The 97964-nt window shown below is 67.1% G+C and carries 87 protein-coding genes and 1 tRNA gene; 60 read left to right on the forward strand and 28 right to left on the reverse strand.

Going from position 1 to position 97964, the window contains the following annotated elements; all coding sequences use genetic code 11:
* Positions 1-211: 211 nt before the first annotated feature.
* The 5 genes from ACUXVE_RS13960 to ACUXVE_RS13980 form a co-directional block, all read right to left on the reverse strand.
* The gene (locus ACUXVE_RS13960; protein ID WP_445514616.1) at positions 212-751 is read right to left on the reverse strand and encodes a chemotaxis protein CheW; all 540 of its coding nucleotides are present in this window, start codon (positions 749-751) and stop codon (positions 212-214) included.
* Between the two features lie 75 nt (positions 752-826).
* Positions 827-1285 carry an SRPBCC family protein gene (locus ACUXVE_RS13965; RefSeq protein ID WP_445514617.1) on the reverse strand — a complete coding sequence of 153 codons (459 nt, stop codon included), beginning with the start codon at positions 1283-1285 and terminating at the stop codon, positions 827-829.
* Positions 1286-1287: 2 nt separating this feature from the next.
* Complete coding sequence (locus ACUXVE_RS13970; protein WP_100436164.1) at positions 1288-1602, reverse strand: ArsR/SmtB family transcription factor; 315 nt, start codon at positions 1600-1602, stop codon at positions 1288-1290.
* 8 nt (positions 1603-1610) lie between these two features.
* Positions 1611-2066, reverse strand: a complete 456-nt coding sequence (locus ACUXVE_RS13975) for an SRPBCC family protein (protein ID WP_445514618.1) — start codon at positions 2064-2066, stop codon at positions 1611-1613.
* 200 nt (positions 2067-2266) lie between these two features.
* Complete coding sequence (locus tag ACUXVE_RS13980; RefSeq protein ID WP_099783733.1) at positions 2267-2722, reverse strand: MarR family winged helix-turn-helix transcriptional regulator; 456 nt, start codon at positions 2720-2722, stop codon at positions 2267-2269.
* 82 nt (positions 2723-2804) lie between these two features.
* On the opposite strand from ACUXVE_RS13980, the gene ACUXVE_RS13985 reads away from it, so the two are divergent.
* On the forward strand, positions 2805-3899 hold the full coding sequence (locus ACUXVE_RS13985; RefSeq protein WP_445514619.1) for an FAD-dependent oxidoreductase: 1095 nt from the start codon (positions 2805-2807) through the stop codon (positions 3897-3899).
* Between the two features lie 120 nt (positions 3900-4019).
* The gene (locus ACUXVE_RS13990) at positions 4020-5789 is read left to right on the forward strand and encodes an oleate hydratase (RefSeq protein ID WP_445514620.1); all 1770 of its coding nucleotides are present in this window, start codon (positions 4020-4022) and stop codon (positions 5787-5789) included.
* A gap of 93 nt (positions 5790-5882) precedes the next feature.
* Here ACUXVE_RS13990 and ACUXVE_RS13995 read toward each other — a convergent pair whose 3' ends face one another.
* A complete protein-coding gene (locus ACUXVE_RS13995; protein WP_032976126.1) occupies positions 5883-6884 on the reverse strand; it encodes a helix-turn-helix domain-containing protein in 1002 nt (333 codons plus the stop codon).
* Positions 6885-7132: 248 nt separating this feature from the next.
* Between ACUXVE_RS13995 and ACUXVE_RS14000 the strand changes: the two genes are divergently transcribed.
* From ACUXVE_RS14000 to ACUXVE_RS14040, 9 genes are all read left to right on the forward strand, one after another.
* Positions 7133-9709, forward strand: a complete 2577-nt coding sequence (locus ACUXVE_RS14000; protein ID WP_445514621.1) for a TonB-dependent receptor plug domain-containing protein — start codon at positions 7133-7135, stop codon at positions 9707-9709.
* A 51-nt stretch (positions 9710-9760) separates the two neighbouring features.
* Positions 9761-10342: an FMN reductase gene (gene msuE / locus ACUXVE_RS14005; protein ID WP_445514622.1), complete on the forward strand. Its 582-nt coding sequence runs from the start codon at positions 9761-9763 to the stop codon at positions 10340-10342.
* Between the two features lie 148 nt (positions 10343-10490).
* Positions 10491-10853 carry a DUF3088 family protein gene (locus ACUXVE_RS14010; protein ID WP_025874933.1) on the forward strand — a complete coding sequence of 121 codons (363 nt, stop codon included), beginning with the start codon at positions 10491-10493 and terminating at the stop codon, positions 10851-10853.
* 14 nt (positions 10854-10867) lie between these two features.
* The gene (locus ACUXVE_RS14015) at positions 10868-11845 is read left to right on the forward strand and encodes an LLM class flavin-dependent oxidoreductase (protein WP_222389843.1); all 978 of its coding nucleotides are present in this window, start codon (positions 10868-10870) and stop codon (positions 11843-11845) included.
* A gap of 16 nt (positions 11846-11861) precedes the next feature.
* The gene (locus tag ACUXVE_RS14020) at positions 11862-13205 is read left to right on the forward strand and encodes an LLM class flavin-dependent oxidoreductase (RefSeq protein ID WP_445514623.1); all 1344 of its coding nucleotides are present in this window, start codon (positions 11862-11864) and stop codon (positions 13203-13205) included.
* 4 nt (positions 13206-13209) lie between these two features.
* A complete protein-coding gene (locus ACUXVE_RS14025; RefSeq protein WP_059063979.1) occupies positions 13210-14430 on the forward strand; it encodes a M20 aminoacylase family protein in 1221 nt (406 codons plus the stop codon).
* Positions 14427-14987 carry a GNAT family N-acetyltransferase gene (locus ACUXVE_RS14030; protein WP_445514624.1) on the forward strand — a complete coding sequence of 187 codons (561 nt, stop codon included), beginning with the start codon at positions 14427-14429 and terminating at the stop codon, positions 14985-14987. The genes ACUXVE_RS14025 and ACUXVE_RS14030 overlap by 4 nt, the downstream gene beginning before the upstream one ends.
* A complete protein-coding gene (locus ACUXVE_RS14035) occupies positions 14984-16720 on the forward strand; it encodes an amino acid ABC transporter permease/ATP-binding protein (protein WP_445514625.1) in 1737 nt (578 codons plus the stop codon). Before ACUXVE_RS14030 ends, ACUXVE_RS14035 begins: the two co-directional genes overlap by 4 nt.
* 19 nt (positions 16721-16739) lie before the next feature.
* Entirely contained in the window at positions 16740-17714 is a 975-nt protein-coding gene (locus tag ACUXVE_RS14040; RefSeq protein ID WP_445514626.1) for an ABC transporter substrate-binding protein, read from the forward strand.
* A gap of 237 nt (positions 17715-17951) precedes the next feature.
* Here ACUXVE_RS14040 and ACUXVE_RS14045 read toward each other — a convergent pair whose 3' ends face one another.
* Together ACUXVE_RS14045 and ACUXVE_RS14050 are read right to left on the reverse strand one after the other, a co-directional pair.
* Entirely contained in the window at positions 17952-21083 is a 3132-nt protein-coding gene (locus ACUXVE_RS14045) for a discoidin domain-containing protein (protein WP_445514627.1), read from the reverse strand.
* A 113-nt stretch (positions 21084-21196) separates the two neighbouring features.
* Positions 21197-22093, reverse strand: coding sequence for a LysR family transcriptional regulator (locus ACUXVE_RS14050; RefSeq protein ID WP_445514628.1), 897 nt, complete (start codon positions 22091-22093; stop codon positions 21197-21199).
* An 84-nt stretch (positions 22094-22177) separates the two neighbouring features.
* Here ACUXVE_RS14050 and ACUXVE_RS14055 point away from each other — a divergent pair, with 84 nt between their 5' ends.
* Together ACUXVE_RS14055 and ACUXVE_RS14060 are read left to right on the forward strand one after the other, a co-directional pair.
* Positions 22178-22975: an NAD(P)H-dependent oxidoreductase gene (locus ACUXVE_RS14055; protein WP_033830947.1), complete on the forward strand. Its 798-nt coding sequence runs from the start codon at positions 22178-22180 to the stop codon at positions 22973-22975.
* 392 nt (positions 22976-23367) lie between these two features.
* Complete coding sequence (locus ACUXVE_RS14060) at positions 23368-23868, forward strand: helix-turn-helix transcriptional regulator (RefSeq protein WP_049465731.1); 501 nt, start codon at positions 23368-23370, stop codon at positions 23866-23868.
* A gap of 21 nt (positions 23869-23889) precedes the next feature.
* Here the strand turns inward: ACUXVE_RS14060 and ACUXVE_RS14065 are convergent, their stop codons facing one another.
* Positions 23890-24966: an MBL fold metallo-hydrolase gene (locus ACUXVE_RS14065; protein WP_445514629.1), complete on the reverse strand. Its 1077-nt coding sequence runs from the start codon at positions 24964-24966 to the stop codon at positions 23890-23892.
* A gap of 103 nt (positions 24967-25069) precedes the next feature.
* Here ACUXVE_RS14065 and ACUXVE_RS14070 point away from each other — a divergent pair, with 103 nt between their 5' ends.
* The gene (locus ACUXVE_RS14070) at positions 25070-25681 is read left to right on the forward strand and encodes a TetR/AcrR family transcriptional regulator (protein ID WP_032976163.1); all 612 of its coding nucleotides are present in this window, start codon (positions 25070-25072) and stop codon (positions 25679-25681) included.
* A gap of 15 nt (positions 25682-25696) precedes the next feature.
* Here ACUXVE_RS14070 and ACUXVE_RS14075 read toward each other — a convergent pair whose 3' ends face one another.
* On the reverse strand, positions 25697-26329 hold the full coding sequence (locus tag ACUXVE_RS14075) for a TetR family transcriptional regulator (protein ID WP_222389825.1): 633 nt from the start codon (positions 26327-26329) through the stop codon (positions 25697-25699).
* A 103-nt stretch (positions 26330-26432) separates the two neighbouring features.
* Between ACUXVE_RS14075 and ACUXVE_RS14080 the strand changes: the two genes are divergently transcribed.
* On the forward strand, positions 26433-27092 hold the full coding sequence (locus tag ACUXVE_RS14080; protein WP_280884441.1) for an O-methyltransferase: 660 nt from the start codon (positions 26433-26435) through the stop codon (positions 27090-27092).
* 7 nt (positions 27093-27099) lie between these two features.
* Here the strand turns inward: ACUXVE_RS14080 and ACUXVE_RS14085 are convergent, their stop codons facing one another.
* Positions 27100-29040 (reverse strand): EAL domain-containing protein, encoded by a 1941-nt coding sequence (locus tag ACUXVE_RS14085; RefSeq protein WP_445514656.1) that lies wholly within the window; start codon positions 29038-29040, stop codon positions 27100-27102.
* Between the two features lie 104 nt (positions 29041-29144).
* Positions 29145-29861, reverse strand: coding sequence for an SDR family NAD(P)-dependent oxidoreductase (locus ACUXVE_RS14090; RefSeq protein ID WP_445514630.1), 717 nt, complete (start codon positions 29859-29861; stop codon positions 29145-29147).
* Between the two features lie 71 nt (positions 29862-29932).
* On the opposite strand from ACUXVE_RS14090, the gene ACUXVE_RS14095 reads away from it, so the two are divergent.
* The 4 genes from ACUXVE_RS14095 to ACUXVE_RS14110 all read left to right on the forward strand — a co-directional run bounded on the left by ACUXVE_RS14095 (position 29933) and on the right by ACUXVE_RS14110 (position 33612).
* Positions 29933-30736 carry an APH(3')-II family aminoglycoside O-phosphotransferase gene (locus ACUXVE_RS14095; RefSeq protein ID WP_445514631.1) on the forward strand — a complete coding sequence of 268 codons (804 nt, stop codon included), beginning with the start codon at positions 29933-29935 and terminating at the stop codon, positions 30734-30736.
* 147 nt (positions 30737-30883) lie between these two features.
* Positions 30884-31474 (forward strand): TetR/AcrR family transcriptional regulator, encoded by a 591-nt coding sequence (locus ACUXVE_RS14100; RefSeq protein WP_445514632.1) that lies wholly within the window; start codon positions 30884-30886, stop codon positions 31472-31474.
* Positions 31471-32505 (forward strand): DUF418 domain-containing protein, encoded by a 1035-nt coding sequence (locus ACUXVE_RS14105; protein ID WP_445514633.1) that lies wholly within the window; start codon positions 31471-31473, stop codon positions 32503-32505. Before ACUXVE_RS14100 ends, ACUXVE_RS14105 begins: the two co-directional genes overlap by 4 nt.
* Before the next feature lie 99 nt (positions 32506-32604).
* Positions 32605-33612, forward strand: a complete 1008-nt coding sequence (locus ACUXVE_RS14110; RefSeq protein WP_093819729.1) for an aminoglycoside phosphotransferase family protein — start codon at positions 32605-32607, stop codon at positions 33610-33612.
* Between the two features lie 574 nt (positions 33613-34186).
* On the opposite strand, the gene ACUXVE_RS14115 is transcribed toward ACUXVE_RS14110, so the two are convergent.
* The 7 genes from ACUXVE_RS14115 to amaB all read right to left on the reverse strand — a co-directional run bounded on the left by ACUXVE_RS14115 (position 34187) and on the right by amaB (position 40821).
* Positions 34187-35074, reverse strand: a complete 888-nt coding sequence (locus tag ACUXVE_RS14115) for a DMT family transporter (protein WP_445514657.1) — start codon at positions 35072-35074, stop codon at positions 34187-34189.
* 32 nt (positions 35075-35106) lie between these two features.
* Positions 35107-36171: a UDP-N-acetylmuramate dehydrogenase gene (gene murB, locus ACUXVE_RS14120; RefSeq protein WP_445514634.1), complete on the reverse strand. Its 1065-nt coding sequence runs from the start codon at positions 36169-36171 to the stop codon at positions 35107-35109.
* 8 nt (positions 36172-36179) lie between these two features.
* Positions 36180-37235, reverse strand: coding sequence for a quinone-dependent dihydroorotate dehydrogenase (locus ACUXVE_RS14125; RefSeq protein WP_032976098.1), 1056 nt, complete (start codon positions 37233-37235; stop codon positions 36180-36182).
* 9 nt (positions 37236-37244) lie between these two features.
* Entirely contained in the window at positions 37245-38015 is a 771-nt protein-coding gene (locus ACUXVE_RS14130; RefSeq protein WP_099783791.1) for a class I SAM-dependent methyltransferase, read from the reverse strand.
* Positions 38016-38022: 7 nt separating this feature from the next.
* Positions 38023-38313, reverse strand: coding sequence for a DUF4190 domain-containing protein (locus tag ACUXVE_RS14135; protein WP_025874887.1), 291 nt, complete (start codon positions 38311-38313; stop codon positions 38023-38025).
* A 187-nt stretch (positions 38314-38500) separates the two neighbouring features.
* Positions 38501-39289: an SDR family NAD(P)-dependent oxidoreductase gene (locus ACUXVE_RS14140; RefSeq protein ID WP_445514635.1), complete on the reverse strand. Its 789-nt coding sequence runs from the start codon at positions 39287-39289 to the stop codon at positions 38501-38503.
* Positions 39289-40821: an L-piperidine-6-carboxylate dehydrogenase gene (gene amaB / locus ACUXVE_RS14145; protein WP_445514636.1), complete on the reverse strand. Its 1533-nt coding sequence runs from the start codon at positions 40819-40821 to the stop codon at positions 39289-39291. Before amaB ends, ACUXVE_RS14140 begins: the two co-directional genes overlap by 1 nt.
* A 185-nt stretch (positions 40822-41006) precedes the next feature.
* On the opposite strand from amaB, the gene ACUXVE_RS14150 reads away from it, so the two are divergent.
* Positions 41007-41083 (forward strand) — tRNA-Arg (locus ACUXVE_RS14150).
* Between the two features lie 45 nt (positions 41084-41128).
* Positions 41129-41593, forward strand: a complete 465-nt coding sequence (locus tag ACUXVE_RS14155; RefSeq protein ID WP_445514637.1) for a GNAT family N-acetyltransferase — start codon at positions 41129-41131, stop codon at positions 41591-41593.
* A 515-nt stretch (positions 41594-42108) separates the two neighbouring features.
* On the opposite strand, the gene ACUXVE_RS14160 is transcribed toward ACUXVE_RS14155, so the two are convergent.
* Together ACUXVE_RS14160 and ACUXVE_RS14165 are read right to left on the reverse strand one after the other, a co-directional pair.
* Positions 42109-42468: a response regulator gene (locus ACUXVE_RS14160; RefSeq protein ID WP_025874874.1), complete on the reverse strand. Its 360-nt coding sequence runs from the start codon at positions 42466-42468 to the stop codon at positions 42109-42111.
* Entirely contained in the window at positions 42465-43619 is a 1155-nt protein-coding gene (locus ACUXVE_RS14165) for a two-component system sensor histidine kinase NtrB (RefSeq protein ID WP_445514638.1), read from the reverse strand. The genes ACUXVE_RS14160 and ACUXVE_RS14165 overlap by 4 nt, the downstream gene beginning before the upstream one ends.
* A gap of 151 nt (positions 43620-43770) precedes the next feature.
* Here ACUXVE_RS14165 and ACUXVE_RS14170 point away from each other — a divergent pair, with 151 nt between their 5' ends.
* From ACUXVE_RS14170 to ACUXVE_RS14190, 5 genes are all read left to right on the forward strand, one after another.
* Positions 43771-46863 carry a response regulator gene (locus tag ACUXVE_RS14170; RefSeq protein WP_445514639.1) on the forward strand — a complete coding sequence of 1031 codons (3093 nt, stop codon included), beginning with the start codon at positions 43771-43773 and terminating at the stop codon, positions 46861-46863.
* A complete protein-coding gene (locus tag ACUXVE_RS14175) occupies positions 46860-47684 on the forward strand; it encodes a CheR family methyltransferase (RefSeq protein WP_093819712.1) in 825 nt (274 codons plus the stop codon). Before ACUXVE_RS14170 ends, ACUXVE_RS14175 begins: the two co-directional genes overlap by 4 nt.
* Positions 47684-48259, forward strand: a complete 576-nt coding sequence (locus tag ACUXVE_RS14180; RefSeq protein WP_033830960.1) for a chemotaxis protein CheB — start codon at positions 47684-47686, stop codon at positions 48257-48259. Before ACUXVE_RS14175 ends, ACUXVE_RS14180 begins: the two co-directional genes overlap by 1 nt.
* Positions 48256-49395 carry a hybrid sensor histidine kinase/response regulator gene (locus tag ACUXVE_RS14185; RefSeq protein WP_093819708.1) on the forward strand — a complete coding sequence of 380 codons (1140 nt, stop codon included), beginning with the start codon at positions 48256-48258 and terminating at the stop codon, positions 49393-49395. Before ACUXVE_RS14180 ends, ACUXVE_RS14185 begins: the two co-directional genes overlap by 4 nt.
* Before the next feature lie 82 nt (positions 49396-49477).
* Positions 49478-49906 carry a BLUF domain-containing protein gene (locus ACUXVE_RS14190; RefSeq protein ID WP_445514640.1) on the forward strand — a complete coding sequence of 143 codons (429 nt, stop codon included), beginning with the start codon at positions 49478-49480 and terminating at the stop codon, positions 49904-49906.
* Between the two features lie 3 nt (positions 49907-49909).
* Here ACUXVE_RS14190 and ACUXVE_RS14195 read toward each other — a convergent pair whose 3' ends face one another.
* The gene (locus ACUXVE_RS14195) at positions 49910-50227 is read right to left on the reverse strand and encodes an ArsR/SmtB family transcription factor (protein ID WP_093819705.1); all 318 of its coding nucleotides are present in this window, start codon (positions 50225-50227) and stop codon (positions 49910-49912) included.
* Positions 50228-50314: 87 nt separating this feature from the next.
* On the opposite strand from ACUXVE_RS14195, the gene ACUXVE_RS14200 reads away from it, so the two are divergent.
* From ACUXVE_RS14200 to thrC, 9 genes are all read left to right on the forward strand, one after another.
* Positions 50315-50752 carry a YeeE/YedE family protein gene (locus ACUXVE_RS14200; RefSeq protein WP_093819703.1) on the forward strand — a complete coding sequence of 146 codons (438 nt, stop codon included), beginning with the start codon at positions 50315-50317 and terminating at the stop codon, positions 50750-50752.
* On the forward strand, positions 50749-51162 hold the full coding sequence (locus tag ACUXVE_RS14205) for a DUF6691 family protein (RefSeq protein ID WP_093819701.1): 414 nt from the start codon (positions 50749-50751) through the stop codon (positions 51160-51162). Before ACUXVE_RS14200 ends, ACUXVE_RS14205 begins: the two co-directional genes overlap by 4 nt.
* Positions 51163-51225: 63 nt before the next feature.
* Positions 51226-52278, forward strand: coding sequence for a linear amide C-N hydrolase (locus ACUXVE_RS14210; RefSeq protein WP_445514641.1), 1053 nt, complete (start codon positions 51226-51228; stop codon positions 52276-52278).
* Between the two features lie 141 nt (positions 52279-52419).
* A complete protein-coding gene (locus tag ACUXVE_RS14215; RefSeq protein WP_445514642.1) occupies positions 52420-53139 on the forward strand; it encodes a helix-turn-helix domain-containing protein in 720 nt (239 codons plus the stop codon).
* 67 nt (positions 53140-53206) lie between these two features.
* Complete coding sequence (locus ACUXVE_RS14220; protein WP_445514643.1) at positions 53207-54157, forward strand: DMT family transporter; 951 nt, start codon at positions 53207-53209, stop codon at positions 54155-54157.
* A gap of 138 nt (positions 54158-54295) precedes the next feature.
* Positions 54296-54433, forward strand: a complete 138-nt coding sequence (locus tag ACUXVE_RS14225) for a hypothetical protein (protein ID WP_164745120.1) — start codon at positions 54296-54298, stop codon at positions 54431-54433.
* 85 nt (positions 54434-54518) lie between these two features.
* A complete protein-coding gene (thrA, locus tag ACUXVE_RS14230; protein ID WP_093819693.1) occupies positions 54519-57023 on the forward strand; it encodes a bifunctional aspartate kinase/homoserine dehydrogenase I in 2505 nt (834 codons plus the stop codon).
* Positions 57020-57934 (forward strand): homoserine kinase, encoded by a 915-nt coding sequence (locus ACUXVE_RS14235; RefSeq protein WP_222389798.1) that lies wholly within the window; start codon positions 57020-57022, stop codon positions 57932-57934. The genes thrA and ACUXVE_RS14235 overlap by 4 nt, the downstream gene beginning before the upstream one ends.
* A gap of 29 nt (positions 57935-57963) precedes the next feature.
* Entirely contained in the window at positions 57964-59253 is a 1290-nt protein-coding gene (gene thrC / locus ACUXVE_RS14240; RefSeq protein WP_445514644.1) for a threonine synthase, read from the forward strand.
* A gap of 102 nt (positions 59254-59355) precedes the next feature.
* Here thrC and ACUXVE_RS14245 read toward each other — a convergent pair whose 3' ends face one another.
* Entirely contained in the window at positions 59356-60108 is a 753-nt protein-coding gene (locus tag ACUXVE_RS14245) for a Crp/Fnr family transcriptional regulator (protein WP_093819687.1), read from the reverse strand.
* Between the two features lie 139 nt (positions 60109-60247).
* Between ACUXVE_RS14245 and hisS the strand changes: the two genes are divergently transcribed.
* The 19 genes from hisS (at position 60248) to cueR (ending at position 80980) form a co-directional block, all read left to right on the forward strand.
* Complete coding sequence (gene hisS / locus ACUXVE_RS14250; protein ID WP_025874842.1) at positions 60248-61645, forward strand: histidine--tRNA ligase; 1398 nt, start codon at positions 60248-60250, stop codon at positions 61643-61645.
* Positions 61646-61668: 23 nt separating this feature from the next.
* Positions 61669-61938 (forward strand): hypothetical protein, encoded by a 270-nt coding sequence (locus ACUXVE_RS14255; protein WP_445514645.1) that lies wholly within the window; start codon positions 61669-61671, stop codon positions 61936-61938.
* Between the two features lie 164 nt (positions 61939-62102).
* Positions 62103-62411, forward strand: a complete 309-nt coding sequence (locus ACUXVE_RS14260; protein WP_108266359.1) for a YerC/YecD family TrpR-related protein — start codon at positions 62103-62105, stop codon at positions 62409-62411.
* A gap of 34 nt (positions 62412-62445) precedes the next feature.
* Positions 62446-63357: an ATP phosphoribosyltransferase gene (gene hisG, locus ACUXVE_RS14265; RefSeq protein WP_033830971.1), complete on the forward strand. Its 912-nt coding sequence runs from the start codon at positions 62446-62448 to the stop codon at positions 63355-63357.
* Positions 63354-64649, forward strand: a complete 1296-nt coding sequence (gene hisD, locus ACUXVE_RS14270; RefSeq protein ID WP_445514646.1) for a histidinol dehydrogenase — start codon at positions 63354-63356, stop codon at positions 64647-64649. The genes hisG and hisD overlap by 4 nt, the downstream gene beginning before the upstream one ends.
* Complete coding sequence (gene hisC / locus ACUXVE_RS14275) at positions 64646-65740, forward strand: histidinol-phosphate transaminase (RefSeq protein WP_445514647.1); 1095 nt, start codon at positions 64646-64648, stop codon at positions 65738-65740. The genes hisD and hisC overlap by 4 nt, the downstream gene beginning before the upstream one ends.
* Positions 65737-66810 carry a bifunctional histidinol-phosphatase/imidazoleglycerol-phosphate dehydratase HisB gene (gene hisB / locus ACUXVE_RS14280; protein ID WP_059064075.1) on the forward strand — a complete coding sequence of 358 codons (1074 nt, stop codon included), beginning with the start codon at positions 65737-65739 and terminating at the stop codon, positions 66808-66810. The genes hisC and hisB overlap by 4 nt, the downstream gene beginning before the upstream one ends.
* Positions 66807-67409, forward strand: coding sequence for an imidazole glycerol phosphate synthase subunit HisH (gene hisH, locus ACUXVE_RS14285; protein WP_025874829.1), 603 nt, complete (start codon positions 66807-66809; stop codon positions 67407-67409). The genes hisB and hisH overlap by 4 nt, the downstream gene beginning before the upstream one ends.
* Positions 67406-68140 carry a 1-(5-phosphoribosyl)-5-[(5-phosphoribosylamino)methylideneamino]imidazole-4-carboxamide isomerase gene (gene hisA, locus ACUXVE_RS14290; protein WP_032975531.1) on the forward strand — a complete coding sequence of 245 codons (735 nt, stop codon included), beginning with the start codon at positions 67406-67408 and terminating at the stop codon, positions 68138-68140. Before hisH ends, hisA begins: the two co-directional genes overlap by 4 nt.
* Positions 68134-68910, forward strand: a complete 777-nt coding sequence (hisF, locus tag ACUXVE_RS14295; RefSeq protein WP_445514648.1) for an imidazole glycerol phosphate synthase subunit HisF — start codon at positions 68134-68136, stop codon at positions 68908-68910. The genes hisA and hisF overlap by 7 nt, the downstream gene beginning before the upstream one ends.
* A complete protein-coding gene (gene hisIE, locus ACUXVE_RS14300) occupies positions 68900-69520 on the forward strand; it encodes a bifunctional phosphoribosyl-AMP cyclohydrolase/phosphoribosyl-ATP diphosphatase HisIE (protein ID WP_222389786.1) in 621 nt (206 codons plus the stop codon). The genes hisF and hisIE overlap by 11 nt, the downstream gene beginning before the upstream one ends.
* Positions 69521-69679: 159 nt before the next feature.
* Positions 69680-71269 carry a calcineurin-like phosphoesterase C-terminal domain-containing protein gene (locus ACUXVE_RS14305; protein ID WP_222389785.1) on the forward strand — a complete coding sequence of 530 codons (1590 nt, stop codon included), beginning with the start codon at positions 69680-69682 and terminating at the stop codon, positions 71267-71269.
* Between the two features lie 48 nt (positions 71270-71317).
* A complete protein-coding gene (locus ACUXVE_RS14310) occupies positions 71318-71602 on the forward strand; it encodes a hypothetical protein (RefSeq protein WP_025874818.1) in 285 nt (94 codons plus the stop codon).
* A gap of 85 nt (positions 71603-71687) precedes the next feature.
* Positions 71688-72710 (forward strand): glucokinase, encoded by a 1023-nt coding sequence (locus ACUXVE_RS14315; protein ID WP_222389784.1) that lies wholly within the window; start codon positions 71688-71690, stop codon positions 72708-72710.
* 52 nt (positions 72711-72762) lie between these two features.
* Positions 72763-73761, forward strand: coding sequence for a N(4)-(beta-N-acetylglucosaminyl)-L-asparaginase (locus tag ACUXVE_RS14320; RefSeq protein WP_222389783.1), 999 nt, complete (start codon positions 72763-72765; stop codon positions 73759-73761).
* Positions 73758-74489, forward strand: coding sequence for a copper homeostasis protein CutC (locus ACUXVE_RS14325; RefSeq protein ID WP_093819671.1), 732 nt, complete (start codon positions 73758-73760; stop codon positions 74487-74489). Before ACUXVE_RS14320 ends, ACUXVE_RS14325 begins: the two co-directional genes overlap by 4 nt.
* Positions 74490-74869: 380 nt before the next feature.
* On the forward strand, positions 74870-77827 hold the full coding sequence (locus ACUXVE_RS14330; RefSeq protein WP_222389780.1) for a TonB-dependent receptor plug domain-containing protein: 2958 nt from the start codon (positions 74870-74872) through the stop codon (positions 77825-77827).
* Between the two features lie 186 nt (positions 77828-78013).
* Positions 78014-80515, forward strand: a complete 2502-nt coding sequence (locus ACUXVE_RS14335) for a heavy metal translocating P-type ATPase (protein WP_445514649.1) — start codon at positions 78014-78016, stop codon at positions 80513-80515.
* A gap of 12 nt (positions 80516-80527) precedes the next feature.
* Positions 80528-80980 (forward strand): Cu(I)-responsive transcriptional regulator, encoded by a 453-nt coding sequence (gene cueR, locus ACUXVE_RS14340; RefSeq protein WP_117310278.1) that lies wholly within the window; start codon positions 80528-80530, stop codon positions 80978-80980.
* A gap of 77 nt (positions 80981-81057) precedes the next feature.
* Here the strand turns inward: cueR and ACUXVE_RS14345 are convergent, their stop codons facing one another.
* Complete coding sequence (locus tag ACUXVE_RS14345) at positions 81058-81252, reverse strand: heavy-metal-associated domain-containing protein (RefSeq protein ID WP_222389775.1); 195 nt, start codon at positions 81250-81252, stop codon at positions 81058-81060.
* 162 nt (positions 81253-81414) lie between these two features.
* Positions 81415-84492 carry a TonB-dependent receptor gene (locus ACUXVE_RS14350; protein WP_445514650.1) on the reverse strand — a complete coding sequence of 1026 codons (3078 nt, stop codon included), beginning with the start codon at positions 84490-84492 and terminating at the stop codon, positions 81415-81417.
* Between the two features lie 1111 nt (positions 84493-85603).
* Here ACUXVE_RS14350 and ACUXVE_RS14355 point away from each other — a divergent pair.
* The 6 genes from ACUXVE_RS14355 (at position 85604) to ACUXVE_RS14380 (ending at position 95559) form a co-directional block, all read left to right on the forward strand.
* Positions 85604-88078, forward strand: a complete 2475-nt coding sequence (locus ACUXVE_RS14355; protein ID WP_445514651.1) for a GH92 family glycosyl hydrolase — start codon at positions 85604-85606, stop codon at positions 88076-88078.
* 96 nt (positions 88079-88174) lie between these two features.
* Positions 88175-89224 (forward strand): LacI family DNA-binding transcriptional regulator, encoded by a 1050-nt coding sequence (locus tag ACUXVE_RS14360; RefSeq protein ID WP_025874798.1) that lies wholly within the window; start codon positions 88175-88177, stop codon positions 89222-89224.
* 75 nt (positions 89225-89299) lie between these two features.
* Positions 89300-90613, forward strand: coding sequence for an L-fucose:H+ symporter permease (fucP, locus tag ACUXVE_RS14365; protein ID WP_445514652.1), 1314 nt, complete (start codon positions 89300-89302; stop codon positions 90611-90613).
* 7 nt (positions 90614-90620) lie between these two features.
* Entirely contained in the window at positions 90621-91616 is a 996-nt protein-coding gene (locus tag ACUXVE_RS14370) for a carbohydrate kinase family protein (RefSeq protein WP_445514653.1), read from the forward strand.
* Positions 91613-92839 carry an AGE family epimerase/isomerase gene (locus ACUXVE_RS14375; RefSeq protein ID WP_445514654.1) on the forward strand — a complete coding sequence of 409 codons (1227 nt, stop codon included), beginning with the start codon at positions 91613-91615 and terminating at the stop codon, positions 92837-92839. Before ACUXVE_RS14370 ends, ACUXVE_RS14375 begins: the two co-directional genes overlap by 4 nt.
* A 101-nt stretch (positions 92840-92940) precedes the next feature.
* Positions 92941-95559: a beta-mannosidase gene (locus ACUXVE_RS14380; protein WP_445514655.1), complete on the forward strand. Its 2619-nt coding sequence runs from the start codon at positions 92941-92943 to the stop codon at positions 95557-95559.
* Between the two features lie 148 nt (positions 95560-95707).
* On the opposite strand, the gene mtnC is transcribed toward ACUXVE_RS14380, so the two are convergent.
* The 3 genes from mtnC to ACUXVE_RS14395 all read right to left on the reverse strand — a co-directional run bounded on the left by mtnC (position 95708) and on the right by ACUXVE_RS14395 (position 97697).
* Positions 95708-96403 (reverse strand): acireductone synthase, encoded by a 696-nt coding sequence (gene mtnC / locus ACUXVE_RS14385; protein ID WP_093819653.1) that lies wholly within the window; start codon positions 96401-96403, stop codon positions 95708-95710.
* Between the two features lie 3 nt (positions 96404-96406).
* Positions 96407-96964 (reverse strand): 1,2-dihydroxy-3-keto-5-methylthiopentene dioxygenase, encoded by a 558-nt coding sequence (locus ACUXVE_RS14390; protein ID WP_093819651.1) that lies wholly within the window; start codon positions 96962-96964, stop codon positions 96407-96409.
* Between the two features lie 91 nt (positions 96965-97055).
* Complete coding sequence (locus ACUXVE_RS14395) at positions 97056-97697, reverse strand: methylthioribulose 1-phosphate dehydratase (protein ID WP_049467062.1); 642 nt, start codon at positions 97695-97697, stop codon at positions 97056-97058.
* Positions 97698-97964: the final 267 nt, after the last annotated feature.

The raw sequence follows: 97964 nt of genomic DNA on the forward strand, positions 1-97964 counted from the left end.
TGTTCTTGGGGGGGTGGGGGGCGCGGGGGCTACGGGGGGACGTTCAGTTGTTGGCGGCGCGGAGGTTTACCGGCGGCCGCTGCGCTCGCCGGGCATGGCCCGGCGCTACCGTGGTGCGGGGCATGGCGCGACGAGACGGTGGTGTGGGGTATGGCGCGACGAGACGGTGCTGTGGGGCGTGGCCCGGCGAGACCGTGTGCGGTGAACCGCGTTATCGAAGCCGGGTGGGGTCAATCAGGGGAATCTCGCCGAGGGCTTCGAACGCGATGCGATGGCTGCAGAACCCGAACGGGGTGTCCGCGGCGGGCCGCACGTTGTGGCGTGGCACGCTTTCGATGTCCCGTACCTCGTCTACGGCCAAGGCAAAGGTCTCCGTGCCGGCCTGCATCAGCAGCATGGCCGGGCAGCCATGAGCGAACCCGCTCAAGCCGATGGCCTGACGCAGGTCGACCACCGGCAGTGCGTGGCCGCGCACGGTGAGGCGCGGGCGCGCGCCACTGCCGGGGCGATCAAAGGTTTCCGGGCCACGAATTTCAATCGCGGCTTCGACATCGATGGCAAACAGGTGGGTACCGGCCCGCACAACAACAACTTCAATGAAGGCTGGCGACGACGGGGCCGGTTCACCGGCCGAAGGGGAAGAGGGCTGCAAGAGGAACCTGTGGAAGGGTATTGAAACTGCAACGCAATGATGCCGTGTTGACGTGACGTAACGCGTACTTTGCGGACGAGCGGCCAGCACGCGTTGCATGCGTCGTTCAGCGGGATCAAGGCGCCTTCACGGGTTGGCTTGGGCCGTGGGCGGATTGCCAGCCATGGGCTGGCACTACTGTGGCTTGGCGAAGACGTCCAGGCCTTTGCCGGTTTCAAGCAGCGATTTCAGGCTCGACAGCACGATCGGCCAGCCTTGGCGGATGCCGGTATCCATGGCGCTGCCCGGTTCCAGCTCGTCATGGGTCACCGTCAGCTTGACCATGTCCTCATACGGCACGATCTCGAACGTCACCCGGCTGTAGGCCTTCGGGTTGTCCGCCTGCGAGGCGGCGGCCCAGGTGATCACCAGTCGCGAGGGTGGGGTGTTTTCCACCACTTCGCCCACCAGTTCGACCTTGCGCTCGTCATTGGCGCGCACGTGCTGCCAGCGCGAGCCGGGTTTCCAGTCCGATACGTTTTCGTGCCCCCAGTAGGTGCGGGCAATCTCCGGCCGGGTGATGGCTTTGAACACCTTCTGCGGCGTGGAGGCGATATAGATCACGTGGATGAAACGGGTGGATTCAGCGCTCATCGTCATTCTCCTTCCAGTTCCTGTTTGAGGTCATGCAGCAGGCTCAGGCGCTGCTGCTCGAACTTGCTTACCCAGCGCGTATAGACATCGTGCAGCGGCACCGGGTTGATGAAGTGCAGCTTCTCGCGGCCACGCCTGACGGTGCTGATCAGGTTGGCGTCTTCCAGCAGGCCCAGGTGCTGGGTAACCGATTGCCGGGCCATCTGCAGGTGCTCGCAGAGCTGCCCCAGCGTCTGCCCGTTGCGTTCGCACAGCAGGTCCAACAACGTGCGGCGCGTGGGGTCGGCCAGTGCCTTGAACACCTTGTCTGCATCCATGGGGGGCTTCAGTTCCAGTTGTCGATCTTGACGTCGTGCGGGCTGGGCTGGCCGCGCCCGGTTTCCAGCAGGGATTTCAGGCTCATCAGGAAGATGGCCCACTTGGTGCTGCAGTGGTGCATGAACTCCACGCGCTCCTTCCAGCCTTCATGGCTGAACAGCACGATGCAGTAGTCGCCGTCCTGGTGCAGGGCGAAGCGCGCGGTGGTGCCGATCCATTCCGGTGGGCCGTCGATGAATTCCCACAGCACCCGCTCGTTCGGCTGCAGCTGCAGCAGCTTCATCTGCATGACGCCGATTTCCTGGCCGTTGGCGGTGAAGCGGGCGGTGACGGTGCCGCCGGGGTGGCGGTCGCCGGTGGTGTCCTCGGCCCACCAGGCGGCGATGCCTTCGGGGGTGGCCAGGGCCTGGTAGACCTGGGCTGATGGGGCGTTGATGCCGACTCTGTGAGCGATATCCACCATGACTGTGGCTCCACGGTGGGCGGCGGGGTGCCGTCCGTGGGGTCACAATAGGCAGGTAAATGCCTGCATGTCAACTCCGCCGCCGTGAACGCACGGCCGTGGTAGTGCCGGCCGCTGGCCGGCAGCCTGGGAGTGTGGGGTGATTGCGGTTGCCGGCCAGCGGCCGGCACTACCAGGTCGCGCGTGCGATTGGCGGCGTTTCAGTTTTCCGCGTCCTGCAGTGCTGCATGCAGTTTGTCGGTGATCTGCTGCAGCGCGGCCAGGTCATCGGCTGAGAGATGATCGAGGAAATTCCGGCGCACGCTGGCGACGTGTACCGGCCGTGCTGCGCTCAGCTGGGTGCGACCTTCTGCGGTCATGCGGATCACCACCACGTTGTCACTGTCGGTGTCGCGCTCGATCAGGCCACGGCCGGCCATGCGGGTGAGCTGGTGCGAGAGTCGGGTCTTGTCCCATTCCAGGTAGTCCAGCAGTTCGCGCTGGCGGCGGCAGCGGTCCTTGGCCTTGCTCAGTTCCATCAGCACGACAAAGTCGGCACTGGAGAGTCCGGTGCTGCGGGTGATGTCGTGGACGATGCGGCCGGAGGTGATCTCGGCCATGCGCCGGAAGCCGCGCCAAGCGGCCCACTCGTCAGGGGTGATGGTGGGTGGGGTCATGCGCCCACGTTGCCCGTGGTTGGTTGACGTGTCAACCAGAACGCCTTACGGTTGACGTATCAACCACCCCGCAGGTCGTCTCATGCCGCATCCCCCACGTATTGCCATCATCGGCGCGGGCCCCGCCGGCCTGACCGCGGCGCTCATCCTGCATCGCGGCGGCCATCGCGTGAGCGTGTACGAGGGCGAGTCGTCCGGGCAGCAGCGTACCCAGGGCGGCACGCTGGACCTGCACGAGGACTCCGGCCAGGTGGCGTTGCAGCGCGCCGGTCTGCTGGAGGCGTTCCGGGCGGTAGCGCGCCATGAAGGCCAGGAGGCGCGGATGGGTGATCCGTGGTCCGGGGCGATTGCCGCAGGAGGGTTCGGGCCGGAGGGAAGCATGGACAAGCCGGAGATCGACCGTGGCGACCTGCGCCAGCTGCTGCTGGATGCGTTGCCGGCCGACGCGGTGCAGTGGGGCCATTGCCTGAGCGAGATGGAACCTGCAGATGCCGGCCGCCACAGCCTGCGCTTCGCCAATGGCGTGCAGGCCGAGGCGGACATCGTGATTGGTGCCGATGGTGCATGGTCGAAGGTGCGCGCTGCGTTGAGTGCCTGCCAGCCGCTGCCGACCGGCATTACCTTCTTTGAAGGATGGATCGCGCAGCCTGCGGCGGATATCGCGGGCATGGTGGGGCAGGGCAGCCTGTTCTGCTTTGGCGGTGAGGAGGCGCTGTTCGTGCAGCGCAACAGCGGCGATCGATTCTGCGTGTACGCGGCGCTGAAGCGGCCTTCTGATTGGCTTGATGCGCAGATCGCGCAACAAGGCATGCGCGCGCTGGTGACCGGCAGCTACACCGGCTGGGCACCGAACCTGCGGCGGCTGCTGGAGGCGTGCACCGACTTCGTGCGGCGGCCGATCTACAGCCTGCCGGCGGATTTCCGCTGGACACCGCGCAACGGCGTGACGCTGATCGGCGATGCTGCCCATCTGATGCCGCCGGTGGGCGTGGGCGTGAACCTGGCGATGCTGGACGCGTCGGACGTGGCGATGGCGTTGTGTGCGCAGCCGGATGCGGTGAGTGCAATCCGCCACGCCGAGTCCATTGTCTGTGAGCGCGCCAGCGCGCTGATGCCGGACGCCATCGACGGGTTCCAGCGCTGGTTCACTACCGAGACGACGGCTGACGGCGGTTGAGGCCGCTGGAAACGCGAGGACAGCAAGCACCTGCGTCACTGCGTCGCAGCCTTTCTGCAGGATGCGGTACATCGGTTCGGCGCTAGAGTGGGGGCTACCCCATCCAGGAAGGAGACGCGCATGTACTACAGCAGTGGCAACTACGAGGCCTTCGCGCGCCCGCGCAAGCCGGCGGGCGTGGACAACAAGACGGCCTGGTTCGTGGGTTCGGGCCTGGCCTCGCTGGCCGGTGCGGCGTTCCTGGTGCGCGATGGGCGCATGCCCGGCGAGCGCATCACCATCCTGGAACAGCAGCAGATTGCCGGTGGCGCGCTGGATGGCCTGAAGGTGCCGGAGAAGGGCTTCGTGATCCGCGGCGGCCGCGAGATGGAAGACCACTTCGAGTGCCTGTGGGATCTGTTCCGTTCGATTCCGTCGTTGGAAATCGACGACGCCAGTGTGCTGGACGAGTTCTACTGGCTGAACAAGGACGACCCGAACTATTCGCTGCAGCGTGCCACGATCAATCGCGGCGAAGATGCGCATACCGATGGCTTGTTCACCCTGAGCGAGCAGGCGCAGAAGGACGTGATCGCGCTGTTCCTGGCCACCCGGCAGGAGATGGAGAACAAGCGCATCAACGAGGTACTGGGCCGCGATTTCCTCGACAGCAATTTCTGGCTGTACTGGCGCACGATGTTCGCGTTCGAGGAGTGGCACTCGGCGCTGGAGATGAAGCTGTACCTGCATCGTTTCATCCACCATATCGGCGGGCTGCCGGATTTCTCGGCGCTGAAGTTCACCAAGTACAACCAGTACGAATCGCTGGTGCTGCCGCTGGTGAAGTGGCTGCAGGAGCGCGGCGTGCGGTTCCAGTACGGCACTGAAGTGACCGATGTTGACTTCGACCTGCAGGAGGGCCGCAAGCAGGCCACGCGCATCCACTGGAAACGGGATGGCTTGGCTGGTGGCGTGGACCTGGGCGCGGACGATCTGGTGTTCATGACGATCGGCTCGCTGACCGAGAATTCCGACAACGGTGACCACCACACCGCTGCGCGCTTGAATGAAGGCCCGGCACCGGCGTGGGACCTGTGGCGGCGCATCGCGGCCAAGGATGCGGCGTTCGGGCGCCCGGATGTATTCGGTGCGCATATACCGGAAACCAAGTGGGAATCGGCGACGGTAACCACGTTGGACGCGCGCATTCCGGCGTACATCAAGAAGATTGCCAAGCGCGATCCGTTCAGCGGCAAGGTGGTGACCGGCGGCATCGTGAGCGTGCGCGATTCGCGCTGGCTGATGAGCTGGACGGTGAACCGCCAGCCGCACTTCAAGAACCAGCCGAAGGGCCAGATCGTGGTGTGGGTGTATTCGCTGTTCGTGGATACGCCGGGTGATTACGTGAACAAGCCGATGCAGGACTGCACCGGCGAGGAGATCACCCGCGAATGGCTGTACCACCTGGGTGTGCCGGTGGAGGAGATCGACGAGCTGGCGGCGACCGGGGCGAAGACAGTGCCGGTGATGATGCCGTACATCACCGCGTTCTTCATGCCGCGCCAGGCCGGTGACCGCCCGGACGTGGTGCCGGAGGGTGCGGTGAACTTCGCCTTCATCGGCCAGTTTGCCGAATCGAAGCAGCGCGACTGCATCTTCACCACCGAGTATTCGGTACGCACGCCGATGGAAGCGGTGTACACGCTGCTGGGCATCGAGCGCGGCGTGCCGGAGGTGTTCAATTCCACCTACGACGTGCGCACGCTGCTGGCAGCGACCGGGCGTCTTCGCGATGGCAAGGAACTGGACATTCCGGGGCCGGCGTTCCTGCGCAACCTGCTGATGAACAAGCTGGACAAGACCCAGATTGGCGGGCTGCTGCGCGAGTTCGGGCTGGTGCAGGACGATTGAGGTAGCGGGGCGCAGGTAGCGCCGGGTCATGCCCGGCGTCCCGCGCTGCAGTGGCCGCTTCGCTCGCCGGGCATGACCCGGCGCTACCGGGACTCAGCAACCCACCAGCCGGTCGGCGCTGAGGCCACTGCGGTGCTGGTTGCGGTATTCGATGGGGCTGGCGTCGACCATGCCGCGGAAGTGCCGGCGGAACGATTCCTGCGAGCCGAACCCCGCCTGTTCGGCCACCCATTGCAGCGGGCGGTCGGTGGTTTCCAGCAGTTCGCGTGCGTAGGCCACGCGTTCGCGGATGAGCCAGTCGATGGGCGACAGGCCGGTGGCTTCCAGGAACTGCCGCTGCAGGGTGCGTTGGCTGAGTGCGGCCTGTTCGGCCAGGCTGCCCAGCGAATGCGGCTCGCGCAGGTTGCGGCGCATCCATTCCATCAGTTTCGCCAGCCGCGTGGGCTCGCCCAGCGGGATCGCGCGGCTGACCCGCTGGCTGCGTTCGGCATCGCGCCAGGGCGCCAGCACCAGCCGTTCGGCCACCAGATTGGCCACGCGCGCGCCGTAATCCTTGCGCACCATGTGCAGCATCATGTCCATGCCGGTGGCCGAGCCGGCCGAGGTGATGATGCTGCCAGCGTCCACGTACAGCACATCGTCGCGCACGTGGATGCGCGGAAATTCGCGGGCCAGCGTTTCGGTGAGGCGCCAGTGGGTGGTGGCCTGGCGACCATCGAGCAGGCCAGCCCAGGCGAGCACGAATGCACCGGAGCAGATGGAGGTGATGCGTGCGCCGCGCGCATGGGCGCGGGTAAGGGCATCAAGCAACGCCTGCGGCGGGCGCTCGCTGGGTTCGCGCCAGCCGGGAATGACGATGATGTCGGCGTCGTCGACAGCGCTCAGATCGTAGGGCAGCTGCACCTGTGCACTGCCGAGCATGCGCAGTGCACCGGGCTCGCCAGCGCAGAGCTGGGTGCGGTACCAGGCCACGCCCAGTTCAGGGCGGATGGGCGCGAACAGGCCGACCGCGCAGCCGAATTCGAACAGGCCCTGGCCGTGGCAGGCCACGATGGCGACGGTGGGCGCGGTCGGATCGGCAGGCAGGGTGGGCATGGCTTGATGCTACCGATGAAGGTGCCTGCGCCAGCGTGTCGTGGCGGCATGAGGTGATGCCCGTGCGGCATATGGCCGGTGGCCGGTTTTCGTTGGCGCCGGACGCGCGCACGTTGCTGCGTAAGGTCATTACCAGCAGTCATGTGGCTGGCGCGATGTGACGGTCACATGACGCGATATCCGCTGTTGCGTGTTGGGCGTGGGCTCTTGAATGGAGGCGTGTCTCCGGCCCACCCCCACGAGCCCCCATGCCTGCTGCCCACACTCCTGCGCTGTCCACGCTCTCCCTGCTGATTGCCGCCACGCTTGCCGCTGCCCCGGCGTACGCGGCTGAGGCCGATGCACCGTCGGCGACCACTGCCACTTCTGCGAACCTTGCCGCGTCCACGCTGGATGCGGTGGTGGTCACCGGTTCACGCACCAGCACGCGAACGGTGAAGAACAGCTCGACACCGATCGACGTGATTTCCGCCGAGGACCTGGCCGCGACCGGCCAGGCCAACCTGCTGGAAGCGCTGCAGCGCAGCCTGCCATCGCTCAGCCAGATCGGCGGTTACCAGAGCGACCAGGAAAGCCTGATCCGCGGTTACCAGCTGCGCAACCTGTCGCCGGGTTACACGCTGGTGCTGGTGAACGGCAAGCGCCGCAACGCCAGCGCGTATGTCAGTGGCGCCAACGGTGGCGGCTATCCCGGCCACGCCTGGGCCGATCTGGCGCTGATTCCGGTGTCGGCCATCGACCATGTGGAGGTGCTGCGCGACGGCGCTTCGGCCATCTATGGTTCGGACGCGATCACCGGAGTGATCAACGTGATCCTGAAATCGCAGGCCCACGGTGGCGATGTGTCGGTGGAGAGCGGGCAGAGCACTGATGGCGACGGCAGCCGCACCAGCGTGCGCGCCAACATCGGCCTGCCGTGGGGCGAGGATGGCTTCATCAACCTGTCCGGCGAGAGCACGCGCCAGCACCATGCGATCCGCACGCGGCGCTACATCGACGGCTACCTGAGTTATCCCGCCGTGGATGGCAACGGCAACCTGGTGGCGCTGCGTCCAAACAACCGCTTGCCGTCTGGAGCGACGCCGAACCCGGCCGAGGCCGGGCGCGATGCCGAGGCCAACATCATCCTCAGCTCGCCGTCGTATGCGCTGAAGGCCTTCGCGGTGAACGTGGGTCATGGGCTGGGCGAGAACGCCCAGTTCTACGCCAATGCGACCGCCAGCGACCGCACCGCGCAGGCGATCCAGAACTTCCGCCTGCCGGCAACGATCTTCACCACCTACAAGGCGCCGGGCGTGCTGAGCGTGTTTCCCGATGGCTTCCTGCCGGTGCTGGAAACCAAGGAGAAGCAGTACACCGGCACGGCTGGGGTGAAGGGCCAGGTTGCGGGGTGGGACTACGACTTCAGCCTGACTGGCAACCGCAACACGGTGCGCACCTACACCCGCAATTCGGTGAACTACTCGCTGCCATACCCCGGCTCGCCGACCGACTTCTATGACGGCAAGCTGGATTACCAGCAGGGCATCGCCAACCTTGATCTGCGTCGCGGCTTCGAGGTGGCGGCTTTCGCATCGCCGCTGGAAGTGAGTGCCGGTGCCGAGTACCAGCACGAACAATACGAACGCGGGGCAGGGCAGTGGGAGTCGTACACCGGTTTTGGTGCGGCTGCCTTCGTCGGCTATTCGACCGCCGATGCGGTGAAGGCCACCCGCAACAGCAAGGCGGTGTACGCCGGTGCAGCGACCAACATCACGTCGCGCTGGTACCTGGACGCCGCCGCGCGCTGGGAAGACCACTCGGACTTCGGCACGGTGTCGACCGGTCGGTTGACCACGCGCTTCGACTTCACCGATGCGCTGGGCGTACGTGCCACGGTCAGCAATGGCTTCCACGCGCCGAGCCTGGGCGCGCAGTTCTACCAGGCCACCGGCAGCTGCCCGTGCGGTACCACGCTGGTGGCACAGGTCGCTTCGCCGGCAGCAGTGGCGCTGGGCGCTACGCCGCTGAAGCCGGAGAAGGCCACCAACTACAGCCTTGGCGTGACCTGGGACCCGAGCCCGGCCTTCCATCTGGCGGTGGATGCGTACCAGATCGACATCCGTGGCCAGCTGGGCCAGTCCAGCCAGATCGGCTACAACGCGCAGGACCCGGCGCGGGTGACCGACAACAGTGGCACCGTGCTGACCGCCGCGCAGAAGAACACCATCGACGCGCTGCTGGGCACGGCCGGCATCAGCATCCTGCCCGGTGATGCGTTCTACGCCAGCTACTTCACCAACGTGGGCGACACCCGCACGCGCGGCGTGGAGCTGACCTTGGAAGCCAACCAGGAAACGCAGTGGGGCAAGCTGCGCTGGAGCTACGCGGCCAATGTCGGCCGCACCACCATCCAGAAAGTGAGCGCGATTCCGCAGGCGCTGCAGGGGCTGCCGAACATCAACCTGCTGACCAAATCCAGTGAGTACGCGCTGCGCTTCCGCTCGCCGTCGTACACGCAGGTGGCGGGGCTGGGTTGGCAGAACGGGCGCTGGCGTTCGAACGTGGACTTCACCTACTACGGCCCGATCAAGCGCCTGAACAACGGCGTGCAGTACAAGCAGCCGCCGGTGCTGGTGACCAACCTGTCCGGTGGCGTGGAGCTGGGTGCCGGTTGGAGCGCGGCGCTGGGCATCAACAACGTGTTCGACAAGCGCACCCGCAGGGTGCCCGCGTACGCACGCAGCGCCACCGATGTGGCCAGCATCGAGACCACCTGGGACAGCGGTGATGTGCTGAGCAACGTCGGGACGTTCTGGTACGGGCGCGTCAATTACCGGTTCTGAGGTTCATGTGAAACGTCGCCGGGCATGGCCCGGCGCTACCGAGGAGGGGTCATGTCTTCTGCATTGAAGGTGGTTGCATTGGTGGGGTCGCCGACCAGTTCGGCGACGTCGCGCACGTTGCTGCTGGTGCGGCATCTGCTGGAAGAACTGCGTGAGCGGATCAACATCAGCGTGGAGCTGGTCGAGCTGGCGCCGATCGCGCGCTCGCTGGGGCAGGCGCTGCAGCGCAGTGAAGTGGAGCCGCAGGTGGAGCGCGCGCTGGCTACGATTGAATCGGCGCAGCTGCTGGTGGCGGCCGCGCCGGTGTATCGCGGGACCTATCCGGGCCTGTTCAAGCACCTGATCGACTTCATCGGGCTGGACGCGCTGGTGGATACGCCAGTGCTGCTGGCGGCTACCGGTGGCAGCGAGCGCCACGCGCTGGTGATCGATCATCAGCTGCGTCCACTCTTCAGCTTCCTGCAGGCGCATACGTTGCCGATCGGGGTGTATGCCACGCCAGCCGACTTCGACGGCGACCGGATCAACAGCGCTGCACTGCAGGCGCGCATCCAGCTGGCGGCCGAGCGCGCGGCTGGCCACCTGACGCCGCTGGCGGCATCCGCAGCACCGCCACTGCGACGGATTGCCTAGCGCCGCGCCATGACCTTATTGCCAACCTGCATCTGCATGGCCGGATCCGACCGTGGATTGTCGAGTTCCGGCGCTGGCATCGGGCCGTCCTTCTCTAGCATCGATATCGAAGCGGCAGTGCATTGCCGGCCCCTACGAGGACGATCCCGTGGCTGTAGACGCAACCCACAAACCCATCCTGTTCCTGCTGGACCGCGAGTTCGAGGACGGCCAGCTGCCCGGCCAACGCTTCTTCTGCCGGCACAGCCTGCTGCTGGAAGGTGCGCTGTCGAGCATCGAGGGCCTGGACGCACAGCTGGATGTGCGCCGCATCGGCTTCAGCCGGCCGCGCCGCGAGGTGATCGCCGAGATCGGTGAGCAGGACCAGTCGCTGCCGAAGCTGGTGCTGCCGCAGGGCGTGGTCAACGAGCACGCCAGTGGCGAGTACCAGCAACGCCAGTATATCTCCGGTGCCGAGCCGATCCTGGCGGCACTGAATGGCCTGCTCGGCATTCCCGTGGCCCATCCCTGAGTGAGGACGTGACGATGAGCTACCTCACCAGCGTGTTGGACAAGAGCCCGGTGGCCGACGGCAGCACGCCCGAACAAGCGCTGCGCAACAGCCTGCAGTTGGCGCAGCGCGCCGAGCAACTGGGTTACCACCGCTACTGGTTTGCCGAACACCATGCCGCGCCGACGCTGGCCAGCCCGGCACCGGAAGTGCTGGCGGCGTGGGTGCTGGCGCAGACCCGGCGCATCCGCATCGGCAGTGGCGGGGTGATGCTGCGCCACTACGCCCCCTACAAGGTGGCCGAGAATTTCAATCTGCTGGCCGCCCTTGCGCCCGGACGCGTGGATCTGGGCGTGGGCAAGGCGCCGGGTGGTCTGCCGGCATCGACTGCCGCACTGGCCGCCGGTCGCCCGGCATTCGCCGATTTCGACCAGCAGCTGCGCGACCTGGAAGGCTATCTGTCCGATGCGCAGGCCGACGCTCAGGCGCGACCGATTCCGCAGACGCCGCCGGAGCGCTTCCTGCTGGGCGCGAGTCCACAGAGTGCGCGGCAGGCCGCAGAGCTCGGCTGGCGCTTCGTCTACGCCGCGCACTTCGATGGCGACCCGAAGCACATCGAGGCCGCCTTCCAGGCCTATCGCGCGGTATCCACGCATGCACCGCTGCTGGCGACCGTGGCCTTCGCCGCGCCCACCAGCGAGGCCGCCGCTCGTCACATTGGCGCGTTGCGGGTCTACAAGCTGCACCTCGCCCCAGGGCAGACGGTGAACCTGCCCAGTCCCGAGGCCGCTGCCGAATACGCGCGGCAGGTGGGGGTTGCTGATTTCCGCATCGAAGAGACACGCCCCAGCGTGCTCTCTGGCGATGCGCAGCATGTACGCAGCGAACTGGATGCGCTGCACCGCCGCTTCGGCGTCGGTGAATTCATCCTCGACGCGCCGGTGGCCGACCTCGACGCACGCCTGACGTCCCTTGAACTGCTGTCGCCCGCGCCCCGCGCGGCGGTGGCCTGACTGCTGGAGCCACCCCATGAGCACGACCCCGCGTCCCATCCCCTTCGGCATCATGCTGCAGGGCCCCGGCAGCCACATGCATGCGTGGAAGCACCCGTCCAACGTGCCCGATGCCAGCGTCAACCTGGGCTACTACATCGACATCGCGCGTACCGCCGAGGACAACGGCATTGCCTTCGGCTTCGTTGCCGACGGGCTGTACATCAACGAGAAGTCGATCCCGCATTTCCTCAACCGCTTCGAGCCGATCTCGCTGCTGTCGGCGCTGGCGACGGCGACGAAGAAGATCGGCCTGGCCGGCACGCTCTCCACCTCGTACAGCGATCCGTTCACCGTGGCGCGCCAGTTCGCCTCGCTGGATCTGCTCAGCGGTGGCCGTGCAGGGTGGAACGTGGTGACCTCGCCGCTGGAAGGCTCGGGCCGCAATTACGGGCGTCCGCATCCGGAACACGCGCTGCGTTACCAGATTGCCGACGAATACCTGGAGGTGGTGCAGGGCCTGTGGGATTCGTGGGATGACGATGCGTTCGTGCGTGACCGCGACAGCGGCACGTTCTTCGCGCCGGAGAAGTTCCGCCGCCTCGACCACAAGGGCCGCTTCTTCCAGGTGGAAGGCCCACTCAACATCCAGCGCTCGCCGCAGGGGCAGCCGGTGATTTTCCAGGCCGGATCGTCCGACGATGGCATTGCGTTGGCTGGCAAGTACGCCGATGCGGTGTTCACCCACGCGCCGTCGCTGGAGGAGACCCGTACGTTCACCCAGAAGGTGAAGAACTCGGCGATCGCCCATGGCCGCAGCGCCGGTGACGTCAAGATCTTCCCGGGCATCGGCCCGATCGTCGGCCGCACGGCGGAAGACGCCGAGGCCAAGTACCAGGCGATTGCCGCGCTGGCCGGGCTGGACGATGCCCTGGCGTATCTCGGCCGCTTCTTCGACCACCATGATTTCAGCCAGTACGACCCGGATGCACCGTTCCCGGAGCTGGGTGACATCGGCGCCAATTCCTTCCGTTCCACCACCGACCGCATCAAGCAGGATGCGCGCGAGCAGGGCCTGAGCCTGCGCCAGGTGGCACTGCAGGCGGTGAGCCCGCGGCCGAACTTCATCGGCACGCCGGAACATGTGGCCGACGAACTGATCCGCTGGTTCGACGCCGGTGCAAGCGATGGCTTCATCCTCGGCTTCGCGGCGCAACGCGAAGGCCTGGACGATTTCGTGAGCCACGTGCTGCCGATCCTGCAGGCGCGCGGCTACCACCAGCGCGAGCTGGAGGGACAGACCCTGCGCGAGCATCTGGGCCTGCCGTACAAGGCCAGCCGCCATGCAAGCGACGCCGAACCGGCGCGGAAGGTGGGGTAGGGCGATGAGCGGAGAAAACGCGGTAGCGCCGGGCCATGCCCGGCGGAGTTCCCCAACGACTGGCGTGCTGCCGGAAATCGCGGCACGTGCCGAACAGGCCATCGCGATCCGCCACGACCTGCACCAGCACCCGGAACTGGCCTTCGAAGAACACCGCACCAGCGCCCGCGTGGCCGAGCTGCTGCAGCAATGGGGCTATGCGGTCAGCACCGGCATCGGTGGCACCGGCGTGGTCGGTACGTTGCAGCGCGGTCAGGGCCGTCGCCGGTTGGGTCTGCGCGCCGACATCGATGCGCTGCCGATCCACGAAGAATCCGGGCTGGCCTATGCCAGCCAGCGCGAAGGCCTGATGCACGCCTGCGGCCACGATGGCCACACCGCCATCCTGCTCTCGGCCGCGCACTATCTGGCCCACCACGGGCGTTTCGATGGCACCTTGCAGCTGGTGTTCCAGCCGGCCGAGGAAACCGGCTCGGGCGCTTCGAAGATGATCGCCGATGGCCTGTTCGAACGCTTCCCCGTCGATGCCATCTATGGCCTGCACAACTGGCCGGGCGTGCCGGTGGGGCACTTCGGCTTCGTCGACGGACCGGCGATGGCCTCGGTAGACTGGGCGCGTCTACGGGTGATCGGCAAGGGCGGCCACGGCGCCGAGCCGCAGGGCAGCGTCGATCCGATCCTGGCTGCCGCGCACATCATCACCGCGCTGCAGAGCGTGGTGTCGCGCAATGTCGATCCGCGGCAGATGGGCGTGGTCACCGTCGGCTCGATCCACGGTGGGCAGGCGGCCAATGTCATCCCCGACGTGGTGGAGCTGAAGCTGACCGTGCGCGCCTACCTGCCGGCGGTGCGCGATACGCTGCGCCGGCGGGTCACCGACATTGCCGAGCAGACCGCCGCTGCCTTCGGTGCGCGTGCCGAGATCGAATTCCCGCGTGGCTTCCCCAGCGTGATCAACCACCCCGAGCAGACAGCCTACATCCGCGAGGTGGCGGTACAGGGGTTCGGTGCGGGGCAGGTGGTGGAGGCCTTCGCACCGCGTACCGCCAGCGAGGACTTCGCCTTCCTGCTGCAGGCGCGGCCGGGCAGCTTCGTGTTCGTCGGCAACGGCGACAGCGCGCCGCTGCACAGCCCGCGCTATGTGTTCAACGACGCGGCCATCGCCCCGGCGGCCAGCCTGTGGGCGCGTCTGGCCGAGCACTATCTGGTGGAGGACGTGGCATGAGCGTGCGGTACGACAATGATCGCTTCCTGTACACCTCGGTGGACGACCCGCTGGCGCGCCCATTGTTCGACGGCCTGGAGCAGGAGTACGACCACCGCTATGCGGACGTGCGCCGGCGTATCGGTGGAAGTGCTCGCGAGGAGCTGCAGCGCTATCCGGCCGAAGCCTTCGCTGCCCCGGTCGGTGCGTTCGTGCTGCTGCTGCGCGACGGCGTGGCGATTTCCGGCGGCGCCCTCATGCCGCATCGCGATGAGGACACCGCCGAGTTCAAACGCATCTGGACGCTGCCTGGCCTGCGTCGGCAGGGCATCGCCCGGCGCGTGCTGCAGGAACTGGAAGACCAGGCTGCACGGCAGGGCTATCGGCGTGTATTCCTGACCACCGGCTTCCGCCAGCCCGAGGCGGTCGGCCTGTATCTCAGCCACGGCTACACCGCGTTGTTCGATCTGCATGCGGACCCGGAAACCATCGCGCATCTGCCGTTCGAGAAACACCTGGTGCCACAGCCACAGGCGGGCGACGCAGCTACCCTCGCACTGCAGGGAGCGGCGGCATGAGTACGCCTTCCACTGCCATCGAGGGCATTGTCCGCCAGCCGGCCACGGCGCTGAAGATCGTGCCGGCGCGGCATCCGTTGCAGGTGATCGGCACGGTGTTGGCACTCGCGCTGATCCTGATCGGCCTGCAGTCGGTGCTGGGCAATCCGCGCTGGGGCTGGGGCACGTTCGCCGAGTGGTTCTTTGCCCCGCCGGTACTGGAAGGGTTGGGGCGAACGCTGCTGCTGACCGCACTCGGTACCGGCCTCGGCTTCGCGCTGGGCACCTTGCTGGCCTTGGCCCGGGTCTCCGGTTCACCGCTGTTGTCGGCAGTGTCGTGGGGCTACGTGTGGCTGTTCCGTTCGATTCCGCTGCTGGTGCTGTTGCTGCTGCTGAACAACCTGGGTTACCTGTACAGCACCATCGAACTGGGCGTTCCATTCACCGGCATCAGCCTGTTCTCGTACCCGACCACGCAGCTGATCGGCGTGTTCACTGCCGCCGTGCTCGGCCTCACCTTGAACCAGGCGGCGTTCTCGGCCGAGGTGATCCGTGGTGGCATCCTGTCGGTCGACCACGGCCAGTACGAGGCGGCCGCAGCGTTGGGCCTGCCGCGTGGGCGCCAGGTGCGCCGCATCATCCTGCCGCAGGCGATGCGTTCGATCCTGCCTGCAGCGTTCAATGATGTGATCGGCCTGGCCAAGAGCACCTCGGTGGTCTACGTGCTGGCGTTGCCGGAGCTGTTCTACACCGTGCAAGTGATCTACCGGCGCAACCTGGAGGTAGTGCCGCTGCTGATGGTGGCTACCGTCTGGTACCTGGTGATCCTGACGGTGCTTTCGCTGCTGCAGCGGCGGGTGGAGCAGCGCTTTGCCCGCGGCCAGCTGCAGCACGAGCGCAACGTGTCGCGGGTATCGTCTGCAGCACCGCGGGCGGCGACCGCTGCACGCGTGCCCAGCCGCGCGGCATTTGCCGTGCCGATCGAGGCCGGAACGGGCGCGGCTGTGTCCCTGCAGGGCGTGGGCAAGGCCTTCGGCGAGCAGACGGTGCTTGATGACGTGCATCTGGAACTGAGGGCCGGCAGCGTGACGGTGCTGATCGGTCCGTCCGGTGCGGGCAAGTCCACGCTGCTGCGGCTGATCAATCATCTTGAACGCGCTGACAGCGGCTTCGTCACCGTGGGCGGCCAGCTGATCGGTTACCGCCGCGACGGCGACACCCTGTACGAGTTGCCGGAAGGCGAGATCCGCCGTCGCCGCGCGGAAGTCGGCATGGTGTTCCAGGGCTTCAACCTGTTCCCGCACATGACCGCACTGGAGAACATCATCGAAGCGCCCATCGCGGTGCGCGGCATTTCGCGCGCCCAGGCCGAGCAGCAGGCACGCACCCTGCTGGAGCGGGTGGGGCTGGCCGACAAGGCCGATGCTTTCCCGCGCCAGCTGTCTGGCGGCCAGCAGCAGCGTGTGGCCATCGCCCGCGCGCTGGCCCTGCAGCCGAAGGTACTGCTGTTCGACGAGCCGACCTCCGCGTTGGACCCGGAGCTGGTGTCGGAGGTGCTGAGCGTGATCGAGGAACTGGCCAGTTCCGGCACCACGCTGGTGATCGTCACCCACGAACTGGGCTTCGCCCGCCGCGTGGCCGACCACGTGGTGATGATGGACCAGGGCCGGGTGATCGAGCAGGGCACACCGGACGCGCTGTTTGAACACCCGCGCCAGCAACGCACCGCCGATTTCCTGGCCAAGACCCTGTAACCCTTTTTCGAGAACCGCCATGAGCCCAGCATCGCAGCGACGTCCCGCCCGCAGCACCCTGTTGATCGTCGGTGTGCTGGTCATCGGCATTGCCGGCATCGTCTATTCGCGCGTGCGCCAGGACCCCGACGGCGTGCCCGTTGCGGCGACCTCGCTGGCCGCCAGCAATGCACAGTTACTGAAGGGCACGCCCGATCCGAAGGCGCAGGCGCTGATTCCGGCCGGCTATCGCTTCGTCACCCCGGGCGCGTTCACCATCGCCACCCATCCCGGCCAGCTGCCGTTGGCCGACTACGGTGCCGACAGCAAGGACGTGGTGGGCGTGGAGCCGGACATAGCGCGGTTGATCGCCGATGGCCTGGGCCTGAAGCTGGTGGTGGTGCCGGTGGCCTGGGCCGACTGGCCGCTGGGGCTGGAATCGGGCAAGTACGATGCGGTGCTGTCGAACGTGACGGTCACTGAAGAACGCAAGAAGAAGTTCGATTTCTCCAGCTATCGTTTCGACCTGCTGGGCATCTATACCCGCACCGATGGCCCGATCCAGAAGATCGCCACACCGGCCGACGTGGCAGGCCTGAAAGTGGTGGTGGGGGCCAGCACCAACCAGGACCAGATCCTGCGCCAATGGGACAAGCAGAACATCGCCGCAGGCCTGAAACCGGTGGAGTACCAGTACTTCGATGATGCGGTGATCGGGCGGTTGGCAGTGATCACCGGCCGCGCCGACGTGTCGTTCGAGCCGAATGCCACCGGCGCCTATTCGGCGCGTGATGGCAAGGTGCGCCGGGTCGGCCTGTTCCCGGGTGGCTGGCCGGACGCAGCGGCGATCTCGGTGACCACCCGCAAGGGCAGTGGCCTGGCCGATGCGGTGACCCAGGCATTGAACACCCAGATCAGCAGCGGTACCTACGCAAAGGTGCTGGCGCGCTGGAATGTGGCCGAAGAAGCGGTGCCGCAGTCGCAGACCAATCCGCCGGGGTTGCCGGGGTTCTAGCGATGCCGCTTGGTAGGCGTCGAGCTTGCTCGACGGAAGGCGTGCCGACCAAGGTCGGCATCTACCGGAGGGCGTGCCAACCAACGGTTGGCACCCACCGGAATGCGAGGAGGGGCTGCCAACCAAGGGTTGGCACCCACCGGAATGCGAGGCAGGGCTGCCGACCAAGGTCGGCCTCTACCGGGGTCAGCGCTGCCATCGAGTAGAAGTTCGATCACTTCGGTTCCTGCATCAGCATTACTGCCAACGTGCCTCCAGGGTGCGGAACGGGCCATCGAGCAGCACGCCATCCTTGTCGAAGTTCCGTACCGATCGCCCATCCACGCGCACGTCCTTGGGCAGGGTACGGCTGGGCCACCATACGCGCACCGGCGTGCCCTTGCGCAGCCCCTTGCCGAGCGACACGGTCAGGTTGCCGTCGCGCTGGCGTGCCTGCATCTGCAGGGTGCCATAGGCGGTGGGCAGGCGGTCCACGGCCAGGCCCTCGCCAGCGACCCACGAAGGAGGCGTACCCGGCAGCAGCGACAACGCGTCGTCATCCTCGCGCATCAGCATGCCGAACAGGGTGCGGCCGTATTCGGCGCCGATCCAGGTGTGCGGCATGTCGCCCAGATAGCGCGGGAAGCGCAACCGAGAGTGCACGACCTCGGCCAGCACCTGCCACTCCAGCGGCCTGCGATCGTGCAGCAGGCCCTGCAGCAGTTCGTCGGCCGCTTCGGGCTGGCCCAGGTGCACGTAGCTCAGCACGTTGCGGATTTCATACGGCGTGTAGGCATACAGCGCACCGGGCTGGTTGCGCTTGCGCACATCGTCCAGGTAGCGGGAGAAAGTGGTGCGCAGAGCCTCGGCGGGCAGCACGCTCTGCGCACCGGTGGGGTCCAGCGCGATCGATACACCGGTCGGATCGCCATCGCCGAGGTCGGCCGATGACGGAATGAAGTCGATGCCCTTCCATGCCATCGTCGCGCGGATCGAGGCGTGCAGTGCGTCATACAGCGCCTTGTACTGTTCGCGCGCCCACGTGGCGGTTTCGTGGTCGCCCAGCGATTCGGCCAACCACGCGCCGTCATGCCAGCCCTTCAGGCCCCAGTAGTCGTCCCAGTAGCTGTGGGTGGGTGAGGGATAGCCCTCGTGGCTGATCGACGGCGCAAGGATGCCGGCGAAGCGCTCCGGCGATGGCTGGTCGGCCATGTAGCCCGGCACCAGCGTGCGTTCGCGCAGTTCCTGCAGGAAGCGCAGCGCGGCCTTCACCTTGGGCAGGTAGGCACGCACGGTTTCCGGCCCGCCATCGAGCCGGGCGACGTCGGCAACGAGGGTGACGTACTGGCCCTGGCTGTCGTACTCGATGTCCGAGCCGAAGCCGGTATTGACGCTGCCATCGTCGTTGAGGATGGGCGACACCAGGCCATTGCCATGCACGCCGTGTTCGCTGTACCAGGCCAGGTAGTCGCGTGCCACTTTGGCTTCGCCCATGCGCAGCAGCACGGCCGAGGTGGCCATGCCATCGCGGATGAAGGAGCGGTTGTAGTTGCGCGGACCGGGCTGCATGGCCGGGCCGGTCTGGTTGATCAGCATGTAGGCGGCCTGTGCGCGCAGCATGTCCACCAGCGAAGGGTCGGGCAGGCGCAGGCCGACCTGGCCCAGCCGCGCCTGCCAATCAGCGGAGGCGCGGCTGGCCAGCGTGTCAAACGCCTTGTCGCCGTCGCGCGGCAGCGAGGCGAGGTTGAGGGCCGGTGCTTCCGGCAGCACGCCATTGGCATCGGCGGTGGCGGTACCGAGGGGGAAGGCCACCACCACCGCGTCGCTGGCACCGGGGGCCAGGGTGACGCGGTAGCTCAACGCCGCCGCTGCCAGGCCTGCGGCATCGCTGGACTGCTGTGCGGCAGGCAGTTGTCCGTTGGCGATGGCCGTGGTGATCTCGGTGTCGCCTTCGTTGCCGAAGGGGGCGGTGCCAGCGGCATCCACTGCGCTGAGTGACTGCAGCAGCGTGCGGCCATTGACGCGCACGCTGTTGCCTTCGACGGCCACCTGGCGGATCGGCGACAGGCCGCCGTTCTGCCACGGCGGGTTCATCTGCATCGGTCGCACTGCGAGGGTCAGCGTGCCTTCGATGGCCGCGCTGCCGGTGTTGCGCAGGCGATGGCGCACGAAGGTGACCGGTTGCCCGTCGCGCTCGATGGCAAAGGCTTCGCTGCGCAGTTCCAGCCCGGGCTGCGGTGACCACGTGGCAGACGGCATCGGCTTCCAGCCATCGCGCAGTGCGTGCTGCACCGGTTGTTCGGCGGCACCGGTCGCGCGGCCATCGGCACTGCGCCAGATCGGCTGCACCAGCGGTGCGCCCTTGTAGGCTTCGATGTTGCCGTATTCGTCGAAGATCGATTTCTGCCGGCCCGCATGCACGCCGACTGCGGTCCAGTAGGTCTGCTGCATGTGCAATGAGGCAGGGAACAACGCGCGCTGCGCGCCGCTGGCGGCGATCTGGTAGCGCTTCATCGGCGTCATCACCGCCTTCGGGCCGAGCAGGCGGATGCGTTTGACCTGGGGTGCATCGCCTTCCACGGTCAGCCGCAGTGCCTGGATGTCCAGTGGCGCGTCGGCCGCCAGCCAACTCTGCTGCCGGGTCGCCGCCTGTGCATCGCGCGCCAGTTCGTGCCAGCGGCCCTGCGCGTCCTGCGCCTGCAGGCGTGCAGCGCCGTGCACGTTGGCCCAGTCCACCGCCAGCCCGGTGCTGGGCTGCGCACGGGGCAGGGTGATGTCGAGCGTGTGGATGCCGCCTTTGCCTGCGGGGATGGCAACCGTGCCGCCGCCCTGCCACAGCGCAGCGGACCGGGTGGCGTCCAGCCCGGTCACACGTGCGCTGAGCGTGGTGTCGAGCGGTTCCATTTCGAAGATGGATACGCCCCAGTCGGAGGTGCGCTGCGGGCTGGCCAGACGCAGGTAGCGGGCCTGTCGCGGCGCGAAGTACAGGGTTTCGATGCCACCCAGCGAATCGCCCATGACGTAGGCGCTCTGCCACTGCTTGCCGTCGAGCGAGGTCTGCAGCGAATAGCCTTCGGGGTTGGAGACATCCCAGGTGAGGCGTGCACCGGCCAGCATCGCAGGCTTGCCGAGATCGACCTGGAACCAGTGGCCGGGACTGAACGCGCCGCCGGTCACCGTCTGCGGATCGTTGTCGATCAGGTGGCTGATCGCCATCGCCGGAACCTGCTGCGACGACGCGCTGGCCTGCCATTGCGCGCGCGGTGGCAGGTTCTGTGCGGTGGCGGTGGCGGTGGCGGTGGCGGCCAGTGACAGGCCGAGCAGCAGGGCCGCGGCAAGGCGCCGGTTCGGCAGGCGGGGAGCGGTCCAGCGGTCAGCGCACAACGTCATTGCGAAGGCCTCACATCGGCAGGGCCCGGAACGGGCGGGCCTACGCTAGCAAGGGATGTAACCGGTTACATGACGCGTCGCAATATTTCCCGGGCGGGTCTTGGCACGAGGTTTCATGAATGCGCACAGATACGCTCGCGCAGCCAGCGATGTGCCGGATCGCGATGCACGCGTTCGTGCCAGAGCATCACCATCTCGAAGCCGGGCACATCAATGGGCGCGGCAACCGCCTTCAAGGCCGGGTCCTGCGCGACCAGGCGCGAGGGCATCATCGCCACCAGGTCCGTGCGCAGCAGCACGCTGCGCAGGAACAGGAAGTGCGGCACCGACAGCACCACGTTGCGACGCGCACCCACATGCGCCAACGCGCTGTCGGTGCCGCCATGGAAACCGCCGCCATCCGGCGACACGATCACGTGGTCCAGCGCGCAGAACTGCTTGAGCGTCGGCCGCCGCTTCAGTCGTGGATGGTCGCGACGCCCGGCCAGCACGTAGCGTTCCTGGAACAGCGGACGATGGTGCAGGTAGGCAGGCGCGTCGGCGGTGATGTGGAGGGCGAGATCGATCTCGCCGCGTTCGCTCTGCGTCACCATCTGCGCCGGCGCCAGGCTGACCACGGCCAGGCGCGTGCCGGGTGCGCGCACGCGCAGGTCGGCCAATGCCGGCAGGACGATCGTGGTTTCGCCGAAGTCCGACGCCATGATCCGCCAAGTCTGCGTGGCCTGGGCCGGATCGAACGCCTGCACCGGTGCGACCGCACGCTGCAGTGCGGCCAGTGCTTCGGCCAATGGTTCGCGCAGCGCATCGGCACGTGCGGTGGCACGCATGCCGCGTGGCCCCGGCAGCAGCAGCGGATCATCGAACAGGTGGCGCAGGCGCGCCAGCTGCACGCTGACCGTGGGCTGGGCCAGATGCAGGCGTTCGGCCGCGCGGGTGACGTTCTGCTCTTCCAGCAAGGCCTGCAGGGTTACCAGCAGGTTGAGGTCGATGCGACGCAGGGTATTGTCCATGGCAATGCTGGGAATTGCAGGAATTCATTTCAACTATAGCGTGGCGGCGCCCAACATGGCCGGCATTCCCTCCCTGATACCACCATGAACGTTCTGCTTGTCTACGCCCACCCCGAACCCACCTCGCTCAATGGCACCCTGAAGGCCTTCACCGTCGAGCACCTGCAACGCGCCGGCCACACCGTGCAGGTGTCCGACCTGCATGCCATGCAATGGAAGGCGCAGATCGATGCCGACGATCACCCCGGGCGGGATCCTTCGGTGCCGTTCCACGCGTCACTGGATTCGCGCGACGCCTTCAGGACGGGCCGGCAGAGTGCCGACATCGCCGCCGAGCAGGAAAAACTGCGCTGGGCCGACGCGGTGATCCTGCAGTTCCCGCTGTGGTGGTTCTCGATGCCGGCCATCCTGAAGGGTTGGGTGGATCGCGTGTATGCCTATGGTTTTGCCTATGGCGTGGGCGAACATTCCGACCGGCATTGGGGCGACCGCTATGGCGAGGGCGCGATGTCCGGCAAGCGCGCGATGCTGGTGGTCACCACCGGTGGCTGGGAGTCGCATTACGGTCCGCGCGGCATCAATGGGCCGATCGACGATGTGCTGTTCCCGATCCAGCACGGCATCCTGTTCTATCCCGGCTTTGACGTGCTGCCCGCGCATGTGATCTACCGCAGCAGCCGTATCGATGAGGCGTCCTTGCCTGGCGTGCTGGAGGGGCTGGGCGCGCGGCTGGATGGGCTGGCGAGCGATCCGGTGATTGCCTACCGGCGGCAGAACGCTGGGGATTATCTGATCCCATCGCTTGAGCTGCGACCTGGAATCTCGGCGAAGGAGTGTGGGTTGGGAATTCACCTGCAGGAACAGGTGCACCCGGATCACTGACGCGGATGGCTCTGGACCCATGGCGGAGAGGCTGTAGGGTCGAAGCGACTGATCGCATCACCAGTGGTTGTCACTTGACAACCAATGCGATCGCATCCAGACTCCGAGGGAAAGGAATGCCCCGTTCGCGCCATCCGGACAAAGACATTGAAGCTGCCCTCCGTTTCGCCGAGTCGCGTGGATGGTGGCTGCGGATCGGCGGCAGTCATGCCTGGGGACGAATGTACTGTCCCTACAACGACAAGGAGTGCCGATGCGGGGAATTCTGTGTGGTGAGCGTTTGGAGCACGCCCCGGAATGCCTTGAACCATGCGCGGGCCTTGTGTCGCGTTGTCGAGAACTGCAGCCGTGAGCGATGACGCAGCCGCCATCCTCCCAAGGACACACCGATGATGGAATTCACCTTCATTCTGAAATACCGTCTGCCGGATACAGGTACCGATGCTGGCTCGCTTGAGCAACGCCTTGCCGATGCCGGCTGTGATGATGCGCTGCTGGGCATTGGCAGGCCGGGCAGGTTGGCGCTTGAATTCTGCCGTCAGGCGACCAGCGCCCGGGAGGCCGTGCTTTCCGCGCTTGCAGATGTACGGCAAGCCGTACCCGATGCAGAGCTGATCGAAGTCAGTCCCGACCTGGTAGGGCTGACGGATGTCGCTGATCTGCTGGGGATGTCACGGCAGAACATGCGCAAGTTGCTGCTCGCGCACCCGCAGACGTTTCCGGCACCGGTGCACGAAGGCAGCGCGTCGATCTGGCATCTGGCCGATATTCTTTCGTGGATGCAGGCGCGCGGCAGCCAGAAGGTCAGCAGCGAGCTGGCGGAGCTCGCTGCTGCGGCGCTGCAGATCAATGTGGCGAAGGAGCAGGAACGGCTGGTTCAGCATCCCGGCTGAGGGTCGCTGCGCGACAGGCCGTTACAGTCGCACTCGCTCCCACCAGCGCGTACCAGCGGTCGGTGATTGCATGTCCAGTGCCTCGCCCATCATCGGCGTGGCCACCGGCACGTTCTTTGCGGCAGCCAATGCGCTGATGCGTTCGAACGGTTGCTGCCACTCGTGCAGGGCCAGGTCGAAGGTGCCGTTGTGGATCGGCAGCAGCCACTTGCCACGCAGGTCCAGGTGCGCCTGCAGGGTCTGTTCGGGCTGCATGTGCACGAACGCCCAGCGTTGATCGTAGGCACCGGTTTCGATCATCGTCAGGTCGAACGGGCCGTACTTCTCGCCGATGGCCTTGAAGCCATCGAAGTAGCCGGTGTCGCCGCTGAAGAAGATGCGGAAGTCGCCGTCCTGGATCACCCACGACGCCCACAGGCTGCGATCGCTGTCACCCAGGCCGCGGCCGGAGAAATGCTGGCCGGGGGTTGCGGTCAGGCGCAGGCCAGCGGCTTCGGTGGACTGCCACCAGTCCAGTTGCTCGACCTTGGCTGCATCCACGCCCCAGGCAATCAGCTGGTCGCCCACACCCAGCGGTGCGATGAAGCGCGCGGTCTTGCCGGCCAGCTTCATTACCGCCGCGTGGTCGAGGTGGTCGTAGTGGTTGTGCGAGAGGATGACGCCGGCGATCGGCGGCAGTTCGTCGATGCTGATCGGCGGTGCATGGAAGCGCGCCGGGCCCATCCATTGCACCGGTGAGGCGCGTTCGGAGAACACCGGATCGGTCAGCCAGTACTGGCCGCGCAGCTTCAGCAGGATCGTCGAATGCCCCAGCCGGAACAGGCTGCGATCGGGCGCCGCATCCAGGGTGGCGCGGTCCAGCGCCTGCACCGGGATGGGGTGGTCGGGCACGGTGCCCTTGGGCTTGTTGAACAGGAAGGTCCACCAGATCTCCAGGCCATCACGCAGGCCCATTGCCGGTTTCGGCAGGGCATTGCGGAACTTGCCTTCGCGGTACTGCGGCGAATCGGGGAAGTCGGGGAGGGACCAGGATTTGCAGAAGGTATAAGCGGTCACGGCGAGGATTCCGAGCAGGAGGACAAGGAGCAGGCGCTTCATGGGTGACGTCCGCAGGGTACACTGCACAGTGTAGTTTCCGGATTTCAGAAAGTACACTGCTGGGTGTAAAATGGTGGCATCCGTTCAGCTGTCTGGTTCCGCCATGCCCCGTACCCCGCAACGCCTTACCGACCGCAAGCGCGAGGCCATCGTCCGCGCGGCGGTGGAAGAGTTCCGTTCGGCCGGCTACGAGGCGACCAGCATGGACCGCATCGCGGCGGTGGCTGGTGTCTCCAAGCGCACCGTCTACAACCACTTCCCGAGCAAGGAAGAACTGTTCGCGCTGATCCTGGAAGAGCTGTGGCAGAGCAGCGTGGCCAGCGTCGAGCTGCCGTACCGCGCCGACCAGCCGCTGGATGTGCAGCTGCTGCAGCTGCTGCGGCAGAAGCTGGACCTGCTGGGTGATGCCAACTTCATCGACCTGGCACGGGTGGCGATGGCCGAGATCATCCATTCGCCCGAGCGTGCGCAGGCGATCGTCTGCCGCATGGGCGAGAAGGAGAGCGGCGTCAGCGCGTGGATCCGTGCGGCGATTGCCGATGGGCGGCTGCGCCAGGTCGATCCGGAATTCGCCGGCCATCAGCTGCAGGGCCTGGTGAAGAGCTTCGCGTTCTGGCCGCAGGTGACGATGGGCCAGGCGCCGCTGGCGCAGGCCGAACGCACGCGCGTGGCCGAGTCGGCGGTGGCGATGTTCCTGGGCTTCTACGCGGTGTAAGCCGGCGGCTGCACGTCAGTGCGCGCCCAGCTGCCTGAGATAGGCGCAGAACATATCCGCGACCGCATCGGCATGGATGCGCATCTCGGCGGCAGTGCGCGGTTTACTGGAAAATTCGCGACCGGTGGCACCCAGCGTGGTATCGATCAGATCCACCGCCAGCTGGCGCGTGCCCGCCGAGGCCTGCGGCAGCAGCTCGGCCATGAACACGAGCATCGCTTCGTCGGTCTCGCTGCGTGCTTCCTGCGCTTCCGGCGCATCGCGGTACAGCGGCGCGGCATCGTTCAACGCGCCACGGGTCTGCGCTTCTTCGCATTCCGACACGATGAAGGCATGCACCAACGTGCGCAGGCGCTGCAGGTGCGGTTGTCGTGTGTCCTGCAGGATGTCGCGCAGCATCGCGCCGGTCTGCTGCCACTCGTCGCGCTGCAGGCGGAACAGGATTGCCGCCTTGTTGGGAAAGTACTGGTACAGCGAGCCGACGCTGACGCCGGCGCGTTCGGCCACCCGCGCGGTGGTGAACCGGGGCGCGCCTTCGTGCTTCAGAACCTGAGCAGCGGCTTCGAGAATGGCCGCGACCAGGTCGTTCGATCGTGACTGGCGAGGCTGTTTTCTCGAGGAAATCTGCGGCGGACGACGTTCGGACATGAGGCTTTTCCAATGCGAATAGGCGGAGCCGGGGATCGTCCGTATTCTTGATTGCGACGAATCATTCGCATTCTAACCCCGTCATCGCAAGGAACACCCGCCCATGTCCACCCTGATCTCGACCCCGGTCGCGCCCCTGCTGGCACGCCTGTTTACCGAAGCCGACAGCGCGCTCAGCCCGGCCTTGACCTCCGTTTCTCCCGAAGAGCGGCAGCGCCTGCTGGGCAGCCGCACCGAATACCGGCGCCTGTATGGCGAGCTGCTGAAGGACCTGTGGCTGCCGGTGTCGCCGGACACCGGCCGCCTGCTGTACCTGCTGGCGCGCAGCAGTGGCGCGCGCAGCATCGTTGAGTTCGGTACGTCGTTCGGCATCTCCAGCATCCATCTGGCTGCGGCGTTGCGTGACAACGGCGGCGGCCGCCTGATCACCACCGAGTTCGAACCGGAGAAGGCGCGCCGTGCCGCCGGCCACCTGCGTGAAGCGGGCCTGGACGATCTGGTCGAGATCCGCGTGGGCGACGCACTGGAGACCCTGGCGGTGGACCTGCCCGATACGATCGATCTGGTGCTGCTCGATGGTGCCAAGGTGCTGTACGACGATGTGCTGGAGCTGCTGCACGAGCGGCTGCGCCCGGGCGCAGTGGTGATCGCCGACAACGCCGACGACAGCCCGCGCTACCAGCAGCGCATGCGCTCGGGCAATGCAGGCTATCTGTCTGTGCCCTTCGCCGACGATGTGGAGCTGTCGATGCGGCTGGCCTGAAGGCCGCTCAGGCCAGCTGCCGGAACTGCTCCGGTGGCAGGGCCCGTGCATACAGATAACCCTGGCCCACATCCACCCCCAGCGCACGCAGCAGCTGCTCCTGCGCCGGGGTCTCGGTGCCTTCGGCGACGACGACGGCACCGCAGCGGTGGGCTACTTCCACGATGAAGCGGACGATGGACTGCGACTTGGCATCGGACAGCGTGGCGATCAATGCCCGCTCGATCTTGACCTCGGCCACCGACAGCTGCGACAGCAGGATCAGGGTCGAATAGCCGGCGCCGAAGTCGTCCAGCGACAGGCTCATGCCAGCGGCCAGCAGAACGACGACGTTGGCATCGACGACGTCGCGCTCGACGATTTCGGTCCACTCGACGATCTCCAGCCGCAGCATCGCGCCGGGTATGCGCTGCTGTTCCAGCAGGGTGCACAGGCGTGCGCCGAAGCCGGGTTGGCGCAGCGATTCGGCGGACACGTTCACTGCGATCGTCAGCGTATGCCCGTCATCCCTGCAGTGGCCAAGGAAGGCGGTGGCCGCCTGCAGCGTGGCCCATTCCAGTTCGGCCAGGCGTCCGCGACGGCGCAGCAGCGAAACCACCCGCATCGGTGCAATCAGGTGGCCATCGCCATCGCGCATCCGCAGCAGCGCCTCGGCGCCGACTAGGTGGCGGTCCTGCAGGCGGAACTTGGGTTGGTAGTACAGTGGTGCATCGGCGTGCTGCAGCCAGTGGTCCAGCGCGGTCTCGATCAGGGCATCCACTTCACTGTCGCGCTGGATCGGATCATCGAAGAACACAACACCTGACTCGATCGCGTTCAAGGCCAGGGTGACCGCGCGGAACGGGATGGAGCTGTCGTCCTGCGTGGGCGGCTGCAGCTCGACCACCGCGCAGCGGAACACCGGGCGGAAGCCCGGCCAGTCATTGCCGATCACCGTGGACAGGCGGTCGGCCAACGCAGGCAGTTCGATGTCCGCGCGGAGATCGGCAAGGCTTGCGTCAGGCAGCAGGATCGCCAGCGCGCTGTCACCGAACTGATAGATTTCCATCGCATCGGTCGGTCGCGCATGCAGCAGGGTGCGGCGCACGGCCTCGGCGTTGTGCCGGTTCCACAGGCCACTGTCATTGAGCGGGCCATAGCGCAGCAGCAGATCCTGCAGGTTGCCCATCTCGGTCACGATCAGGCACGCGTTGCCGCGGTCGTCGCTGCTGCGCCAATGACGCTGCAGACGCTCGTCGAGGGCGCGCAGGTTGGGCAGGCCGCTCACCGGGTCGATGCGCATCCACGCATGTTCGCGTTGGCGCTGGGCATCGATCTGCGCATCGTTGTAGACCAGCGCGAATACGGCTACCAGCACCAGCAATGACACCGGCAGGGCCAGCACGCGCTGGGTGGCCAGTTCCAGAAGGGGCAGCTGCGCGCTGCCGATGATCGCCACGCCCAACACCAGCCCGATCAAGGTCACCGCGATGCGCACCGCCCAGGCCTGCAGGATCAACCGCAGCGAGAAGTGGGTGAGCATGCGCGGGTATATCCGCCCGCGCAGCCAGATGCCTGCCAGCACCTGCAGCGCCGCTTCCAGGCTGGCGGGCAGGAAATACTGCGTGCCGGAGAACTGGTAGCGCGCCAGCAGGCTGGCCAGCAGGCAGGTCACGCCGCCGCGCCAGCCGCCCAGCAGACCGCTGATCAGCAGGATGTCGATGCCGAGGTTGAGCTTGACCACGCCCTGCGCGTAGCCGGCCACGAACCATGAATTGAACAGGTAGATCAGGCCGAGGATCGCGCCGATGTAGACGCGGCGTCCTTCGATGGCATGGCCGCCGCGGCGGGTGGCGATCAGGAACACGCCGATCATGCCGATCACCGCAGTGGCCTGCAGCAGGTACAGCGGCAGGCTGGGCAGGGCGCTGTCCAGAACCCGGGTCGAGAGCCTCGATAGCGCATCGATAGCCATAGCCGGTCTCGTGTGCGGCCAACTGCCAGTAGACGCAGAGTAAACCACGGTCGCGTGTACGGCCAAACCGGGGCTGCCAGTGTGTGCTGAGCGCTGGTCTAGTAACGCGGATCGGCGATCGCGGGCAGTACCAGCTCGCGCACGAAGCTGGACGGTGACAGCTGCAGCAGGGCGCGCACCATCGACACCACGTCGTGCACCGGCACGTACTCGCCATTGCCGCGTGCGGCCGCCTGCTGCAGCGGCACCGACAGTGCATCTTCGGTATTGAGGTAGCCCAGCTGCAGCGTCGTCACGGCCAGCCGCTGCTGGCGGAAGCCTTCGCGCAGGGCATCGGCAATGCCGTTGAGCGCGAACTTGGACGCGCCGAACGCCACCTCGGGGCGGCCACTGCGTGGCAGCGCCGAGGTCGAGCCGGTCAACACCAGTTGCGGGCGGCGCCCGCCGAGAACGCGGGGCAGCAGCTGCTTGAGCAGCAACAGGGTGGCGGTGATGTTGATGTCCACCAGCTGAGCCAGCGCGCTGTCACTTTCGTTGAGGAAATCGTAGTCGTCACTGAATGCGGTCTCCTCCCAGATGCCAAGGTTATGGATGAGCACATCGAGATCCGGCGGCGCCTGCGCTGCGATGCTGGCGGCGGCCCGTGCTGGCTGGCTCAGGTCTGCCTCGATCCAGTGCACATCGACGCCCTCGCCGCAGTCCAGCTGCGTGGGGCGTGTACGCGATACGCCGACGACGGTATCGCCGGGCCGGCAGAGGCCCTCCACGAAGGCGCGGCCAAGACCTTTGCTGGCGCCGATGATCATGAGTTTCATGCGATGTCCTTTGCTGTGGAGTGTGCGCTTCGGAGAGAATCCAGGGTGTCAGCGGAGCCGGAGCGGCGAAGATGGAAGCAGGATCGAGCGATGGCGGTGCCATGCCCTTGCCGTCGCGTTGGCGCAGCATGCTGCGTGATGCAGATATCGAGATGCAGGGCATCGGCGTGTCGCGCGCCGATGTAGCGCGGGTGCGACGTCAGGGGTTGCCGGATGCGTTCCTGAAATCGGAAGTGATCGATGCCTTCAGCGAACTGGAGGGCGAAATCCTGCGCCTGCGTTGGCTGCGGGCACAGGGACAGCCGGTGCCAACGGTGTTGGACACAACGGAGGAGGGCGGCCGGCGTTGGCTGCTGATGAGCGCGTTGCCCGGCCATGACCTGGCATCGTCGCCGACGCTGGCGCCCGACCAGGTGGTCGTGCTGCTGGCTGACGCGCTGCGCGCCCTGCATGCGCTGCCGGTTGCCGGTTGTCCGTTCGATCATCGCCTTGCAACGCGCTTGCCGGAGGTCGCTGCGCGCGTTGCCGCACGGTTGATCGATGCGGATGATTTCGACGATGAACGCATGGGCCAGAGCGCCGAGCAGGTGCATGCCGAGCTGATCGCAACGTGCCCGGCGGATGAGGATCTGGTGGTAGCGCATGGCGATGCGTGCCTGCCGAATCTGATGGCGGTCGACGGCCACTTCAGCGGTTTCATCGATTGCGGCCGGCTGGGTGTGGCTGATCGTTGCCAGGACTTGGCGTTGGCCGCACGCAGCCTGGTCCACAACTATGACGACACCCGCTGGGTTGCGCCCTTGCTGGCCCGCTATGGCATGGGTGCCGATGAACGCCGACTCGCGTTCTACCGCCTCTTGGACGAGTTCTTCTAGGTGCATGCAGGGTCCGCAGTCGCAGCAGGGCGCGGCAGGATCGGTCCTCAACAGCGGTTGAGGTCAAGCGCGACGGCCTGAATGGTGACTGGCCGACGGCTTGGATTCGGCTTTCAAATGGACGAACGTTCGTTCATTGTTTGCCGCATGAACCGCACCGACCGCAATGAGCAACGCGCTTCGCAGATCCTGCAGGCGGCCCTGCAATGCTTTCTGTCCAAGGGCTTCCACCAGACCAGCATGCGCGACATCGCGCAGGCGGCCGGGGTGAGCCTGGGCAATCTCTACAACCACTTTCCCGGCAAGGAGGCGCTGATCCTGGCGACGGCCGAGGCCGAACAGGACGAACTGCAGCCGTTGCTGCAGCGGTTGGCGGGATGCAATGGCGAACGTGCGCAGGTGCAGGGGTTCCTGCGGGACTTCCACACCCTGTGCCGGCAGCCGGAATGGGCGCTGTTGAGCGTGGAAGTGCTGGCCGAGAGCGCGCGCAATCCGGCGGTGGCGGCGGCATTCGCTGGCAACCGCGCGCAGTTGCAGCGCGGTCTTGCCGAGGCTTTGCAGGAGGTCGCACGTCGTGAGCGCCGCCGGCCCGTGCTGGCGCCCGCGCTGCAGGCGCAGGTGCTGCTGGATGCGATCGAGAGCGCTGCGCTGCGGCAGGGATTGGGTGAGGCGAGCGATGCCGATACCGACGTGCTTGATCCCGCTCTGCTGGCAGTTCTGCTTGGGGCGCGTGCGTGAGCACTGACGATCGGCGGCTGCATGGGCTGGATCTGGCGCGCTACCTCGCCCTGGCCGGCATGGTGCTGGTCAACTTCCGCCTGGCGATGGCCGTCGAGACCGACGGCGGCGGCTGGCTCGCTGGATTCTTCCACCTGCTGGAAGGCAAGGCTTCGGCGACCTTCGTGACGCTGGCCGGGGTGGGCCTGATGCTGGCCACACAGAGACTGGCGTGGTGGCAGGCAAGCGTGCAGACCTGGCGGCGGGCCGTGTTCCTGGCCGTGCTCGGCCTGCTCAACCTGACCGTGTTTCCTGCCGATATCCTGCATTACTACGCGGTGTACTTCGCGCTGGCGGTGCTGTGGCTGCGCGCGTCGCCCCGTGTTCTGCTGGGCAGCATGGTGGCTTTGGCGATGGTCGGGTTCTGGGCACTGCTGCGCTGGGACTACAGCCAGGGCTGGAACTGGCAGACACTGGCTTACGAGGGGCTGTGGCAATGGCCGGGGGCGATGCGCAACCTGCTGTTCAATGGCTTCCATCCGGTGTTGCCGTGGCTGTGCTTCTTCCTGCTGGGCATGCTGCTGGCGCAGCTGCCGCTGTCGCAACCCCGGGTGCAGCGTGCCTTGCTGCTGCTCGGCCTGCTGCTGATGGGGGCCGGCCAGGTGTTGCAGCAGTGGGGTCATGGCACGCCGTGGCAGGTGTGGCTGGCGACACAGCCGATGCCGCCCGGCCCGGCCTATCTGCTGACCGGCGCAGGCGCGGCGTGTGCACTGATCGCAGCATGCCTGTGGTTGGTGCGGCTGCATCCTGGCGGTTGGCTGGAACCGTTCACTGCGGCCGGAAGGATGACGCTGAGCCTGTACGTGGCGCACATCCTGATCGGCATGGGCGTGCTGGAATCGCTTGGACTGCTTGATGGCAGTGCCAGCCTGTCGTGGGTACTGATGGCTGCGTTGTTGTTCGTGATGCTGGCGACCGCGGCGGCCTGGTTGTGGTCGTGGCGGTTCGCGCGCGGTCCGTTGGAAGCAGTCATGCGACGCATTGCCGGCTAGTTCTTTTGTCGCAGGAGAGCGATGTTGTGACCAGTTTGCCTGTGCGGATGCAAGGCCATCTGCGATAGTAGGTGTCGTCACCAAAGCACGCCTGCATCCATGTCATTCGCTTCGGCGCAGCAGATCGTTGAAGTCCTGCAGCAGTCCTACGACATCAACGCGACGGCGGTGGTGCCGCGCCCGGTGGGCGCCGACGCCAACGCGTGCGTGTTTCGCATCGATGCCCGCCACGACCATTGGTGGTTGAAATGCCGCAACTTCCAGGTGGCGCCCGCGGTGTGGGACAGCCTGCATTGGCTGCGTGGCACCTTGGGCATCGGAGAGATTGTTGCGCCGTGGCCGGCCCTGAGCGGCGGCGCGTCGGTGCAGCGTTGGGGCCTGCAGTTCACGCTGTTCCCCTACATCGAAGGGCAGTCGGGCTTCGAGGCGCCGCTGAGCCGTGCGCAATGGCGCCAACTGGGCGAAGTGCTGCGTCGCCTGCATGAGGCCGAGATCCCGCCCGCGTTGCGCCAGGCCCTGCCGACGCTGCGGCTTGAAACCGCAGCGGTCGACACGGTGGGAACGTGGTTGCGCGATCCCTCGACGCTGGCGCAGGCGCAGGATCGATCCGGCGGTGCGTTCCTGGCGCTATGGCAGCAGCAGCGGTCGCGCATCGCCGAACTTCACCAGCGTGCCGAAGCGCTGCATCGCCAATTGCAGGGTGAGGCACCGGCGCTGCGCCTGTGCCACACCGACCTGCACGCGGGCAACCTGCTGATGGGGCAGGACGATGCACTGCACCTGATCGACTGGGACGGCCTGGCACTGGCCCCGCGCGAGCGCGACCTGATGTTTGTCGGCGCCGCGGTAGGTGGTCGCTGGGGGCGTGAGCATCCACTCGGCTTCGCCGAAGGCTATGGCAGCGACCTGGGCGATCCGCGCTGGATTGCGTGGTATCGGCACTGGCGCATCCTGCAGGACCTGATCGAATTCGAGCAGATGCTGCTGGGCCCCGGCGCGGCGCAGCGCTCGTTGCAGCAGCACCGGCAAGCACTGCATTACCTGGGCGAGCAGTTCGCGCCGGGCAATGTGTTCGATGCGGCCGAGCGCGCGTACCAGGTGCTGTAGGGGGGCCGGCCGGGCTGCGCCCGGCACCCGCGGTAGTGCCGGCCGCTGGCCGGCAACTTCAACAGCAACAGCCGAAGCAACAGCAACAGCCGGCTCTGCACTATCTGTGGGTTTGGCGGGGCGGTGTCGGATTGCGGGGACGCCGTAAACCCATCCATGGGGGCTTGGCCGCGGCATCCATGCCGCGGACACCCCGCAATCCGACACCGCCCCGCCCTCGACAATTCCCCGCTGCTGTTGGTGGGTGTCGACCTTGGTCGACGCGTAGATCCACGCCATGCGTGGATGTTCTTCGTTCAATTGTCGAAATATTCGATTTAGATGGAAATTCATCCACGCATGGCGTGGATCTACGACAGATCGCGGAAAGCTGTCGAAGGCGGGGTGGGTCCGGTTGCGGGGGCGTGAGCGCCATGGATGGCGCGACCGAGCCTCCATGGATGGATTCACGGCGTCCCCCGCAACCGGACCCACCCCGCCATCCCACGGAACGCCCGCTGTTGCTTTTGCTGTTGAGGTTGCCGGCCAGCGGCCGGCACTACCACGGGTGCCGGGCGCAGCCCGGCCGGAACCCTTATTCCGCCGGCTTGGCCGCTGCGCTCGCGGCGACGCTCGCTGCACGCCGTGACAGCACCGCTTCGCGATGGGCGATGTAGGCGTTGGCGGCGAGGATGATGCCGGCGCCGATGATCGTCCAGCGATCCACCGTCTCGGCGAACAACAGCCAGCCACACAAGGTCACCAGCGGCAGTTGCAGGAAGCTGATCGGGGTCAGCGCGGAGACTTCGCCCAGGCGCAGTGCGCGTGTCCACAGCAACTGGCCGATGGTGCCCAGCACGCCGGTGGCCAGCAGCCAGAGCCAGGCGATGCCGGTGGGCCACACCCACACGAACAGGGCCGGTATCAGCGACAGCGGTACCCAGAACACGTAGGTGTAGAGCACCACGGTGTCGGCGCTGTCGATCCGGGTGAGCTGCTTGATCTGGATCGCCACCAGCGAGCTGAGCACGGCGGCGGCCACGGCGATCAGGCTGCCGGCCGTGAAGCCGGCCGTGCCCGGCCGCACGATCACCAGCACGCCGATGAAGCCGACCACCACCGCTGCCCAGCGCCGTACGCGTACCGTTTCGCCCAGCCACAGCACCGCCGCGATGGTGACGAACAACGGCGTAGAGTAGGACAGCGAAACGGCCTGTGCCAGGGGCAGGTGGCCCAATGCCCAGAACGCGCACAGCATCGAGCCCAGGCCGATCGCGCTGCGCAGGAAATAGCGCGACAGCTGCTGGGTCTTCAACGGTGCATGGCCTGGGCGCAGCAGCATCGGCAGCAGGGCGAGCAGGCCGAAGGCATTGCGGAAGAACGCCACTTCCTGGGTCGGCACGTAGCGGGTGGCGTAGCGGATCGCCACCGCCATCAGGCCGAAGGCCATGGTGCTGCCGAGCATCAGCAGCGCCGCCCGCAATGGGGTGGCGCTGGCGGGTAGGGCGGGTGTGCTCACCACTGTGCGCCGAGCAGGCGAGGCTCCGGTTCGATCGGCACGCCGAACTTCTCCAGTACCGAAGCGGAGATCCGCCGTGCCAGCGCCAGCAGTTCAGTGCCGGTGGCGTTGCCGTGGTTGACCAGCACCAGCGCGTGGCTGGGCGCAACGCCGGCATCACCTTCGCGGAAGCCCTTCCAGCCACAGGATTCGATCATCCAGGCCGCCGAGACCTTGCGGCGGTCATCACGGTCCGCCGGGAACACCGGCAGCTCGGCGAAGTGCTGCAGCAGCACCTCCACCTGTTCCAGCGGCAGCACCGGGTTCTTGAAGAAGCTGCCTGCGTTGCCCAGTACGTCGGGGTCGGGCAGCTTGCGGCGACGGATCGCGATCACCGCATTGGCCACGTCCACTGCGCTTGGCAGTTCCACGCCCTGCGCCTGCAGTTCTTCGCGGATGCCGGCGTAGCCCATGCGCAGGTCGTGCAGCAGCGGCAGTTTCAGTTCAATGGCGGTGATCAGGTAGCGGTCCGGCTGCTGCTTGAACACGCTGTCGCGGTAGGCGAAGCCACACTGTTCGTTGTCCAGCCGTACCCAGGTTTTTTCCTGGCAGTCCCAGGCCTCTACGGTCTGGATGAACTCGCCGACCTGCGCGCCATAGGCGCCGATGTTCTGGATCGGCGATGCGCCGGCGGTGCCGGGAATCAGGGCCAGGTTTTCCAGGCCGGACAGGCCTTCCTGTAGCGACCACATCACCAGCCCGTGCCAGGACACGCCGGCTCCAGCGCGGATCACGGCGTGGTCGGCACGGTGTTCGAGGAAACTGATTTCGCGGTTGCCGAACACCAGCACGGTGCCGGGAAGGTCCTCGGCGATCAGCACATTGCTGCCGCTGCCAAGCACCAGCAGCGGGCCATTGGCCACTTCCGGCAAGGCCAGAACCTCCGGCAGCAGCGCGGCGTCGTGCAGTTCCAGCAACTGCGCTGCGCTGGCCTGCACGTGGAACGTGTTCAGGGCCTGCAGTGGCGCGTTATGGGTGAGGGTCCAGCGCAGCGGTGCTGCAGCGTTGTTGGTGTCGTCCATGGGCGTGCTCACAGGGGTGCCACCGCGCCGCGGCTGGGCGCCTCGCGTCGGCGGCGGATCGCCTCCACGCAGTCGGCCACCAATGCCGGGCCCTTGAAGATCAGGCCGCTGTAGCACTGCACCAGCGCCGCACCGGCGGCCATCTTGGCCACGGCGTCGGCACCGGACAGGATGCCGCCGACACCGACCAGCGGCACCGATTCGGGCAGGCGTGCACGCAGGCGGCGCAGTACCAGGGTGGACTGTTCCAGCACCGGTGCGCCGGACAGCCCGCCGGCTTCATTGGCCAGCGGATCGCCGGCAACCCGGCTGTGGTCGATGGTGGTGTTGGTGGCGATCACGCCGTCCACCTGCAGTTCGCCAAGTACGCGCGCGGCGGCGTCGATGTCGCGCTCGCTGAGGTCCGGGGCCACCTTCACCAGCATCGGCACGCGCCGGCCATGCTGCGCGGCCAGTGCTTCCTGGCGCTCACGCAGCTGGCTGACCAGCTGCCGCAGCGCGGTCTCTTCCTGCAGCTCGCGCAGGCCGGCCGTGTTGGGCGAGGAAATGTTGACGGTGATGTAGTCGGCCAGCGGGTACACCTTGTCCATGCAGGCGATGTAGTCATCGGCGGCCTGTTCGTTGGGGGTGTCCTTGTTCTTGCCGATGTTGATGCCGAGCAGGCCGCGCCGGTTGCGCGCGCGTTCGACGTTGCGCACCAGCGCATCCACGCCGGCATTGTTGAAGCCCATGCGGTTGATGATCGCGTTGTGCGCCGGCAGCCGGAACAGGCGCGGCTTGGGGTTGCCGGCCTGCGCTCGCGGCGTGATCGTGCCGATCTCCACGAAGCCGAAGCCCAGCGCGAACAGTGCATCGATGTGCTCGCCATTCTTGTCCAGGCCGGCAGCAAGGCCGACCGGATTGGGGAACGTCAGCCCGAACACCGTGCTGGGCATCGGCGCGATGCGTGCGGCCACCAGCGGCGTGGTGCCGGTGCGATAGGCCAGGTCCAGAGCGGACAGGCCGAGACCGTGGGCGCGTTCGGCGTCGAGCGAGAACAGGAAGGGGCGGGCAAGCGAATACATGCGTTGGTTTCAGTCCAGCGTGCCGAGGAAGGCTCGGGTTCGATATTCAAAAGCGACCTGGCCGTCGACCGCGTGGGCGGCGAACAGGTCCTGCAGCGCAGCCAGCATCGGCGCGTGGCGCGGATGGCCGGGCTGCGGCGCGTAGGAAGAAGACAGCAGGCGCCCGCGCAGGGCGTCCAGGTCCAGGTGCTGCACGTTCGGCAGCTGCACCATGCCGCGCAGGCCGGAGCCGAACCAGGCCTGCATGGTGGCGTCGTCCTGGTAGCGTTCGGCCACGGCGGTGTAGTCGGTGCCGTAGTCCAGCAGCAGTTGTTCGTAGCCGACCAGGAACGGGCTGGCATCGAGCAGGCGCGAATTCCAGTAGATCAGCGCCAGCCCGCCCGGGCGCAGGATGCGCTGCCACTCGGCGCGCACGGCCACGGTGTCGAACCAGTGGAAGGCCTGCGCGGCGCCGACCAGATCAACGCTGGCATCGGCCAGCCCGGTGGCCTCGGCGCGGCCATCGACGGCGGAGAACTGCGGATACTGCGGCGCCAGCCAGTGCTCGGCGGCGGCGCGCATCGCCGCGTTGGGTTCGACGGCGACCAGTGGATGGCCGGCGGCCAGGAACTGCCGGCTGGAGATGCCGGTGCCGGCGCCGATGTCAGCGACACGCGCGCTGGTTGCCACGGCCATGGAGCCATGCAGCCAGTCCATCAGGGCAGGCGGATAGTCCGGGCGGTAGCGGACATAGTCCGCGACGCGGCTGCTGAAGCGTTCAGTGCTGTCGGCGGAGGTCATCGTGCTTTCACCAGCGCAGTCCAGGTTTGGCGTCGGCGCCGGCGGCCACCATCGCGAAGATCAGGATGGCCACCAGGCCCACCGCAGCGAGGATGTTGAGCCAACCCATGATCAACCCGGCCAGGGCCATGCCATCGCCGTCCTGTTCGCCGGCGCGGCGGCGGATCTCGGCGCGGGCCAGGTGCCCGGTGATGATGGCAACAAGGGCGGCGACACCCGGCAGCACGGTCCAGCTGCAGATGCCCGCGATCAGGCTGACCACGGCCAGGGCGTTGCTCTGTCGGGGTGGCACGCTCATCGAGTCCTCCGTGGCAGTGCCGACATGATAGTGCGTCTGCCCCGGCAATCCCATGGTCCGGCCAATGCAAGGCTGCCAGGCAAGGTAGGCAGCCATCGGAGCCGAGCGCGGGGTGGCTTTGGCAGGCGTCGACCTTGGTCGACGAATGCGGCGCCAACCGAGGTTGGCCGCTACCGAGGGATCGGCGCTAGCCCATCAGCACCTGGCCGCCATCGACATTGAGCACGTGGCCGGTGATCCAGCGCGCCAGCGGCGAACACAGGAACAGCGCGGCATCGGCGATCTCGCGCGGCTGCCCGAAGCGGCCGAACGGAATCTTCGCCAGGGTGCCGTGGTACAGGGCGGGATCTTCGACACGACGTCGATCCCAGAGGCCATCGGCAAATTCGATCGAGCCCGGTGCGATGGCGTTGACCCGGATCCGGTCCGGTGCCAGCGCCAGGGCCTGCGACGTCGTGTAGTGCGACAGCGCGGCCTTGGCCGCCGCATACGGTGCGCCGCCGGGACGCGGTTGCTGCGCGGCGATCGAGGACAGGTTGAGGATGCAGGCGTCGGACGAGGCGCGCAGCCACGGCAGCGCAAGGCGCGAGGCGCGGACTGCCGCCATCAGGTCGATCTGCAGGCTGGCCGCCCAGCCGTCTTCGTCATCGGCCATGCCGTAGCCGGTGGCGTTGTTGACCAGCACATCGATGCCGCCGAGCGCGTCGGCAGCGGCGTGCAGCCAGGCGCCGATGCGGCCGAGGTCGCCCAGATCGGTGGCGAAGGTGTGCAGCTGCGTGCCCTGGGCCTGCGCATCGGCCTGCAGAGCCTCCAGCCCCGCCTGCCCGCGGGCGCAGGCCGAGACCTGCGCACCGGCGCGGGCGAAGGCCAGCGCCAGTTCGCGGCCGATGCCCTTGCTGCCACCGGCGATCAGCACCCGGCGGCCGGTGAAATCGATCACCGGCCGGCCGTCGCGCAGGGAGGCGCTCTCCGCCATCACAGGTCGAACTTGATGCCCTGGGCCAGCGGCAGCGAATCCGAATAGTTGATGGTGTTGGTCTGGCGGCGCATGTAGACCTTCCATGCATCCGAACCGGACTCGCGACCACCGCCGGTGTCCTTCTCGCCACCGAAGGCGCCACCGATTTCCGCGCCCGAGGTGCCGATGTTGACGTTGGCGATGCCGCAGTCCGAACCGGCCGCCGACAGGAAGCGCTCGGCGGTCTTCAGGTTGGTGGTGAAGATCGACGAGGACAGGCCCTGCGGCACGCCGTTCTGCATGTCGATGGCTTCCTCCAGCGTGCTGTACTTCATCACGTACAGGATCGGCGCGAAGGTCTCGTGCTGCACCACTTCATCGCTGTTCTTCAGGCCGGTGACGATGGCCGGCAGCACGAAGTTGCCGGGGCGGTCGATGCGCGTGCCGCCGGTTTCGATGGTGCCGCCGCTGGCCTTGGCCTTTTCGATGGAGGCCAGGAACTGCTGCACGGCACCGTCGCTGTTGAGCGGTCCCATCAGGTTGGCCGGGTCGGTCGGATCGCCGATCTTGCCTTCCACCTGCTTGTACGCCTTGACCAGCGTGGCCAGCACGTCGTCATGGATGGATTCGTGCACGATCAGGCGGCGGGTGGTGGTGCAGCGCTGGCCGGCGGTGCCGACCGCACCGAACACGATGCCGGGAATGGCCAGCTTCAGGTCGGCGGTTTCGTCGAGGATGATCGCGTTGTTGCCGCCCAGTTCCAGCAGGCAGCGGCCAAGGCGGTGGGCGACCTTCTCGGCGACCGTGCGGCCGACCTGGGTCGAGCCGGTGAAGCTGATCAGCGGCACGCGCTTGTCGGCCACCATCTTTTCCGACAGCGCGGTGCCGGCGTCGTTGATCAGGAAGAACAGGTCCGGGAAACCGGCATCGCGCAGCGCTTCATTGCAGATGCGCATCGAGGCGATGGCGGTCAGCGGCGTCTTGTTGGATGGCTTCCACAGGCAGATGTCGCCGCAGATCGTGGCCAGGAACGAGTTCCATGCCCACACCGCCACCGGGAAGTTGAACGCGCTGATGATGCCGACCAGGCCGAGCGGCTGGTACTGCTCGTACATGCGGTGGCCGGGGCGTTCGGAATGCATGGTGTAGCCGTACAGCATGCGGCTCTGGCCCACGGCGAAGTCGGCGATGTCGATCATCTCCTGCACTTCACCGTCGCCTTCAGGCTTGCTCTTGCCCATTTCCAGCGCAACCAGCGAACCCAGCGCATCCTTGTGCTTGCGCAGCGCTTCGCCGCACAGGCGCACGGCTTCACCGCGACGCGGAGCCGGCGTGGTGCGCCAGACCTTGAAGGCTTCCTGGGCGCGCGCGATGACGGTTTCGTACTCGGCTTCGGTGGTGGCGCGGACCTGCGCGATCGGCTCGCCCGTGGTCGGATTGATCGGGGTGATCAGTTCACCACCGGTAGCGCTCGACCACTCCCCGTTGCCCAGGTAGGTGCCAGCGTTGATCGCGTCCAGACCAAGGGACTTGAGCAGCTCGGAAGACATGCAGACTCCTGTGTTTCGTTACGTTGTGTTTGGCGCCGTCGCGGGCAGGTGGGGGCGCGACGAACTGAGCCGCCGATGGTAGCAGAGCGTCCGGATTGGCCATGGTGCGCCGCGCCAGTGGTAGTGGCGTGGCAGATGAATGCTTGGAGGGCAGGGTGCGTTGCCTGTAAACTTGGCGGCTGCATGGCCCCGTAGCTCAGCTGGATAGAGCGTCCCCCTCCTAAGGGGAAGGTCGCCCGTTCGAATCGGGCCGGGGTCACCATCCACGTCGGGCGCATCGACGCGCGCCCGCAACAGCGCCGGCGCCATGGATTACGTCCTGCAGCCTGTCCAGCCTTCGCACTTTGCCGTTGTTGCCGGCTGGCTCGACTCACCTGGGGCGACCCTGCGCTGGGCAGGTCCCGGTGTTCCCTTTCCCTTGCCTGCCGAAGCCTTCGACGCTGCATTGGCGTTGCCTTCCCGTCCAGGCTGGACGCTGCAGGATGCAGACGGCACCTGCCTGGGCTTCGGCCAGTATTGGCAGACAACACCTGGCAACACGCACCTTGGGCGCATCATCGTGTCGCCGCAGGCGCGTGGCCGTGGCCTTGGCCGGGTGTTGATGACGGCACTGTGCGCCGAAGCCGTTCGCCGCACCGCATCGGTGCAGCTGACGTTGAAGGTCTATAGGGACAATCAGGCGGCCGTGGCGCTGTACCGCGACCTCGGCTTCGTCGCCAGCGAAGACGCCTGCACGCCTGAGCTGCTGTTCATGGCCCGCCGTACAGCCTGAGCGGGAAAGGGCAGGGCTCTGCACTCCCGCTGCACATCCTGTGCACGCGCTGCTGCAAGCGGACTCGGCAGTCTGGTGCCGTCCCCATCGGTTGCCAAGGAGCGCCCCCATGAACACCCCCGGCACCCCCAAGCCTTCCTGGCGCCAGCGCAACGTGCTGTTGACCGTCGCCGCCGTGCTGCTGGCGATCGTGCTGATCCTGCTTTTCGTGCCCTGGTAGAAGTGCGGTGGCCGCCAGGCGCGACGCGATTTCCTTCTCCCTTCCATCGTCTCCGGTAGCCCGATGGTCCGGCGGCTTTCCTGTGCGCGTCCACCAGCCGTCTCGCGCCGGCTCCGACAATGCGTGACGAATTGCCGGAGGAAAGGACGGTCCGGCTGCCGGTACCCCCACCGCGGCTGGTACCTGAACCTGGTGGGTCGCTATTGAGGACCGGGCAACGCCAGGCCATGCCTGGCGGGCCCACAGGGGTCGATACCCGGTAGTGCCAGGCCATGCCTGGCAAGGCGGCGGCGACTCACGCCTGCCTGAGCAGCTCCACCAGCTGCCGCAGGCGGTAAGGCTTGGGCAGGAATTCCACCTGCTCGGGCAGCGGCGGCAACTGCGAGCGCGCGTAGCCGGAGGAAAGGATCATCCGCGCCTGCGGCTGGTCGCGTGCCACGTGCTCGCTCAGCTCGATGCCCGACATGCCGTTGGGCATGCTGATGTCACTGAACACCACGTCGAAACGCGTATCGCCCTGCAGCAGCGCGACCGCTTCCTGCGCATCGGCCGTGGTAGCCACGTCGATGCCGAAGTCGCGCAGGGCCAGGCCGATCATTTCGCGCAGATCGGTCTGGTCCTCCACCATCAGTACGCGGATCGGATCATCGGTCATGGGTTGGGTTCCTCTGTGGCGGGTAGCAGCAGGCTGACCGTGGTGCCAACACCGGGCGTGGTGGACACGTCTACGAAGCCGCCGCTCTGGGTGGTGAATCCGAACACCTGGCTCAGGCCCAGGCCGCTGCCCTTGCCGATGTCCTTGGTGGTGAAGAAAGGTTCGGTCGCGCGCTCGGCGATGTCCGGGGCCATGCCGTGGCCCTCATCGCAGACGCTCAACGTTACATAGGTCCGTTGCCGGGATGTATCGGCGTCGGGGTCCATGCGGTGCTCCAGCGCGGTGGCGATCAATACCCGGCCGCTACCCACCGTGGCGTCGGCAGCGTTGCCGACCAGGTTGGCGAGCGCGGTCTGCAGCTGCACGGTATCGCTGAGTATCGCAGGCAACCCGCCGGCCAGTGCGGTTTCCAGGGTGACGCCGGCAGGGCAGGCGGCCTGCAGTGCCGGCAGCCACTCGCGGATGCGCGCATTGATGTCCAGCGTTTCGCGGATGAGGGTCTGCCCGGTGCTGAAGGCCAGCAGCTGGCGGGTCAGCAGCGCGCCACGATCGCTGGCCGCCTGCGCGGTGGTCAGCAGGGCGTTGGCACGCTCGTCATCGCCCATTCGCGCGGACAGCAGGTCCAGCGCATTGACGATGGTGGTCAGCAGGTTGTTGAACTCATGGGCAAGGCCGCGGCTGAGCTGGCCGACCGTCTCGAACTGCTGGGTCTGGCGCAGCGCCCGCTGCGCATCGCGCAGCAGCCGTTGCGCCTGCCACTGTTCGGTGATGTCACGGGTGATCTTGACGAAGCCCACCAGCTCGCCGCTCTCGACCACCGACTCGATGACCACGCTGGCACGGAACGGAGACCCATCCCGGCGCACCCGCCAACCCTCGGCGGCATGTTGCCCGCATTCCGCAGCCAGCCGCAGCAGGCGCTGCGGCTCTCCAGCATCGCGATCGACCGGCAGGTAGAAGCGGCCGAAGTGGGTGCCGATGACTTCTTCCGACCGATAGCCCTTGATGCGTTCGGCGCCGGGGTTCCAGCTGCAGACGATGCCATCGGGATCGAGCAGGTACAGCGCATGGTCGCGCACGCTGTCGATCAGCAATCGCAGCTGTCGGGTAGGGTCCGTCAACACGGACGGCGTCGAAGCGGCAGCGACCACGATGAAATGCGTATTACCTCTGTCAGGCACGAGAACGTAGGCAGTGCAGTGTGAAGAGGGCGTGCATGCGACGCCTGTGCCATTGGTCGTATGCGGCTGAATGCGACAAGGAGTAACATCAGTCCCCTTTTCCAAACTGGAACCGACCTGCATGCGTCCTGGTGCGACTACGCGTGACCGCTGGATCTGGATGACGTCGGCGGTGCTGCTGGCCGTTACGGCCGCGCTGGAACTGGTGGTACCCCTGGGCTACGCGGTGTGGCTGGCCTATTTCATGGCCATCGGCGTCACTGTGTTCCAGCGCAGTGCCCGCGTGCCGTTCGTAGTGGCCGTCAGCGCCTGCGTGCTGCTGGCGGTGGGCTACAACGTGGCGCCGGCCAGCAACAATTCATCCTTCTCGTTCGTCAACCGGTCGATCGGTGGCGCGGCTTTCCTGATGATCGCACTCATCGCCTCGCGCGCCATCCAGGCGCGGCGCGAGGCGATGCGTGCGCTGTGGCTGCAGGAGGCGGAGAACGCGGTGGCGCTCAGCCTGCGCGGTGAGCTCGGGCCGGAACAGATCGCCGAAGCGGCGGTGTCGACGCTGGCGACCCAACTGGGTGCCGATGTCGGTGCGCTCTACCGGCTGGAAGGCGGACGCCTGCAGCTGACCGGTGGGCTGGCGTTGCCGAACGGCATCCCGGCCACGTTGGGCCTGCAGGAAGGGGTGGCAGGCCAGGTGGCCCGCGACCAGCGGGCGCGGCATCTGCAGGGGGACGAAGCGGCGCCGCTGGAGCTGCAGACCAGCCTCGGGCGCGTACCCGTGCGTGAACGGATCCTCGCCCCGGTCAGCAGCGACGGCGCGATCGTGGGCGTGCTCGAGCTGGGCCGGGCAGCTGTCGGTGAGCAGCGCGCGCTGGATGACGAGCTGCTGCTGCGCTGCGCCGAGACCATCGGCATGGCCCTGCGCACCTCGATGCTGCGCGCACAACTGGTGGTGCTGCTGGAAGAGTCGCAGCGCCAGGGCGAAGAACTGCAGGCACAGCAGGAAGAACTGCGGGTTGCCAACGAGGAACTGGAAGAGCAGAGCCGCAGCCTGATGCAGTCGCAGACGCATCTGGAACAGCAGCAGGCCGAGCTGGAACAGAGCAATGTGCAGCTGGAAGAACGCACCCACGAGCTGGAGGCGCAGAAGCAGGCGCTGCTGGTCGCGCAGGGGCAGCTGGTGCGCAACAGCAATGAACTGGCCGCTACCTCGCGCTACAAGTCCGAGTTCCTGGCCAACATGTCGCACGAGCTGCGCACCCCGCTGAACAGTTCGCTGATCCTGGCCAAGCTGCTGGCCGACAACAAGGACGGCTCGCTCAGCGAGGAGCAGGTCAAGTACGCCCGCGCCATCCTGTCGTCGAACAATGACCTGCTGGCGCTCATCAACGACATCCTGGACCTGTCGCGCATCGAAGCCGGGCACGTCGAACTGGCCGACGAAGTGGTGGTGGTCGACAGCGTACTGCAGCGGCTGCGCGAAACCTTCGAGCCGATGGCGCGGCAGAAGGGCCTGACGCTGCAGATCGAGGCCGATGGCCTGGCCCCCAGCCAACTGGTGGCCGACAGCCAGCGCCTGCAGCAGATCCTGAAGAACCTGTTGGCCAATGCGGTCAAGTTCACCGAGCACGGCAAGGTGAGCCTGCATGTCCGCAACGGCGGCAATGGCCGGATCCGATTCGAAGTGGCCGACAGCGGCATCGGCATTGCACGCGACCAGCTGCAGCTGATTTTCGAAGCGTTCCGCCAGGCCGATGGCAGCACCCGCCGCCGTTACGGTGGCACTGGCCTGGGCCTGTCGATTTCGCGCGACCTTGCGGTGCGCATGGGCGGCGACATCCAGGTGGACAGCGAGCCGGGCCGTGGCAGCTGTTTCATTCTCGAACTGCCGCTGCAGGGGGCGCCGGCGGATGAGAACGCCGCGGATGCCGTTGTGCCCGTGCAGCCGGCCACTGCCGCGACGGTAGTACCGGCTCCGCCTGCCCAGCGGTCCAGTGCCGCGCCGGTGGCAGCGGTGGCCGACGACCGTGGGCGGCGCAGCCATGCGGGGCGCTTGATCCTGGCCGTGGAGGACGATGCGGTCTTCGCCGAAGCCCTGGTGACGCTGGCGCACGAGCTTGATTTCGACTGCGTGGTGGCCACCACCGCCGAAGAGGCGCTGGCGCTGGCGGCGGACCTGCGTCCCAACGGCATCCTGCTGGACATCGGCCTGCCCGACGTCTCGGGCCTGACCGTGCTCGAGCGGCTCAAGCGCAACCCCGACACCCGGCACATTCCGGTGCATGTGGTCTCGGGCATGGACCGCGGCCAGGTGGCACGCGAACTGGGCGCGATCGGCTTTGCGATCAAGCCGACCACGCGCGAGCGCCTGGTGGCTGCCATCGAACAGCTTGAACAGACCAGCCAGCGCGACGTACGGCGCCTGCTGATCGTGGAGGACGACAACGATCTGCGCCGCAACCTGGAACTGCTGCTGGGCCGCGATCAGCTGCAGATCGCCGCTGTCGGTACGCTGGCCGCAGCGGTGGAGCAGCTGAGCACGGTCACCTTCGACTGCATGGTGATGGACCTGTCGCTGCCCGACGGCAGTGGCTACGACCTGCTCGAGCACATGGCAGGCAACGACGATGTCGGCTTCCCGCCGGTCATCGTCTATACAGGCCGTGCCCTCAGCCGCGAAGAAGAGCAGCGCCTGCGCCGCTACTCCAAGAGCATCATCATCAAGGGCGCGCGCTCGCCCGAGCGCCTGCTCGACGAGGTGACGCTGTTCCTGCACAGCGTGGAGGCCAACCTGCCCAGCGACCAGCAGCGCCTGCTGCGCGAAGCGCGCCGCCGCGACACCGTGCTCGATGGACGCACCGTACTGCTGGCCGAGGACGACGTGCGCAACATCTTCGCGTTGTCCAGTGTGCTCGAGCCGCTGGGAGTGACGCTGGAGATCGCCCGCAACGGCCAGGAGGCCGTCGACCGCCTGGCCCAGCGCGAGGTGGACCTGGTGCTGATGGACATCATGATGCCGGAGAAGGACGGCCTGCAGGCGATGCGCGAGATCCGCGCGCAGCGCCACCTGCAGGACCTGCCGATCATCGCGCTGACCGCCAAGGCCATGCCCGATGACCGTGAGCGCTGCCTGCAGGCCGGTGCCAACGACTACATCGCCAAGCCCATCGACGTGGACAAGCTGGTATCGCTGTGCCGGGTCTGGTGCTCGCGGCAATGAACGAGCAGGCGCTGTTCGACCTGGAGCTGAAGGTGCTGCTGGAAGCGCTGTACCAGCGCTACCACTACGACTTCCGCAGCTATGCGGTGTCCTCGCTGCGCCGTCGCGTCAGCCAGGCCATGCAGCGCTACGAGTGCGAGCGCCTGTCGGACCTGCAGCATCGGCTGCTGCACGAGCCGGAACTGTTCGCCCAGGCGATGCAGTTCTTCACCGTGCAGGTCTCGGAGATGTTCCGTGACCCGGAGTATTTCCGGCAGATGCGCGAACAGGTGGTACCGGTGCTGCGCACCTACCCCTCGGTGAAGCTGTGGGTGGCCGGCTGCAGTACCGGCGAGGAAGTGTGGTCGCTGGCAATCCTGCTGCACGAGGAAGGCCTGCTTGAGCGCAGCATCGTCTACGCCACCGACATCAACCCCGCTGCACTGGCCTCGGCCGAAGCCGGCGCCTATGGCATCGACCGCCTGGCCCAGTTCAGCCGCAATTATCTTGCCGCCGGCGGCACCGCGTCGCTGTCGGACTATTACAGCACCGCCTACGACGGCGCGGTCTTCGACCGCCAGCTGCGCCGCAACGTGGTGTTTGCCGACCACAGCCTGGCCACCGACACGGTGTTTTCGGAAGTGCACCTGGTCTCGTGCCGCAACGTGCTGATCTATTTCAACCGCGACCTGCAGGATCGGGCGGTGGGGCTGTTCCGCGAAGCCCTGGTGCATCGCGGCTTCCTCGGCCTGGGCAGCAAGGAGTCGCTGCAGTTCGGTCGCCATCACGATGCCTTCGAAGCCTGTTCGCGGGAGCACCGCCTGTACCGGAAGGTGGCCTGATGGCGGCGATGTCCCACCCTGACGTGGTGGTGATCGGCGCATCGGCCGGTGGCGTGGCCGCCCTGCAGATCGTGCTGGGTGCGTTGCCGGCCACGCTGCCGGTGCCGGTGCTGGTGGTGCTGCACCTGCCGCGCGACCGTTCCAGCCGCATCGCCGAGGTGCTGGCGCCGTACTGCACGTTGGCCCTGCGCGAAGCGGAGGACAAGCAGCCCCTGCAGGCCGGAACGGTGACGTTCGCGCCGCCGGACTACCACCTGCTGGTGGAGGACACGCAGGCCATCGCACTGTCGATGGACGAACCAGTGCTGTTCTCGCGGCCGGCCATCGATCCGCTGTTCGAATCGGCCGCGGCCGCGTTCGGCACGGGTGTGCTGGCGATCCTGCTGACCGGTGCCAGCAGCGATGGCAGCGATGGCGTGGCCGCCGTGCGCGCCGCTGGCGGCCAGGCCTGGTTGCAATGCCCCGAGGAGGCCGAGGCATCGATGATGCCGGCCTCTGCCCTGCAGCATGCCGGCGCCGACGCCGTGCTGCCCCTTGAACTGATGTGCCGCCGCCTGAAGGAGTTGTTTGCATGAACCTGCTGCCGCCGGACCCTGCCCAGTCGCAGGCGCCGGTCAACCTGCTGATCGTCGATGACGTGCCGCAGAACCTGGTGGCCATGCAGGCGCTGCTGCGCCGCGAGGGCGTCAACCTGTTGCTGGCGGACTCTGGCGCGCAGGCGCTGGAGCTGCTGCTGGAGCATGAGGTGGCGCTGGCGCTGCTGGACGTGCACATGCCGGAGATCGACGGTTTCATGCTGGCCGAGCTGATGCGTGGCTCGCAGCGCAGCCGTGATGTGCCGATCATCTTCCTGACCGCCTCGCCGGATGATCCGCTGCGGGTGTTCAAGGGCTACGAGACCGGCGCGGTGGATTTCCTGCACAAGCCGGTCGCACCGCAGGTGATCCTCAGCAAGGTCAATGTGTTCATCGAGCTCTACCAGCAGCGGCAGTTGCTGAAGGCGCGCAACGAAGCGCTGGAGCGCGCGTTGAAGCTCAATGAGACCATGGCCGCGGTGCTCACCCACGACCTGCGCACGCCGCTGTCGGCCATCCTGCTGTGTGCCGACAAGTTGTCGCTGGAACTGCCGGACGACAATGCCGGTGCGCAGCAGACACTGAGCTACCTGGAAGCCAGCACGCTGCGGATGGCACGCATGGTCGAGCAGCTGCTGGACTTCTCGCGGATCCGCAGCGGTGGCCTGCGCCTGCAGAGCAGCGTCTGTGACCTGGCCGAGGTGACGCGTGCGGTGCTGGTCGAGGCCGGTGCCGGCCATCGAAGCGATCGGATCGCGCTGGACGTCCGTGGCGATTCGAGCCTGCAGGGCGACATGGATCGCCTTGGGCAGATCGTCGCCAACCTGGTCGGCAACGCACTCACCCACGGCGCTGACGCGACGGTGCAGGTGCAGGTCGATGGTGGCGATGCGCGGGTGGTCGCGCTGCGCGTGCGCAACACCGGCCATGTCGATGAGGCATTGCTGCCGCGCCTGTTCGAACCCTTCAAGGCCAGCTTCCACCAGAGCAACGGGCTAGGGCTGGGGCTGTACATCGTGGACCAGTTCGTGCGTGCCCATGGTGGCCAGTTGAGCGCGCGCAACGAAGCAGGGCACGTGGTGTTGGAGGCGCTGCTGCCTCGTCGTTCCGATTTGCGCAGTCCGGCGGTTTCCTGAATTCTTCAGCTGGCGCGTGAGCGAACTGAGACGGGCTCGTCCGCAACTGGTACCGTGGCACCACTCTTGCAAAGGAAGCCCCATGCCACTGCGTGCCATCGCCTATGTCAGCCAGGCCAAGCCGGATCTGTCTGCCGCACGTCTGCAGACCCTGGTCGATGACGCCGCGCGCTTCAACAAGATGGCAGGGGTGACGGGCGTGCTGCTGCATGACGGCGAGCGCTTCCTGCAGTACATCGAAGGCCCGCCGGATGGCATCGATTCGGTCTATGAGCGCATCCTGCAGGCCGGCAGCCACGTCGACATCGTCGAGCTGGCGCGTGGCCGGCTGGGCCAGCGCCAGTTTCCGTACTGGGCAATGCGCGGGCTGCCGGTCGATGCCGCGCTGCTGCGCAAGCTCTCCGCAGGCGACTGGTCGGGATTCGCCCGCTCGGTGAACGGTGACAGCGTCGTGCTTACGGCGGTGGATCTGTTGGCCGAGGTCGTGCGGCCGGTGCTCAGCGCGGGCTGACCGCTAGCGCTGCGGCGCGCAGTACGCTGCGTGCAGTGCCTGCAGCACCCCCAGCGCCGGACCCTCCAGCAGCCGATAGTGCAGTGACTGTGCCTGCCGCCGCGTTGCCACTACATCCAGATTGCGCAGCACGGCCAAGTGCTGTGACAGCGCCGACGCGCTCAGGCCCGTCAGGGCCTGCAGTTCCGGCACCGGTGCTTCACCCTCCACCAGACGACACAACACGCGCAGTCGCGCCGGGTGTGCCAGCGATTTCAGCAGCGCAGCCGCCTGCGCGGCATGCGCGGCCATCGCGGCACTGTCGGTGCTGATGTGGGGCATGGCTTGACCCGGTAGTTCAGAAGGATCTAATTTAGATTAATCTAAATTGAAGGGCAAGCCGATGCGCGTGACGCAGAGGGGCAGGGCATGAACCTGCCATGGGCGGCAATGGCGGGCGGCGGCCTGATCGGTGCCTCGGCGGTGATGCTGCTGGCCACGCTCGGTCGGGTGGCGGGCATCAGCGGTATCGCTGCCGGCGCCGCGGCCGCACCGCGTGGGGATCGTGGTTGGCGCTGGGCCTTCCTGTTCGGATTGATGTTGGCGGCGGCAGCGGTGCTGAGCTGGCAGGCGGGTGCAGGACAACCACCGCGCGCCTTGCTGCGTGACGCGTTGCCGGCCTGGCAGTTGATCGGCGCCGGCGTCCTGGTGGGCCTGGGTACGCGGCTGGGCAACGGCTGCACCAGCGGCCACGGTGTCTGTGGCCTCGCCCGTGGATCGCGGCGATCGCTGGTGGCGGTGCTGGTATTCATGGCCTGCGCGATGCTCACCACGTTCCTGCTACGTCACGGCGGAGGCCTGGCATGAGCCGCAGGTTGTGGGCGGCAGGTGTGGCCGGCGGCCTGTTCGGTGCCGGCCTCGCGCTGGCCGGCATGACCGACCCGCGTCGCGTGCTGGGGTTCCTTGATGTGGCTGGCGACTTCGATCCCACGCTGGCCTGGGTGCTGGCGTCGGCGCTGCTGGTCAGCGCACTGGGTCACTTCTGGCTGCGGCGGCGGCAGCGGCCATGCTGCGCCGAACGTTTCGAGCTGCCGACGACGCAGGCTGTCGACACGCGGTTGCTGCTGGGCGCGGCGCTGTTCGGCATCGGCTGGGGCTGGGTCGGCTATTGCCCGGGGCCGGCGCTGGCCGCGTTGGCGGTGGGCGCGCGCGAAGCCCTGTGGTTCGTGCCAGCAATGGCCGCCGGTTTCTGGCTGCATGATCGCTGGCTGCGCTGAGGTTTCACGTCCGTCTCACCATCGCGGGGTTGAGATCATCCTTCCCGGGGAACGGAGGACGATATGGCACGGATGAAATGGAAAGGCGGCGCGTTGCTGGCGGCGGCACTGGCGACGACGGCAACGCCGACGATGGCGTGCACGCGCGCGGTGTATCTGGGCGACAACGGCGATGTCATCACCGCCCGCTCGATGGACTGGAAAGTGGACGTGGCCACCAATCTCTACGTGTTGCCGCGAGGCATCGCGCGCACCGGAAAGGCGGGGCCGGGGTCGATCGCCTGGACTGCACGCTACGGCAGCGTGGTGGCCACCGGCTATGACATTTCCACCACCGATGGCATGAACGAGAAGGGCCTGGTCGCCAACCTGCTGTGGCTGGTCGAGTCGGAGTACCCGGCCCAGCGCAGCGGAAAGCCCGGCCTGTCCATCTCATTGTGGGCGCAGTATGTTCTGGACAATTTCGCCACGGTGGAAGAAGCGGTGACCGCCCTGCAGCGCGAGCCGTACGCGATCGTCACCGACAAGGTGCCGGGCGAGGACCGCCAGGCGACGCTGCATCTGTCGCTGTCCGACGCCACCGGTGACAGCGCGATCGTCGAGTACATCGGCGGGCGCCAGGTGATCCACCACGATCGGCGCTACCAGGTGATGACCAATTCGCCGATCTTCGACCAGCAGTTGGCGTTGAACAGCTACTGGCAGCAGATCGGTGGCACGGTGATGCTGCCGGGCACCAACCGTTCGGCCGACCGCTTCGCGCGCGCGTCGTTCTACATCAACGCGATTCCGAAAGCGGAAGATCCGGTGGAGGCGCTGGCCAGTGTGTTCAGCGTGATCCGCAACGTGTCGGTACCATTCGGCATCACCACGCCGGGCGAGCCCAACATCTCGTCCACCCGCTGGCGCACGGTCGCCGACCACAAGCGGCGCCTGTATTTCTTCGAGTCGGCACTGACGCCCAACACCTTCTGGGTCGACCTGACCAAGGTCGATTTCGGCGGCAAGGTGCTCAAGCTTGATCTCGGTCGTGACCAGCGCAATACGTTTGCCGGGGATGCGCTGCAGCACTTCGTGCCCAGCGCGCCCTTCACCTTCCTGGGCGTGGAGGGGTAGCGCGAGGCCGCATCCTGCGCGTGGGTCCGGTACACCGCCAGCACGTCGTGGCCGCGCTGGGCAATGCGCGGCGTGCTGGCACGAAGGTCGCCGGTGCCCGGCATCGTTGCGGGCCGGCAGTGGCACGCGCACACTGGACAAATGGGCGCCATCTTCCATCTACGGCACTACGGTCAGGCCACCGGCCTGGATCGACACGGCTATGCGCAGTGGGTGCTGCCGCTGCAGGGTGAGCTGCAGTTCGAGATGGAGGGCAGGGGCGGCCGTCTTGACCTGCTGCAGGGCGCATTCGTGGCCGCCGGCGAGGCGCACGACCAGATGGCCGAGGGTCCCAACGGTTTCGTGATTGTCGACTGCGGGCCGGGCGTGCTCGATGACGCGACCCAGGAGCACCTGCGCCGGCAGCGCTGGCTGCATCTCCCGCTGTCGCTGCGGCAGCGGCTTGCCCAGGTGCAGACGGGCCGGCCTGTGCCAGCGCTGTTGCCGGAACTGCTGCGGGTCTTCGCGCCTGCCGGTAGTGGTGCGCGCCTGCAGGGCCTGTGCGCTGCGGTCGAGGCGATGCCGGGGCAGGCGTGGTCGGTAGCGCGCATGGCTGCCTTTGTCGGCATCAGCGAAAGCCGCCTGCATGCGGTGTTCCGGCGTGAGTTCGGGCTCAGCCCGCAGGCCTGGCTCAGTGCCAGCCGCCTGCGCTGGGCCAAGCACCAGTTGCGGGTCAGCCCGGCATCGATCAGCGATATCGCACTGGCCGCAGGGTATTCCGAGCAGAGTGCAATGACCCGTGCGCTGCGCCGCGAGTGCGGGCAGACGCCGGCGGCATGGCGGCGGCGTCTGCCCGACGCTGCGGAAGCGAACCGCCAGTAGCCTCGGTCAAGACCGGCCGGCAAGGGGCCGCTTACACTGCGCGGTCCGTTCTTGCTGTGAACCTGCAATGCGCAACAACCCGATTGCCCTGGGCATCGCCAATGGCATCGCCGCCGGTGCGCTGTGGGGCGTGGTCTTCCTCGCGCCCGCCGTGTTGGGCACGTTCAATGCCCTGCAGCTTTCCGCCGGCCGCTACTTGATCTATGGCCTGATCGCCGTGGTCCTGCTGCTGCCGCGCTGGAAGCGGCTGGCGCCGAAGCTCGGTCGCGCCGAGTGGATCGGCCTGTTGTGGCTGAGCCTGGCCGGCAACCTGGTGTACTTCCTGCTGTTGGCCACGGCGGTGCAGTGGGCCGGTGGCGCCGCTGCTTCGTTGATTGTCGGCCTGATTCCGGTCGTGGTCACCCTGGTGGGCGTGCGCGAGCAGGGTGCGGTGCCGTTGAAGCAGCTGCTGCCGGCGCTGGCGCTGTGCGTGCTCGGTGTGGCGATGGTCGGCTGGGAGGCGCTGATGTCCGAGCATATGGGTACGCCCTGGCGGCAACGCCTGATCGGCCTGCTGTGCGCGTTCGGTGCGTTGTTCTCGTGGGCGCTGTACTCCATCGGCAACAGCCGCTGGCTGTCGCGGCGGCCCGACCTTTCCAGCCACGACTGGTCACTGCTGACCGGCGTCACCACCGGCGGGTTGTCGCTGCTGCTGGTGCCGATGGCGTTCAGTGGACACAACCAGGCGCATACGGCGGCGCAATGGGGTGGGTTCTGGGCCATCAGCGCCGGCGTGGCGGTGGTCGCCTCGATCCTCGGCAATGCGTTCTGGAACCGGGCCAGTCGCCTGCTGCCGCTGACCCTGACCGGGCAGATGATCGTGTTCGAGACCCTGTTCGCACTGCTGTACGCCTTCGCCTGGCAGCGGCGCTGGCCCAGCCTGCTGGAACTGCTGGCGATCGTGCTGCTGGTGGGCGGGGTGCTGTTGTGCGCGCATGCGCATCGCACACCGCGCGCAATAACCGAACATGTCGGCTGAATCGACGCACTGAGGGCGACGATCACCTTTTGGTCTCAGTTGCAACCAAATGCCGGCACGTTGGCCGATGATCGCCGCAAGGAAATATTGCGCCGCAACACTTGACAGCGACCATCGCGGCGGTGTTTTCTGTACGCCATGGTCCTTGATGCCGCCAACGCCCGCCTGATCGCCCCCGCTACCGCGGGCCGTTCGACTGCGCCGGTCGCCATCACCACCACCATTACCACCACCACCGTCACCACTGCCCTGGTGCGGCCCGTCGTCTTCGTGTAACTCCCGAAAACAACGGCCCCGCACCATCCAGGTGACGGGGAAACTCGACCACCTGCATGCGACGGGGCCTCCAACCGAGGTCTGCATGTCTTCCATCGCCCCCGCCCATTCGCCTGCCGCGTCCGCACTGGCCGCGCCGTCCACTGTCGTGCACAAGTTCGGCGGCACCTCGGTGGCCGACGCCGAGCGCTATCGCCATGTCGCCGGCCTGCTGCTGGCCCGCCCCGAGTCGTTGCAGGTCAGCGTGGTCTCGGCCATGAAGGGGGTTACCGATGCGCTGATCGAACTGGCACACCTGGCAGCCCAGGGCGATGCCGGCTGGCAGGAGGCGTGGCATGCGCTGCGCGCGCGGCATCGGGGTGCCGCGGTAGCGCTGCTGGGTGAGCAGGTGGGCGATACCGTGGACTGGATCGATGCACGCTTCGACCAGTTGGCCGAGGTGCTGGCCGCGCTGGCGGTGATCGGCGAGCTGCCACGCGAAGTGCTCGACCGCGTGCAGGGCCTGGGCGAAGTGTTCTCCGCACAGTTGCTTGGCACCCACCTGCGCGCGCTGGGCGAGGACTGCGCGGTGCTGGATGCACGCGATGTGCTGGTGGTCGGCCACGGCGAACTGGGCGTGGATGTCGACTGGGATGCCAGTGCGGAGCGCCTTGCCGCGTGGCGGCTGCAGCACCCGCAGCCGCGCGTGGTCGCCACCGGTTTCGTCGCCCGCGATCGCCAGGACCGCGTCACCACGCTGGGCCGCAACGGCAGTGACTACTCCGGCGCGATCTTCGCCGCCCTGTTCGCCGCCGATGAGCTGCATATCTGGACCGACGTCGACGGCGTGCTGTCGGCCGACCCGCGGCTGGTGCCGGAGGCCGTGCAACTGCACGCGCTGAGCTACGACGAGGCCTGCGAACTGGCCTATTTCGGGGCGAAAGTGGTGCATCCGCAGACGATGTCACCGGCGATCCGGCTGGGCCTGCCGATCTTCATCCGCAATACCTTCCAGCCCAGCCATCCGGGTACGCGGATCAGCGCCGAGCGCTCGCCACGTGGCCCGGTGAAAGGGCTGACGCTGAGCACGGATCTGGCCCTGCTGAACCTGGAAGGCACCGGCCTGATCGGTGTGCCGGGTACCGCCGAACGGGTGTTCGCCGCGCTGCGCCAGGCACAGGTCTCGGTGGTGATGATTTCGCAGGGCTCTTCCGAACATTCGATCTGCTGTGTTGTCCGCGCAGGCGAAGCGGCGCGCGGTCGCGATGCCGTGGTGCAGGCGTTCTCGCACGAACTGGCTGCCGGCCAGGTGCAGCGGGTGCAGGTCAGCGAGGGCGTCAGCGTGCTGGCCGCTGTGGGCGATGGCATGGCGGGCCAGCCGGGTGTGGCCGCACGGCTGTTCGAATCGCTGGGCCGGGCGCAGGTGAACATCCTGGCGATCGCGCAGGGGTCTTCCGAACGCAACATCTCGGTGGCGGTGGCAAGCGCCGATGCGACCCGCGCGCTGCGTGCCGCGCATGCCGGGTTCTGGCTGTCGCCGCAGACGTTCGCGGTGGGGGTGATCGGTCCGGGCAATGTTGGCGCTGCGTTGCTGGATCAGCTGCTGGCGGCGCGCCCGCAGCTGTTGGCCAAGGCCAATGTCGATCTGCGCCTGCGCGCGCTTGCATCCCGCTCGCGCATGCGCCTGGAGGCCGATGGCCTGCATGAAGACTGGCGCCAGGCGCTGCAGGACGCCGGCCAGGCCAGCGATCTGGACCACTTCACCGAGCACCTGCTGGCCGCGCATCTGCCGCACGCGGTGGTGATCGACTGCAGTGGCAGCGCCGAGGTCGCCGAGCGCTATGAAGGCTGGCTGGCCGCCGGCATTCATGTGGTGACCCCGAACAAGCAGGCCGGCGCCGGTCCGCTGGCACGCTACCAGCGCATCCGCGCGGCGGCGGCGGCCAGTGGTGCGCGCTTCCGCTACGAAGCCACGGTGGGTGCCGGCCTGCCGGTGATCACCACGCTGCGTGATCTGGTGGATACCGGAGACGAAGTGCTGGCGATCGAAGGCATCTTCTCCGGCACGCTGGCCTGGCTGTTCAATCGTTTTGACGGCAGCCAGCCGTTCTCGGCACTGGTCGCGCAGGCACGCTCGATGGGCTACACCGAGCCGGATCCGCGCGACGATCTGTCCGGCGTGGATGTTGCGCGCAAGCTGGTGATCCTGGCCCGCGAGGCCGGTCACGCGCTCAGCCTGGAGCAGGTGCAGGTGGAGAGCCTGGTGCCGGCGTTGCTGCGCGAAGGAAGCGTGGACGATTTCATGGCCCGCCTGGGTGCCTCCGATGAGGCGCTGCTGGCGCGGCTGCACGATGCCCGCCAGCGCGGTGCGGTGCTGCGCTATGTCGCGCGGCTGGGGCCGGATGGCGCGTCGGTCGGGCTGCAGGAGCTGCCGGCCGACCACGCGTTCGCCAACCTGCGGCTGACCGACAACGTGGTGCAGTTCCGTACCCGCCGCTACTGCGACAACCCGCTGGTGGTGCAGGGCCCGGGCGCGGGCCCGGAAGTCACCGCGGCCGGCGTGTTCGCCGATCTGCTGCGGGTGGCGGCCGGCGAAGGAGCGCGGCTGTGATCGCACGCGCTTTCGCACCCGCATCTGTGGCCAACGTGGCGGTCGGCTTCGACATCCTCGGCCACGCCATCGCCGGTATCGGCGATACGGTGAGCGTGCGCCGCATCGACGAACCATTGGTGCGGATCGATACGATCCGTGGCAGTGCGGTCGAACTGCCGCTGGATGCGCCAGGCAATACAGCAGGGGCCGCGCTGATCGCACTGCGTGCAGCGCTGGGGCTGGGCTTCGGTTTTGCCATCGAGATCGACAAGGGCATTCCGTTCGGCTCCGGCATGGGCGGATCGGCGGCCTCCTGCGTGGCAGCGCTGGTGGCAGCCAATGCACTGCTGGACATGCCGCTGTCGCGCGAAGCGCTGTATCCGTTCGCACTGGATGGCGAAGCCGTGGCCAGCGGTGGCCGCCATGGTGACAACGTCGGCCCGCTGCTGCTGGGCGGCGTGGCGCTGTGCACGGCTGATCGCCTGGTGCCGATTCCGGTACCGGCCAGCTGGCACAGCCTGCTGGTGCATCCGCATGCGGTGCTGGAGACCCGGCGGGCACGACAGGCGCTGCAGGGCAGCTATGCGCTGGGCGAATTCGTCGCCCAGAGTTCCAACCTGGCGCTGGTGTTGAGCGGTTGCCATCGCAGCGATGCCTCGCTGGTGCGCGCCGGCCTGCGCGATGTGCTGGTGGAACCGCGGCGGGCGGGCCTGATCGGGGGCTTCGACGCGGCACGCGATGCTGCACTGGCCGCCGGCGCAATGGGCGCGGGCATTTCCGGCGCCGGGCCCAGCGTCTTTGCCTGGTTTGAAGATGCCGACCAGGCGCGCGCGGCAGCGCAGCCGGTGCGTGCGGCGTTTGCCGCTGCCGGCTTCGACAGTGATGCCTGGATCTCGCCGCTGGATGCACCCGGAGCCTGCTTGTGCTGAATCCTTCCTCCCTACCGGATATCGACCTCATGCAATTCGTTTCGACCCGCGGCCAGTCGCCGGCCGTTGGACTCAGTGCGGCCATCGCCGCCGGCCTTGCCCCCGATGGCGGCCTGTACGTACCGGAGGTGCTGCCGGCGCCGCGCGCCCTGCAGGCTGGCGTCAGCCTGGCCGATACCGCCGCTGACCTGCTCGCACCTTTCTTCGAAGGTGATGTGCTGGCCGAGGCCTTGCCATCGATCTGCCGTGAAGCCTTCGATTTCCCCGTGCCATTGCGCGCGCTGCGCAACAGCGGTGACCATGTGCTGGAGCTGTTCCATGGGCCGACGGCGGCGTTCAAGGACATCGGCGCGCGTTTCCTTGCCGGTACGCTGTCGCGGCTGCAGACGGGCAGGGACCGCGATCTGACCATCGTCGTGGCGACTTCCGGTGACACCGGCGCAGCCGTAGCGGCGGCCTTCCATCGGCAGCCCGGTGTACGCGTGGTGGTGCTGTATCCCGATGGGCGGGTGTCGCCGCGACAGGCGCACCAGCTCGGCTGCTTTGGCGACAACATCCAGGCGCTGCGGGTGGCCGGTTCGTTCGACGATTGCCAGGCGATGGTGAAGCAGGCGCTGGCGGACCGCGATCTGCAGGCACAGGTGCCGCTGAGCTCCGCCAACAGCATCAGCCTGGGCCGGTTGCTGCCGCAGATGAGCTATTACGCGCACGCGGCGTTGGGCCTCCATGCGCAGCATCAGCGGCGCTTGAACCTGGTGGTGCCGACCGGCAACCTCGGCAATGCGATGGCGGCGGTGCTGGCGCGCGCGCTTGGCGTGCCGATCGGGCAGATCGTGCTGGCCACCAACGCCAACGCGGTGCTGCCGCGCTATTTCAGTGGCGACCCGTACCAGCCAGCGGCCAGCGTTGCGACCGTGGCCAACGCCATGGATGTCGGCGCGCCCAGCAACTTCGAGCGGCTGCGCTGGCTGTACCAGGGCGACGATGCCGAACTGCGGGCGGCGTTCCGCGCCTTCGCAGTGGATGACGTGACCATCCGCGCGACCATCGCCAGCGCCCATGCCAGCGACGGTGAACTGTTCTGCCCGCACACGGCCACGGCGGTGAAGGTGCTGCAGGATCTGCGCGCCGGTGGCGCCAAGGGCGACTGGGCGGTGGTTGCCACCGCGCACCCGGCCAAGTTCGAGGCGGTGGTGGAACCGTTGATCGGCGAAGGCGTGGCGGTGCCGCCGGCCTTGGATGCATTGCTGCAGCGTCCGGCGCACGCCGAGCCAGTGGCGGCGGACTACGCGGCATTGCGTGAGGTGTTGTTGCGTTGATGGAGGCGCCTGCGTGGTTGCCGGCCAGCGGCCGGCACTACCAGAAGCACGCATCACGGGTAGTGCCGGCCGCTGGCCGGCAATCCGACACCAATCGGGCGCTCAGCCCAGCACGTCACCGGCCAGCGTGCGCAGGCCATCCTCGTCGAGGATCTCAACCACGTTCAGATGGGGCAGGGCGATCAACCCCTGCTGGCGCAGCTTGGTGAAGGTGCGGCTGACCGTCTCCATCGTCAGGCCCAGATGATCGGCGATGTCGCCGCGGCCCATCGGCAGGGAGACGCGCAGGCCATCTCCGCCCAGCTTGGCCTCGCGCGCGGCCAGGCGAAGCAGGAAATCAGCGAGTTTTTCCGCCGGTTGCAGGCGTGCCAGCGCCAGCGCGGCATCCTGTGCGGCGTCCAGCTCCTGGCAGGCGCGCTGCAGCAGCTTGCGCTCCAGGTGCGGATAGCGGGCGCGCAGGCCCTTCATCTGCGGCAGGGCAACGCGGCACACGCGGCTGTCGGCGATGGCCTCGATGTCGTAGCGATGGTGGTCGCTGCCGCTCAGGCCCAGGTAATCGCCAGGCAGCACGAAGCCATTGATCTGGCGACGGCCATCGGCAAGCGTGCGCACCAGCCGCAGCGCGCCACCGGTCAATGTATAGACATGCTGGCGCTCTTCGCCGCTGCGGGCGAGAGTGCTGCCCATCGCCAGCTGCTGCGACACGGTCACCTGTTCCAGCGCCTGCACCTCATCGGGCGACAGCGCAGAGCACACCGCCAGGTGGCGTACCGAGCAGTGCAGGCAGTCCAGCGTGGCGCAGGACGGCGCGGCGGGGTCGTTGGTGGCGGGCGGAGCGCCGGAAGGCCGGGACATGTTGCGTGGGCGTATCGCGGGCGGGGGAGGGCTTTATGATACTTCAAGCGGCCGTTGGACCCCTTATCTGCGGCTGAGCGATGCGGGGCGCTAGAATGTCGCCCCCTCCCACGTCCCCGATTCCGCAGGAGCTCCGCCCGTGATCAAGCCCCGTACCCCGCCCGGCACCCTTGAACTGCTGCCGCGCGAGCAGATTGCGTTCCAGCGCATGCTGGACGTCATCCGCCGCAACTACGAGCGCTTCGGGTTCCTGCCGGTGGAGACGCCAGTGTTCGAGCTGTCCGATGTGCTGCTGACCAAGTCCGGCGGCGAAACCGAGCGCCAGGTGTATTTCGTGCAGTCCACCGGCGCGCTGGCCAACGCCGCTGAATCCGGTGATCGTTCGCTGCCGGAGATGGCGCTGCGCTTCGACCTGACCGTGCCGCTGGCGCGTTACGTGGCCGAACACGAACACGAGCTGACCTTCCCGTTCCGCCGTTACCAGATGCAGCGCGTGTACCGCGGCGAGCGCGCCCAGCGCGGCCGCTTCCGCGAGTTCTACCAGTGCGACATCGACGTGATCGGCAAGGACAGCCTGAGCGTGCGTTACGACGCCGAAGTGCTGGCGGTCATCCATGCGGTGTTCGCCGAACTGCGCATCGGTGACTTCAGCATCCAGTTGAACAACCGCAAGCTGCTGCGCGGCTTCTTCGAAAGCCTGGGCGTGGCCGAGGGCGAACGCCAGCTGGCAGTGCTGCGCGAAGTGGACAAGCTGGACAAGCGTGGCCCCGACTACGTGCGCGAGACGCTGGTGGGCGAGGGCTTCGGCATTCCGGCCGAACAGGTCGAGAAGATCCTGGCCTTCGTCGCCGTGCGTTCGCAGGGTCATGCCGATGCGCTGGCACAGCTGGCAGCGCTGGAAGACGGTGCGGGTTCCTCGGAGATCCTGCGTGCCGGCGTGGCCGAGCTGCGCGAAGTACTGCAGCTGGTGCAGGCACTGGGCGTGCCGGAAAGCGCGTACTGCCTGAACTTCTCCATTGCACGTGGCCTGGATTACTACACCGGCACGGTGTACGAGACCACGCTGACCGACCACCCGCAGATCGGGTCGATCTGTTCCGGTGGCCGTTATGAAGACCTGGCCAGCCACTACAGCAAGTCCAAGCTGCCGGGCGTGGGCATTTCCATCGGCCTGTCGCGCCTGTTCTGGCAGCTGCGCGAAGCTGGCCTGATCGAGGGCATCGAGGCCAGCAGCGTGCAAGCGCTGGTGGCGCTGATGGACGAGCAGGGCATGCCGCAGTCGCTGGACATCGCCCGCCGCCTGCGCGCCGGCGGCATCAACACCGAAGTGCAGATGGAGCCGAAGAAGATCGGCAAGCAGTTCCAGTACGCGGCCAAGGCCGGTATCCGTTTCGTGGTGCTGGCTGGCGAAGACGAGCTGGCGCGCGGCGTGGTGGCGGTGAAGGACCTGCTGCGCGAGCAGCAGTTCGAAGTCTCCCGTGATGAACTGGCCAGCACCCTGCAGGTGGAACTGGAGCAGTCGCGGGTCATGCCGTGACGCGTGCCGCCGCAGGGGCGCTGATGCTGCTCCTGCTGGCGGGCTGCCAGAGCGATCCGGCGTTGCGCATTACCCGGATCGGCCCTGCGTATTACCAGCTGGTGGCTGATCGCTGCCATGTGATGGATCGAGCGCAGCTTGAGCAGGACCTGCAGGCGCTTGCCGAGCGGGCGTGCCCGGGCCGGGCAGGAGCGCTGCAGAACCTGCAGTCCCATCCCAGCCGGCAGGGCAGCCTGTTCGGTGAATGCCTGCGGCGCGGCGCGCTGCAGGCAGAGGTCCGCTGCCTGCCCTGATCGAAGCCCTGGCCATTGCCGCATCCGAACGCCCACCGCACGGTGGGCGTTTTCGTTTCCGCTGTCTGAACGGGCCTGGCGGACCCTGGCCGTCCCTTTGACGCGGTGCGCAAGAATGCGTTAATGTACTAACACGCTATTACATTGATGCAAGAGCCCCGCCCGTGAAAGTCCGCCCCGACATCGCCGCCAAAGACCCGCAAGCCGATCTGGACGCCCTGGCCCAGGCCTTTGCCGCGCTGCGCGAGCCGGAGCAGGTAGTCGCCTTCCTGCGTGACCTGTGCACGCCGGCCGAGCTGGAAGCCATGGCTGACCGCTGGAAGGTGGTGCCGCTGCTGCAGCAGGGCGTGCCCTACCGTGAGATCCACGAGCGCACCGGCGTCAGCGTGACCACCACCGGACGGGTGGCACGCACGCTCGAGCATGGCCATCGAGGCTATGCCGCCGCTGTCGACCGCCTTGCTTCGCGCTGATCCGCGCCCCGTTCCAGACTTCGAGACCTCCCCCATGAGTGCAACCCAGGCAGCGCCGGCGCGAGACCGGCTGCGTATCGCCATCCAGAAGAGTGGCCGGCTGGCCGAGCCCGCCCGCAACCTGCTCAGTGCCTGTGGCCTGAGCTGGCGCGAGAGCCGCGACAAGTTGTTCTGCTACGGCGAATCACTGCCGGTGGACCTGCTGCTGGTGCGCGACGACGACATTCCCGGCCTGATCGCCGATGGCGTCTGCGACCTGGGCATCGTCGGCCGCAATGAACTGGACGAACAGGCGGCCGCGCGTCGCCAGATCGGCCTGGCCGATGCCTACCAGGCATTGCGCGGGCTGGGCTTTGGCCAGTGCCGCTTGATGCTGGCGGTGCCGGAAGACTGGCAATGGCAGGGGCCGGCACAACTGGCCGGTACCCGCATCGCCACCAGCTACCCGGCCATCCTCAAGCAGTGGCTGGCCGCGCAGGGCGTGGACGCACAGGTGGTGGAACTGTCCGGATCGGTGGAGATCGCGCCGCGCCTGGGCACCGCCGACCTGATCTGCGACCTGGTCTCCAGCGGCGCCACGCTGCGTGCCAACCAGCTCACCCCGGTGCACAACCTGCTCGACAGCGAAGCCGTGCTGGCCGGTGCGGTACGCGTTCCCGATGATGCGCGCGGCGCGCTGCGCAGCATGCTGCTGCGCCGCCTGGACGGTGTGGTGCAGCGGCAGGACCGCAAGCTGCTGATGTTCCGCGCCAGCGAGGACCGCGTCGACGCGTTGTCGCAGCTGCTGGCCGATGCCGAACCGTTGGTGCGTTTGCCTGCCGATGGCGGTGCATTGCGCCTGCAGACCATGTGCCCCGGTCCTTTGACCTGGCAGCGCATGGAAGAGCTGGAGCGCGCCGGCGCCCAGGGCCTGATGGTACTGAGCGTGGAGCGGTCGCTGGCATGAATCGTCTGATCTGGTCGCAACTTGACGAGGCCGCACGCAGCGCGGCGCTGACCCGCCCGGTGCAGACCGTGGCGCAGCAGACCCGTGATGCGGTGGCCGCGCTGATCGCGCAGGTGCGCACGCAGGGCGACGCCGCGCTGCGCGCGATCACCGCGCGCTTCGATGGCGTGGATCTGCAGGATTTCGAAGTTTCCGCAGCCGAGTTCGCAGCTGCCGATGCCGCGGTGCCGGCCGAGCTGCGCCAGGCCATGGTGGAAGCGGCCGAACGCATCACCCGCTTCCACGCGGCCGGCATGGGCCAGGGCTATACGGTGGAAACCGCGCCGGGCGTGGTCTGCGAGCGCATGCTGCGGCCGATCGGCCGGGTTGGCCTGTACGTGCCGGCCGGTAGTGCGCCACTGCCGTCCACTGCGCTGATGCTGGGCGTGCCGGCGCAGTTGGCCACTTGCCCACAGGTGGTGCTGTGCACCCCGCCGCGTGCCGACGGTACGGCCGATCCGGCGGTGCTGGTGGCCGCGCGCCTGACCGGTGTGCAACGCGTGTTCAAGCTGGGTGGTGCGCAGGCGATCGCGGCGATGGCCTATGGCACCGAAAGCATCCCGGCCAGCGACAAGCTGTTCGGGCCGGGCAACAGTTTCGTCACCGAAGCCAAGCAGCAGGTGGCACAGGACGGTGCCGCCGCCATCGACATGCCGGCCGGTCCCTCGGAAGTGCTGGTGATCGCCGATGCCGGTGCCAACCCTGCATTCGTTGCCGCCGATCTGCTGTCGCAGGCCGAGCACGGCCCGGATTCCCAGGTGCTGCTGCTGACCGATGACGCGGCGATGCTGGCCGCGGTCGAGGCCGAAGTTGAACGCCAGGTGGCCCTGCTGCCGCGGCAGGACATCGCCCGCCAGGCGCTGTCGGCATCGCAGTTGATCCAGGTGGAATCGCTGGCCGATGCGTTTGCGATCAGCAACCGCTACGCCCCCGAACACCTGATCCTGGCCCTGCGCGAACCGCGCGCGTGGCTGGACCAGGTGCAGGCGGCCGGTTCGGTGTTCCTCGGCGACTACACGCCGGAAGCACTGGGTGACTACTGCAGCGGCACCAACCACGTGCTGCCCACCGCCGGTGCCGCGCGCGCCTACAGTGGCGTCAGCGTGGCCAGCTTCCAGAACCTGATCAGCGTACAGAGCGCGACCGCCGCTGGCCTGGCCGCGATCGGTGGCTGCGCGCGCATCATCGCCAGCGCCGAAGGACTGGATGCGCACGAACGTGCGGTGGCACTGCGCATGGAGGTGGCCGCATGAGCGCGGATATCGACGGCGTGCTGGCACTTGTACGGCCGGACCTGCAGGCCTTTGCCGGCTACAGTTCGGCGCGCAGCAGCGCGGTGCAGGGCGAGGTGTGGTTGAACGCGAACGAATCGGCGTGGGCCAACCCGGCCGACGCCACTGGGGGCTGCCGCCGCTACCCGGAGCCGCAGCCGGCTGCGCTGCGTGATGTGCTGGCGTCGCTGTACGGCGTGCAGCCGCAACAGCTGCTGGTAGGCCGTGGCAGCGACGAGGCGATCGATCTGCTGGTGCGCGCCCTGTGCGCGCCGGGCCGCGATGGCGTGCTGGTGACGCCGCCGGTATTCGGCATGTACGCAGTCTGTGCGCGGTTGCAGGGTGCGCCGTTGATCGAGGTGCCGCTGATTGACGATGGCGACGGCCTGCGCACGGACCTGGATGCGGTGATTGCCGCTGCGAAGGGGCAGGGCGCCAAGCTCGTTTTCCTGTGCGCGCCGTCCAATCCTGCCGGCAGCGATATTCCGCTGCCCGAGATCGAAAGGGTGGCTCGTGCCCTGCGCGGGCAGGCGCTGGTGGTGGTGGACGAGGCCTATGTCGAGTACGCGCAGCGCGCTTCAGCGACCACGCTGCTTGCCGCGCACGCCAACCTGGCGGTGCTGCGCACGTTGTCCAAGGCGCACGCACTGGCCGCCGCGCGTATCGGCACCTTGATCGCCGCGCCGGAACTGATTGCCGTGCTGCGCCGATGCCAGGCGCCGTACCCGGTGCCGACGCCGTGCGCCGAGCTGGCCGCGCAGGCGCTGCAGCCGGCCGCGCTTGCGCGCACCGCTGAGCGGGTAGCCACGGTCGTCACCGAGCGCGAGCGCCTGCACCACGGCCTGCAGGGCCTGCCTGGCATCGGCCGGGTATACGCCTCGGCCGGCAACTACCTGCTGGTCCGCTTTGCCGATGCGCAGGCGGCGTTCGACGCGCTGCTTGCTGCTGGCGTGGTGGTGCGCGACCAGCGCGCCGCACCGCAGCTGGGCGATGCACTGCGTATCAGCATCGGCAGCCCCGAAGAGAACGACCGCGTGCTTGCGGCCCTGTCGGCGCGGAGGGCCGCGGCATGACGCCGATCCTGTTCATTGACCGCGACGGCACCCTCATCGAGGAGCCGGCGGATTTCCAGATCGACGCCTACGAGAAGCTGCGCTTCGTGCCGCAGGTGATCCCGGCGCTGCTGAAGCTGCGCGATGCCGGCTACCAGTTCGTGATCGTCACCAACCAGGACGGTCTGGGCAGCGAGCGCTACCCGCGCGCCAGCTTCGATGGCCCCAATGACCTGATGCTGCAGATCTTCGAAAGCCAGGGCATCGTCTTCCGTGACGTGCTGGTCGACTGCAGCTGGCCGCACGACAACGCGCCGACGCGCAAGCCGGGCATCGGCCTGATGACGGCCTACCTGCAGGACCGCAGCATCGACTGGGCGCGCTCGGGCATGGTGGGCGACCGCATCACCGACCTGCAGTTCGCCGACAACCTCAACATCCGTGGTTTCCAGCTGCGCACCGAACAGTTCGGCGGCGAGTGGGACTGGCCGGGCATCGCCCACGCACTGGCCGATGCACCACGCACGGCGGTGGTCCAGCGCAATACCAAGGAGACGAAGATCCGCGTCGAACTGGATCTGGACCGTGCCGGTGATGCGCACATCCACACCGGCCTGCCGTTCTTCGACCACATGCTGGAACAGATCGGCAAGCACGGCGGTTTCGCCCTGGACATCCGCGCCGAGGGCGACCTGCACATCGACGAACACCACACCATCGAAGACACCGGCCTTGCACTGGGCCAGGCCCTGCGCGAGGCGCTGGGCGACAAGCGCGGCATCGGCCGTTACGGCTTCACCCTGCCGATGGATGAAACCCTGGCCAGTGCTGCGCTGGACTTCAGCGGCCGCCCATATTTCGTATTCGAAGGCGAGTTCAAGCGCGAGCGCGTGGGCGACATGCCGACCGAGCTGGTCCCGCACTTCTTCCGTTCGCTGTGCGATGCCAGCGGGCTGAACCTCAACCTGCAGGTGCGTGGCGACAACGACCACCACAAGGTTGAAGCCTGCTTCAAGGCCCTGGCACGTGCACTGCGGCCGGCACTGGCGCGGCAGGGCACCGCCTTGCCGACCACCAAGGGGGCGCTGTGAGCGAGGTCGTGCTGATCGATGCCGGCGGTGCCAATCTGGGTTCGGTGCGCTACGCATTGGAACGGCTCGGTGCGACGGTGAAGCTGGTCCGCGATGCCGAAGGCCTGGCCGGCGCGCAACGGGTGATCCTGCCCGGCGTCGGCGCGGCCGGCCCCGGCATGCAGCGCCTGCATGCGCAGGGCCTGGTCGAGCCGTTGCGCCAGCTGCAGGTGCCCTTGATGGGCATCTGCCTGGGCATGCAGCTGTTGTTTGACCGCTCCGAAGAGGCCGGCGTGGATACGCTGGGATTGATCCCCGGCGTGGTGCGCAAGCTGGTGCCGGCCTGTGGCATCCGCGTGCCGCACATGGGTTGGAACCGGCTGCTGCCGCTGCGCCCGTCGCTGCTGCTGCAGGGGGTTCCCGAGCGCGCCAGTGCGTACTTCGTGCACAGCTATGCCGCGCCGCTGAACAGCCATACCGTTGCCGCCTGTGATCACGGCGGCCTGTTCACCGCCGTGGTCGAGCAGGGCCGCTACTTCGGCGCCCAGTTCCATCCCGAGCGGTCCGGCGATACCGGTTCGCTGATGCTGCGCAATTTCCTCGAGGGCACCGCTGCATGAGTTTCATCGTCTACCCCGCACTGGATATCCGCGACGGCCGCGTCGTGCGGCTGCGTCAGGGCGACTACGCGCAGGAAACCCACTATGGCGACGACCCGCTGCCGCGTGCGCAGGCGTTCGCCACGCAGGGCGCACAGTGGATGCACCTGGTCGATCTGGATGCCGCACGTGCCGGTGGCTACACGTTGGCGCCGCTGTTGGCCGCGATCCGTGCGCAGACCCCGCTGCAGGTGCAGACCGGTGGCGGCGTGCGTGGCCGTGACGACGTGGCACGCATCCTCGATGCGGGTGCCAGCCGCGTGGTGATCGGCTCACTGGCGGTGCGCGAGCCGGCGCAGGTGATCGGCTGGCTGGGCGAGTTCGGCCCGGAGCGGCTGACCATCGCCCTCGATGCACGGCAGGACGCGCAAGGGCAATGGCAGCTGCCGGTGCATGGCTGGACCGAGAACGCGGGGGTGACCCTGGATGCGCTGGCCGAGCGCTATGCACAGGCCGGCATGCGTCACCTGTTGTGCACCGACATCGCCCGCGATGGCATGCTGGCCGGGCCCAACATCAGCCTGTACCAGCACCTCGCAGCGTTGCTGCCGGGCGTGGCGGTACAGGCGTCGGGCGGCATCCGCGATGTGGCCGACGTGGCTGCGGCACAGGCCGCCGGTTGTGGTGGCGCGATCCTCGGCAAGGCATTGCTGGAACAGCGCATGGACTTGGCGGAGGCGCTGGCATGCTGAGCCGCCGCATCATTCCGTGCCTGGACGTGCGCGATGGCCGCGTGGTCAAGGGCGTGCGTTTCCGCGATCACGTCGACATGGGGGACATCGCCGAACTGGCGCAGCGCTATCGCGACCAGGGTGCCGACGAGCTGGTGTTCTATGACATCGGCGCCAGCCCGGAGGCGCGGTCGGTGGACGTGGCCTGGATCGAGCGCATCGCGCGCCTGATCGATATCCCGTTCTGCGTGGCCGGCGGCATCGACAGCGTCGAGACCGCGCGTCGCGTGCTGTTCGCCGGCGCGGACAAGATTTCGATCAATTCACCCGCGCTGGGCCGCCCGGAACTGATCACCGAACTGGCCGGAGAATTCGGCGTGCAGTGCGTGGTGGTCGGTGTCGACTCGGTACGCGAGGACGATGGCCAGTGGCGCGTGCGCCGTTTCAGCGGCGACCCGGACAGAACCCAGGCAGTGCCGCTGCGCACGCTGGACTGGATCGTCGAGGCGCAGCGCCGGGGTGCCGGCGAGATCGTGCTGAACTGCATGGACAGCGATGGCGTGCGCCGTGGCTATGACGTCGAGCAGCTGCGCCAGGCACGTGCGCTGTGCCAGGTGCCCCTCATCGCATCGGGCGGTGCGGGTACGATGGAGCACTTCGCCCAGGCCTTTGACCAGGCCGACGTTGACGGTGCGCTGGCGGCCAGCGTATTCCACAGTGGCGCCATCGCCATTGCCGACTTGAAGCGCTACCTGCGCGAGCAGCAGATCGAGGTGCGGGATGTCTATTGATGTGCGGCCGTCGCCGCAGGCGCTGGAAACGCTGGACTGGGACAAGGGCGATGGGCTGCTGCCGGCCGTTGTGCAGGACGCCGATACCCTGCAGGTGCTGATGCTGGGTTACGTCAGCGCCGAGTCGCTGGCAGCGACGCTGGCCATCGGCCACATGACCTTCTTCAGCCGCAGCAAGCAGCGTCTTTGGACCAAGGGCGAGCAGTCCGGCAATGTGCTGGCGGTGCAGTCGATCAGCGTCGATTGCGATGCCGATACGCTGCTGGTGCTGGCGCGCCCGGCAGGCCCGACCTGCCACACCGGCGCGGAAAGCTGCTTCGATGGCGCGCCGAAGGACTTCCTCGGCGGCCTGGACCAGCTGGTGGCCGTGCGCGAGGCACTGCGCCCCTCCGGCAGCTATACAACGTCCCTGTTCGAAGGTGGCATCCGCCGCATCGCGCAGAAGGTGGGCGAGGAAGGCGTGGAGACGGCGCTGGCCGCGGTGGCGCAGGACGATGAGGCCTTCCTGGGCGAGGCGTCGGACCTGCTGTACCACCTGCTGGTGCTGCTGCGCGCGCGCGGGCTGTCGCTGGAAGATGCCCGCGACGTGCTGGAAAAGCGCCATCGTTAGAGGTGCGGTAGTGCCGGCCGCTGGCCGGCAACCTGATGTTCGTGGGACGCCTGGTGGAATGCCGGCCAGCGGCCGGCACGACAGGAAAAGCGGCAATCGCGTGCGCGATGTCATCGCCGGAATCTACAATAGGCGGTCTCTTTTTCCCGGACCGCCCCCATGAAACTGCCTGCCGCCTGGCTGTGCTGCCTGTTGCTGACCTCGCCGGCCTGGGCCGCCGATACCGTGGTCAGCGGCAAGGTCTATCTGGAGCGTGACGGCAAGCCGGGCCGCGGTGCGACCGATCCGGGCCTGGCCGGCGTGCAGGTGTCCAACGGCGAAACCATCGTCAAGACCGCCGCCGACGGCAGCTACAGCCTGCCTGTGCGTGACGGGCAGACGGTCTTCGTGATCAAGCCCGATGCGTATTCCTTCCCGAAGGCCGCCGACGGCCTGCCGTCGTTCTGGCGGCACTATCGGCCCAATGGTTCTCCGGCGCTGAAGTACGGTGGCATCGCCGCGACCAGTGACGTTGCCCGCAACTGGGACTTCGCCCTGCAGAACGACCGGCATGACAGCCGCCGTGGTTTCCAGATGCTGGTGTTCACCGACTCGCAGACCGCCAGCCTGCAGGACATCGGCTACTACCGGCAGTCGATCGTGGCGCCGCTGGTGGGCCAGACCAAGGCGCGGCTGGGTACCACGCTGGGCGACATCGTCAACGACGACCTGACCCTGTACCCGGCGATCAACAAGGTCACCACCGAACTCGGCGTGCCGTGGTTCCACGTACCCGGCAACCACGACCTGGATGTCGACGCGGCCAATGATGCGCATTCGCTGGACAGCTGGCGCAACATCTACGGCCCCGATACCTATGCAGTGGAAGAGGGCGGCGCCAGTTTTGTGTTCCTCGACGACGTGGTGTACGACCCCAACGCCAAGCCCAGGTATGTCGGTGGCCTGCGCGAGGATCAGTTCGCTTTCCTTGCGGCCTACCTGAAGGGCATGCACAAGGACCGCCTGCTGGTGCTGGGCATGCACATTCCGCTGTTCGATGCGGCACCGGGGCGCGAGACCTTCCGCCATGCCGACCGCCAGCGCCTGTTCGACCTGCTGAAGGACTTCCGCAACGTGCTGGTGCTCAGTGGCCACAGCCACACCCAGCAGCACGTCTATCACGGTAAAGCCGACGGCTGGCAGGGCGCCAGGCCGCTGCACGAGTACAACGTCGGTGCCAACTGCGGTGCGTTCTGGTCGGGCGTGAAGAATGCCGCCGGCGTACCGGACAGCACCATGAGCGACGGCACGCCGAAGGGCTATGCGTTGCTGGACGTGGCCGGCAACGGCAGCTATCGCCTGCAGTACCGGGTGGCCGGTGCGGCCGCCAGCGAGCAGATCGGCCTGCATGCACCGAAGGTGCTGCGCAAGGGCGCGTACCCGGCGTGGGGCATCTATGCCAACGTGTACATGGGCGAGGACGCCAGCGTGGTCGAGTACCGCGTCGATGGCGGCGCCTGGCAGCCGATGAAGCAGGTCAGCCAGCCCGATCCGCGCCTGCTGGTGGAGAACGTTGCCGACGACCTGGCTTCCACGCTGCGCGGTTACGACCGCTCTCCGGAAGCCACCGCCTCGCCGCACCTGTGGCGTGGCGCGTTGCCGACCGACCTGGCCGTGGGCAGCCACAAGGTCGAGGTGCGCTCCACCCAGCCCGATGGTGCGGTGTTCACCGCCAGCACCAGCTACAGCCTGCAGACCGCGCAGCCCTGAGCGCGGGCCGGGCTGCCATCACCAACTTCCATCACGAAAGGACGCAGCATGGATATCCGCTTCATGGCCGGCACCACGCCGGTCACCCTCAGCCGCCACTGGTTCACCGGCGCGATGATGCTGCAGAGCGCCAGCGAGAAGGTCTGGGTGCAGCACCCGCTGCATCCGGGCACGCACTTCTCGTTCTCACTGGTACAGTCGTGGCAGCGCCATATCGCCGGCCATGAAGTGCTGGTGGAGCGGACCCGGCCGCTGCTGTTCGCCGGGTTCCGCCCGCAGCGCCTGCGGGTGCTGGTGGACGGTGTGCAGGTGGCCGAGCAGGAAGGCATGTGACCCCGGGCGGCGCTGTCGCCGCGCTAGGCAAAGGCCGTCCAATGCCTGAGAATCGGCACGATTCAATCGATCCAAGCAGGCCAGCGTGAACGTTGCAGCAGTGTCCCCGGCGCCATCCGAGTCCGTCCGCAGCGGCGTCTCCCGCAGCCTGGTCGTCGCCGATGTCGGCGGTACCTTCGCCCGTCTTGCGCTGGCCGAGACCCTGCCGGGGCAGGCGCCGCGGCTGGGTAGCTACCGCACCTATGCCTGCGCCGACCACCCCAGCCTGGCGGCGATCCTGGCCGATTTCACCGCCAGTCTCGGCCAGCCGATGGCCAGTGCGGTGGTCGCCATCGCCGGCCTGCTCGACGGCGATACCCTGATCAATGCCAATCTGCCGTGGACCGTGTCCCTGTCGGCGACGCGCCGCGAGTCGGGCCTGCCCGACCTGCAGCTGATCAATGATTTCGAAGCAGTGGCGTTGGCCATTCCCTACCTGCAGGCCGACACGCTGGTGCCGCTGAATGGCGATGCCGATCCGGCCAAGACCTTCCCGGCACTGGTGCTGGGGCCGGGCACCGGCCTGGGCGCCGCGTTGCGCTTCGCCGATGGCGAGCGCCCGGTGCTGGCCAGCGAAATCGGCCACGCTGCGTTGGGTGCCGGCAATGCGCTGGAACTGCATGTGCTGGGCCAGCTGCTGCAGCGCTGGCCGCATGTGGACAACGAACGCGTGCTGTCCGGCAGCGGCCTGATGAACCTGTATCCCTGCCTGTGCGAACTGCGCGGCGTGGCTCCGCAATGGACCAGCACCGAAGCGCTGATCGCGGCTGCGCGGCAAGGCGACGACGCGCTGGCAGTGGAAACCCTGCAGGTGTTCTGCGCCTGGCTGGGCAGCCTGGCCGGTGACGCGGCGATCGCCGTGGGCGCGCGCTCGGTGTACCTGGCCGGCGGCATTTCCACCCATGTGCAGGACTTCCTGGCCGACGGCCGTTTCCGTGAGCGCTTCCTCAACAAGGGGGTGCTGACCGACGTGCTGCGCCAGGTGCCGGTGTGGCGCGTCGAACATGGCCAGCTGGGTGTGCTCGGTGCGGCAGCCTGGCACGCAGCGCGGACCCCCGCGCACGATTGATCGGCGCTGCCGGCATCGGGCCGGCAGGCGCAGCATGCAGACGGAGGCGAAGATGGTGGATCGCAGGCAGTTTTTGCAGGCCGGTGCACTGGCCGCAGGCGTGGCAGCGTTGCCGGTGGTGAAGGCGCGTACGCGCGGTGGCGCCAAGGTGGTCTCGACCTGGGACTTCGGCGTGCCGGCCAACCAGGCCGCGTGGAAGGTACTGGCGCAGGGCGGCAGTGCGCTGGATGCGGTGGAAGCCGGTGCACGCTGGGCCGAAAGCGAGTTGTGCAACCCTACTGTCGGCCATTGTGGCAACCCTGACCGCGACGGCGTGCTGAGCCTGGACGCCAGCATCATGGATGGTGACGGCCGCTGTGGCGCGGTTGCTGCGCTGGTCGACATCCTGCACCCGGTGTCGGTGGCCCGCAGGGTGATGGAGAACAGCCCGCATGTGCTGCTGGTGGGCGAGGGCGCCCAGCAGTTCGCCGTGCAGCAGGGCTTCCAGCGCCAGCACCTGCTGACGCCGAAGGCCGAAGCGGCCTGGCGTGAGTGGCTGAAGACCGAAAAGTACGCCCCGCAGATCAATGCCGAGCGCCGCGGTCTTCCCGGCAACAGCGACAACCACGACACCATCGGCATGCTGGCACTGGACGCCAAGGGCAACCTGGCCGGCGCCTGCACCACCAGCGGCATGGCCTGGAAACTGCATGGCCGGGTCGGCGACAGCCCGATCATCGGCGCCGGCCTTTACGTGGACAACGACGTGGGCGCGGCCACTGCTTCGGGCGTGGGCGAGGAGATGATCCGCAACGCGGCCTCGTTCCTGGTGGTCGAGCTGATGCGCCAGGGCCGTTCGCCGGCACAGGCCTGCCGCGAAGCGATCGACCGGGTGGTGCGCAAGCGCCCCGAGGCCAGCCGCACGCTGCAGGTCTGCTTCCTGGCCATGAACAAGCAGGGCGAAGTGGGTGCCTATGCACTGCATCACGGCTTCGTCTACGCGGTGTGCGATGCGCAGCGCCAGGACGACCTGCGCGACTCACCGTCGATCTATACGATCACGCAGACGTGAGCGCACGCCTGACGTTGGAGATCGCCAGCAATTCGGTGGCTTCGGCGCTGGCCGCGCAGGCCGGTGGCGCAGATCGCATCGAACTGTTCGACAACCTTGCCGAAGGCGGTACCACGCCGTCGTTTGCCAGCATCGCCATCGCCCGCGAGCGGCTGCAGATTCCATTGTTCGTGCTGGTGCGACCGCGTCCGGGGGATTTCCACTACGACGCGCTGGAAACCGAGCTGATGCTGCGCGACATCGCCCAGTGCCGCGCACTGGGCTGCGATGGCGTGGTGATCGGTGCGCTGGATGCGCAGGGCGATATCGACCTGCCGCTGTGCCGCGAACTGCTGCACGCGGCCGGCCCGTTGCAGGTGACCTTCCACCGTGCCTTCGACGCCGCGCGCGATCTGCCGGCGGCGCTGGAGCAGGTGATCGGGCTGGGCTGCCAGCGGGTGCTGACGTCCGGCGGCCAGGCCAGCGCCGACGCCGGTGCCGATGTACTGGCCGCGCTGGTCGCGCGGGCCGCCGGCAGGATCAGCGTCATGGCCGGCGCAGGGCTGGGCCCGGGCAACATCGCCGCCGTGGCGCGGAAGACCGGCTGTCTCGAACTGCATGCCTCGGCCAAGGCGCAACGACGTTCGGCCATGCAGTTCCAGAACCCGGCCCTGCGCGGGCTGGACCCGGACTGGAGCCAGACAGACACCGCCACGGTGAGTGCGCTGCGGAAGGCGCTCGACGGCTGAGCGCATCCGCCGGGCATGGCCCGGCGCTACCGGGGCGGGTCGGCACCGCGATGGATGCATCCGCGGTAGCGCCGGGCCATGCCCGGCGAACACGCAGCCCGATCACGGACAAAACCGTTCCGCGCGCGGGTGTCGTGATCGTGTCATCGACTTCTGTGCCGCTTCCATAATGATGTCGTGCAACCCATTGATTCATCTGCAGCCCAACAGGCGATAACGACGCGTGTCGGGCGGATGCTGCGCCGCCGCATGCTGGGCGTGGTTCAGCTGTGCTTTAGTTTGGATCGATCCACAGGGGAGGGCGGTCGAATCGAGATGGATCGATTCAACGCCCGGGATCGCCATCCGACCGCGCGTCCACCATCCAAGAGCAACCACCCATGGCTCAGTCCGTCCGCAACCGCCGTCATCTGCTGTCCCACGCCCTCGCCCTGGCCCTGCTGCCGTTCGCCGCTGGCGCACAGGACGCGGCCCCGTCGCCCACCAAGGATCTTGATGCGGTCACCGTCACCGGTTCGCGCATCAAGCGTGCCAGCGTCGAGGGCCCGGCCCCGGTCAACGTGATCAGCGCCGCACAGATCCAGAAGGAAGGCTTCGTCACCGTCTACGACGCACTGAAGACCCTGACCGAGGCGACCGGCACGGTCGAGGCGGCGTCGCAGTGGGGCTCGCACACCCCCAATGCGAGTGGCCTGAACCTGCGCGGCATGGGCCCCAACCGCAGCCTGCTGCTGGTCAATGGCCGCCGCGTGGCCGACTATCCGCTGCCCTATGGCGGCGAGACCAATTTCTCCAACTACAGCAACATTCCGGCGGCGGCGGTCGAACGCATCGAAGTGCTGACTGGCGGCGCCTCGGCGATCTACGGTTCGGACGCCATCGCCGGCGTGGTCAACGTCATCCTCAAGACCAACTACGACGGCGACGAGGTGCGCGTGCGCGGCGGCACCTCCACCGAAGGCGGGCGTGATACATGGGATCTGTCCTGGGCGGGCGGCAAGACCGGCGACAACTGGAGCGTGACCTACGCCCTGCAGTACACCAAGCGCGATCCGCTGTTCGGCCGTGACCGGCCGCAGATGGACGACGCCGACGATGCGCTGTACCCGTCCTGGAACATGGAACAGCGCAAGGTCGGTTTCCGTCCCGCCGCTGGCCTGGCGTTGATCGACCCCAGCAACGGCCAGCGCCTGGCGCCGCCGGACGGCACCTGCGAGAAATTTGCTGGCGAGTACTACACCGCCGACCGCCTGGTCTACAACTATAACGCCAATACGGTGAGCAACACCGGCCGCCTCTGCGGCATGAGCGCCGACTACGCCAACTGGCTGTTGACCGGAGGCTCGGAGAACCTGTCGGGCAACCTGTATGCCACCTTCGATTTCGGCAACGATCTGCAGGCCTGGAGCAACCTGGCGGTCTACCGTTCCGAGGCGATCTGGGGCACCAATCCGCCGAGCGTGTCGCTGATCGACGATGCCAACGGTTACTACTGGGATGCCAACCGCAATCGCCCGGTGCTCGGCGTGCGCCAGTTCACCCCGAACGAAGTCGGTGGCCTGGACACGCTGCGCAATACCAACCGCGAGTTGTCGTGGGATATCAGCGCAGGCCTGCGCGGGCGCCTGGCCGATCGCTTCGACTGGAGCGCCACGGTCGGCCGTTCCTACTACCGCGTCGAGGAGCGGCAGAACGTGGTCGACGAGCAGAAGTCGTACGACTTCTTCCTCGGCCCACGGCTGGGCACCACCGGCGATGGCGAGGCGATCTACGCCTTGAACGAGTCGCGCTGGTGGAACCCGATCACCCCGGACCAGTACTGGCAGATGGGCACGGTGGCGAAGAACCGTGCGTCGTCCTACGTCAACCAGGCGTCGGCCGACATCACCGGTGAACTGTTCCAGGGTTGGGCCGGTCCGATCTCGTTCGCAGCGGTAGCCGAAGTGGCCAAGCAGGGCTATCACCTCAGCCCGGACCCGCGCGCGGGCATCGATTTCGATCTGCAGAACGTCGATCGCGGCGGTGGCGAGCGTACGCGTTATTCGGCGGGCGTCGAGTTCAAGATTCCGTTGGCCGACAGCCTGATCGCCACCGCGGCGGCACGCTACGACCGGTACGGCAGCTACAAGGCCGACAGCGGCGGCGAAGCGCTGGATATCGGCAGCCAGAAGGAAACCACCTGGAACGCCGGCCTGGAATGGCGGCCGTTCGAGTCGCTGCTGGTACGCGGCTCCTACGCGACCAGCTTCCACGCGCCGGACATGCACTACCTGCTGGGGCAGGCCAGCAGTTCCGAAGTGCTGACCTACGACCGGCTGCGCTGCATCGAGAGCGGCGCCTACCTGGTCAACAACTGCGGCGTGGGCAATGCCGATGTCTGGTACGCGTTCGATGTGAACCGCCGGGGTACGCCGCTGCTGCGCTCGGAAACCGGCGATTCGTGGACGGTCGGTTTCGTGTGGGACGTGCTGCCGAACCTGTCGATGAGCGCTGACTACTGGGCGATCACGCTGGAAGACATGATCGTCGACGTCGGTGCCGACGAAGTGCTGGCGAGTGAGGCCGGCTGCCTGACCGGCAGGAACATGGATGGCACGCCGTGGGCGAACCCGGCGGGTGAGGCCTACTGCGCTGGCATCCTGGCCCGGGTGAGCCGTGACAGCAGCGGCCGGCTGGTGTCGATCGAGCGCGGGCCGTTCAACCTGGCCAGCCGCGAAGTGCGCGGCATCGACCTGAGCGCGCGCTACCGCCTGGAGACGGCCGCATGGGGCAGCTTCCAGCTGGGGGTGAACTACACCAACCAGATCTCGACGAAGGAGCAGCGCTACGCCAACGACCCGAACCCGGAGCGTCGCGACCGTGACCTGCGCAGCAAGCTGCGCGCCAGCCTGGCGTGGCAGGGTGGCAACTGGAATGCGAACGTGTACGCCGACCGCATCGGTTCAGTGCCGGGCGTGCGCTACCACTGGGGCACCGACCGCCTGGACAACCCCGGCGGCTGCCTGCCATTCGCCGATGGCTACGTGCCCAGCGACAGCCCGTCGCTGAACTGCCTGGAACCCGCCACGCGCCCGGATGGATCGGCCAATCCGAACCCGAATGCGGGGCAGCAGACGGCGCGCTATTACGGCCGGGTCGGGCCGTTCATTACCTGGAACTTCAACGTCGGCTACCAGGTGACCGAGTTCATGAAGGTCAATCTATACGTGAACAACGCGTTCAATGCGACCAGCTGGAACCACAAGGACCCGTACAAGGTCGACTACGATTTCGCCCCGACCCGCCTGCTGGGTGCGGTGGGACGCGAGTTCGCGCTGGAGTATGTGTTCACGTTCTGAGGGAGGGCGGCGCCGGGCATGGCCCGGCGACAGCCACGATTTGACGGGCAGCCACGCATGGCGTGGCTCTACTGGGCGCGCGCGGGATGGGTGGGTCGTTGGCGGGGCGGGGTGGATTTGACCTTCCCACGATGGCAAGGTCTAGGCTGGTCACCATCCTCCAGATGGAACCAGGGAAACCAGGCCATGAGCACCTCCAGCCCCACCGCCGTCCACGAGACGGCTTCCACCATCAGCCTGCCGATCGAAGGCATGACCTGCGCCAGCTGTGTTGGCCGCGTTGAAGAGGCCCTGGCCAAGGTCGAGGGGGTCGCCAGCGTGTCGGTCAACCTGGCCACCGAGCGCGCGGACATCCGTTCCTCTGGTCCGGTCGACCGCGATGCGCTGATCCAGGCAGTGGAGAAGGTGGGCTACGAAGTACCCGCCGCGACCACCGAACTGGCCGTGGAAGGGATGACCTGCGCATCCTGCGTCGGCCGCGTGGAGCGCGCGCTGTTGGCGGTGCCGGGCGTCAGCCACGCCAGCGTCAACCTGGCCACCGAGCGTGCGACCGTGCGCGGCGTTGCCGGCATCGAGGCACTGGTGGCGGCGATCGACAAGGTTGGATATGCGGCACGCGCGATCGATGGCGGTACCCAGGTCGACGAGGAAGCGGCTGAAAAGAAGGATGCCGAGCGGGTGGCGCTGAAGCGCGACCTGATCCTGGCCAGCGTGCTGGCGGCCCCGGTGTTCGTATTGGAAATGGGCTCGCACCTGATCCCCGGCATGCACCACTGGGTGATGTCCACGATCGGCATTCAGGCCAGCTGGTACCTGCAGTTCGTGCTGACCACGCTGGTCCTGGCCATTCCCGGCCGGCGTTTCTACCAGAAGGGCTTCCCGGCGCTGCTGCGCCTGGCACCGGACATGAACTCGCTGGTGGCGGTGGGTACCGCGGCGGCGTTCGGCTATTCGGTGGTGGCCACCTTCATCCCGCGCCTGCTGCCGCCGGGCACCGTGAATGTCTACTACGAAGCGGCGGCAGTGATCGTCGCGCTGATCCTGCTCGGCCGGTTCCTGGAGGCGCGCGCGAAAGGCCGCACCTCGGAGGCGATCAAGCGCCTGGTCAACCTGCAGGCCAAGGTGGCACACGTCAGCCGCGAAGGGCGCATCGTCGATATTCCGATCAACGAGGTGCTGCTGGGCGACCTGCTGGAAGTGCGTCCGGGCGAGCGCGTGCCGGTGGACGCAGAGGTGACCGACGGTCGCAGCTTCGTCGACGAATCGATGATCACCGGCGAGCCGATCCCGGTGGAGAAGTCGGCCGGCAGCAGCGTGGTCGGCGGTACCGTCAACCAGAAGGGTGCGCTGACCCTGCGTGCGACCGCGGTAGGTGGGCAGACCATGCTGGCGCAGATCATCCGTCTGGTTGAACAGGCACAGGGTTCCAAGCTGCCCATCCAGGCCGTGGTCGACAAGGTGACGCTGTGGTTCGTGCCGGCGGTGATGCTGGCGGCGTTGGCCACCTTCCTGGTGTGGCTGATCTTCGGGCCGTCGCCGGCGCTGACCTTCGCGCTGGTCAACGCGGTGGCCGTGCTGATCATCGCCTGCCCATGCGCGATGGGGCTGGCCACGCCGACCTCGATCATGGTCGGCACCGGCCGTGGCGCCGAGATGGGCGTGCTGTTCCGCAAGGGCGAGGCACTGCAGCTGTTGAAGGACGCCAAGGTGGTGGCGGTGGACAAGACCGGCACCTTGACCGAAGGCCGCCCGTTGCTGACCGAGCTGGAGATCGCCGACGACTTCGATCGCGCGCAGGTGCTGGCACGGGTGGCGGCGGTGGAGTCGCGCTCGGAGCACCCGATCGCCCGCGCCATTGTCGAGGCGGCGACCGAGGAGGGTATCGCGTTGCCGGCGATGGTCGGTTTCGAGTCGGTGACCGGCATGGGCGTGCGTGCCAGCGTCGACGGTGCGCGGGTGGAAGTGGGTGCCGATCGCTTCATGCGTTCGCTGGGCGTGGACATCGGCGCGTTCGATGCGCTGGCCGACCGCCTCGGCAACGAAGGAAAGTCGCCGCTATATGCCGCCATCGATGGCCGCCTGGCGGCGATCCTCGCCGTCTCCGATCCGATCAAGCCGAGTACGCCGGCCGCCATTGCCGCGCTGCACCAGCTTGGCTTGAAGGTGGCCATGATTACCGGTGACAACGCCGCTACCGCGCAGGCCATCGCCCGCCAGCTCGGCATCGATGAAGTGGTGGCCGAGGTGTTGCCGGAAGGCAAGGTGGAGGCGGTGCGCCGGTTGAAGGCGGCCTACGGGCAGATTGCGTTCGTCGGTGATGGCATCAACGATGCGCCGGCGCTGGCCGAGGCCGATGTGGGGCTGGCCATCGGCACCGGCACCGACGTCGCGGTGGAATCGGCCGACGTGGTGCTGATGTCCGGCAACCTGCAGGGCGTGCCCAACGCCATCGCGCTGTCGAAGGCGACCATCGGCAACATCCGCCAGAACCTGTTCTGGGCCTTCGCCTACAACACCGCGTTGATTCCGGTCGCGGCGGGTGCGCTGTACCCGGTATGGGGCGTCCTGCTGTCGCCAGTGTTCGCCGCCGGTGCCATGGCCCTGTCCAGCGTGTTCGTGCTCGGCAATGCGCTGCGCCTGCGGCGCTTCCAGGCACCGATGGTCGAGGCGTCCCATGCGGCCCGGTAAAGGAGTGATGGCATGAACATCGGTGAAGCATCGAAGGCATCCAGCGTGTCGGCCAAGATGATCCGCTACTACGAGCAGATCGGCCTGATTCCGCCAGCTGACCGCACCGGCGCGGGCTATCGCGCCTATTCGCAGGCCGACGTGCACCGGCTGCGTTTCATCCGTCGCGCGCGTGATCTCGGCTTTTCAGTGGCCGAGATCACCGACCTGCTGGGCCTGTGGAACGACACCTCGCGGCACAGCGCCGACGTCAAGCGCCTGGCCGAGCAGCACATCGATGATCTGGAACAGCGCATCGAGAACATGCGGCAGATGGCCGATACGCTGAAATCACTGATCAGCTGCTGCGCCGGCGATGATCGTCCCGAGTGCCCGATCCTGCAGCGGCTGGGCGAAGGCGAGGAGGGCGCTGCGCCGGTGGCGGCGCCCACCGGGGCGGTACGCAGGCGCGCGCGCACGACCTGAAGACGACATACGGAAAAGAAAACGCCCGCCCCGGCAGTTGCACGGGGCGGGCATCGTTCATGCAGTGGCTCAGGCGATCAGGCCGGGCGCGGCGGGAAACCCGCGTCGGTCAGCGCTGCAATGATCTGCGCTTCGCTGGCCGAGGTCTGCACCTGCACGCGGCGGCTGGGCGGGTCGGCCGACACCGTCGCCGCCGGGTCGACCAGCTCGATCGCCTTGGTCACGCTGCGCGCGCAGCCGCCGCAGGTCATGCCTTCCACATGGAATTCCATCTGTAGCTCCTTCGATGCACTTGGGGGTGGAGGCAGTGTGCACCTTGCAACGATGGCAGGGTCAAGGGGGCCCGCGGTGCAGGGGCCACGAAAAACGGCAGCCACCTGTACCAGCGCGGCTGCCGTGGAGGATCGTCCCCGCCCGCAGGCGGGGGTAATGCCTTAGAACTTCCAGTTCACGCCGAAGTACAGCTGGCGCCCGGCATACAGGTTGGACAGCAGTCGGGCCTGGCTGTCGTTGCCGATGTAGCTGCGCAGCTCGGACTTGGTGGCGTTGAGCACTGCTGCGGTCACGGTCCAGTCCGGCGTGAGGTTGTAGGCCACGTTCAGATCGAGCTGGCTGTACGGCTTGGTGTAGGTGGTCAGGCCGTTGTTGAGGCCGCCCACCACTTCGCCACGACGGTTGTACGAGGCACGGGCCAGGAACTTCTCGTTCTCGTAGAACACGGTGACGTTGGCCTGGTTCTTGGCGCTGCCGACCAGCGGCGAGGAACCGATCTCTTCGCCATCAAGCACGATCGAGGCCAGGTTGGTGTCGTTGTAGGTGTAGTTGGCCTGCACGCCCAGACCGAAGTCGAAGGTGTACTGGCCATACAGCTCCACGCCCTGCGACACACCGTCGCGGCCGTTGGCTTCGGTGCTGTACTTCTGCACCACCACCGTTTCACCACCGACGCTCATCTGCTGGTCGCGCACGACCGGCACGGTGAAGTTGTCCACGTTCTTGCGGAACAACGCCACGCCTGCAACCGAACCCGGCTTGAAGTACCACTCCAGGCCAAGGTCGAACTGCACCGCCTTGAACGGCTCCAGTGCCTTGTTGCTGCCCGAGCCGTACCAACCGGGGGTGTCGGTGCCGCCAGCGACCCGACGGTCATTGCTGTATTCCTGGCTGATGTACTGCAGGCCGCCCGGATAGGCGATGCTGGTGTACCCCGGGCGCGCGATCACCTTCGACGCGGCGCCGCGCAGCACCAGGTTGTCGGTGATGTCCCAGGCGATGTTGAAGCTCGGGAGGAAGTCGGTATAGGTCTTTTCCAGCGAGCTGAGGGTATAGACCTTGTCGCGCACCTGGTTGTCCGGCAGACGCACGAAGCCGCCCTGGCAACGCAGGTTCGGATCGGCAGCCGGGTCATCGCAGCTCATCGGCGCACCCGCGGCGTTGTCCACGAAGTAGTCGTTGAAACGTTCGACCGAATCGCTGGACTGGGCGAACTGCTTGGTGCGCACCACGCGCACGCCTACGTTGCCGCGCACGCGGTCGGTACGGAAGTTGGCCTGGAAGTAACCCGAGTAGATCTTCTCGTTGACGTCGTAGACAAAGTCTTCCTCGGTACGGTTGTGCGAGCCACCGTAGGTCTGGTTGAGGTAGTCGATGTAGGCCGGGTAGTTGATGCCGGGGAACACGTTGGCATTGAAGCCACCGGCGATGTTGCTGATCGGGTTGGACAGGAAGAAGCCCGGCTGCGCATTGCCTGCGGTCGGATCGCAACCGGCCTGGTAACGATTGTTGTCATAGTCGGCCGGGTCCAGGCCCTGGCAGACCCAGTAGGTGTTGCCGGTATTGCGGTGCACCTGGCCGTCGCGGTACTTGGCGCCGAACTGGATGGAATCCAGCCAGCCGGCTTCGAACATCTTGGTGACGTCGGCCTGGAAGTAGTTCTGCTTGACCTCGGTCTGCATCCACGACGAATCGGTGGAGCCGGTATCGACCTCGGCGATGCCGGCCATCAGCTGCTGCTGGATGTCCGGCGAGACGGTCAGCGACGGCGTGCCGGTCAGGTCCCACGCGGTGTACTGGTTGCCCGCCTGCCACTGGTCACCGACCTTGCGGCGGGGCTTGGCCGACATGCGGAAATTCATCGACGGGCCACCCTTGGACCAGGTGCGGCCGCCGGTGAAGCTGGCCTTCCACAGCGGGCTGATGTCCCAGTCGACGGTCAGGTCGGCCGTCTGCGAAAGCGCCTTTTCCTTGCTGTAGCCACCGGTCAGCTGCGGGGTGGGGATGGTGCAGTCATCCGGACCCCAGCCACCCGGCGGCAGGCCAGCCGCGGCGGCCTGGTCTTCGCTGCAGTAATAGGTCTTGCCGGCAAGCTTTTCGTACTGCGCGCCGGTGACGATGCTGCCACTGGGATCGAAGCTCAGCCCGTTGAGCAGGCGCCCACCGGCCCAGTTGCCATCGCCGTTGTAGCGGGCCAGGTTCCACTCCGGCACCTTCAGCATGTTCTGGGTGTAGTCACCCTGCAGTTCGAAGCGGAAGTAGTTCGCGGTCAGGGTCAGGTTGTCGATCGGCTTGAACTGGAAGGTCAGCTGGCCGCCCTTGCGCTCGCGCTTCTCTTCCTTCACCGCGAAGTTCACCGAGGTCGGCATGAAGAATTCACTGTAGTTCGTGCCGGTCTGGTTGTTGAAACCGGATTGGCCCCACCAGTAGTGGATGCCATCCTGTTCCAGCAGGTTGCCGTTGGCATCGCGCGCAGTGGTGTTGTTGCCGTACCACTGGTAGTCCTCGGTGCTGGTCTCCATGGTGCGGCTGGTACGCTTCTGCTGGGTCACGCCGACCAGCACGCCGAAGCGCTCGTCCTTGCTGTGCCAGGAGTACAGCGCCGAGACCTGCGGGTCGACGTCGTGGCTGGTGTCGGACGAGGTGCCTTCCAGGTTCACGTAGCCGGAATTGGTTTCCATATCCAGCGGACGGCGCGTGTGCAGGATCACCGTGCCGCCGATGCCGCCTTCGTCGATGCGCGCTTCCGGCGACTTGAACAGCTCGGCGCTGGACAGCATGTTCGACGGCAGCAGGGTGTAGTTGAACGAGCGGGTAGCTTCGTTGTTGGTTTCCGACGAGGCGACGTAGTTGCCGTTCAACTGGGTCAGGGTCAGGTCGGGCGCGAGGCCGCGCACGCTGACCGACTTGCCTTCGCCACCGCTGCGGGTGATGACTACGCCGGGCACGCGCTGCAGCGCGTCGGCCACGTTCTTGTCGGGGAACTTGCCAACGTCCTCGGCGGTGATCACTTCGACCACGGCGTTGGCGTCGCGCTTCTGCTGCAGGCTCTTTTCGATCGCGTAGCGATAGCCGGTGACCTGGACGCTGTCCAGGGTGGTGGCGTCCTGCGCGCCGGTCGTTGCTGACGCCTGCTGCGCGGAAGCGCCAAGCGGGGCGACGGCGGCGGCCAGGGCCAGCGCGATGGCCAGCGACAACGCGTCGTGGCCCTGCGTACGTGTTGAATGCTTCATTGCCATCTCTCCCTCTCTCCTGGATTGATCCGGTGACTGACTGACGCGGAAACTTGAATCGATCTAATTCGTGATGCCGATCTTGCCTTCGCCCTGCAGATGCAACGAGCGCCCGGCACGTGGCGTGGCACGTCCTGTCCTGCTCCCCAACTCCCGGGCCATCGCGATGTCGTCTTGGATCGATCTAAGCGATGGGCGGGGCGATTTTTAGCACGGCCAACGCGCCGGCGCATGTTGCTGCGCAATATGGCAGCGACGTGTCGAGCAAATGACCCTTTGCGGAAAATGCTGTAAGCGTTTACATGCGCAGACGGGGTGGGCCGGCCGGGCTGCGTCCCGGCACCCGCAGAGGCCTTCAGGCCAGGGCAACAGCACAGCAACTGCAACAGCAACAGCAACAGCTGGTTTCCTGCGGGATGGCGGGGTGGGTCCGGTTGCGGGGGACGCTGCAAGTACGTCCCTGTAAGCTCGGTCGCGCCATCCATGGCGCTCACGCCCCCGCAACCGGACCCACCCCGCCTTCGACAGATTCCCGCTGCTGTTGGTAGGTGTCGACCTTGGTCGACACGTGGATCCATGCCATGCATGGATGAAATCCAATCGATGATTTCGAAATCGGTAGGTACATCCATCCACGCCTTGCGTGGATGAAATTCGTCGAAATCAATATTTCGGTAGTTCATCGAACAGCATCCAAGCGTGGCGTGGATCTACGCGTCGACCAAGGCCGACACCCACCAGGATTCCGACAGATCGCCGAAAACTGTCGAAGGCGGGGTGGGTCCGGTTGCGGGGGTGTCCGCGGCATGGATGCCGCGGCCAAGCCCCCAGGGACGGGTTTACGGCGTCCCCCGCAACCGGACCCACCCCGCCACCCCACGGAATGCAGCCGTTGCTGTTGCCGTCGCCGTTGCTCCGGCCTCTGCGGGTGCCGGGCGCAGCCCGGCCGAAGCCCCCCCCCGCTCATGCTGCGCCGCAGAATGCATTGGGCGAAATTCCCATGGTCTACTTGAATCGATCTAAATCCGCCGGGGTGCGGATTTGTACCGAAGGAAACGAGGGCTCGGCCTGTGCGGCCGGTTCTTCGCTGCCGCCCTGCCGCCAAGGAGTCCTGCCCGTGACCAGGTTGTCCCGCCGTCGTCCCGCCCGCCGCCTGTCGGCATTGTCCCATCGGCCCCTGGCCCGCATCGCCTGCCTGCTGGCACTGGCGGTGACGCCCTGGCTGCAGGCCGCACCGGCCGCGCTGGAGCGCGAGGTCAATACCTTCATCGGCAGCAAGGATGACGGCAACACCTTCCCCGGTGCTTCGGCACCGTTCGGCCTGATCCAGGTCAGCCCGATCGGCAGCCACTATTCGGGCTGGCGCTACGACGACGACAAGATCCGCGGCTTCGGCCACTCCTTCCTGTCCGGCGCCGGTTGCTGGGAGCAGGGTGGGCAGGTCTCGGTGCTGCCGGTGACCGGTTCGATCGGCCCCGGCGGCGACTTCGATACCGCCGATGCGAAAGCCTTCAATCACAAGACCTATGCGTCGGCCTATACCCACGACGGTGAGATCGGCCAGGCCGGCTACTACAAGGTGCGCCTGACCAGCTACGGCGGCATCGACGCCGAAGCCACCGCACGCACCCGCGCAGCTGCCGAGCGTTACACCTTCAGCCAGCGCCAGGGCGACGGCCACGTGCTGGTCAATGTCGGTCAGGCCAACGAGCGCCACTCGGTGATCGGCAGTGTGGTCGATGTGGTGGGCGACCGCGTGGTGGAAGGCAAGCTGGTCACCAAGAGCTTCTGCGGTGGGCACCAGTACACCACCTGGTTCCGCATCGAGTTCGACCGCCCGTTCAAGGCGCATGGCACCTGGGGCGAGGGCGGCGGCCTGCCGGGCGCGCGCCACAGCATGGAAGGCGAACAGAAGCCCAACGGCGCGTGGCTCAGCTTCGACTTGGCCAAGGGCCAGTCGGTCACCGCCGTCAGCGCGATCTCGCACGTGGATGCCGAAGGTGCGCGTACCAACCTGCGCGCCGAGGGCATGCAGGGCGGGGCGCTGCTGGGCTTCGATCGCATGCGCGCGCTGTCGCAGCAATCGTGGCGTGAGCAGCTGGCACGCGTGCGCGTGCAGGGCGGCAATGGCGATGACCGCACCGTGTTCTACAGCGCGCTGTACCACGCGCTGCTGCAGCCGCTCACCGGCAGCGATGCCGACGGCCGTTACCGCGGTTACGACGACGGCATCCATCGCGCCGATGGCTGGACCTACTACGAGTACTTCTCGCTGTGGGATACCTACCGTGCACAGAACCAGTGGCTGGCACTGACGCGCCCGGACGTGGCGCGCGACATCGGCCGCAGCCTGCTGGCGATCGATGAGCAGGGCGGCTGGCTGCCGCGCTGGGGCTATGCCAACTTCGAGACCAACATCATGACCGGTGACCCGGTCACCCCCTTCATGGTCGACCTGTGGCGCTTCGGTGCGCTCAAGGGCCGCGAAGGGCAGGCATGGGATGCGCTGCGCCGCAATGCGTTCGGTACGCCGCCGCTGAACTCGCGTGCTGCCGGTCGCTCCGGCAACCCGACCTACCTGGACAAGGGCTACGTGGTCTACGATCGCGCGTTCCCGTCCAAGGGCATGGATGTCGATCCCCACCATGGTGGTTCGGCAACGCTGGAGTACGCACTGGCCGACTGCGCGCTTTCGCAGATGGCCGATGGGCTCGGCCATGCCCAGGATGCGGCGGTCCTGCGTGAGCGCGGCCGCAACTGGCGCAAGGTATGGGACCCGCAGGTGCGCGACGCCGAGACCGGCTTTACCGGCTTCCCGCGCCCGCGTACCGAAGATGGCCAGTGGTACACACCGGCCGATGGCCATTACAGCCCACGCTCGCATCACGGTTTCCATGAAGGCACGGCGTGGCAGTACCAGTGGCTGGTGCAGCAGGACGTGCCGGGCCTGGTCGAAGCGATGGACGGCCGCGAACAGGCCGGCCGCCGCCTGGATGCTTTCTTCGCCATGGACGCTCTGCAGGCCGACCCCCTCAATGCCGCCCGCAAGGAGTGGGTGGTCGGGCCGTACAGCTATTACAACCAGTTCCGCTACAACCCCAACAACGAGCCCGACCTGCATTCGCCGTGGCTGTACACGCTGATCGGCCAGCCGTGGAAGACCGCAGCAGTGGTGCGTGCAGCGCAGCAGCTGTTCACCAATGCACCCAACGGCGTGACCGGCAACGATGACCTCGGCACGATGTCGGCCTGGTACCTGTTCAGTGCGATCGGCGTATACCCGGCGGTGCCGGGCAGCGGCGAGTTCCTGCTGCATACGCCGCGCTTTGCCAAGGTCGAGGTCGAGCTGGGCAATGGCCGCACCCTGCGCATCGAGGCACCTGGCGCCGATGGCCGCCGCCTGCAGTACGTGCAGGGCGTGCAGGTCGACGGCCAGGCACATGCCCCGGTATGGCTGGGCTGGAGCCAGCTGCAGCAGGGCCCGAAGCTGCGCTTCGCGCTGGACGGGCGGGCGCCGACCGAGGGCTGGGGCACCGCGGTCAAGGACCTGCCGGTGTCCTGGTGCGCGGCACCGGGCAGCCAGCTGCACTGAGCCGGGCTGTGCCGTTCGAGGCAACCCAGCGAACGGCACGGCACGGCGGGGCCGCGATCCATTAGGCTTGAGCATCCATCGGAGTGCGGGAAGACGATGAACGACAACAGCGACAGTTCCAGCAAGCGTTCCGGCAAGGCGGTGACGGTGACCGACATCGCCCGTGCCATCGGCGTTTCGCGCGCGACCGTGTCGCTGGTGCTGCGCGGCAGCCCGCTGGTCAACGTCGATACCCGCGCCCGGGTCGAGGCTGAGCTGCGCCGCCAGCGTTACGTCTACAACCGCGCTGCAGCGAACCTGCGGCGGCGCACGTCCTCCAGCATCGCCCTGGTCATCAACGATCTGTCCAACCCGTTCTTCGCCGAATTCGCTTCGGGTGTGGACGAGGCACTGGGCGGACGCGGCTACGTGACCCTGCTCGGCAGTACCGGCGAGTCGCCCGAGCGGCAGCAGGCGGTGCTGTCCACGCTGATGGAACACACGCCTGCGGGCCTGATCCTGTCGCCGGCCGAGGGCAGCGATGCCACGCTGCTGCGGCAGGTGCTGGGCGCCAACGCCAACGTACTGCTGTTCAACCGCGAACTGGAAGGCGCCGACTGGGACTTCCTGACCCTGGACAACCAGCATGGTGCCTACCTGGCCACCCGTCACCTGATCGAGCGCGGCCATCGCCAGATCGCATTCTTCGGTGGCCACGCGGCATCGAGTTCCTGCCACCAGCGTCGTGCCGGTTTCCAGCAGGCACTGGCCGAAGCCGGGTTGGCATTGCCGCCGGGCTGGATGATCGAATCTGCACCCAACCGCCTGGAAGCGGCCGCGCGCACCGATGAACTGTTCGTCGACGGCCATCGGCCGAGCGCAGCAGTCTGCTACAACGACACCGTCGCGCTGGGCCTGATGCTGGGCCTGAACTCGCGCGGCATCCGTCCCGGCGGTGACTTCGCGGTGACCGGCTTCGACGATATTTCCGAAGCGTCGGTTGCCGTGCCGCCGTTGACCACACTGACGGCCGACCCGCGCGAACGCGGGCGGCAGGCGGCCTCGCTGCTGCTGCAGCGGCTGGAGGAACCGGACGCGCCACCACGGCGCACGGTCGCCCCGGTACAGTTGCGCATCCGCGAAAGCAGCGCCGCACGTCCGAATTGAATTGATGCTTCGCACCTGAACTGATTGCACCCTTCCACGTACCAACGACCTTTCGCGCATCGAGGCGCGTACCGCATGCCGATCTCCGCAACGCCCCGCCCATCGGGTTCCCCGGGCAACCAGCCTGCCGTCACCAACGGCAAGGCGCTGGCCGTGGTCACCACCATCTTCTTCATGTGGGGCTTCCTGACCTGCCTCAACGACATCCTGATTCCGCATCTGAAGGCGGTGTTCGAGCTGAACTACGCCAAGGCAATGCTGGTGCAGTTCACTTTCTTCGGCACCTACTTCCTGATGTCGTTGCCGGCCGGGCGGCTGGTTGCAGCGCTGGGTTACAAGAAGGGCATCGTCGCCGGACTGGTGATCGCCGGCATCGGTGCGCTGGGCTTCTGGCCGGCTGCTGAGCTGCGCGTCTATGGCGCCTTCCTCGGTGCATTGTTCGTGCTGGCCACCGGCATCACCGTGCTGCAGGTGGCGGCCAACCCGTATGTCGCGCTGCTTGGTCCGGAGCAGACCAGTTCCAGCCGCCTGACCCTGGCGCAGGCGCTGAACTCGCTGGGTACGGCCATCGCGCCGATCTTCGGCGGCATGCTGATCCTGTCCAACACGGCCATGAGCGGTGAGCAGATCGCCGCGCAGCCGGCCGCCGAGCAGCTCGCCTACCGTACCGCCGAGGCACACGCAGTGCAGGGCCCTTACGTCGGCCTGGCCGTGGCGCTGGTGCTGCTGGCCCTGTTCGTGTTCCTGTTCCGCCTGCCGGCGTTGAACGACACTACCGAACAGGCTGACCAGGGGCATCAGCACAGCTATCTGGATGCGCTGCGCAAGCGCCACCTGCTGCTGGGCGTGCTCGGCATCTTCTTCTACGTCGGTGCTGAAGTATCGATCGGCAGCTTCCTGGTCAACTACCTGTCGATGCCCACCATCGGCGGCTTCAGCGAGCAGGAAGCCACCCACTATGTGTCGGCCTACTGGACGATGGCGATGATCGGTCGCTTCGCCGGTTCGGCGCTGCTGGCGCGCTTCTCGCCGAGCCGCCTGCTGGCGATCTTCGCGCTGGTCAACGTGGGCCTGCTGACGCTGACCATGATGACCTCCGGCAATGTCGCGCTGTACTCGGTGGTGGCGATCGGCCTGTTCAATTCGATCATGTTCCCGACCATCTTCGCGCTCAGCATCGAGCGCCTGGGCCCGCTGACCAGCAAGGGTTCGAGCCTGCTGATCATGGCCATTGTCGGTGGCGCGGTGGTGCCATACCTGCAGGGCGTCCTGGCTGACCACATCGGCGTGCAGGCCAGCTTCATCCTGCCGCTGCTGTGCTACGGCTACATCATTTTCTACGGACTGGTCGGCGCCCGCGCGCCGGCTGCCGGCACGCAGGGAGGCTGAGTCGAAAATGGGTTCCATCGTCTGCTTCGGCGAAATTTTGATCGATCTACTAGCGCAACCGCCGGCCTCGGCCGATACCCCGCGCGCGTTCCTGCAGTACGCCGGAGGTGCACCGGCCAACGTCGCGGTGGCCGCCGCGCGGCTGGGCGCGAAGACCCAGTTCGTCGGCATGCTCGGCCGCGACATGTTCGGCGACTTCCTGGCGGAGAGCCTGAGCGAACACGGCGTCGGCACCGACTACATCGTGCGTACCGACGCGGCCAAAACCGCGCTGGCCTTCGTTGCACTGGACGCGGGCGGCGAACGCAGCTTCAGCTTCTACCGTCCGCCTGCCGCCGACCTGCTGTTCCGTGACAGCGATTTCCAGGCCGGCTGCTTCGATGGCGCGCAGTGTTTCCACGCCTGTTCCAACAGCCTGACCGAAGCGGACATCGCCGAAGCGACGTTCGCCGGCATGGACCGTGCGCGTGCGGCCGGCGCGGTGGTCAGCCTGGATCTCAACCTGCGTCCGGCGCTGTGGCCGGCCGATGTCGACCCGACACCGCGCCTGTGGCAGGCGCTGGAGCGCGCCGACCTGGTCAAGCTGTCGCGCGAGGAACTGGACTACCTCGCCGCCCCGCTGGGCGATGACGGCGAGGCGCTGGTGCTGCGTCGCCTGCTGGCCGCGCAGGCACGCTGGGTGATCATCACCGACGGCGCCGCCACGCTGCATTGGTATACCCGTGAAACGCAGGGCAAGGTCAGCAGTTTCCGCGTCGCCACCGTGGACACCACCGCTGCCGGTGATGCCTTCGTCGGCGGCGTGCTGGTTGGCCTGCTGGAGCGGGGTGGGGCAGGTGCGGGTTTTGCCGCGTTCTGCCAGGACCCGCAGGCGATCGCCGCCACGCTGCGCTTCGGCGCCGCCGTTGGCGCACTGGCGGTGACCCGCAAGGGCGCGTTCGCTGCGATGCCCTCGTTCGATGAAGTGCAGCAGCTGCTGCAGCTACAGGATCTCCCCGCATGAGCACCTCGCCCGATTTCCGTTCCCCCGCGTTCCTGCGCGCCCACATCGCCGACACGATGGCGTTCTACCATCCGCGCTGCATCGACCCGGAGGGCGGCTTCTTCCATTACTTCCGTGACGACGGCAGCATCTACGATGCCAGCCATCGTCATCTGGTGAGCAGCACCCGCTTCGTCTTCAACTACGCCATGGCCTACCGCGAATTCGGCAACGCCGAGTATCGCGACGCGGTCGAGCACGGGGTGCGCTACCTGCGCGAGGTTCACCGCAACCCGGCTACCGGCGGCTACGCCTGGACCCTGCGCGACGGTGTGGTAGAGGACGACATGAACCACTGCTACGGCGTGGCCTTCGTGCTGCTCGCCTACAGCTGTGCGTTGAAGGCAGGCATCGAAGAAGCCCGCGCGTGGATGGACGAAACCTGGCAGCTGCTGCAGGCGCGCTTCTGGGAAGCCGAGCACGGCCTGTACAGGGACGAGGCCGACGGCCAGTGGAACTTCACCGGCTACCGCGGCCAGAACGCCAACATGCACATGTGCGAGGCGATGCTGGCCGCGTTTGAGGCCAGTGGCGAGCAGCGCTATGTCGAGCGCGCGCTGCAGCTGGCCGACAACATGACCCGCCGCCAGGCGGCAAAGGCCGGCGGTCTGGTCTGGGAACACTACGACGTCAACTGGAACATCGACTGGGACTACAACCTGGACGATCCCAAGCACCTGTTCCGGCCGTGGGGTTTCCAGCCGGGGCACCAGACCGAGTGGGCCAAGCTGCTGCTGATCCTGGACCGTCACGTGCAGGCCGACTGGCTGGTGCCGACCGCGCAGCATCTGTTCGATGTGGCCGTAGAGCGCAGCTGGGACGAGGTGCGCGGCGGCCTGTATTACGGCTTCGCCCCGGAGTCGCGCCGGCAGCCGGGCATGGACGGCGCGCCGATCGGCGGTGACAGCTTCGTCTGTGACGACGACAAGTATTTCTGGGTGCAGGCCGAGACCCTGGCCACCGCCGCGCTGATGGCCGCGCGCACCGGCGACGACCGCTATTGGCAGTGGTACGACCGTATCTGGGCGTACTCGTGGGAGCACTTCGTCGACCATCGATACGGCGCATGGTTCCGCATCCTCGACGCCGACAACCGCAAGTACAGCGATGAGAAGAGCCCGGCCGGCAAGGTGGATTACCACACCATGGGTGCGTGCTACGAAGTGCTGAACGTCGTGCGTTGAGGTCTGCCGCGCTGCGTGCTCGCCGGACGTGGTCCGGCGCTGCCGTGGCGTGTGGCATTGGTAGCGCCGGGTCATACCCGGCGGAAAAACAGGAGCATCACGTGCATCGCCTTCCCCTCGCTGTCCGTCTGCTGCTGTTGATGATCGCCCTTGGCGCCTTCCCGGCAGGCGCCGCACCGCTGCAGGCGCAATGGGAGTTCCGGCTGCTGCCCGGTGACGCGCAGGGCGCGGCCCATCCTGGCCTGCAGCAGTGGCGCGCAGCCACGGTGCCAGGCAGCGTGCACACCGATCTGCTGGCGCATGAGCTGATCCGCGATCCCTACGTTGGCGCGCCAGAAGCCGAGCTGCAGTGGATCGGTCTGGCCGACTGGGAGTACCGCGCCCGTTTCGATGTGGACGCTGCCACCTTGGCCAAGGCCCATGCCGAGCTGCGCTTCGACGGCCTGGACACCTATGCCGAGGTGACGCTCAACGGCAAGCCACTGCTGCGCGCCGACAATGCCCACCGCACCTGGCGCGCCCGCGTTGAAGGTCGCCTGCGTGCGAAGGGTAATGAGCTGCAGATCGTGTTCCGTTCGCCGATCCGCACGCTGCTGCCCGGCGTGCAGGCGATGCCGCACAGGATTGCCGGCAATTATCCTTCGCCCTACGGCGATGAACCCAAGGACGCGATGGTCGGCAACTTCGCGCGCAAGCCGGCGTACCACTTCGGGTGGGACTGGGGCCCGCGCTATGTCACTGCCGGCGTCTGGCGGGGCGTTGACCTGCAGGCATGGGATGCGCATCGGTTGACCGATGTGGCCGTACGCACTGATGCGCTTGATGCAGAAAACGCAAAGCTGGCGGTATTGCTGCAGGTGGAGCAGGACGCGGTCGCCGCTCCGATTGCGGTGGACGTTGAAGTGCGGGATCCCGACGGCCGCAGCGTTGCACGGGTGCAGCGCACGGTCGAACTGAAGCCCGGCCAGAACAGCGTGGAGGTGCCGGTTGAACTGGCCAAGCCGCGGCGCTGGTGGCCGGTCGGCCATGGTGCGCAGGACCGCTACACCGTGCAGGCGCGCCTGGACGGCAGTGCCGATCCGGTGCTGGCACGCGAACAGCGCATTGGCCTGCGCACCGTCGAACTGCGCCGCGAGCAGGACGGCAAGGGAGGGCAGGGCTTCGCCTTCGTCATCAACGGGTTGCCGATCTTCGCCAAGGGCGCGAACGTGATCCCCTTCGACGCCTTCCCCGCGCGCGTGGATGCTGCGCGCCTGCGCCAGGTACTGGTCGCCGCGCGCGATGCCAACATGAACATGCTGCGCAACTGGGGCGGCGGCTACTACGAAGACGATGCGTTCTTCGACATCGCCGACGAACTGGGCCTGCTGGTCTGGCAGGACTTCATGTTCGGCGGTGGCATGCAGCCGGGTTACGACCCGGCATTCCGCGCCAGCGTGGTCGCCGAGGCGCGCGACAACGTGCGCCGGCTGCGCCACCATCCCAGCATCGTGCTGTGGTGTGGCAACAACGAGGAAGAGACGGCGTGGAAGGACTGGGGCCACGGCCGTGACCTGAAGTCCGCCGATCCGGCGTTCGCAGCGAAGGTCTGGCAGGGCTACGTCGACCTGTTCGGCAACGACCTGCGCCAGGTGGTGAGCGAAGATGGGTTGGGCGTGCCGTACTGGTCCAGTTCGCCCAGCAACGACCTGGACGAGAAGGCCAACGACTCCACCCGTGGCGACAAGCATTACTGGCAGGTGTGGGGCAATCCGGCATTGCCGGTGCAGGCCTATCTGCGCGAGACGCCGCGCTTCATGTCCGAGTACGGCCTGCAGGCCTGGCCGGCGGTGGCGACGGTGGACCAGATCGCCACGCGTGCCGAACAGCGCATCGACAGCCCGGTGATCCGCGCGCACCAGAAGTTCATGGCCGGGGAGGGCAATACACGCCTGCTGCACTACATCGAACTGGGCTACGGCACGCCGAAGGACTTCGAGGACTTCGTCTACCTGAGCCAGGTGATGCAGGCCGATGGCATCGCCCTGGCGGCGCTGCACCATCGCGCTTCGCGGCCCTACACGATGGGCTCGCTTTACTGGCAGCTCAACGATGTCTGGCCGGGGGCATCGTGGTCGAGCGTGGACTACTTCGGTCGCTGGAAGGCGCTGCACTATGCCGCGCGGCGCTTCTTCGCGCCGGTTACGGTGGCCGCACTGCGCGATGAAGGCAGTACCCGCGTGCACCTGATCAACGATGGTGCCGCGCTGGATGCACGTTGGCGCCTGCGGGTGATGGACGTGGAGGGCAAGGTGCTGCGCCGACGCGAGCAGGCGGTGACCCTGGCTGCCGCCGGGGTGACCGATATCGGCACCTACGCGGATGCCGAGCTGCTGGCCGGCGCCGATCCGGCGCGGACGGTGGCGGTGTTCGAACTGCTGCAGGATGGCAAGGTGACGGCGCGGCAGGTGGTCGGCTTCGTTGAAGCCAAGGACCAGGTGCTGCCACGCCAGCAGTTGACGTCAACGCTGGCGATCGACGGTGACCACTATCGCCTGCGGCTGCACAGCGCCGCGCTGGTGCGCGCAGCCTGGATCGATTTCGGCGCGCTCGACGTGCAGGTGGAAGACAACCTGCTGGACCTGCTGCCGGGCGAAACCCGCGACATCGTCGTGCGTGGCCCGGTGGATCTGGCTGCGCTGCGCGAGGCCTTGAAGGTGAAGACCCTCAACGATCGTTGAGCAGCGCCGTCTACCCGCCTTGGCAGGTGTCAACCTTGGTTGGCACGCTTCTGGCGCGGGGCCCCAATCGCCAACCAAGGTTGGCCTCTACCGGAGCCGGTGCCCGGTAGCGCCGGGTCATGCCCGGCGGGCGCAGCGGGGCGGCGCTTTACAGCTGGATCTGCTGGAAGTTCTCGACGCGATCATGGCCGTTGGCGGCGTCGCCGATGCGCGGCATCGGGTAGTCGTCCAGGCGATCGATCAGGCGTGTCTGCAGGCCGGCTTCGCGGGCGGCGTCCAGTTCCTCGACCACGTCGGACAGGAACAGGATCTCGCCAGCGGGAACGCCGATGGCCTGCACGATGTGGCGGTAGCTGTCGGCCTCGCGCTTGCCGCCGACTTCGGTATCAAACCAGCCCGACACCAGCGGACTGAGGTCACCGGCGTCGCTGAAGCCGAAGAACAGCTTCTGTGCCGGCACCGAGCCGGAGGAGTACACATACAGCGGCAGGCCCGAGGCGTGCCACCCCTTCAACACCGGCGCTACCTCCGGGTAGAAGTGCGCGGTGTAGTCGCCACGACGGTAGCCCGCGTCCCAGATCAGCCCCTGCAGGGCCTTCAGTGCGGTGTGCTTGCGGTCCTGGTCGATCCAGCCCTGCAGCGTCTCGACCACCAGGCTGTCCTGGCAGGCGCCGCCGATCTCGGTGGCGACTGCATCCAGCCAGCGACGCACCTCCGGTTGCTGGCCATGCTCGGCGACGAAGCCGGGCAGCGCCTGGCGTGCGTACGGGAACAGCACGTTCTTGACGAACGAGATGCTGCTGGTGGTGCCTTCGATGTCGGTCAGGATGACGCGGGGCTGCATTGATCAGGACGCCTGGGTCGGAATGTAACGGGGGAATTTCTGCGCGATGTCGGTGCCGGTGAAGTGACCGACCCAGCCATCCGGCTCGGTGAAGAAGCGGATCGCCACGAAGCTGGGCTCATCACCCATGTCGAACCAGTGGGTGGTGCCGTCGGGCACGGCGATCAGGTCATCCTTCACGCACTCGATCTCATAGACCTTGTCGCCCACGTGCAGGGTGAACAGGCCCGAGCCGGCGACGAAGAAGCGTACTTCGTCTTCCTTGTGGAAGTGTTCGTCGAGGAATTTCTTCCTCAGCTCGGCGCGGTTCGGGTTGTCCGGGGCGATCGAGGCCACGTCCACACTCTTGAAGCCGCGTTCGGCAACCAGGCGGTCGATGTCGGCGCGGTAGGCGGCGAACACTTCGTCCTGGCTTGCGCCCGGGGCGACCGGCGCGGTGGCCTGCCAGCGTTCAAAGGTGACGCCGATCTTCTGCAGTTCGGCAGCGATGATCGCGCCGTCCTGTGTGTCCAGCAGCGGCGATTCGGGGCGGGTGTCGTCGTAGATGCGCAGTCGGCTCATGGCGGCAGCTTGAACGTCTCGGGGAAGGACAGGGTAGCAGGGTGGCATTGATCGCCTGATTCCAGAACGGCATCTGGCGGTGCCGAAAACTTCAGCGACGCAGCTTGCGCAGCTCCAGCTCACAGTGCAGCAGGAATTCGAACGCTTCCATGTGCCGCCGCGCTTCGGCCATGTCGCGGCCCCAGGCGTACAGGCCATGGCCGTCGATCAGGTAGCCCCAAAGGGTCTGCGTGTCGAGCAGGGCGTCGACCTGGGCCGACAGCACGTCCATGTCCTGGGTGTTGGCAAACACCGGGATGTCGATGGCCATCTCGTGGGTGCTGTTGCCGGCGAAGGCCTTCAGCAGTTCGTAGCCTTCCACCCGGATATGGCCCTGCGGCGCATACAGGCGCGAGGCGATGGTCTGCACCGGCGAATGCGTATGCAGCACGCAGCCGATCTCCGGGAAACGGCGATACAGCTGGGTATGCAGCAGGGTTTCGGCGGACGGGCGCAGCGGCCGGCCGACGGCCTTGCCATCGAAGTCCACGACCATGATGTCGTCTTCGATCAGGCGGCCCTTGTCCTTGCCGGAGACGGTGATCGCGGCGTGGCGGTCGTCCAGGCGGTGGGAAAAGTTGCTGCTGGTGGCCGGGGTCCAGCCGGCCTGGGCCAGTTCGCGGACGTTGTCGATCAGCAGCTGGGCCAGTTCGCTCAGGCGCGCGGTGTCGTAGGGGAAGGTGGGGGCGTTCATAGGGGCGATTTTACTGGATTCGGCCAACGGCTGAGCCCCTCGTGGCTGGCGCCAGAAGCAGATTCCGTGGATTGGCCGGTCGGGTAGGCTGCGCAGGGGGCGCCGTAAACCCCCAGACCGGCCCAGCCGCTGGCGGCTGGGCGTTCGGGCGCTTGCGAAGCAGTGCTTCGCAAGCAAAGCGCCCTCACCCTGAAGTGACCCCCTAAAGTTGGACAGTTGGGGGATCAGGCGGCCAGCGCGACCTGTTCCCGGTACTTTACCGGGCTC

Source organism: Stenotrophomonas sp. 3(2025) (assembly GCF_052665395.1).

Coding starts and splice junctions, on each gene's coding strand:
- ACUXVE_RS13960 (WP_445514616.1), bottom strand. CDS start 751: ATGCAACGCGTGCTGGCCGCTCGTCCGCAAAGTACGCGTTACGTCACG.
- ACUXVE_RS13965 (WP_445514617.1), bottom strand. CDS start 1,285: ATGAGCGCTGAATCCACCCGTTTCATCCACGTGATCTATATCGCCTCC.
- ACUXVE_RS13970 (WP_100436164.1), bottom strand. CDS start 1,602: ATGGATGCAGACAAGGTGTTCAAGGCACTGGCCGACCCCACGCGCCGC.
- ACUXVE_RS13975 (WP_445514618.1), bottom strand. CDS start 2,066: ATGGTGGATATCGCTCACAGAGTCGGCATCAACGCCCCATCAGCCCAG.
- ACUXVE_RS13980 (WP_099783733.1), bottom strand. CDS start 2,722: ATGACCCCACCCACCATCACCCCTGACGAGTGGGCCGCTTGGCGCGGC.
- ACUXVE_RS13985 (WP_445514619.1), top strand. CDS start 2,805: ATGCCGCATCCCCCACGTATTGCCATCATCGGCGCGGGCCCCGCCGGC.
- ACUXVE_RS13990 (WP_445514620.1), top strand. CDS start 4,020: ATGTACTACAGCAGTGGCAACTACGAGGCCTTCGCGCGCCCGCGCAAG.
- ACUXVE_RS13995 (WP_032976126.1), bottom strand. CDS start 6,884: ATGCCCACCCTGCCTGCCGATCCGACCGCGCCCACCGTCGCCATCGTG.
- ACUXVE_RS14000 (WP_445514621.1), top strand. CDS start 7,133: ATGCCTGCTGCCCACACTCCTGCGCTGTCCACGCTCTCCCTGCTGATT.
- msuE (WP_445514622.1), top strand. CDS start 9,761: ATGTCTTCTGCATTGAAGGTGGTTGCATTGGTGGGGTCGCCGACCAGT.
- ACUXVE_RS14015 (WP_222389843.1), top strand. CDS start 10,868: ATGAGCTACCTCACCAGCGTGTTGGACAAGAGCCCGGTGGCCGACGGC.
- ACUXVE_RS14020 (WP_445514623.1), top strand. CDS start 11,862: ATGAGCACGACCCCGCGTCCCATCCCCTTCGGCATCATGCTGCAGGGC.
- ACUXVE_RS14025 (WP_059063979.1), top strand. CDS start 13,210: ATGAGCGGAGAAAACGCGGTAGCGCCGGGCCATGCCCGGCGGAGTTCC.
- ACUXVE_RS14030 (WP_445514624.1), top strand. CDS start 14,427: ATGAGCGTGCGGTACGACAATGATCGCTTCCTGTACACCTCGGTGGAC.
- ACUXVE_RS14035 (WP_445514625.1), top strand. CDS start 14,984: ATGAGTACGCCTTCCACTGCCATCGAGGGCATTGTCCGCCAGCCGGCC.
- ACUXVE_RS14040 (WP_445514626.1), top strand. CDS start 16,740: ATGAGCCCAGCATCGCAGCGACGTCCCGCCCGCAGCACCCTGTTGATC.
- ACUXVE_RS14045 (WP_445514627.1), bottom strand. CDS start 21,083: ATGACGTTGTGCGCTGACCGCTGGACCGCTCCCCGCCTGCCGAACCGG.
- ACUXVE_RS14050 (WP_445514628.1), bottom strand. CDS start 22,093: ATGGACAATACCCTGCGTCGCATCGACCTCAACCTGCTGGTAACCCTG.
- ACUXVE_RS14055 (WP_033830947.1), top strand. CDS start 22,178: ATGAACGTTCTGCTTGTCTACGCCCACCCCGAACCCACCTCGCTCAAT.
- ACUXVE_RS14060 (WP_049465731.1), top strand. CDS start 23,368: ATGGAATTCACCTTCATTCTGAAATACCGTCTGCCGGATACAGGTACC.
- ACUXVE_RS14065 (WP_445514629.1), bottom strand. CDS start 24,966: ATGAAGCGCCTGCTCCTTGTCCTCCTGCTCGGAATCCTCGCCGTGACC.
- ACUXVE_RS14070 (WP_032976163.1), top strand. CDS start 25,070: ATGCCCCGTACCCCGCAACGCCTTACCGACCGCAAGCGCGAGGCCATC.
- ACUXVE_RS14075 (WP_222389825.1), bottom strand. CDS start 26,329: ATGTCCGAACGTCGTCCGCCGCAGATTTCCTCGAGAAAACAGCCTCGC.
- ACUXVE_RS14080 (WP_280884441.1), top strand. CDS start 26,433: ATGTCCACCCTGATCTCGACCCCGGTCGCGCCCCTGCTGGCACGCCTG.
- ACUXVE_RS14090 (WP_445514630.1), bottom strand. CDS start 29,861: ATGAAACTCATGATCATCGGCGCCAGCAAAGGTCTTGGCCGCGCCTTC.
- ACUXVE_RS14095 (WP_445514631.1), top strand. CDS start 29,933: ATGGAAGCAGGATCGAGCGATGGCGGTGCCATGCCCTTGCCGTCGCGT.
- ACUXVE_RS14100 (WP_445514632.1), top strand. CDS start 30,884: ATGAACCGCACCGACCGCAATGAGCAACGCGCTTCGCAGATCCTGCAG.
- ACUXVE_RS14110 (WP_093819729.1), top strand. CDS start 32,605: ATGTCATTCGCTTCGGCGCAGCAGATCGTTGAAGTCCTGCAGCAGTCC.
- murB (WP_445514634.1), bottom strand. CDS start 36,171: ATGGACGACACCAACAACGCTGCAGCACCGCTGCGCTGGACCCTCACC.
- ACUXVE_RS14125 (WP_032976098.1), bottom strand. CDS start 37,235: ATGTATTCGCTTGCCCGCCCCTTCCTGTTCTCGCTCGACGCCGAACGC.
- ACUXVE_RS14130 (WP_099783791.1), bottom strand. CDS start 38,015: ATGACCTCCGCCGACAGCACTGAACGCTTCAGCAGCCGCGTCGCGGAC.
- ACUXVE_RS14135 (WP_025874887.1), bottom strand. CDS start 38,313: ATGAGCGTGCCACCCCGACAGAGCAACGCCCTGGCCGTGGTCAGCCTG.
- ACUXVE_RS14140 (WP_445514635.1), bottom strand. CDS start 39,289: ATGGCGGAGAGCGCCTCCCTGCGCGACGGCCGGCCGGTGATCGATTTC.
- amaB (WP_445514636.1), bottom strand. CDS start 40,821: ATGTCTTCCGAGCTGCTCAAGTCCCTTGGTCTGGACGCGATCAACGCT.
- ACUXVE_RS14155 (WP_445514637.1), top strand. CDS start 41,129: ATGGATTACGTCCTGCAGCCTGTCCAGCCTTCGCACTTTGCCGTTGTT.
- ACUXVE_RS14160 (WP_025874874.1), bottom strand. CDS start 42,468: ATGACCGATGATCCGATCCGCGTACTGATGGTGGAGGACCAGACCGAT.
- ACUXVE_RS14170 (WP_445514639.1), top strand. CDS start 43,771: ATGCGTCCTGGTGCGACTACGCGTGACCGCTGGATCTGGATGACGTCG.
- ACUXVE_RS14175 (WP_093819712.1), top strand. CDS start 46,860: ATGAACGAGCAGGCGCTGTTCGACCTGGAGCTGAAGGTGCTGCTGGAA.
- ACUXVE_RS14180 (WP_033830960.1), top strand. CDS start 47,684: ATGGCGGCGATGTCCCACCCTGACGTGGTGGTGATCGGCGCATCGGCC.
- ACUXVE_RS14185 (WP_093819708.1), top strand. CDS start 48,256: ATGAACCTGCTGCCGCCGGACCCTGCCCAGTCGCAGGCGCCGGTCAAC.
- ACUXVE_RS14190 (WP_445514640.1), top strand. CDS start 49,478: ATGCCACTGCGTGCCATCGCCTATGTCAGCCAGGCCAAGCCGGATCTG.
- ACUXVE_RS14195 (WP_093819705.1), bottom strand. CDS start 50,227: ATGCCCCACATCAGCACCGACAGTGCCGCGATGGCCGCGCATGCCGCG.
- ACUXVE_RS14200 (WP_093819703.1), top strand. CDS start 50,315: ATGAACCTGCCATGGGCGGCAATGGCGGGCGGCGGCCTGATCGGTGCC.
- ACUXVE_RS14205 (WP_093819701.1), top strand. CDS start 50,749: ATGAGCCGCAGGTTGTGGGCGGCAGGTGTGGCCGGCGGCCTGTTCGGT.
- ACUXVE_RS14210 (WP_445514641.1), top strand. CDS start 51,226: ATGGCACGGATGAAATGGAAAGGCGGCGCGTTGCTGGCGGCGGCACTG.
- ACUXVE_RS14215 (WP_445514642.1), top strand. CDS start 52,420: ATGGGCGCCATCTTCCATCTACGGCACTACGGTCAGGCCACCGGCCTG.
- ACUXVE_RS14220 (WP_445514643.1), top strand. CDS start 53,207: ATGCGCAACAACCCGATTGCCCTGGGCATCGCCAATGGCATCGCCGCC.
- ACUXVE_RS14225 (WP_164745120.1), top strand. CDS start 54,296: ATGGTCCTTGATGCCGCCAACGCCCGCCTGATCGCCCCCGCTACCGCG.
- thrA (WP_093819693.1), top strand. CDS start 54,519: ATGTCTTCCATCGCCCCCGCCCATTCGCCTGCCGCGTCCGCACTGGCC.
- thrC (WP_445514644.1), top strand. CDS start 57,964: ATGCAATTCGTTTCGACCCGCGGCCAGTCGCCGGCCGTTGGACTCAGT.
- ACUXVE_RS14245 (WP_093819687.1), bottom strand. CDS start 60,108: ATGTCCCGGCCTTCCGGCGCTCCGCCCGCCACCAACGACCCCGCCGCG.
- ACUXVE_RS14255 (WP_445514645.1), top strand. CDS start 61,669: ATGCTGCTCCTGCTGGCGGGCTGCCAGAGCGATCCGGCGTTGCGCATT.
- hisG (WP_033830971.1), top strand. CDS start 62,446: ATGAGTGCAACCCAGGCAGCGCCGGCGCGAGACCGGCTGCGTATCGCC.
- hisD (WP_445514646.1), top strand. CDS start 63,354: ATGAATCGTCTGATCTGGTCGCAACTTGACGAGGCCGCACGCAGCGCG.
- hisC (WP_445514647.1), top strand. CDS start 64,646: ATGAGCGCGGATATCGACGGCGTGCTGGCACTTGTACGGCCGGACCTG.
- hisB (WP_059064075.1), top strand. CDS start 65,737: ATGACGCCGATCCTGTTCATTGACCGCGACGGCACCCTCATCGAGGAG.
- hisA (WP_032975531.1), top strand. CDS start 67,406: ATGAGTTTCATCGTCTACCCCGCACTGGATATCCGCGACGGCCGCGTC.
- hisF (WP_445514648.1), top strand. CDS start 68,134: ATGCTGAGCCGCCGCATCATTCCGTGCCTGGACGTGCGCGATGGCCGC.
- hisIE (WP_222389786.1), top strand. CDS start 68,900: ATGTCTATTGATGTGCGGCCGTCGCCGCAGGCGCTGGAAACGCTGGAC.
- ACUXVE_RS14305 (WP_222389785.1), top strand. CDS start 69,680: ATGAAACTGCCTGCCGCCTGGCTGTGCTGCCTGTTGCTGACCTCGCCG.
- ACUXVE_RS14310 (WP_025874818.1), top strand. CDS start 71,318: ATGGATATCCGCTTCATGGCCGGCACCACGCCGGTCACCCTCAGCCGC.
- ACUXVE_RS14320 (WP_222389783.1), top strand. CDS start 72,763: ATGGTGGATCGCAGGCAGTTTTTGCAGGCCGGTGCACTGGCCGCAGGC.
- ACUXVE_RS14330 (WP_222389780.1), top strand. CDS start 74,870: ATGGCTCAGTCCGTCCGCAACCGCCGTCATCTGCTGTCCCACGCCCTC.
- ACUXVE_RS14335 (WP_445514649.1), top strand. CDS start 78,014: ATGAGCACCTCCAGCCCCACCGCCGTCCACGAGACGGCTTCCACCATC.
- cueR (WP_117310278.1), top strand. CDS start 80,528: ATGAACATCGGTGAAGCATCGAAGGCATCCAGCGTGTCGGCCAAGATG.
- ACUXVE_RS14345 (WP_222389775.1), bottom strand. CDS start 81,252: ATGGAATTCCATGTGGAAGGCATGACCTGCGGCGGCTGCGCGCGCAGC.
- ACUXVE_RS14350 (WP_445514650.1), bottom strand. CDS start 84,492: ATGGCAATGAAGCATTCAACACGTACGCAGGGCCACGACGCGTTGTCG.
- ACUXVE_RS14360 (WP_025874798.1), top strand. CDS start 88,175: ATGAACGACAACAGCGACAGTTCCAGCAAGCGTTCCGGCAAGGCGGTG.
- fucP (WP_445514652.1), top strand. CDS start 89,300: ATGCCGATCTCCGCAACGCCCCGCCCATCGGGTTCCCCGGGCAACCAG.
- ACUXVE_RS14370 (WP_445514653.1), top strand. CDS start 90,621: ATGGGTTCCATCGTCTGCTTCGGCGAAATTTTGATCGATCTACTAGCG.
- ACUXVE_RS14375 (WP_445514654.1), top strand. CDS start 91,613: ATGAGCACCTCGCCCGATTTCCGTTCCCCCGCGTTCCTGCGCGCCCAC.
- mtnC (WP_093819653.1), bottom strand. CDS start 96,403: ATGCAGCCCCGCGTCATCCTGACCGACATCGAAGGCACCACCAGCAGC.
- ACUXVE_RS14390 (WP_093819651.1), bottom strand. CDS start 96,964: ATGAGCCGACTGCGCATCTACGACGACACCCGCCCCGAATCGCCGCTG.
- ACUXVE_RS14395 (WP_049467062.1), bottom strand. CDS start 97,697: ATGAACGCCCCCACCTTCCCCTACGACACCGCGCGCCTGAGCGAACTG.